The following is a 115,343-nucleotide window of genomic DNA, read 5'->3' as shown; positions in this document are numbered from 1 at the left end:
GCAATTGGTGGTAGTTTAGAAGAAGCAATTTTTCATGGCATTTTAGAAATTGTAGAGCGTGACGCCTTTTTGCTCACTTGGTATGCCGAATTACCTCTCCCCCGCCTTGATCTTAGTTCAGCAAATGATACGGAATTACAATTAATGATTCAGCGGCTGTACACGATTACTGGGTATGAATTACATGCTTTTAACGCAACGATGGAACACGGTATCCCAAGCTTATGGGTAATTGCGAAAAATACGCGTGAAAATGGAATGAACGTTGTTTGTGCGGGAGGCTCTCATTTAGACCCTGTCCGCGCTTTAAAGAGTGCCATCCATGAAATAGCAGGCATGTTACTAATAGCAGACGATGAACTCGAACAAAAAAGAGAGCATTACGAAAACTGCTTACACGATCCTTATCTCGTTAATAAAATGGAAGACCATAGTATGCTGTACGGATTGAAAGAAGCAGAAGAACGTCTTCACTTTCTTTTACGTGACGATGCCCCGGTGCAGTCGTTCCAAGAAATGAACGGGTTACAATCAGTTGATCTAGATTTAACATCCGATCTTCATCAACTTTTAAACCGTCTGCAACAATCTGGACTTGACGTAATCGTTGTAGATCAAACAGTACCTCTTATAGAAAAAAACGGATTACATTGTGTAAAAGTCATTATTCCAGGCATGCTACCGATGACGTTCGGCCACCATCTCACTCGGGTTACAGGACTAGATAGAGTATATACTGTGCCGATGACACTTGGATATACAAACGAACCTTTAACGAATGAACAATTAAATCCACATCCGCATCCGTTTCCATAGTAAAGGAGGGGATTTTATGCAGCTGGATACTTTTTTACATCATCTCCATTTTTCTATCGATGAAATTATGCCGAATCATGAAGTGGACTGGGAAGATGCACCGCTTCCTTATAAATTATACCGAAATGTACCTATCATTCCTCTCTCTTTAGAAATCCCATTATCTTTACCTAACTCTTCTACTACCCCTACTTTGAAGGAGATTGGTCATTACCTTTGGTCCTCATTTGGTCTAACACAGTTATGTCAGCTAAATAGCGAAAAAATTTTATTCCGAAGATCTATCCCTTCAGGCGGCGCTTTATATCCAAATGAATTGTATATATATTTAAAAATCGATGATTATCCAGACGGTATTTACCATTACGACGCTGCGCACCACCGACTTATTTTACTTCGCGAAGGAAATTTCGATTCTTACATTACAGAAGCACTTGGCAACCGTTGTAACATACAGTCTTGTTTTGGCGCTGCATTCGTATCCACTATGTTTTGGAAAAACTACTTTAAATACAATAACTTTTCATATCGACTTCAAGGATTAGATAGTGGTGTTCTCATCGGACAATTACTTGCATGTGCCAAACAATTCGGTTACAAAAATGGCGTATACTTTCAGTTTCTAGACCGGGCAATCAACCATTTACTCGGACTGTCAGAAGGCGAAGAAAGCGTGTATGCTGTCGTTCCTTTAAGTACAGAACCGCAAACGAATTGGTTTCACAGTGATTACCGTGAAAATAAAACAGTTACTTCTCATGAGTTGTTACAGCAAATTCCGCCGTTAGCACACGAACATTTCGTTCGCTCAAAACATGTAAATGAATATCCGATGATAACAAAAATAAATGAAGCTTCTATGATTGAATCGACAGCACACTTCCAAACACTACATCATGAAGAGCACTATCAACATCATGCGCACGCTGTACAGTTGCCGCAAGTAGAACGGTTATCGTATGATTTCTTACAACTTTGTAAAGAACGGTATTCCCCTGATGCTGACTTTACTTTCACGAAATGGCATGCAGCCGAGCTCGCTACTTTACTACAAGAAGCGAGTCTCTCCTCCCCTTATTACAACGACCTTGATGGTCAGTATGTAAATGAAAATGCACGGGTCTCATTATATGGATGTTTTTATAACGTAAAAGATATAGAGAACGGTGCTTATTCTTATAACAGTAAAACACATTCCATACAGCCACTTCGATATGGAGACCTTCGTTATCCCCTTCAATCCAGTATGACGATGGATAACGTAAATCTTTTTCAAGTACCGCTTTGCCTACATGTAGTCGGAAAGAAAGATTACTATACAAATGCATTAGGCTATAGAGGATACCGTATTCACCAAATGGAGGCTGGTATACTCGTTCATAAACTCGTTTTTGCCGCAACCGCGATGGGGATGGGCGGGCATCCATTATTAAGTTTTGATACAAATTCATGTGATCAGTTATACGGGATAGATACTGGAAATGAAACGTCTCTCATTCAAATTCCTGTTGGGGCGTATCGAGCGCGGAATTGGTTAAAAGGGAATTTGCGTAATTAGAAGCACGCCGGTGGTCGGCGTGCTTTTTTAAAGGACTTAATTGATAAAAAGCGAAATGAGTATATATTCTTACATAAAAGGAGCGTTTAACTTGAGTATTTTACAGCGATTAATCCAGCAAGCAAAAAATCCTCGAGGGACAATTGGTTCTTCCATGCTTTGTATTATGAACACTGCACATACAAGACTAACCAATTGGGCACTACAGAAAGTACATATAAAGAAAAATGCAATCATATTAGATATCGGTTGTGGCGGCGGTAAAACGATACACACTCTTTCAAAACGAACTCCACTTGGGAAAATATATGGGATTGATTACTCCGATCAAGCTGTTAAAAATTCTATACAGACGAATATAAAGGATGTGCAAAAACAAAAAGTCATTGTTCAACAAGCAAGCGTTTCTTCTATTCCCTATCATACAAACTTCTTCGATCTCATTACCGCTTTTCAAACACACTACTTTTGGCCTGATGTGGAACAAGATATAAAAGAAGTATTTCGCGTCCTACAACCGAACGGATCCTTTTTATTAGTGGCTGAAACTTTCAAAATTCAATATCATATGGAGAAATGTAAAACGACTGAAGAGTTAATAAACCTATTTTATAAAACAGGATTTAAAAGTGTGAAATGTTCCGAAGAAAGAGGATGCCTTTGTGTAATAGGAAACAAATAAAAAAGCAGACCCTTTGAGGTCTGCTTTTTTACTAGATTAACTTAAAAATACTCTTAATTTGTCTCGCGAATAACCAATTTTTCGTACCGTAGTTATCATTTAAACTATCTAAATTGATAGATTGTCCGTTAGCAAACTTTAATTCTAACGTTGTATTTTTGTCATTTGTTTTTAAGTTGCTATGTGTAATTGCTTCATACTTTAATTTTTCGATTTCAACATATTCATCTTTTTCTTGTCCAATCACGACATGATCTTGGAAGAAGAACAATACTTCTACTTTCTTACCGAAACAAAATACATTTTTCGTATAAATTAATGTCGCATTATCAAGTCCGACGCATACTTCTTTCATTTCTTCAACAACGTTTCCAAAGTCTTCTTCCTGTCTTGCGTTTGATTCAGCAATCCATTCTTCGATTGTTTTCATGTTAATTGCCATACTGTGCCCCCTGGTTCGTTCATTGCTTTATTTAAAAATAAATACTATATGACAATATAAGCCATATGTACTATGTTTTCAAGGGTGAACGGTATATTCAAAATAAAGTTAAATTTCAAAGTAATATACTAGGAGCATCGATTTCATTATATTTTAAACGTTTGAACGAGGCATTCTTCATCATCGATTAACTGTGTTTTTTCATCAAATTCGATGTTTAGCTCCCTATATACTTTCTTCCAAAAAGAAACAGCTGGTACATTTTTCACAAGTTCGATAACGAAATATTGTCCTCGTTTCTCTTTTAGTACATTCTCAATAACTTGTTTACCGATTCCTTTTCCTTTGTACTGATTCAATATGAAAATGTCATTAATACAAAAGTCATTTTCTTTTTTCAAATATGGACGTTCCAATAGTAATAAAAAACCTACAATATCATTATCACTTTTAATAAAATACGGAGTGATTCCGTCATTTACCCAAAACATATGCAAATCTTCGTATTCAAAAAATCCATTTGCCCCAATCTTTATATTAGGAGTGAATGTAGAGAGGTCATGAAGATATAGTGCATATAAATTACGTAATATTTCTTTTTCAGATTCTTGAACAGTTTGAAGTGCTACAAACATTTTTAATGATCCCCTTCCCTATATATAACTATTTCCAATTCGCTTCTTTCGCCAAAAATAATGATTCCCCTTTAACAAAAAAATAGCACTTAAAAAGTGCTATTCTGCTCGCCTTGCCGCTTGCTGAATTGGATCCCAAACGCTGTTATATGGTGGTGCATAACTTAAGTCGACATCTTCTAAATCGTGAATGCTCATTTTATTAAAAAGTGCCATTGCAATCACATCAATTCGTTTATCTACACCTTCTTCTCCAATTACTTGTCCACCTAATAATTGTTTCGTATCAGAGCGATATAGTAATTTCAAGTAAAGTGGTTTCGCATTTGGATAATAGCCCGCCATATTGGTCGAATCTACTTTGACTGTTTTATACGGGATATGTAACCCTTTCGCTTCTTTTTCATTTAAGCCTGTTCTTGCGAGCGTCAAATCCATAAATTTAATAATACCTGTACCTAACGTACCTTTAAATGCTCTTCGTTTATCAAGCATATTCAGTCCAGCGAGTCGGCCTTGTTTATTAGCAGTCGTTCCGAGCGGGATATGATCATGAATTTCCTTTATAACGTGGTAATGTGTTGCGCAATCACCAGCTGCATATACGTCCTGCACATTCGTTTGCATATATGCATTTACTTCGATTGCCCCTTTATAATTTGTACGTATATTTGTTCCTTCAAGAAAATCAGTATTTGGCTTCACTCCAACCGATACTAAAACAAGATCTGCTTTATACGTCCCTTTATCTGTTTCAATTTGTTCCACTCTTTCATTTCCTTTAAATGCTTTCACATTTTCATTCGTTAAAATTTCAATATTGTGTTTATCTGCTTCTTTATGTATATATTCAGCCATATCTGCATCATAAATCGTACCGATATGATCATTTCGCTCAATCATTCTTACTTTCTTACCAAGTTCGACGAATGTTTCTGCCATCTCCAGTCCAATCGCACCGCCGCCAATAATCGTTACATCTTCAACTTTATTCGTTTCTAACGTTTTTAATATACGCTCAGCATCTGGAATTGTTTTTAAAAGATGAACGCCTTGCAAATCTCGACCTTCCCATTCTGGCATAACAGGACGCACTCCAGTCGCAATTAATAATCGATCGTACGGAAATTCAAAAACATCTTTCGTCTTCGTATGCTCTGCGTACACCATTTTCTTTTCTGTATCTACTTTCGTTACTTCATGTCGTACTTTCGCATCAATTCCATATTTATCACGAAACGTCTTTACATTACGCGCAATTAATTTTTCCGTAGAAGCGATAGCACCACTAATGACATACGGTAATCCACACTGAGCGTACGAATAAATTTCACCTTTTTCTAATGTTACAACATTTGCATTTTCATCGTTTCTAACAATTTGCATAGCTGCACTCATACCAGCTGCATCTCCGCCAATAATGACATAGTTCACTTTACCACTCCTTCTTTTTTGCATACTCTTTACGTTTTCCATATTTTTTAGAAATAACACCTACTTCCATTGTAAAGAAAGAGAATTTCAACTTCAAATTTGGTGCACAAACCTATGCCTTAATAGGTAAGTGTCGTGTCTTATAAACAACATGTTTAATATGCTATAACAGTAACTATTGAAAGTAGGTGAAACATACATGTGCGCCGGCCTTCTCGCCCAACTTCCAGATGAACCGCAAGAACCAAAAGAACCGAAACCCGCCCTCTCACTTGACCAAGAATTTTCCATTAATGCAACAATATACAGCGCTCGTGCTTGGTTATCTAACGATGATACGTTTGCACAAGATATTTGGAAAGCTACCCAATTCGCTTCAGCATCACATGCTGGCAAGTCCATCTTTCCAGTCGGTTCTGTTAAAATTTTGAACTTTTCTGACGATACAATAACTGTTACTGCTTCACCAGAATCAGATCATGCGCTCAAAATAGTCGTGCCACCCCATTCCGAGGCAGCTCTAACGTCTGGTCCTTTATCACATATACAGGCTAGTACATCAGGAGGATCAAGTAAAGTCACATTTCTCTTTCACATCTTTTTCTCAAGGGATCCTGGTTCAGATAAATAACCATAGAAAAGGTACAGCTATGCACTGTACCTTTTTCACGTGTTTATTCTCTTGATTTGATCAATTCAACATTATAAGTTTCAATATCCGTTAGCTTTCCTGTAAAATACGGATTCTCTCTATACCAAGACTGTTTTGAAAAATACGCTTGCATATCTTTCATTTGAAACATATGTCCATGTCTTGCGTATATTTCGTTTCTCGCTATTTTCAATTGTTCTTTCGATAAATATGTTAAGTCCGCACTCGTTAATTTTCGAATATCACTATCAGGAAAGATGAAACCATTATATACATACCGAGTCGTAGGTGGCGGAGTAACATTGTAAACAACGTTTTTTTCTGTACCTTTCTTTTCGAATGGAAGATTATAAGACGGAAGTGCCGTTACCGTTTCTACCTTCGTCGTTTCCCTTCCGTTTTCTCCATTTCGTTCTAAATAAATCGTCGTACTTCCATCAGTTGCTACCGGTCCCCACGTAATTTCTTCACCAGCCAGCGCTGTAACTGGTTTTTGATTCACATACAATGTTGCACCAGGCACATTCGTTTGAACCGTAATATATTGTCCTTGCAACGTTAAATCTATCGTTACGTTATTTTGACCTTGTTTCATAAGTACAACCTTTTCTTCACGTGATAGTTTCACATATTCATTTTTATATTCTGCTTGAAACACTTGAGTTCCTGGAAGAAACGGTCCATATTGCTTCTCGAACTTTTTATCATCTGTCTTATCAATTTCCTTTCCGTTCATTTTTAAAGTTGTACCTTTTTCATTTGTAAGCAACGTCGTATAATACGTCTTCGCTTTCAATTTATATCGATCAAATAAAAAGAAATACTTTCCGTCTTTCGTTACCGAAAAATCTGCTCTTTCAATTCCGTTCCCTTGTTTTTCACCTATCCTCAAATTTCCTTTCAATTCATTCACGTAGGATGGATTTTCTTTTATATATGAAAATAAAGGCGTTAAACTCTCTCTCGTTACAGTAACTGATGGATCATCTGCTGTGATGATTTCAGCTAACTTCTCCCCGTCCTTCTCTTGTAAAATCGTAATCATCCGGTCTACTTGTGCCACCTGCTTATAATACGATGATCCGTACAAATACAGTCCCACACTCGCTATAACAAATAGCGTTAACAACGTAATGCCAATCTTTGCACCACCGCTCATGTTCTTCTTTACTACTGGACTTCCCCTCTTCATCCCGCAGTTTTGACAAAATTGCACACCGTCTTCAAGCTGAGTCCCACACTTTGTACATACATTCATCCATTCAACCACCTTTTCTTTAGAGGCCAGTTAATCCCTTTGTAAAGGTTTGAATTATCGTGTTTATGTAAGACCAAAACACGATAAACGTTGCAATTCCAATGAAAATATTTGCGATAAAAAGAGTGTAAACAAGATCTAATCCACCGTTATCTAGTTTTACTGTAGCTACAATTATACTAATTCCCATATATGTTGTAGCCAGCCCTAATAAAATTGGTAAGAAAAAGATTAATAAAAAACTAAAAAGAAAAGAAAGCACTAATATAGCAATAACTGGCGTCGCTATCGTTCCCCATATTCCAAATACTTCAAGAAACGAAAAAGATGATTTCATCATCTTCCCACTTACAAAAATAATAAATCCGACAAATAAAGTTAAAATGAGTAAAAATAAAAAGACCGTTACAGAGTCCAAAAAGAATGTAGGAGTAGGTATATCTGGTGCAAATGTTTTCGTAACAGCTGCTGCAGCACTCATCATTCTATAAAAAATACATGCACCTAAAAAACAAATAAGAACAAGACTTACAATTCCATTTCGTACTTCAACCTTGCCGCTTTTCATAATCGCTGTCGGTGCTTTGAAAGCATGTTTAAAAAACTGAAAATACCCACTCGCAAATCGCTTCGCTTGCTCTACCGTTTCATTCGGTCGAGTTTCCTTCGCTTGTTCCGGCTCTTCTTCTTGGCCACTACTTGCCACTACTTCTTCCGTTAACGAATGTCCACAATTTCCGCAAAACTTTGCCTCTGCTGCATTTTCTGTATGACATGACGGACATTTCATTCTCTCTTCCCTCCTTAAGCATATACCATATAGGGTGTTACAAATTCAATATATGACTTTGTACATAAAACATGACTACAAGAAAAAGATTATGAAATCCTTCTTTCAAATGAAAATATATATGCTAGCAATCTTGAAAAATAATGCTATTATGAAACAGAACAAATAACATTTTTAACAGATTGGATGACAGGCAATGGAATTGGTAAACTCAATTTTTCAAATACTCCTTACAAGCGTAATCCAATTATTTTCCTTAATTGGCGTTATCATTGTAATTGGATTTCTATTAGGCTATTTAGAATCATTAACACGCATGTATTGGTCGAGAGCTTTCGGAAGAAAAGGATTCCTTTTAACGGCTTGGATCGGTGTTCCTATTCACGAACTTGGACATGCCATTATGTGTGTACTATTTCGTCATAAAATTGTAGCGACGCAGTTTTTCCCAACGGATACAAGTCAAGGCGCTTTAGGCTACGTACAACATCAATACAATCAAAAAAGTGTATATCAACGAATTGGGAACTTCTTCATTGGAATTGGTCCTATTATTTCCGGTATTACTGCACTAATCCTTTTAATGCGCTATTTCGTACCAAATTCATATTTCTTATTTAATACAACTCTCGAAAAAACAATCGCTTCTACTTCTATTAATATAGAAATGGTTCAAAACATGCTTTTATCGACGTTTGTATTATTGAAAAGCTTATTTACAATAAGCAATTTATTGAATCCTTCCTTTTGGCTATTTTTATTTATCGCCATTTGTATTTCTGCACATATCGCTTTAAGTAAACCAGATATTAAAGGATCAATAGACGGTGTTATCGTCATGTTTATCGTGTTATTTTTATTCAACATAATAGCAGGACTGTTTCAGTACGACAGTAACCAGCTCATTGGCAAAGTGATGAAGTATAATATGTACCTCATTGCATTTTCTAGTGTGGCACTACTGTTTTCTTGTATTTCTACACTTGTTAGTTTTGGATTTTATAAAATAAGAGGAGGGCGTTCGTTTTGAACGCCCTCCTCTCATCATTTATTTCCCTTATAATCACAATGCTCAACCGGAACACGAGCATGTCCTTCTTCATCTGTACACCATGACTGCGACTGGAAGGCAAGAAAAATACCGATCCACGATTCTTCCTTTTCGAAGTGAATGAGTATGCCTCCGTCTTGCCATATACCATTATCACCTTTCCATTTCTCTACATTTCCTTGATTCATATGAATATCATGTATACCGTTTCCTGGTTCAAAATGAAAATAAGAATCCGGTGTATTCTCTTCTGGTCCCCATCTTTCACCAAACGCGTAAATAATCGCTTTTTCCTCTATCGCTCGTTTTATATAACGTTCAATTTTTTCATTTAAATCATTATCCACTCCTGCTTTTTCAGCAGGTAAAGGAATCATTTGTTTTGAATCAAATACATTACCTCTTACGTAGTCTAAAGCAACTTTCGGTTCATTGTTTTTTATTTCTGTAAAACCGAACGGTAAAGTCGGTAAAATATGAATCGCCTCTGACCTAATATTATCAATCGCAAAATATAAAACTTCTGACGGATAACTTTGCGATTTCACGTTAATTGCAATACGATAATCTACTTCTGCTTCACCTTGTAAATGAACTTGATAATGAGGCGTTTTCCCTTTTCCAATCTTTGATTGTATAACTGTACCTTTTAACACGCCGTAGTTTTTTAAGGGCATACATTTCATCTCCTATTCATTTAGTAGAAGCTTTTCATCTTTAAAACATTATCCAATCAAATTAAAAATCCTCCTATGTTAGGAGGATTTTTAATTTCTCAACATATACCAAACAATAACCTCTACCACTACAAGCAAAACCGCGCCAAGGATCATTAAGGTCGTCTTCTTTAATAGTTCATTTTCACGATACGGGATATTACATAAGTAAGCACCGAGTGTAATTCGCGATGGACAAGCGATTGTCGCTACTGATGATGCGGTGTTTTGCAGGGTTGTGACGTATTGCCACGGGAGGGCTACGTTTTGCGCCGTTTGCATTTGTAGTTTTATAAACATCGCATTTGATCCTGCGTTACTACCTGTTAAAAAGCCACCGATTCCCCCAATAAACGGAGCAAAGAAAACGAAAAATGTACCGAATGTTTCACCAGCTGTTTTTGCAAGCAATGAATGCATGCCAGATGCACCCATTAGTTCTGAAATAGCGATAAACATTGTCGTCGTAATTGCAAAAGGTATCCATTGTTTTATCGTTTGCGAGAGTGATTGTTTCATAATATGAGATGGAATGCGGAAGAAAATAATAGTAAATAGGCAAGTCATACCGAGCCAAAATCCTGGTGAATATAGTAGCTCCAGTTTATAAGAGTATGATTTTAAATCAAGGACTGCATATGATCTGAATACATCATGTAATGCTGGTACGAGGCGAGAAAGTAAAATACAAACTGTTAGGAATATATAAGGGCTAATAATTTTTATAATAGATACTTCTCTCTCCGTTGCCGCAGCATGTTCTGTTATAAGATTTTGTTCATTTTTCCCTTTTAATTTAATGATAAGAAAGCCAAATGCAATTGTAACGATGGAACTTAATATACCTGCTAGTTCAACACTTACGTATGCGTTAGAAAGATAAATTCCGAGAGAAAATAATAGAAAGAAACCGAATCCTTCTTTCCACTTTTCAATAACAGCCTGCCAACCACCAACAACGTGTAAAGAAAGGATGACGAAATAAGCAAACATCGGAATGCTTAGTAGTGCCGTATTCGTGCCAAGTGTTGTAAGAGGCATGTTAATAAGCTGCGAACCGATAATCGTACCAGTTGCCATTGCGCCCCATGAACTAGCTAGTAAACCAATAAATGAAAGTAGTACAGCTTGAAACGGTTTATAGCCTAATGATAGAAAGATAGGTGCTGCAACCATGAAGCCAATTCCGAATCCACTTACTGATTCGATTAGCGGACAAATACCAAAACACATAAGGAGCATTTGTAATAAACGATCGTGCGTCACTTCTTCTAGAAAACGTGCTACTTGATCGATGTACCCCATTTTGTTCATGAGGTGAAATAAAAAAATACCGAAAAACAACACGTACCCGACAATAAAACAAATTAACCAACCTTTAATCGTTGCGTGCACAGTTTCACTTATCCCTAGTTGAAACGTTGGCGAGAGTAAAACGATTCCAACAGACACAACGTAAGCAATTAAAGAGGACCTTAATGACGTTTGTTTAAATAAAAATAAACAAATGAAAATCATTATAATTGGGATAAGTGCCAACAATATGGCCATGTTATCATCTCTTTTCATTAAAAATACAATTTTTAACTATTATATAACAGATGTCGTAAATTTCAATTGTTTTTGCAACAGATTCAAAAAAGGAGCCAAGTGGCTCCTTTCACTCCCATTTTCTATTATCCTGAAAAACTGTCTGCTGTCCGACTATTTTGTCTAACACAACAAACACAATATAAGCACACATTACTTGCAATACAACATTTCCAAATCTCATTAATTCAAATGAGTGGATCCAGCGAAATAATTCATTTAATAATACAATCGAAACGATACTAAATAGTTCTATACTAATCGAAAATATACATATTTCTAAAATAGATTGCTCTTGAATGCGATTTAAATTGGAAAAGATGAATACATATCCTAAAAATAGAGCCATCACCTCTATTTTCGTCATGCTAATAAGCCAAGCGTATAGTGGTACAGTTAGAAGAAGATATAGTAGTTTACGTCTTAGCATGCTTTCTCACCCTCTAAGTTATATGTATTTTCTGTATATTTTAACATTTATTACGTAAAACAAAAAGAAGAGACTTATACCTCTTCTTTTTGTTTTATTGCCTGTATTAATTCACATATTTCTTCTCGCTTTTCATTTTCTAACAGCTCGATGACTTTACTTCCAACGACTACTCCATCACATATTGTAATCATTTCTTCTACATGTTCCTTTGTTGAAATACCGAACCCTGCCACTACCGGTAAATGTGTATGTGATTTTACTTTTTCTAAGTAACTATGAATCTCACCTTTAAAGTTTTGACGTACTCCTGTTACGCCCGCTACTGTAACAGCGTAAACGAACCCTTCTGATTCACTCGTAATTTTTTCAATTCGCTCAATTGGGCTCGTTACTGTAACGAGTGGAATTAGCGCAATGTTTGCCTCTCGAAGTAACGGGGCAATAATATTTTGCTCTTCATACGGTAAGTCTGGAACGATGATGCCATCTACACCTGCTTCTATACAGTTTTCGATGAATCGTTCTTTTCCGAATGCGAGTACCGGATTTAAATATGTCATGAGTACAAACGGAATTTGTACTTCTTTCCTTATCTCTATTAATGCTTGAAAAATACCTTTTACTGTTACACCGCTATCTAGCGCTCGTTTCCCTGCTCTTTGAATCGTTGGACCGTCTGCGACTGGATCTGAAAACGGAATGCCGATTTCAACGATGCTCGCTCCTGCTTCATCTAGAAAACAAATTCTTTCTTTTAATTTTTCAAGGCCACCATCTCCGCCCATTACGTACGGAATAAATGCTTTCTTACCATTTTCAAACGCTGCTTTAATTTTTTCTACTCCCATTTTTTACACCTCTTCCATATAACGTTTTATACTCTCTACATCTTTATCCCCGCGGCCAGATAAACAAATGACAAGTCCTTCGTCTTTATTCATTTGCGGCGCTAATTTTAATGCGTATGCGACAGCATGTGAGCTTTCTAACGCCGGAATAATCCCTTCTTTTTTCGTTAATAATTGAAATGCTTCTAACGCTTCTGCGTCTGTTATTGAATAATAAGAAACGCGGCCAATATCTTTTAGCAAGCTATGTTCTGGCCCAACACCTGGATAATCGAGTCCCGCTGAAATAGAATGCGCTTCTTGAATTTGTCCTTCTTCATTTTGCAGAAGATACATCATCGATCCGTGTAAAACACCAACGCTTCCTTTCGTTAAAGTAGCTGCGTGCTTTTCTGTATGAACACCTTTTCCAGCTGCTTCTACGCCGTAAAGAGCGACTTCTTCGTCGTGTACGAACGGATAAAACATGCCCATCGCATTACTACCACCACCAATACATGCAACGACTGCCTCTGGTAATTTCCCTTCTAACGCTTCATATTGTTTTTTCGTTTCTTTCCCAATTACACTTTGGAAATCACGAACAATTTTCGGGAATGGATGTGGTCCAAGAACGGATCCCATAATGTAGTGTGTATCGTGTACATGTGAAACCCAGTAGCGAAGCGCCTCGTTTACCGCATCTTTTAATGTACCGCTACCTGCCGCTACGCTTTCTACTTTAGCTCCGAGTAATTCCATTCGGAACACATTTAATTTTTGACGTCTCACATCTTCTTCTCCCATAAAGATGACGCATTCTAATCCGAGTAGGGCACATACAGTAGCGGTTGCCACTCCGTGTTGTCCTGCCCCTGTTTCAGCGACAACTTTTTTCTTGCCCATTCGTACTGCAAGTAGTGCCTGACCGATTGTATTGTTAATTTTATGAGCTCCTGTATGGTTCAAATCTTCACGTTTTAAATAAATCTTTGCACCGCCGCAATACTTCGTCATATTTTCAGCGAAATAAAGCGGTGTTTCTCTTCCGACGTACGTTTTTAAATAATGATTTAATTCCTTTTGAAACGCTTCATCTTGCATCGCTTCTTTATATGCTTCTTCTAGCTCTAATACAGATTGCATTAACGTTTCTGGAACGTATCGTCCTCCGTATATACCGTAGTGACCTTTTTCATCTGGATATGCGTAGTTCATTTGGAACACTCCTTCGCTTTTATAATAAATTGTTTTATTTTCTTTAGATCTTTCTTTCCTTCTGTCTCCACTCCGCTACTTACATCGACCATGTATGGCTGAATAGTTCGAATCGCTTCTTCTATATTAAAAGCGTTTAATCCACCAGCTAATATCGTTTTCTCTCGCAATTTTTTTGACATATGTGCGAGTAACTCCCATGAAAATTGCTTTCCATTTCCTCCGTGAAACTTTTCTTTCGGGCTATCAAACAATATATAATCCGTTTCATATGTTTGAGCATTTTTCATATCACTCTCTGAAGTTACCCCAAGTGATTTTATAGACGGAATATTCAATCTTCTGATTTGATGATTGTCTTCATCCCCATGTAGTTGCACATGCGTTAACCCACATTCATCTGCAATTTTCTCGATCACTTCTACTGATTCATTTACGAAAACACCAACCTTTAACACGTTTGTTGGAAGCTCCTGAATGATTTCTTTCGCTAGCACTGGAGTGATTTTCCGCTTACTTTCTGCAAAAACAAATCCGAGTGCATCAGCTCCGTATTCGCAAGCACGTTTTGCCGTTTCAACATCAGTGATGCCGCAAATTTTCACTTTCATATGTTCACCTTACAGTCTTCAAAAAAGGTATGAATAGAAGATGATGTCATAAGTGCCTCTCCAACTAACACACCTTTTGCTCCAGCTTTTTTAACACGGATAATATCTTCCTTTGAATGAATCCCACTTTCACTAATCCAAAGTAATTTCTCCTCGTTTAATCGTTTTCCAAGCTTTTCTGTTTGGCTTAAATCGACTTCGAATGTTTTTAAATTACGGTTGTTAATGCCGATAACGTGCGGATTTAATTGGATTGCAATTTCTAATTCCTGCTCATCATGGACTTCAACAATTGCTTCTAATCCTTTTTCTAGTACGTAACTATACAGCTCTTGTAACTTCTCTTTCGTTAACGCCGCTACGATTAGTAAAATAATATCTGCACCAGCTTCATACGCTCTATCAATTTGAATCTTATCGATTATGAAATCTTTGCATAAAAGCGGAATGTTACTTTCTGCTCTTGCCGTTTGTAAATCATGAAACGCCCCTTTAAAAAATTGACCGTCTGTTAAAACAGAAACTGCTCCTGCGCCGCATTCTTCATATGTTTTCACTTGTTTTCGTACATCAACGTGTAAATTGATATCTCCTTTTGATGGTGATGCTCGCTTTACTTCTGCAATGACAGTAAACTGCTGTAATGCTTCTACAAGTGAATGTGTCTTTCTACTTTCTTTTAATGGTGTATACGTTTCATATAACGCCGCAACTTCCTTTTTCTTTTGGTCTACAATTTTGTCTAAAATCGTCCCCACTTTAATTCACCCTTTCTAATTTTTCATTACTTGCTGCAATTAATAAGTTTAGTTTGGCTAATGCTTTTCCAGAGTCAACACTATGCGTTGCTAGTGTAATTCCTTCTTCAATCGTTTCTGCTTTTCCATTTGCGAAAAGGGCTAGACCTGCATTGAATAAAACAGTATCGCGGTAGACACTCTTTTCTCCGCTTAATACGCCGAGCGTAATCTTTGCATTTTCTTTCGAATCTCCGCCTCTAATCTCTTCGTTTTTCACTATTGAGAAACCATATTTCTTAGGTTCAATACTCGTTTCTACTATTTCATTATCTTTTAAAATGACAACATAATTTTCTCCTTGCAATGACGCTTCATCTAAAAAACCACTTCCATTTACGACAAGCGCTTGTTTTCTGCCTAGTTTCTGTAATACTTGCGCAACTGGTAGTAACATATCTCGTTTATAAATGCCGACAAATTGTGTTTCTAAATTCACCGGATTTGTTAAAGGACCAATTAAATTAAAGATTGTCGGCACATTTAATTCTTTTCTTATTTTCATAATGCGCCGTAATGCTGGATGCATCGCTGGTGCGAATAAAAATGCAATGCCGACATGCTCTAATAAATAATCAATTTCGTTTGGCGTACTACTAATATTTACACCGAGTTCTTCTAATAAATCTGCACTTCCTGTTTTACTAGAAACAGCTCGGTTACCGTGTTTTGCAACCTTTACGCCAGCTCCTGCCAGTACAAATGCCGATGTTGTACTAATATTAAACGTTTGGGCACCGTCACCACCCGTCCCGCAATTGTCCATTGCTCCTTGTATATGGTTCGAAAACGGTAATGCCTTTTCACGAAGAGCTCGAACGAGACCGTATATTTCTTCTGCCGTTTCACCTTTCGCTTTCAGTAAGACTAAGAAGGCTGCAATTTCACTTTCCAATATGTTTTCATTTAATAAAAGAAGCCCTGCTCTATACATTTCCTCTTCTGTTAAATGTTGTCCCTCCACTAATTTACGAAGATAGTTATTCATACTCTTTCCTCCTCCTTCACTTCACCTAAAAAGGCACGTATTAACTTTCCACCTTCTTCTGTTGCGATTGATTCTGGATGAAACTGTAGTCCGAATAGCGGATAATAATTGTGACGAACTGCCATAATTTCTCCGTCATCCATCGCTGTCGCTAGTATGTCAAAACACTCTGGCAAACTCGTTTTCGCTGCAACAAGGGAATGGTAGCGCATCGCTGTTAACGGCTGTGTTACATATGAAAAGATTGAATTTCCGTTATGTTTCACACGGGATGTTTTTCCGTGTTTAATACGTTCTGCTCTAACAATGTCTCCTCCAAATGCTGATATAATCGCTTGATGACCAAGGCAAATACCTAATATGGGAACGTTCTTATAAAAATGACGAATCACTTCGATACAAATACCAGCATCCTCTGGTTTTCCTGGCCCTGGCGAAAGCACAATTCCTTTCGGCTTCATTTCTTCTAATTTTTCTATCGTTATTTGATCATTTCTTACGACAACAATATTTTCTTCGTATTCACCTAACAGTTGATACAAGTTATATGTGAATGAATCATAATTATCAATCAGTACAATCATTTCATTACCTCCAATAGTGCTCTCGCTTTATTTAACGTTTCTTCATATTCAGCTACTGGGTCTGAATCATAAACAATTCCCGCTCCTGCCTGAACGTATGCTTTTTCATCCTTGACGACCATCGTTCGAATCGCAAGCGCCATATCAAGATTCCCTGAAAAACTAACGTATCCAACTGCACCTGCGTATACATTTCTTTTTTCATTCTCTAGCTCATTTATAATTTCCATCGCTCTAATTTTCGGAGCGCCTGACACTGTTCCTGCTGGTAGACAATACGCTAATGCATCAAATCCACTCATTCTTTTTCGCAATATTCCGTAAACTTCAGATACAATGTGCATAACGTGAGAGTATTTTTCTACTTTCATATATTTATCTATCGTAACTGAGCCAATTTCACTTACTCTGCCAATATCATTCCGCCCAAGATCCACAAGCATCATGTGCTCTGCTCGTTCTTTCTCATTTTCTAAAAGTTCTTTCTCAATTTCCGCATCTTCCTGCTTCGTTTTCCCTCTCGGCCTCGTACCGGCAATTGGATTCGTCATCACTTTATCCTCTCTTACCGATAACAAACTTTCCGGCGAAGAACCGAGTACAACATAATCTTGAAAATCGATATAGAACATATATGGTGACGGATTTGCAATTCGAAGTTTTCGGTATAAAGCGAAAGGATCACCAATACATTCACTTTGCAAACGCTGGGATAATACAACTTGGAATATGTCCCCGGCTCGAATGTATTCCTTCGCCGTTTCTACCATCGCGCAAAATTCTTTTTCTGTTATAGAAGAAGTGAATGATAATGTTGATCGTATTTCAGTTACTTCCGCTTCTTCTTCCTGTAACACTTCTTCTTTGTATACTTGCAATCTTTCATATACTTCTTCATAATCTGCTGAATCGTCTTCCCTGCATACATATACAAATGATAATTTTTGGCGTACGTGGTCATACACGATAAACTCACGGTACAGTAAAAGATGTACTTCTGGAATATTCAATGGATCGTGTAAATCTACTCCAATGTTTTCATATTGCCGGATGACGTCATAGCCAATATAACCAACTGCTCCTCCGCAAAACGGGAATGGACTGTCTACTTGTGCTGACCGGGTTTCTTTTTCTAACACTTGTAGTACGTTACCTTGCAGCTTTTCTGCCCTGCCGTAAATCGTTCGTTCCACTTCCGTACCAACGCTTTTCACTTCACCATACGGATTACAGCCTAAGTAAGAATAGCGTCCTTTATCTTGATGAAGCTGAGAGCTTTCTAATAAAAACTTTTTCTTTCCCTTCATACGTCTATATAAAGAAATTGGCGTAATGCTATCTCCTTCTTCTTCAGCGATTACTAAAAATGTTCTTCTCTGTTCTTTTTGCTTCATAAATTCCTCTTTTGTCATCATGCCTTTCACCTCAATCTGAAAAATAAAAAAGTCCCCTACATATCGAAATATGTAGAGGACGATAAATTTACCGTGGTACCACCTCATGTTGGACGCAAAAGCATCCCGCTTTGTTCAGGTACAAAATATATACCTTATCCTTGTAACGGCGGAACCCGGGTTGCCTACTGAAAATAATTGTTCAGCATACCTCTCGTAAGCCCATTCCGTATATGGCACCGCACCGGGCTCCCACCTATCCCCAGCTCTCTGCAACGTCTCCAATATACGTACTCTTCTTACTTCAACGATTTCATTTATTTAATTTTTTGTACACAAAAAGGGAGTACTCATCCTATAGAAAGGACGGGTACTCCCGTGGTGCCACCTTAATTCGTTACAAATGTAACGCACTTTACCGTATCAAAAACAATACGTGTCTCTTGTATCGATGAGATCATGTCGCCAAAGCCTACTTCTTTCGTTTCGGTTTGGAAGCTCCGAAGCCCATTCCACATCAATCCCATACTGATTCGCACCAACCATCAGCTCTCTGACATGTTCATCATGTGTACTCTTCTTCATCAACGCTTGCATTTTTTTAAGTTGCACTCATTATAGACCTGACTTTTTTCATAAGTCAATACTTTTTAAAAAAATTTATTTTTCTCTCCTTTCAATATTATATTGACAAAACAACCTCTTTTTATGTAAATATAATAAATACTCTATTAAAAATAAGGTTTTTTGCATGAATATTATATATTTAAAAAGTAAAACGATGCCAAAAAACGCTTACATTTCTGAAAATTCATATTTCTGTATGGATTTTTCAGAATAATCATGATAGATTATAAATATGCATAACGCATCAAAAGACATGACAAAAGGAAGGGGAACTACATGAGTACGCAGATGTTAACTTTAACTTCTATCTCTATTTACATGCTCGGGATGTTAGTAATTGGCTATTTCGCCTACAAACGAACGTCCAACTTAACAGATTATATGCTTGGCGGGCGTACACTAGGCCCCGCAGTAACAGCATTAAGTGCTGGAGCAGCTGATATGAGTGGTTGGCTTTTAATGGGATTACCCGGTGCAATGTTTAGCGTTGGATTAAGTAGTAGTTGGATTGCGATCGGCCTAACATTAGGCGCATACGCAAACTGGATCTATGTCGCTCCTCGCTTACGTACCTACTCTGAAATTGCAAACAACTCTATTACTATCCCAGAATTTTTGGAACACCGTTTCCACGACAAGTCCCATTTGCTACGCCTAGTATCTGGACTTGTTATTATGATATTTTTCACGTTTTATGTAGCTTCAGGATTTGTCTCTGGCGCTGTATTATTCGAAAATTCATTTGGACTCAATTACCATGTTGGTCTTCTTATCGTTGGTGGAGTTGTCGTAGCTTACACATTATTTGGTGGTTTTTTAGCTGTAAGTTGGACAGACTTCGTGCAAGGAATCATTATGGTAGTCGCTCTTATTCTTGTTCCAGTCGTAACAATTATGCACGTAAATGGACTTGGTCCAGCATTTGAAACAATTAAATCTATCGATCCGGCATTATTAGATATTTTTAAAGGTACTTCTGTATTAGGAATTATTTCATTATTCGCATGGGGCCTTGGTTATGTTGGACAACCACATATTATCGTACGCTTTATGGCGATTTCTTCTGTAAAAGAAATTAAAAGCGCACGACGTATTGGTATGAGCTGGATGATTTTTTCTGTTGTCGGAGCTATGTTTACTGGCCTTATCGGTATTGCGTACTATTCAAAAGCAGGTTTAAAACTTTCTGATCCAGAAACGATTTTCGTTGAACTTGGCACTATTTTATTCCATCCACTTATTACTGGATTTTTATTAGCAGCTATTTTAGCAGCGGTTATGAGTACAATTTCATCTCAGTTACTCGTTACTTCGAGTGCTATAACAGAAGATTTATATCGTACATTCTTTAAACGTTCTGCTTCTGATAAAGAACTTGTATTTGTCGGTCGGATGGCTGTACTTGTTATTGCATTAGTTGGGTGCGCTTTAGCGTTTAAACAAAATGATACGATTTTAGCTCTTGTTGGATACGCTTGGGCTGGATTTGGTTCTTCATTCGGACCTGCTATTTTATTAAGCTTATATTGGAAACGTATGACGAAGTGGGGCGCACTTGCTGGTATGATTTCTGGTGCCGCTACTGTTATTATATGGACTCAATTCGAATTCTTAAAAGATTTCTTATATGAAATGATTCCAGGTTTCGCTATTAGTTTACTAGCCATCGTAATTGTTAGTTTACTAACACAACCTTCAAAAGAAGTTGAAGAGCAATTTGAGAATTTCGAAAAACAACATAGTCATAATCTATAAAGGAAAAGCTCTGCTGTTATCGTATCAGCAGAGCTTTCTTTTTATGAAAGTTCGACAATCTTCTACTCGAATTTAACAATTTCTTTATGTTTCGTTAAATTAAACATAACACTACTCCTTTATAGTAGTACTATCAGCACTTATACAGGAAGGGGACTCCAACATGTTAGCAGCTTTCCAGCAACAACAAACACGAAAATTTTCACCTATTACAAATACTTCTGCGTCTTGTTTGAACATACAACCTAACCCACCTAAATTTTCAATCGCTCCTTCTGTTATTTCAGTCATTGGTGTTCATATGGAAAAAAATAAGTTGAAAGTAAGAACTGGACAAAGCACTGAGTTATCAGCTTCCGTTTTGCCAGTGCAAGCAACGAATAAAGAACTTGTTTGGACAAATATGAATGCTGATGTTATCACAATGTATCCAAAAGGTAATACAGTAACGATTACTGGAAAAAGTGCCGGAAGAGCAGTCGTAATTGTCACAACTACTGAAGGAAAGTTCCGTGACCTATGTATTATTCATGTACAACCTTATATGACAAATCCAAAGTAAAAGAGTGGCTTCCTAGCCACTCTTTTACTTGATTTCAATGTGTGAATTTTTACTTGTAACAAGATTGATGAATTGGTCTTTATCTTTAGGAGAAATAACTTCTGTTTTATGTGCGCCGTAAACAATTTCAAGTCGATCCAATGACAATGCATGAGCAGCTATTGGATTTTTCGTATTTGAAATTTGTTTTATATCTCGTATAAATATGCTTTTTTTAACGAGACCTGATCTAATTGTAATTGTTTCTTCTCCGACGATGTATTTTGTCGAAAACCAACTCCACATAAATAATATTGCTAACGGAAGTGTAAAAAATAAAAGAAAATACTCTTTTCCTGCAAATAGAGGAGCAAAACACGCTCCAATGACAACGAAAAAAATCGGATATAACCATATATCTTTTTTTGATGGAAATTCCATTAAACTTCCCTTCCTCCCCTATATTTCTGTAAAACAAAAAGAGAAGTATCACAACTTCTCTTTTCTCCTCTAACATTATAATTCCTGTGTATACGCAGGCTCATTTACTACATTTTTTGCTGTTCGTTTTTGTTGTTGTAGTAAGAAAACAGATACACCAAACAATACGAGCATGCTACCGATAATTTGCATGGCATTTAGTCTTTCCCCGAGTAAGAAGAAGGCTAGTATAGATGCTCCAACTGGTTCACCTAAAATACTCATTGAAATTGTTGTTGCATTTACGTAGTTTAATAACCAATTATTAATGACGTGTGACACTGTCGGCACAACCGCAAGTAAAAGAAAAACGGTCCAATCCCACTTCGTATAACCTGTAAAAGGCACTTGCAATACTATATTATAAATCCCCATAAAAATACCGGCGAATGCAAAGACTGTAAAGCTGTAAATCCAGTGTGATACTTTCTTTACTGTCGTTTGCCCGATAAATAAATAACCGACAACCGCTATGACACTTAAAAAGGATAATATATCTCCATAAATTGCTTGTTCACTTAACCCTAAATCTCCCCACCCAATACACATTACGCCTAGTATCGCTATTCCCATTGTCGCAATGGCTGAGTATGTTGTTCTTTCTTTAAATAAGAAAAAACCTCCAACTAAAGATACGATTGGTTGAAGCGCTAAAATAATCGTCGAACTAGCAACTGTCGTATGCTTTAAAGATTCAAACCACAAAAGAAAATGAAGCGCTAAAAAGAAACCAGATCCAATTAAAAATCCCCAATCTTTTATTTGAATCTTACTAAACTCTTCCCGTTTTTTCCAAACGATAGGCAGCATAATAAGCACGATAATCCATAATCGATACATACTTAATATTGAAGATGGTGCTGAGGACATCTTTACAAAAACTGCTGCGAATGAAATGGCTATAATGGAAATTGCTAATGGTAGTGCGATTGATCTTTCTTGTTTCAAATTCCGTCTCCCCTCTCACCTGTCAAAAATCCCACTTCATTATATCCGTTTTCTTTCATAACTTAAATACTAATTTTTTAGATTCTTCGTACCATTATGGTAAAATAGAAACGAAAGCACCTATTAGTGAATATTTCTTTCTTTTTCACTACAAGCGTCGCTCTTACAATCATTACAGTAAATTTTTATTTAGGGGGATCTACATGAATCAAACAATAGGGAGAATTGAAGAAATTTCATTTTATAGCGCATCACTTCAAGAAGATGTTACACTTCTCGTTTACTTACCAGTAAATTACACACCACTGCACAAACATACAGTTGTCATTGCACAAGATGGTAGAGATTATTTTCAGCTTGGTAAAGCGCACCGTGTAATTGAGCGCCTTCGTGAAACTGAAGAAATTGACCGTACAATTATTGTCGGTATTCCATATAAAAATGTACACGATCGTAAAGAAAAATATTTCCCAAATGAAGTGAAAAACGCTGCGTATATTCGTTTCCTTGCTCATGAACTTGCACCATATATCGATGAAAATTATCCAACGTACCAAATGGGAAAAGGTCGTGTGTTAATTGGTGATTCTCTTGGCGGGACAGTTTCCTTCATGACTGCACTTATGTATCCGCATACATTCGGTAAAGTCGTTATGCAATCACCATTTGTGGATGAAACAGTGATGAGCTTAGCAAAAGACTTTAAAAATCCGGAGGCGCTAGACCTTTATCACGTCATTGGGACAGAAGAAACAGCTGTAAAACGCACTGATGGACAAGTATCCGATTTCGTTGGGCCGAACCGTGAGCTCAATACGCTTCTGACAGATAGAAATTTCATCACACATTACGAAGAATTCGAAGGTAACCACACGTGGAAATATTGGCAAACTGATTTACCGAAAGCTTTCTCTCATATTCTATCAATGAAATAATAGAGAGCAGTATTCAGAATAATTTGATATAATAGATTAAGAGAGTTATTTTCTCAAAATCTAACTAGACTTACAAAGGGAGGAATTGGAACATGAAATTAGGCATTGTAATTTTTCCATCTAAAATGATTCAAGATAAAGCGAACGGATTGCGTAAACGTTATGATCCGCACTACGCATTAGTTCCGCCACATATTACATTGAAAACACCCTTTGAGACGCAAGATGAACAATTAGAATCGATTGTAAAAGAGTTACATACAATCGCAAGTAAAACGAACCCTTTCACCCTTCATGTCGGAAAAGTTGGTTCATTCGCACCTGTTAATAATGTTCTTTATTTTAAAGTAGAAAAAACACCTGAACTTACTTTCTTAAATGAGGAGATGCATAGCGAATTCTTTATACAAGAACGCGAGTACGCTTTCGTACCTCATTTAACAATCGGACAAGGCTTATCCGATGCAGAGCATGCTGATGTATTAGGTCGATTACGTATGAAAGATTTCTATTATGAACAACCAATTGATCGCTTCCATCTTCTATATCAATTAGAAAACGGAACGTGGACTGTATACGAAACATTCCACCTTGGAAAGGGGAACAACTAATTTGCACGCACAGATCGTACAAACGGACGAACAACTAAGAGATGCATTCTCTGTACGTAAGCAAGTATTTGTGAATGAGCAACAAGTTTCTGCTGACGAAGAGTATGATGAGTTTGAAGAAACTTCAACACACGTTGTTATATATGATAATGATGTTCCAGTTGGTGCTGGTCGTTTTCGCATACTGGATGGAATAGGAAAAATGGAACGCATTTGCGTACTAGCTTCCCATCGTAAAAAAGGCATTGGAAAAATTGTTATGGATGCACTTGAAGCGTATGCGAATGAAAACTCGCTACCAAAATTAAAGCTGCATGCCCAAACACATGCTGAAGATTTCTATAAGAAACTTGGATATGTAACGCATTCTGATGTATTCATGGAAGCAAATATTCCTCACATCGTTATGATAAAAGAATTGTAATTTGAAAACAGGAGGTATCCCCTCCTGTTTTTTACATTGCTATTTTCTTTTTCTTCCGCTAAAGTTAAATGTTGATGCTATAGTTTTGAAGGTGAATATATGACACAAGAAAAATTTTCACAAAAATCATTAACGCACGCTGACATTCCGCGTGCAACATATCATATTCCGAAAACATCTACCCATTTAATTATGGAAGAAGATGCAGATGCGGCGTATTTTCGCGCTCTCGAACAACAAAATGTTTTTTTAAATGAAAAACAATTAGAGGCTGTGCGAACGACAGAAGGCCCTGTCCTTACATTGGCTGGTGCCGGAAGCGGGAAAACATCTGTTTTAACAACCCGCGTAGGTTATTTAGTAAATGTAAAACAAGTTCATCCACGAAATATTTTATTGCTTACATTTACACAAAAAGCAGCTGAAGAAATCCGAAACCGTGTAGCAAATTTACCAGGTATGAATCGTGCTGCAAGTAGCTACGTTGTTGCTGGTACATTCCACTCTGTCTTTTTAAAATTGCTTCGTAGTCAAGGATATAATCAGCAAATTTTAGCAAACGAAAAACATAAACAAATTATGATAAAGAAAATCTTGAAAGAATTGCGTCTAAAAGACGATTATGATGCTGAAACAATGCTCGCCATGATTTCACTTGAGAAAAACAAATTGAATCGTCCGAAAGATGTAAAAGCAAAAACACCCGTTGAACAAGAATTTAAAGAAGTATACGAGCGTTTTGAAGAAGTAAAACAACGATATAATTATATTGATTTCGATGACATCTTATTAGAAACATATTATATGTTAGAAAATAACGTTCCTTTGCTTACCCTATTACAACAACGTTTCCACTATATTGAAGTAGATGAGTTCCAAGATACATCGTATGCACAATATGAAATTGTAAAATTGTTAGCCACGCCAAGAAATAATTTATTTATCGCAGGTGATGACGATCAGGCGATATATGGCTGGCGAGGAGCAAGTCACCAAATTATTTTATCTTTTCCAAAAGAATTTGATAACACTACGATTATCGCACTTAATACGAATTATCGATCCAATCCTTTTATCGTCGGGCTTGGAAATGAAGTTATCAAACTAAACCAGGAGCGTTTTGATAAAGAGCTATATTCTGTGCGTGAAGAAGGTGTACAACCTTTTTACGCAAGACCTGCTACGACTCTTGATGAAGCAAATCAAATTTTGCAGCTCATTCAAGAAAAAGTAGATAGCGGCGAACGCAACTTTAAAGATTTTTGTTTACTGTATCGTACACATTCTGTAAGCCGTTCGTTACTTGATCAGCTTACAATTCACAAAATCCCGTTTATTAAGCACGGGGCGAGTCAATCATTTTATGAACATTCTTTAATTAAGCCTGTATTAGATCATTTAAGACTGGTGATTGAACCGTTTCGACTAGAATCACTTTCAAATATATTGCCAACTATGTATATCGGGCGTGATGATTGTATTTCATTTATTGAACGTGAACAATGGAAATATGGCGAGGGGCGGTTCCCTTCTCTTCTTCATTTCTTATTATTAAATCCGAGCTTGAAACCTTTTCAAGTAAAAAAGGTAAATGAGCGTATCGATTTTATTAAATTTATAAAAGAATTAGAACCGAAAAAAGCATTAAAAGAAATTATTCATGGTAAAGGAAAGTATTTAGAGTACTTACAAAGTAACGATCGTTCTTCCTTTACGATGCATAAAGATATACAAGAAGAAATGTTAGAAGAATTAATGGAGTCAGCAACTCGTTTCACCGATATTCCAGCATACTTACAATTTATTGATGAAGCAATTCAAGGTCAAAAAGAAATGGAAGCATTAAAAACAATGCCGGAAAAAAATGCTGTTTCGCTTATGTCTATTCATAACGCAAAAGGCCTTGAATTTCCATGCGTCTTTTTACTTGGAGCGAGCGATGGTATTCTCCCCCATACTTCTTCTTTAAAAGATGCAAATGATCGTGTTACAGAGACTTCTGAAGCTTTAGAAGAAGAACGCCGACTACTTTATGTCGCCATTACACGTGCGAAAGAAGAACTTTACATTTCCTCTCCGCAATTTTTTAGAGGTAAAAAATTAGATATCTCTCGTTTTTTATATACTGCGCGAAAAGATTTATCTGAAAAGACATCCACTAAATAAGGATGTCTTTTTTTCATATTGCATTATGTACATCCCTACTATATAAATTCCATGTTCTTATCATAAGAATTAACGTAATATCAACCATATACCATTCATATTGTAATAGTGTATGTCAGAACTCACGATAAGGAGTGAACATAATGAGCTGCAATTGTAACGAAGACCATCATCATCATCATCACGATTGTGATTTCAACTGTGTATCAAATGTCGTTCGTTTTATACATGAATTACAAGAATGTGCAACCACAACCTGTGGATCTGGTTGCGAAGTTCCATTTTTAGGAGCACATAATAGTGCATCTGTAGCAAATACACGCCCGTTTATTTTATACACAAAAACTGGAGAACCTTTTGAAGCATTTGCACCAAATGCAAGCCTTTCTAGCTGCCGATCTCCAATTTTCCGTGTCGAGAGTATAGACGATGATGATTGCGCTGTATTGCGTGTATTAACTGTAGTATTAGGTGATACTTCTCCTGTACCACCTGATAATGATCCAATTTGCACGTTTTTAGCTGTACCAAATGCAAGATTAATATCGACCAACACTTGCCTTACTGTTGATTTAAGTTGCTTCTGCGCTATTCAATGCTTACGTGATGTTACGATTTAAAACTAAATAATGAGTTAAGCATGGATTGGGTGGCAGAATTATCTGCCACCCAATCCATGCTTAAAAGGTATTATTATGTATTTTTTATAAAATTGGGAACTTGTCTAGAACATAGAACCTGTCCTTTTCATTAACTGAAAGTAGAAACAGATAAAGGAGTGAAAAACATGTTCTCTTCTGATTGCGAATTTACGAAAATCGATTGTGAGGCGAAACCAGCTAGTACACTACCTGCATTCGGTTTTGCTTTCAACGCTTCTGCACCTCAGTTCGCTTCACTATTCACACCACTACTATTACCTAGCGTAAGTCCAAACCCAAATATTACTGTTCCTGTAATAAATGATACAGTAAGTGTCGGAGATGGTATTCGAATTCTACGAGCTGGTATTTATCAAATCAGTTATACATTAACAATTAGTCTTGATAACGCACCTGTTGCACCAGAAGCTGGTCGTTTCTTCTTATCATTAGGTACACCAGCTAACATTATTCCTGGATCAGGTACAGCGGTTCGTTCTAACGTTATTGGTACTGGTGAAGTAGACGTATCCAGCGGTGTTATTCTTATTAACTTAAACCCTGGTGACTTAATTCGAATTGTACCAGTCGAGTTAATTGGAACTGTAGACATCCGTGCTGCAGCATTAACAGTTGCACAAATTAGCTAGTAAAAAGCGGTATTTCTCCTTTGAAATACCGCTTTTTATTTTTGTAATAAAAAACACTCATAGTAACATGAGTGTTTCATTCTTCATATTGTTTTATTATGTTCTTCTTTTTCCCACAATTACATCCTTTTTTCTTCACAAATCCTTGTTGTTGCAATTGTTCTTGATATGCCTGTTGTTGCAATTGGTGTTGTTGCTGTATATGATACCATTGCTGCAGGTCATATGAATTTTGCCTTGGATTATTGCTCACAGCAAACATCTCCTCTACTGTCAATTCTGTCTATTTACTATATGAACAACTTTTTATTTCCGTTCCCTCATTCTTTTAAACTCCGCTTTTTCTCGTATTATGAAAATATATTATTCTCCCATAAAGTATCCGGTAATCGTTTCAATGATTGCTGCTGCTCCTGCAATAGCTAATAATGCAAGTAACGGCTCTGCAACGATAGGGATACAATTATATAAAACTAATAAAAAAGCACTAACCCATACACCTGTACACCAATAACAGCTTAATAATTCACCAATCCACTTTCTTAATCCTTTACCTTTTACTTTTGTAAAAGTTGATACACTTCCATCCGGCTCTGTAACCTCTAATTCGTCAATAAACGGTCTTCGCAAAAAAGCTGTAATTTTATCATAAACAATTAAACGTGTGAGCCTAAAAGCAGCTAACGCGAAAATAAAAAATAAAAGCCAGCTTGTAAACAGCATAATTCCACCTTCCCTTATCCTCTTTCGCCTATTTAAAAAAAAAGGTCTTGAGATTGTGACCAAATCTCCTCAACTCCAATATCTTATTAATGTAAATACAAACAAGAAGATAAGGAGTGACATTAATGAGTTGTAACGAAAATAAACACCATGGCTCTTCTCATTGTGTAGTTGACGTTGTAAAATTCATCAATGAATTACAAGATTGTTCTACAACAACGTGTGGATCTGGTTGTGAAATCCCATTTTTAGGAGCACACAATAGTGCTTCAGTAGCTAATACACGCCCTTTTATTTTATACACAAAAACTGGAGAACCTTTTGAAGCATTTGCACCAACTGCAAGCCTTTCTAGCTGCCGATCTCCAATTTTCCGTGTGGAAAGTGTAGATGATGATAGTTGTGCTGTACTACGTGTATTAACTGTAGTATTAGGTGATACCTCTCCTGTACCACCTGATAATGATCCAATTTGTACGTTTTTAGCTGTACCAAATGCAAGATTAGTATCGACTAACACTTGTCTTACTGTTGATTTAAGCTGCTTCTGTGCGATTCAGTGCTTACGCGACGTTTCTATCTAATAAGTGAAGTAAACTAAAAAACTATTGGGGTGGTAGAAGATTTTCTACCACCTTTACATATTTAAAAGCCGGCCATACTAATCGATTGGATATCATCTATAGACAACCTAATATCTCTCATACTATTTTGCGGCATAATGGATACAATGCCATTACGATACGATATGATTGATCCAATATAAGAAACTGTAGCCGTTTTTATTCTGCACCTTACTTTCGGAATGTAATGAGGACGGTTTAATAAGAAATGAATTTTCTCATCATTATTCATATCCTTAAATGATTTATTATACGGAACAGTTCTCACTGGCTCTTGCTGTTCTTGTACTTGTTCCTCTTCTTCTATTTTTTCTTCTACTTGTTCTTCTTGTTGCTCTTCTTGTTGTTCTATTACTTCTTCCACAGCACTACTTACAGCATTTTCGTTTCTATTACTGCTCTCTTTTCGATCCTCATTTTCAAAGTTTGTTAAGATAATCCTTTTTATTTTCGGTGCAGCAAGTTCCAAATTTACTTGCGCAATATATAACAACGGTTTTCCAACTGTTGAACTTTTATTTTTATTCTTCACACTCGTCCCTCCCACTTCCATACGTAGCTGAATAAATCGTGTACTATTATAGTTATATTCATAACGTGGTAAGAACTTTCGTTAAAAATCGTTCTTTCTAAGAACAAATAAAAAGGACAATCTCAACATTTAGAGATTGTCCTTTAAAAATTAATATTATATTTATCCTAGAATATGATACCCTGAATCAACGTGAATGTTTTCTCCTGTTACGCCGCGTGCTAAATCACTGAATAAGAATACTGCTGTATCCCCAACTTCTTCTGGAGTTGTTGTACGACGAAGTGGTGCGCGCTCCTCAATTTCTCTTAAAATTGAGTTAAAGTCGCCTACGCCTTTTGCAGATAACGTACGAATTGGTCCTGCAGAAATAGCGTTAACGCGAATGCCGTGTTGGCCTAAATCGTTAGCTAAATATTTTACGCTCGCTTCTAATGAAGCTTTCGCAACACCCATAACGTTATAGTTTTTCACAACGCGCTCGCCGCCAAGGTATGTTAACGTTAAAATATTTCCGCCTTCTGTCATTACTTTCTTCGCTTCTCTTGCTACAGCTGTTAAAGAGAATGCACTAATATTTTGTGCAAGTAAAAATCCATCGCGAGAAGTATCTACAAATTCACCTTTTAAATCATCACGATTTGCAAAAGCAATACAGTGTGCAACACCGTGAATTGTACCAATCTCTTGCTTGATTGTTTCAAAGCAAGCTGTAAGTTCTTCATCATTTGTTACATCACAAGGTAATACAAGTGATTCTTGTCCTTCTAATGTTTCCGCTAATTCACGAACGTTTCTTTCTAAACGTTCTCCTGCATATGTGAAGATTAGTTTTGCACCTGCATTATGCAAAGAGCGAGCAATTCCCCACGCAATACTTCTTTGGTTCGCAACGCCCATAACAACAAATGTTTTCCCTTGTAATAGTTCCATGATATATCCTCCCAGAATTGCTTATACTTGTTATTAGTACCTGATACTATAATTATAGTACCATAAAACCTCTTAAAGGCAAACAAAAAAGTCATTAACTTAAATTTTGTTAATGACTTTTTGTTTCTATAAAAAACCGCTCTAATCCTTCTTCCCAAGAAGGCATTTGTGAAAAACCATTTAATCGTAGCATGTTATGTTGGAAAACAGAATATTTCGGTCTCGCTGCCGCCGATCCAAATTCTTCGGTTGAAACAGGTAATACATTCACTTTCATATTTGCATCCGAGAATATTTTTTTTGCAAATTCAAACCAAGAACATGAACCTCTATTTGATACATGATACGTACCGTATAAAGAAGTGTGAATGAGCTTATTAATCATCACATTTAAATCCGCCACATAAGTAGGAGAACCAATTTGATCCGCTACAACAGATAATTCTGCTCTTTCTTTTCCTAACCGCATCATCGTTTTCACAAAATTGTTTCCATACTTACCATATAACCACGATGTTCGAACGATAAAATATTTATTATGTAACTCTTTGACAAACTGCTCTCCCGCATACTTAGAAGCCCCGTATACATTTATCGGTGATGGATTATGAAACTCATGATAGCCATCTGGTCTGTCACCTTGAAATACATAATCGGTACTAATATAAACTAATTTCGCCCCTACTAATTGTGAAGCAACCGCTACATTTCGAGCTCCTATTGCATTTATTACATAAGCAAGATCTTGTTCTTTCTCGGCATGATCAACCTTCGTATACGCTGCACAATGAATAATTATGTGTGGCCTTATTTCTTGTACCACTTGCTGCATTCGGGATATATTTGTTATATCTAGTAACTTTTTATCAAATGGATATATGTCATATTCTTCAGGATTTAACTCTTCTTGTAGTTGCTTTCCCAATTGACCATTCGCTCCCGTTATGATAATCCGTTCTTTCATTTATATGCCCCTTATTTTTCTTTTAGTGGTTTCCACCATTCTATATGATGTTCATACCATTCCACCGTTTCTTTTAGCCCCTGTTCAAACGTATACTGCGGTTCCCACCCGAGCTCATTCTTCATCTTTTGTGCATCAATCGCATAACGACGATCATGACCTAAACGATCTGTAACATACGCAATATCTTCTTTCGTTTTTCCTAAGAGAGAGATAATTTGTTCCACAACATCTACATTGGTTTTTTCATTATTTCCACCTATATTATATACTTCTCCTATACGTCCCTTATGCAGAACAACGTCAATCGCACTACAATGATCCGTTACATGTAACCAATCTCTTACATTTAATCCATCGCCATATAACGGTAGTTTTTTTCCTTCCAGCGCATTCGTAACCATTAACGGAATTAACTTTTCAGGATATTGATACGGCCCATAGTTATTCGAGCAACGCGTTACTATAACTGGTAATTGATATGTTTTATAATAAGATAAAGCTATCATGTCGGCGCTCGCCTTGCTTGAAGAGTATGGACTATTTGGAGCTAATGGAGTTTCCTCGGTAAATCGCCCCGTTTTCCCTAAAGAGCCATACACCTCATCTGTTGATATTTGCACGAGTTTAATATGCGGATATTTTTTTACTAATTCTAATAAGGTGACTGTCCCAATTACATTTGTATCATAAAAAGGGATCGGATTTTCAATACTACGGTCCACATGTGATTCAGCTGCGAAATTTACAATTACTTGCACGTCACGTTCCTTAATAACATATTCCAGCAGCTCTCCATTTTGAATTTCCCCTTTTACAAAAGAGTAATTAGTATGCCCTTGAAGAGACTTTACATTATTTAAGTTTCCACTATATGTTAATGCATCAAAATTAATAATTTTATATGTTTCATAGCTTTGTAACATGTAATGAACAAAGTTACTTCCAATAAATCCAGCCCCACCTGTTACTAATATATTCATAAACAACTCTCCTACTCAAAAGCTATCTTCACATTCCTGAAGTAACGGTAATATTCGATCTTTGTCAGACAAAATAGGATTTGTTACCGGCCATGGAATTGCTAATTCTTTATCGTCCCAAATTACCCCTGAGTCATGATCGGCACTATAATACTCATCTACTTTATACATAACAATAGTATGCGGCACAAGTGTACAAAAACCATGTGCAAATCCTTTTGGCACTAATAATTGCCGATGATTATCCGCGCTTAAAATATATCCTCTCCACTGTTTAAACGTTGGTGAATCTTTTCGTAAATCAACGATAACATCATAGATTGCCCCTTGCATAACTTGAATAAGTTTCGTTTGTGCTTTCGGATTTTTTTGAAAGTGTAATCCCCGAATCGTTCCCGCTTCTGCTGAATAAGAAATATTATCCTGTACAAATGAATACGTAACCCCTAATGTTTCTAGCACCTTCTTATTATAACTTTCAGTAAAAAAGCCACGCTCATCTCCAAATAACCTCGGTTCCAACAATTTTGCGTCGGTAAAGTTTGTTTCTACAACTTTCATATTCTCACCTATTCTCCGTTAAACTGTTTACCAAAGTTTATATCCCGCGCTAACGTATTCGCCCTTTGAAGAGAAACATGAGTTCCCGCATCAGTCCACCAACCACTCATTTCATTATAAGTAAGTACCCCTCGCTTTAAATACCAATTATTGATATCTGTAATTTCAAGTTCTCCCCTTGCGGAAGGTTTTAATTCTTTTATATAAGAAAAGACTTTCGGGTCATACAAATAAATTCCTGTAACTGCATAGGAACTTTTCGGCTCTTTCGGCTTTTCTTCAATTTCAATTATTTTTCGGTTTTGAATATGCGCCACGCCAAATCTCTCCGGATCATCTACAGATTGCAGCAGTACTTTCGCACCTTCTTTTTGAGTTGCAAACTCTTCCACGTACGGACGAATGTCATCTGAAAAGATATTATCCCCTAATATAACTACCATACGATCTTTCCCAACGAAATCTTCACAAAGCCCTAATGCTTGTGCAATTCCGCCAGCCTTATCTTGCACACGATACGTAAAGGACACCCCAAACTCTTGACCGCTTCCTAAAAAACTAACAACATCTCCCATATGCTCTTTACCTGTAATAATCATAATATCTGTAATTTCGCATTGTTTTAGCTTATATACCGCATGATAAATCATTGGATAACGTCCAACAGGAAGCAAATGTTTATTCGTTACTTTCGTTATTGGATATAGCCTCGATCCAGTACCGCCTGCTAAAATAATCCCTTTCACTCTGCATCTCTCCCTTATAATGGAGATAGTATATCTTTATACTGTTCTACAAACACTTTTCGATCTTTCTCATATGTATCCGCATCAAATTCATCTCCGTTATAATGAATACACCATAAATTTGATTGATTTGGGATACCAATTAAATAACCAGCCCTTTGAAACTCTAAAGACTGTGATACATCATAAAAGTGGAACCCTTGAAACAAATCTTCTCGCCACGGAATATCATACTGCGTTGCCATGAATAGGCCATCAATTGCCTGCACCGACATAAAAGATTGGCTTCCATAAAACCCCTGATCTAAATTTAATAATTGATAATTCCGTCTTCTATACTCAATCACTTTCCCTACCAAATTTTTCCCTTCCCACCATATCCCGTTACTCGGTAAAAATTGGGCTCCAGCTACTCCAATTAAGCCAAGCTTTTCATTATCTTTAAAAAGGGAAATAAGTGTATAAAACATCTCTCGATTAATAAGATAAGTATCTTGATGTATATAAACCTTATACTTCGCGGGATATGAAAGTGCTCGGTTATATGCACTTGCCATACTTTTTGCATCTCGTATCGGAAAGATTTGTACGACATAATCAGGGGGAACAAAAAGGTTTCTTATTTGTCTCTCGCATTGTTCAAATAGCTCTTCATTATTTACACAAACAACAACTAATATTGTACGATCCTTCATTTTGTAGCCCCTCTATTCGTCTTGATTTACATCTGACATATAGTTCTCCACAAATATCTTTCTATACTTGTCATAGTTGGTCATATTCACATCAATATGATAGTGAATGCACCACGCATCACGCTGTACAGGAACCCCAACTGTATAGCCAGCTTTTCTAAATTCAAATGACTGAGATACATCATAATAGTCAAACCCATCAAACAAGTCTTCTCGCCACGGAATATCGTATTGCGTTGCCATCAATAAACCGTCGATACATTCCACAGGCATAAATGTTTTTGACTCATGGTACGGCTGTTCTTGAGTTGCCATATAAAATAAATCGTTCATATAACCAATTACTTTCCCAACAACTCCTCTGCCTTCATTCCATATCCCGTTTGGAGGAACATATTGGGCTCCAATCATTCCAATCATTCCAAGATGTTCATGTTCGTTAAATAATTGAAGTAATCCATATAAAAATGCCACATTCATAATGAAAACATCTTGGTGTATATATACTTTATATTTCGCTGGATGCGAAAGCGCTTGATTATATCCGCTCGTCATACTTTTTGCATTCCGAATTGGCATAAATTGTACAATATATCCTGGAGGCACTCCCAATCTCAATATATGCCGCACGCACTGTGCATACATTTTCCGATCATTTATACACGTAACAAATAATATTGTTTTTTCAGCAGCACTCATAACTGCGATTTTTCTGCTTCAATAATATACTGAAATACGACCGTCTCAGCCATGAAGCCACTTCCAAGACGATATTTCTTACAAATTCCATATAACTCCTCAATTAACGGTTCATACATTTTATGATCAATATATACACGATCTACTTTACTAATCGAATATCCTGCTTTTAAAAACATTCGGAGCATTTCATTAAATGTAAAGAAACGAATATGTGTTTTATCTAATAAACCATATTCTGTATACGTCCAATTTCCAGCAAGTAAAGGCGCTAATACTGAAATGTGAGCAACGTTTGGTATACTTGCTAAAATCACACCATTTTCTTTTATATACGGCTTTACTTTTTCTATTACAGCCCACGGATCAAATAAATGCTCTAATACATCCCCAAATATGACGCAATCAAATTGCTCCTTCTCATATGGCATATCCATTGTTTCTATATCACCTAAAACAACATGATCTAGTTTTTCTTTTGCTTTTTCTGCTGCCTCTGGGAATGCCTCGATTCCTGATACACGTGTTCCATTTTCTTTAATAGCCGCTCCCAATGCACCACTCGAGCAACCAATATCAAGAACTTCTTTCCATTCCTTTTTTATATGCTTTAATAAATTCGGATTCACTGCATTATAATAATGCCCGGACTTTTCTTCATATAAAGAATTTTTTTGGGGATTCATTTCACACACTCCTTATGCAAATTGAATTTGAAATATAAACTTCATATGAAGTCTATAAATGTAACCATTACACCGATACTTTACTATATAGCCAATCTATTAGAGTTAGAATCGTGATAAGCCATTTCTAAAAAAAACAACCTATAACGATTTATATTGTTTATCAAAAACACCCCGAAAATATTTGCGGTTATATTCAATTGCAGCATTATTTGGAACATAAGCAGCTGCTAATTCGTTGTAATAATAAGCTTTGTCTTGCTCTCCTAACTTGCTATAACAAATACACATTTGTAAATAGGGAAGCCATGTGTAGCTCGCTGGACTGTGAAAAGGACTCTCTGTTGCCATTGGTACTTCTGTTGCAAGTTTAAACCAAAAAATTGCTTCATTATATTTTTGTTGTTCCATATATATATATCCTATTCTTGTACAATTCTCTCCTCTAGGGACATCATACCGAAACGACTTCACGCAAGATTCAACTGCCTTTTCCCACATTCCAAGCTTTGCATAGCAATCTCCTAACTTGCCACATGCATAAATTTTCTCTTCATACCATCCTTCGTCTTGAATAAGGAATGTTTCATATAGAATAACTGCATCATCATATTTTTGGTTATCCATAGATTCATTCGCATAATAAAATAAATCTCTCGGACTCAATTCTTCTCCAGCTGCTACAGCATTTTGAAAAATTTTCAAATTACGATTTGTTACCTTTTTTTCTTTTTTATGTGTAATAGCAACATTACTACTAAAAGTTTCACCAGAAATAGCTAAATACTCATGAACCTTTCCAAACCATTGAAATTGTTTTTCACGCTTTACAAGTCGATTTCTTTTTGTACAATATAAAGGTTTCCCGTTAGAATCCATTGCAAGATGATAAGGCATCGAAACAGCATCAATTTTAGGATCTAATTCTCTTTTTAAGAGTTTCAATGCTTCTTGAGCATCTTCTAACAATACGTCATCTGCATCTAGCCACAATATATACTCTTGCGTTGCTTTTGAAAAAGAAAAATTTCTTGCTGCCGCAAAATCATTAATCCATGGAAAGTCATATATGTTAGAGGTATATTGAGCTACAATTTCTTTCGTTCGATCAATGGAACCTGTATCAACTATAATAATTTCATCAACGATTTTTTCTACTGCGTCTAAACATCGACCAATTGTATCTTCCTCATCTCGAACAATCATACATAAACTAATTGTAATTCCTTGCTTGTTCAACATAATCACCCTCTTCCAAATCAATCATATGTTATACATACAATAAACTTTCCACTTTTTTAACTTGCACAAGCAGTTTAAGATTTCTTTTCAATAATTCAAATGTCCGTGTCATTTTCTTCCGGTTTTGCATCTACTATATAATGAACGCTTTATGGAGGTGAATTTATGTCAAATAATAATTATTCAGATGGATTAAATCCCGATGAATCTTTATCAGCTAGTGCATTTGACCCTAATCTTGTAGGACCAACATTACCACCAATACCACCGTTTACCCTTCCTACCGGACCTACTGGGCCTACTGGACCTACTGGGCCGACTGGGCCGACTGTACCGACTGGGCCAACTGGGCCAACTGGACCTACTGGGCCTACTGGACCTACTGGGCCGACTGGACCTACTGGACCTACTGGACCTACTGGACCTACTGGTGACACTGGTACTACTGGACCGACCGGGCCGACTGGTGACACTGGCGCTACTGGACCTACTGGGCCGACTGGTGACACTGGCGCTACTGGACCTACTGGGCCAACTGGTGACACTGGCGCTACTGGACCTACTGGGCCAACTGGTGACACTGGCGCTACTGGACCTACTGGGCCAACTGGTGACACTGGCGCTACTGGACCTACTGGGCCAACTGGTGCTACCGGACCTACTGGGCCAACTGGACCATCAGGGCTAGGACTTCCAGCAGGATTGTATGCATTTAACTCCGCTGGGATTTCTTTAGATCTTGGAATTAATGACCCAGTACCATTTAATACTGTTGGATCTCAGTTTGGCACAGCAATTTCTCAATTAGATGCCGATACTTTCGTAATTAGTGAAACTGGATTCTATAAAATCACTGTTATCGTATATACTGCATCCGTAAGTCTATTAGGAGGACTTACAATCCAAGTAAACGGGGTACCTGTACCTGGTACTGGAATGACTTTAATCTCAGTTGGAGCACCTATCGTTGTTCAAGCAATTACGCAAATTACGACAACTCCATCATTAGTTGAAGTAATTGTTACAGGACTTGGATTATCATTAGCTCTTGGTACGAGTGCATCCATTATTATTGAAAAAATCGCTTAATTTTTTACTTGGCAGTAAAACTGATATCAGTTTTACTGCTTTTTCATTGGTAAATTCAATCATTAAATCCTTCTTTTCTACATAGTCATAATGTTGTATGACATTCTTCAGGAGACACTTATATGGAAAATAAATCGGCTGTCCAGCTTTATCTTGAGTTATTAAAGAAAACAATTTTATTTGAAATATGGTTAGAATACGAACCATACTTACCTGCTTCGTTACATATATCTAAAGAACTATCATATGAACCAGTTACGGTTCCACTTCCTTTATTTCTTAAGCAGTATATAGAAAATCACAATTTAAAAATCGTTAATCCTAACGTTTCAAACAATGAGCGTCAAGGTGGCAAGGATTGGCCAAGAGCTGCACACAGTATGGTTGGTCGAAAACGTATGAATCAATTACAAGAGGCGATGGAAACTGTAGTCAGGGAAAATATAGAAGGCGATTTTATTGAAACTGGTGTATGGCGCGGAGGATCATGCATTTTTATGAATGGGTTTTTACAAGCAAACAATATTAAGGATCGTACTGTATGGGTGGCCGATTCGTTTGAAGGTCTGCCCGCACCTAACTTAGAACAATATCCGAAAGATTACGGTGATTATTTGCACACATTCGATTACTTACGAGTTTCTTTAGAAACAGTGCAAGAAAACTTTAGAAAATATGATTTATTAAATGATCAGGTGAAATTTTTAAAGGGTTGGTTTAAAGATACATTGCCTTCAGCACCGGTAGAAAAAATTGCAATTGCTCGCCTTGACGGTGATATGTATGAATCAACGATGGATAGTCTTGTAAATTTATATGATAAAGTTTCAACAGGCGGCTTTATTATTATTGATGATTATGGATTGATAACATGCGCAGAGGCTGTAACAGATTTCAGAAGTGAAAGAAACATAAAAGCTCCTATGACTCAAATTGATGATTTCGGTATTTATTGGCGAAAAGAATAGAATACAATTTTATTCTTTTGAGGGGTTCTATCACACTACTGATTCATAAGAACCAATCGTGTAACGTTCCCCTCACTATAAATGATTAACTTATATATGCAATAAAAATCTCTTACTTTACTACAAGGACGGAGTGAATGTATGAACGAAAATGAGAAAAAAATCACATTAATTCCCCCCCCAGAACTCGTTCAATATGTAGGTGGTGACTTTGAAGAAGTTGGAAAAGAGTTTATGCAGTATTTTATTGAAATTGGCAATTTAAAATCAAATGAAACAGTGTTAGATGTAGGCTGTGGTATCGGCCGAATGGCGGTTCCATTAATGAACTATTTAAGCGATGATGGTACTTATTATGGATTTGACTTATTTAATAAGGGAATTACATGGTGCAAAAATAACATTTCAACACGCCGTAACAATTTCCATTTTGAACATGTCGATATATATAACCAATTCTACAATCCCGATGGAAAAGAAGATGCTTCCCAATACAAGTTTCCATATGAAGATGAATCATTCGATTTTATTTTTTTAACGTCTGTATTTACCCATCTCCTTCCGAAAGAATTAGAACATTACGTATGCGAGATTGCACGAGTTCTGAAAAAAGATGGGAGATGTTTTATTACTTTCTTTTTAATTAATCCTGAATCTTCCTATTACTTAAATGCAGGACTAAGTACGTTAGGTTTTTATCATCAAATTGACAATTGTTATGTTCTAAATAAAGATATCCCGAATTTCGCAGTTGCCTATCCTGAGGAAGATATTCGCACTCTATTAAATAAATATGGGCTAGAAGTACAGACTCCTCCCCATTATGGTTCATGGTGTGGCAGAACTGAACACACCAGTTATCAAGATATTATTCTTACACAAAAAAATTCTGAAAGGTAGTTGTATATGAATAATATAAAAAATCCACCTCTCGTTTCCATCCTTATTCCCACCTATAATCGACCATATTATTTTAAAATTGCTTTAGAAAGTGCATTAGCGCAAACGTATTCAAATATTGAAATTATTGTAGGGGACGATAGTACAAATAATGAAACAGAAAAATTAATATACAGACATTATTTACATAAGCATAAACATATAACGTACATTCGAAATGCCTCTACTCTAGGACAATTTCATAACGCCCTTATGCTCTTAGAACAGTCAAATGGAGAGTACATAAATTTCTTAATGGACGATGATACATTTTATAATAATAAAATCGAAAAAATGATGTTTTATTTCCAACAAGACCTCAATAAAAATCTCGCACTTATCACATCCTATCGCACTTGGATTGATGATAATGGAGATATAATTGAACAACATCCCTCCATGAAAAAATTATATGATGAAGATACTCTACTAAATGGGAAAGATTTTGGAAACCGTATGCTTATGGCAGGACAAAATATTATCGGTGAGCCTACAATCGTACTCTTTAGAAAAAGCCTATTAACGGAACCTTTCGGCACTTTAAATGGCAGAAAATATGGTTGTAGTGTTGATATGGCCTCTTGGATCAGTTTACTTTCAAAAGGTGATGCGATGTATATAGCTGAGCCCTTAAGTTCATTCCGTCTTCATACTGGACAGCAAGTACGTCACAAATTCCTTGAGGGCTGTGAAGATTTTTCTCAGCTCGTTTTAACCTCGAAAAAGTATGGTTTCTTACAAGACGCCAAATATTATAAAAAAGGTTTGATAAGAGCTTACGGATGGTATAAAAATGCGACCAAATTTTACGATCTATTTCCAAACCTCATTCCAGATAAAAATACACATGCACGACTTTCTTATTGTTTAAATATCATTACAAAAGAGCTCCGTGCAATATAGTCCATCACAAGGGAGGAGCTATTCCTTCCTCGTGATGTATGACTTCCTACAAATAGTGGAATAAATGTATGAATAGTCTGCTTGTATATTATTTTTTTCATGACATGATCCATATACTTACTAGGCGATAGAAAGGAATACATACATTGAAAGATCCAAATTCTCAATATCAAATAGACTACGTATTACTATTCATCTTATTTGCCATTGGGACTGTTAGTTGCTTTGCAATTGCAAGTGCACAAGCCTCTTTACCACCATTTTTGCAAAATGTAAATTTTGTATTAAAGCAAATCCAATGGTACTTCATTGGATTTATAGCCATCGGTTTTATTATGATTATCGATTTCGATCGTTATCAAAAAATTGCTTGGTATTTATATAGCTTTGCATTGGTACTACTAATTGGACTAGAACTTCAAGTACCAGGTGCCGTTACAATAAAAGGTGCGACCGCTTGGTACAGGCTTCCAGGCATCGGAAATTTCCAGCCTTCTGAAATTATGAAATTGTTTTTAATTATCGTCACCGGACGAATTATAGCAAATCACAATGAGAAACATTTTTTCCGAACAATACACGGCGATTTTTTATTACTCGGAAAAATATGTGCAACAAGTTTGCCACCCCTACTACTTATTGCAAAGGAACCTGATTTAGGAAACACAATGGTAATTTCCGCTATGCTCGCAGCAATGATACTAGTTTCTGGTATACGTTGGCGTTTTATTTTCGGATTAGTTTCTGGTATTTTTGTAGCTGGCGTTACATTAACGTATATTTTTTTTACTCATACAAAATTCTTTAAAGCACACATTTTACAAGAATATCAACTAAATCGCTTCTACGGCTGGTTAGCGCCATACAAATATGATGCGCAAGGCTATCAATTAAGACAAGCTTTCTTAGCTACTGGATCAGGGGAAATGCAAGGAAAAGGTTGGGAAAATGGACAAGTATACTTTCCAGAACCACATACAGATTTTATTTTCACCAATGTCGCTGAGCAATTCGGCTTTTTAGGTGCAAGTGTCATTATTTCACTTTTTTTCCTACTTATTTTCCGCATGATTCATATCGCTTTAGAAAGTAATGACCCTTTCGGCAGTTACATCTGTGCTGGTACAATCGGAATGTTTACCTTTCAAGTATTTCAAAATATCGGGATGACCATCGGATTACTACCTATTACAGGAATTACATTACCCCTTATGAGCTACGGAGGAAGTTCTTTACTCACATACATGATAGCGATTGGATTCGTTTTAAACGTTCGCTCAAGAACGAAAATCTTTATGTTTAAATGACGAGCAAAAACAGTATATTTTTATCTCTATCCTTTTTTAGATATACTAATGAAAAATATGGTGGAGGTTTAAATATGAAATTTGACATTATAGGGGATATTCATGGATGCTTTCAAGAGTTTCAAGATTTAACGACGAAACTCGGATACAACTGGAATAGTGACCTGCCGTTTCACCCTGACCAACGTAAGCTTGCTTTTGTTGGTGATATTACAGATCGCGGCCCTCATTCATTACGTATGATTGAAATTGTATGGGAACTTGTCATAAATAAAAAAGTAGCTTATTACGCTCCGGGAAATCACTGTAATAAACTATACCGTTTTTTCCTTGGGCGTAATGTGACAATCGCTCATGGACTCGAAACAACTGTTGCCGAATATGAAGCACTGCCTTCTCATAAACAAAACATTATAAAAGAAAAATTCATCACACTTTATGAGCAATCCCCTTTATATCACGTACTCGATGAGAAAAGGTTAATTGTATGTCACGCTGGAATTCGGCAAGATTACATAGGAAGACAAGATAAAAAAGTACAGACCTTTGTATTATATGGCGATATTACAGGAGAAAAACATGCTGACGGCTCTCCTGTCCGTCGCGACTGGGCACAAGAATATAAAGGAAAAGCTTGGATTGTATATGGACATACACCCGTTAAAGAACCTCGCTTCGTAAATCATACAGTCAATATTGACACTGGCGCTGTATTTGGTGGCAAACTAACCGGACTACGTTATCCTGAGATGGAGACCGTTTCCGTCCCTTCTTCCCTGTCTTTTGTCCCTGAGAAATTTCGCCCAATTTCATAACGGCCCTTATTTAGATATCATTCACAAATTACGAGGATTACCGTATCATTTAGGCGGCTCTCCTATAAAAACTAGGTAAAGTAATTAAAAAAAGATGCAATAAAGTGCATCTTTTTTTAATTACACGGCATATACTGTCGCAGGAGGTGACAGAATGAAGAAAAAATCTTCTAAACAAAAAAGAAAATGCCCGCCTTTTTATCTACCCATGTACGGAATTAACAACTGGTGCAGCATTCGAGCTGCAGCTTTAGAAGAACCGGACGGACAAGGGGCTTCCCCCAAAAACAAAGCTAAACCAAAATATGTCTCTTTAGAAAATGCTGTAATGAGCCGCATAATCGATAATAGAAAAACAAAGATGCAGCAAAAAAATAAACCTCTCTCTACTCACACTGAACAGGTTGTGCCTTCTGAGCAAACAGAGAAAAATACAGAAGAAGACATCCCTGTAGCAATAAATAAAAAAGCAGAATCAGAAATTCCAGCTGATATTATAAATCAAGTGAAAAAAATAAGAGAAGCATTAGCACCATCCAATGATATACAAACAGAAAAAACGATTATAATTCAAACTCCTACACCTGAAAATACAAAAGTAAAAAAAGGGGGACGATATGCACATGCAGAGGGGCTTCACTCTAATGCAGAGGGTACAGCTTCACATGCAGAAGGACTTCTTACACACGCAAAAGCTTCTTTCTCTCATGCGGAAGGATCAAAAACGAAAGCAACTGGACATAGTTCCCATAGTGAAGGAAGTGAAACGACAGCAGGTGGCTCTTATTCTCATGCGGAAGGTAAACATACAATCGCTTTAGGCGAAGCAGCACATGCAGAAGGAACCGCGACTATCGCTAACGGATTCTCTTCTCATGCGGAAGGTAATCATACATCAACAGCTCATTTTGCAGGTAGCCATATTATGGGGCGCTTCGGCACAGCAGAAGAATCTTATTCTTGGTTTATTGCAAACGGCACAAATGAAACCGATCATAATATCGGTGCAAAGTGGCTTGCTCATAATGGGGAAATGTATATTGATGGCGCTTCTTACAATGCAAGTGGAACTGATTTTGCACAAATGTTTGAAACAACAGACAATCATTTTATTGATGTAGGTTATTTCGTTACATTTAGTAGCGAAGAAAAAATTCGGATCGCTACTTCAAACGATTCATTCATTTTAGGAATATCTAGTGCAACCCCCGCCCTTATAGGAAATAGCGGTGCTTTAAGTTGGCAAAAACGCTATAAAACAGATAACTTTGGAAAACGCCAATATGTACGTACGGAATCGCAAGACATACAACCTCTTTTAAATACAGAATGGGATCCAACTTGCAAATATATAGCAAGAAAAGATCGTACCGAGTGGCTTCCTGTCGGATTAATTGGACAAATGTTAGTACGCGATGACGGCACTTGCGAAACGCATGGATATTGTCGTCCAAATAACGATGGCATTGCTACAAAATCCGAAAGTGGCTTTTTCGTTATAAAGCGCACGGGTGAAAATCAAATTTTAATATTATTCCGCTAAGAAAAAGGGAACAAAATTCTTCGTTACATAAGAATTTTGTTCCCTTTTTAAGTATGCCTTAATACCTCTTCCATATCGCTTGGAATCGTTGTAGTGAAAGACATTTCCTTCTCTAAAATAGGATGATAAAACGTCAAAGATGTACTATGAAGTGCTTGACGTTTTATCACATCTCTTCTTCCTCCATATAAATCATCACCAAGTAACGGATGGCCTATATGAGCCATATGTACACGAATTTGATGCGTTCTTCCGGTCTCAAGCTCAAGTGATACATGCGTCTTATGATTGGCGCTATCCATCACTCTAAAATGAGTAACTGCTCTTTGCCCATTTTCACAAACGGTTCGCTCAATAATGCTATCCGATTTTCGTCCAATCGGTGCATCAATCGTTCCTTCTCGTTCTATCATCTCACCGTGAACAATTGCTTCATATGTTCTTTTCACAGCTTTTTGTTGATGCTGTTTCGATAAAAGATGATGCACGAAACGATTTTTTGCAATAAGCATAAGCCCTGAAGTATCACGATCTAATCTTGTTACGATGTGCACCGTACTTGCAAGATGCTGCTTATCATAATGAGATAAGAGCGCATTCGCAACACTCCCTGCCGGATGTTCTCTAGACGGAATCGTTGACATGTTCGCCTCTTTGTTTATGACAAGAACCGCATCATCTTCATATACAATACATAAAGGGATATCTTCTGCAATCATCCCTTCACTTCTTTCTTCCACTGGAAAAAAGACACGTAATTCTTCACCAGCTTGCAACTGATGACGAACACTGGCATGTTGATTATTTACTTCAATAGCTCCGCCGCGAAATTTTATATCCGTTAAGGCGGCTTTAGAAATCCCTTTTGTTTTTAAAAATTCTCTAACTAAAGTTCCCTCTTCAGCCGATTCTATATCCCATTTCAATGTAAATCTGTTCAAATATATAAACCCTTTCTATTTATCTGCAACAAACGAGTCACGAACTCGTTTCCAGAACGGGAACGGACGGAAACGAACAAATCGTACTTTCTCGTTTGCAACGCGATACTGGATTGATTTCACATCTTGATGAACCATCGTTAAATGGTCCACCGTAATTTGTAAGTTCATTCCTGCAGCCGGCTTCAACACACATGTATGATGCTTCGGCAATACGAGTGGCGAGCCTACAGTACGAAACACACGGTTATTAATAGATGCCATTTCTGCAATTTGAATCGCTTCAATAGAAGGGTGAATAATCGCTCCGCCAAGCGCCTTATTATACGCAGTACTTCCCGAAGGAGTAGAAATACAAAGGCCATCCCCGCGGAACGTTTCAAAGTACTCTCCGCGTATTTCCACTTCTGTTACTAATGTACCTTCCGCACTTTTAACAGTTGCTTCATTCATCGCCAAATACTGTGACTCTTTACTCCCATTCACATAGCGAATAATCACTTCTAAAAGCGGATATTCCACCACTTGGAATGGTGTTTTAGCAATTGCAATTACTAATTTCTCTACTTCTGTCGGTAACCAATCTGCATAGAAACCTAAATGCCCTGTATGTACACCAACAAATGCTGTTTCATCCAATCGATTATAATAACGATGAAATGCATATAAAAGCGTTCCATCTCCCCCAACAGAAATTACAATATCGGGTTCCTTTTCATCCATTATAAATCCAAAATCTAGCAAGTATTCTTTCATCGTGCTTGCCAGTGTATCTGATGATTGATCTCCCTTTGACATAATTGTAAATTTCATCGCCCAACACCCTTTAGTTTATGATTCGGAATCTTTCGTTTCTTGTTTTCTTGAAAAAGCTTTCTGCGCTTCTTGAATCTCAAGACGAATAGAAGACATTTCTTCATCTAATAAAAACGCCGCTTCCGCTGCGCGTTGCAAGCGTATTTTAATATCTTCAGGAAAACGTCCACTATATTTATAATTTAAAGAATGCTCAATTGTTGCCCAAAAATTCATTGCTAACGTGCGTATTTGGATTTCTACCAATACTTTTTTTTCTCCCTGAATCGTTTGAACGGGGTAACTAATGACAACGTGATAAGAGCGATAGCCGCTATCTTTCTTTTGCGTGACATAATCACGTTCTTCCACGATTTCAAAGTCATTTCGTTTTCGAAGATATTCTACAACAGGCTTAATCTCATCAACAAATTGACACATCATTCGAAGGCCCGCGATGTCTTGCATATCTTCTCTCAGCCGGTCTAACGGTACATTTCTCTTCTCCGCTTTATCAATAATACTAGCAACCGACTTTACCCTTCCTGTTACAAACTCAATTGGAGAATGCTCTGTTAACATTGCAAATTGAGTACGCATTCCTTTTAGTTTCACTTTCAGCTCTGCCACCGCTTGATGGTAAGGTGCTAAAAATTCTTCCCAATTTCGATTCATTTCAACCACCACCAAAATCAATCCATTTGCTTATAGAAATACTTTTTCTACAGCAGTTACTAGTTCTTCTCCGTAATTTGCATTACCTTCAATATTTTCAACTAAATATTCTACTTCTTCTTTTAAATTTTCTAATTCCATTTCAACGTCGTTCACACGAACGAACATTGCTATATCGTTATTCATCGCTTCATGCATTGCTTCCCAGCACGTGTGCGGAATACTTACATAAATGAAAGATGATTCGTTTTCTAAAATATATAAAAATGATAAATTGTCTGAGTCTACAAGTACGTGATTACGCGCACTTAACTCCTTTACCTCTATTTCATTATTTTCCGCACAAAAAATAAGCGCATTCTCTCTCTTTTCTACGCTCTTAACTTGAATTTTATTTTGCATGCTCTAACTCCTCCATCTCAACTTCCTGTCTTACTTAACAGTATTATTGTATCATAACATGGACGCAAACAAATAAAACATTGAACCAAATTTATGAAAAAGCGATAATGTGTAAAGAATTATTTTTTAAAAGGAGCGCGCATACAATGACACAAGAAATTGAAATTGAATTTAAAAATATTGTTACAGAAGAAGAATTCGATACATTATGTAAATCATTCTCTATTGAGGTATTTACGAAACAGGTGAATCACTACTTTGAAACACCGGGCTTCTCGTTAAAAGAAGCTGGCTCTGCACTTCGTATTCGTCATAAAGGAGAAACTTATACATTAACATTGAAACAACCTGCAGAAGTCGGCTTGTTAGAAACGCATCAAATCGTAACAGAAGACGAAGCAAGAATGATGATGAAAACAAACGTAATCATTCCAGGGGCTGTAATGGATCAACTACACAAATTACAAATTCCTGTTTCCACTTTAACTTATATGGGTAGTTTAACAACTGAAAGAGCCGAAACACTATTTGAAGGCGGAACGCTTGTCTTTGATCATAGTTTCTATTACAATCACGATGATTATGAAATTGAATTTGAAGTGCAAGATGAAGAAACAGGAAAAGCTGCATTTATTCATTTATTAAAACAGCACGACATACCAATCCGTCATACAAATAATAAAGTAAAACGCTTTTTCCTTGCCAAACAAAACAAAGCACGCTAAAGTGAAAATTCCACTAGTGAATACGTTCTACTAGTGGATATATCTCACTTTTTAAAAGGAAAAGATTCTTTTACATTTGAAAAATAAGCAAAGAGCGTTATGAAGGCTGTTTATTTGCCCTCTAGAACATTCCATTGCTACAATAGATATACATTTCATGGAAAAAGGAGTTTATAAAGGATGAGCAAGCAACCGATGACACCATTTGAAGCAATTGGCGGTGAACAATGCATTGCAATATTAGTAGACACGTTTTATTCCTATGTCAGTAAACACCCTGACCTATCTCCCATCTTCCCGGATGATTTAACAGAAACCGCTAGGAAGCAGAAACAATTTTTAACGCAATATTTAGGTGGTCCTAATTTGTACACTGAAGAACATGGTCATCCTATGTTAAGAGCACGCCATCTTCCGTTTGAGATTACTCCAAAACGAGCAGAGGCTTGGCTATCATGTATGGAGCAAGCAATGGATGACACAGGAGTGCACGGTCATATAAGAGAGTTCGTTTTTGAACGTTTAGCGTTAACTGCTCAGCATATGGTTAATACTCCAAACGAAACAGGTGAAGTGTAATGGATAAGCAGGAAGCAACGCATATAAATATGCCATCTCCTTCCGCATGTGAGCATAAGTCTGTAGAAGCATATTTATTTATTGATCCACTTTGTAAAGATTGCTGGGAAATTGAGCCCTTTATTATTAAACTATGGCTTGAATACGGGAAATACTTCTCTATTCGTCATATCGTAACAGGAAAAGTGGACGGAACGAACGCTTCCTCACACAAATGGAATAAACCTGCTAATATTCGATTTGTGTGGGAAAAGACAACAAGTTTACAAGGTTTTTCATGTGATGGAAAGGTACATATGCAAGAAGCATCGTCAACACCATATTTAGTTTCGATGGCAATTAAGGCAGCGGAGTTACAGGGCCGAAAAGCAGGTTCGAAGTTTTTGCGAAAACTCCAAGAATACATTTTCCTTGAAAATGTATCAAACCCTGACTGTGAATTATTACTTGCATGTGCAAGAGATAGCGATATCGATGTAGAAGAATTTAAAAAAGACCTACATTCCGCTAGCGCAAAAAAGGCTTTCCAATGTGACTTGAAATTTACAAATGAGATGCATATTACAGAAATACCTTCTCTCGTATTCTTTCATGCGAATTCAGATGAAGAAGGTATTAAAATCGCTGGAACTTATTCCTACGACGTATACGTACAATTATTGAAAGAACTTGTAAAATGTGAAATCGAGCCAGAACCATTACCACCTTTAGAAGTGTTACTAGAAGCAACGCAATTTATATCTTCAAAAGAAGTAGCATTTATATATGACTGCTCGCAGCAAGAGATCGAGCGTGAACTGAAAAAATTACAACTGAAACGAAAAGTACAAATGATTGACGTAAAATGTGAACGTTATTGGAAATGGATAGCAAAAGAAAAAGACCTGGTGTAAAACACCAGGTCTTTTTCTTTACGGCTTATAAAAATATTAAAGGGGATGGGAGAAATTTTCACGTTCAAACAAAGGGGTATATGTTTGTATGTGAATTCGTTCACGCTTATTATATTACAAGATTCGACGTCAGATGACAACCCCTTTTGTCGAATTTCACACTTTTGTCACATTCTAAACGTTTTCATTTCTGAATAAGCTATAAAAAAGCTATTTTGGAGGTGTTCCGTATGAAAAAAACGTATATTTCACTTATCTTACTAGCTGTCATCGTTTCTTTTTTCTTGTACATCCTCTCTCTACTACAAGCTTTTCCTAAAATTATTGCCTTCCCTCTTTTATTTGGAGTCATTGTCATCGCTCTCTCTTATTTCAACCATAAAAAACGATTTAAAGGTTTTTAACTACAAAAATCACCTGTAAAACTGCCTTCTAATTTAGAAAAAAGAAAGAAATCCACCTTATTTTTCGACAAATATCGACAAAAATATTTAAAACAAAAAAGACGAGGTAAATTCCTCGTCTTTTCAATTACTTCTCTTCAAATAATAATGCTTCTAATTCATTTAATTTCTCTTCAAATACTTGTAGCGCTTCTTTTACCGGTTCTGGAGATGCCATATCTACTCCAGCTTTTTTCAGCACTTCAATTGGATAATCTGAGCTCCCTGCTTTTAAGAACTCATTAATGTAACGTTCTACTGCTGGTTGCCCCTCTTCTAAAATTTGTTTAGACAAAGCCGTTGCTGCACTAAATCCTGTTGCGTATTGGTATACGTAATAGTTGTAGTAGAAGTGCGGAATACGAGACCACTCTAAACCAATTTCTTCATCGATTACTAAAGCATCACCGAAATATTTCTTATTTAAATCATAGTAGATCTCCGTTAACATGTCTGGCGTAACCGCATGTCCTTCTTGTACTTTCTTATGAATAATATGCTCAAACTCTGCGAACATCGTTTGACGGAATACAGTACCACGGAATCCTTCTAAATAATGATTTAATAAGTATAGACGCTCTTTCTTATCTTCTGTCGTTTTTAATAAATAATCGTTTAGAAGTGCTTCATTACAAGTTGATGCTACTTCCGCAACGAAGATTGAATAATCACCGTATACGTGCGGCTGCGTCTTTCTTGTATAGTAGCTATGCACGGAATGACCGAACTCATGAGCAAGTGTAAATAAATTATTTACATTATCATGCCAGTTCATTAAAATATACGGATTTGTTCCATATGCACCAGATGAATATGCTCCGCTTCGCTTTCCTTTATTCTCATACACATCTACCCAGCGATTTTCATATGCTTCTTTTAAAATGTCAACATACTCATCACCAAGTACGTTTAAAGACTTTAATAACATGTCTTGTGCTTCTTCATACTTCACGTTCATTTTCACTTCTGGTACAAGTGGTGTATATAAATCATACATATGAAGCTCATCAAGTCCTAGTGCACGCTTACGAATATCAATGTAACGATGTAGCAAGTGTAAATTATCATTTACAGATTCAACAAGTTGATCATACACCGCTTCAGGAATATTGTTATTACTTAATGCCGCTTGACGTGCAGAATCGTATTTACGAACACGCGCATTGAAATTATTACGTTTCACAGCTCCGCTTAACGTGCTTGCAAATGTGTTCTTATATTTCCCGTACGTTTCATATACAGCTTTGAATGCATCTTCGCGCACACGACGATCATCACTTTCTAAAAACTGAATGTAACGACCATGTGTAATTTCCACTTCTTCTCCATCCTCACCTTTAATAGATGGGAATTTCAAATCCGCATTATTCAACATACCAAATGTATTACTTGACGCACTCATTACTTCAGATGCTTCTGCTAATAGAGCCTCTTCCGCTTCAGATAATACGTGCGGGCGTTGACGCGTAATTTCTTCTAATGCATGTTCATATACACTTAAGTCTCTATTTTCTGTCAAGAATGTTTGCAGTGTATCTTCTGCAATCGATAAAATTTCAGGCACAATATATGCTGTGCTACTAGATACTTGTGAATATAAATTTGTTGCGCGGTCATTTAACGCTTGATACACAGAGTTTGTTGTATCTTGATCGTAACGCATATGTGCATATGTATATAGCTTACCTAATCGCATTGAAATTTCGTCTTCATATTGCAATGCCTCAAGCAAATTGTCCGCAGAGTCACCAAGTTTCCCTTTAAATTCAGTTAACTTCGGTAATAGCCCTTTAATAGCTTGGAATTCTTTTTCCCATTCTGCATCTGTTTGGAAAATATCTTCTAATCGCCATGTGTTTGATTCTTCAATCTCACTGCGATTTGGTAATGTTTTTGTTGTGTTTTGTTCAGACATCCTTTAAGCCCTCCTTTAAATATCTCTACTTACATACAATTCGATTTTTCTTATGTAATTCCTTCACGATCAGTCTTTATTATATCCCCTTTTCCTTCTCTCATGTTGTACTTTGCCTCAAATAAAGATAAGGCATACGCTAAGCAAATTTCATCATATTTCATAACTTCCTCCTCTGTTTTTAACATAACCACCTCTCTTTTTTTCCGGTACTTATAAGTCCCTACTTTCTGCAATACACCTGTATAACATAAAAATGTCATATATTCAGCAACTGCTACTTTCCATATATGCCGTGAAAAGTACGGGAGCATGCGCCTTTTCGTATACGTTTTCACATAACTACATACATATTGAAGGGAAATACAATCCCCTACCGCAAGCTCACCTATACACTTTATATATAGAAAAGCTTGCCATATAAATGGATTTGTTTGAAAAACAAATGAGGACGGGAGTGGCACACCGATTTCAGAAGGAAAATTTGCTGGGGTACATTTACATTGATATAAGAGGCGTAATAGTGACTTATGATTGTAATTCCAAATCGGCAGAGCATTTTGCCGAAAATAGCTCTTTCGCTTTTTCCATTCCTCACCTAATGTTTCTTTTCGGAAAGAGACGGGAGAAAAGAGCATTTCAAAAGTAGTCGTTTCAGTTGGTAAATAGATAATATGTGAGAAAGAGACGCTTGTAGAAAATGAAGTGAGAAACGCGCATTTCATAAATGATTTTTGTTTCGAACAGAAGAAAATAAGAAATGGCTGAGGATAAGATTGTAAGGAGAAAGCCATAAGTGAGGAGAATTTCATCCAATATGCTGATTGCCTTTTCAATTGATTTCCACCAATGATCCAAATGACCTGTATACCAGCTCGCCAATACGAATAGGTTCGTTTGTACAGCTGCTCTATAGAAAGATTGGCGCATTGGTATTCAATCGCAATTGTTCTCCCTGCTCTCTCTATGAAAATATCTGGTCGTTGCTGAATTTTTGGAAGATAGTGCTCTATATACACAGGAAAGTTTTGACGTTTGAACCACCTATATAACAATTCTTTACCGTGCATATGATACATAGATTCTGCTTCATAAAAGGCAAGACACGCGTCCATTTTCTTATGAGCAAAATGCCAACTTTTTTGTTTCCCTAATTTCATTTGCACTTCCTTCCCGCAAGCTATGCAAAAGAAGCTTTCCATTTTACGCATACGATGTAAAAGCTCTTCATCATGATGATAGAGTAGATGAATTTTTTCTCCATTTTCTCTTTTGGCGATAAACATCGGAATCACACCCTTTCAGCTCCTTATATTCTACAATTTATTACAAATTCCTTTTAAAAAAGAGATGTCCCAATTTCGGACATCTCTTTTTATAATAAAGGTGATAATAATCGATACGTCGATTCAACAATTCGTCTATGAAGACGCCTTTTATGAAAACGATCGACATGAATTTCACTTGATTCTTCTATATCCTCTTTATAATCTTGAACAAGTTTTCGAATACTGTCTGTATCATATAAAAAGGCATTTACTTCAAAGTTCAAATGAAAACTTCTCATATCCATATTAGCAGTCCCAATTGAAGCTAAATCAGAATCGACAATGACAACTTTACTATGAAGAAAGCCTTTTTCGTATTCATATATCTTTACCCCTGCATCTAATAGCTCTGGGAAGTACGATCTCGATGCGTAAAAGACGGTGCGCTTATCAGGCTTACTCGGCATTAACAAACGGACATCAATACCAGCAAGTGCAGCTACCTTTAATGCGGATAAAATATCATCATCTGGAATGAAATACGGCGTCGCAATCCAAATTGATTTCCGTGCAGAAGAAATCATGGCAAAATATAAATGTTTAATTGTTTCCCATTTATTATCTGGTCCACCTGCAACGAGCTGTACGCCTCCCCAATGATCACCCTCAACTGCTTTCGCTTGTAAATATTCAGGGGCCAGCACAGCCTCACCAGTCATATAAAACCAATCTTGAAGGAAAATAAGTTGCAAGCTTTGAACAGCTTCACCACGCAAATATAAATGCGTGTCTCGCCAAAAACCGAAATATTTATCCTTCCCTAAATATTCATCACCAATATTTAATCCACCGACAAATCCTTCATTTCCATCAATAATAACGATTTTCCGGTGGTTTCGATAATTAATCTTATCGTTTAAAATCGGAAAGCGCACAGGGAAAAACGGAATCATTTCTACTCCTGCATCATTCAATTCTTCAATATATGAATTCGATAATCTAAAACTTCCAACCGCATCATATAAAAAACGAACGACAACACCTTCTTTTGATTTCTGTATTAAAATATCTTTAATTTCTGTTCCAAGCTTATCATCACGCACAATGTAATATTCCATATGAATGTGGTGTTTCGCTCGTTTTAATCCATCTAAAATGGCCTGAAACGTTTCATCTCCATTTGTTAATGTTCTCGTTTCAGTTTGAAATGAAATATTTAAAGCGCCTAAGCGGTCCGCTAAACGAAATAACAGCTCTTGGTGCTTATGATTGCGCAAAATCCGTTCTTCATAATCTTCATGCCCTTTATATTGTAAAAATGCTTGTTCATCGAGCAACGCCTTCTTTTGGAACAATCTCTTCCTCCGAAAGTTCTGTCCAAATAATAAATAAGCGAAGAATCCAAATACCGGAAAAATACCTAACACAATGAGCCATGTAAGTGTTTTAGACGGATGACGGTTCTCCAAGAAAATAACGCAGCCAATTAAAAATGCAGATACCGTAAATAAAATACTAATAATACCTAAAATCGAAACATTTTTTATACCAATTACATCCGAATAAAATGCTACATCAATAAACATACGTAACGAAACAAATAACGCGAACAATAGTAAAACAAAGAAAATCAACTTTAACGTATTTTTCATCTCTTACCTCCTTACTAAGAAAGCTTTCCTATTCTTCATATAAAAAGCCGATTTCATACTACAGAAATCGGCCTACGTTTTAGCAGGAAAATTATTGCGAATTGTTTCAAGCGCATGCTCTTTCACAATTTGTTTCCCATACTCACTTACACGATGAATTGTTAAAGTTGATTCTTCTCCGTATTCTAAAACAATACTTAAAATACGATCAATTTCTTCTTCATCATGTAGCACTTCATCGAATTCCACATATACATAATAGCGGTTCTCAAATGAATACAGCTCATCTTTTATATCTTCAAAGATAAGACGGTGGCTTAATGAAATGACATCTTCAAAATCATTAAATTTAATTAAAAATCCAAACGTACCATCTTCATTAAAGTTTGTTCCTGCTTGTTCCTCTACCTCTTCCACTAATTCTTGCTGGAATAATGATTCAATGCCTTCATCTAGAGGAATGTCTATAATTTTATCTACACCTATTGGTAGTTCTAGCTTTTGTCCATCCTTTGAAAGCTCTGCTTTCGTTACAAGTACTTCAATCCCTTTATCGACTGCTTGCACTTGAATCCATAACGGTCCATCAATAAAGAAATCATCATGATCACGAGCTTCGTCCATCATCTCCCAAAAGAGCTCTTCACTTCGTTCGCGGTCATACCAAATTTCTTCACGATTAAACCCTCTATCCTCTATATCAATGTACGTAATAAAAAATTTCATCGTATGGTCATTAATTCTTTCAATATCCAAAATACAACTCTCCCTTCCTGCTTAGAATTGTTATGAAGGGATTCCCCACTCATATGACAAATCAATAGATTCTTGTACTCTCATTTTATGATAAGATTCTCCAGAATGGAAATAAAATCGATTTATTTTACAAAAATAGTTATATGCCTATCTTTATTCGACCATCTACACAAATATATCATTATAGCGATTTCTCACTCATAAAAAATTTGGACATACATTTCCACCCTCCCCCGTACACTGTAATAAAGTGAAACTTTTATTAGAGAAGGTGATTTAGTCTCTCTCTTCACCACATACATACAGTTCGCTTATTAAAACATCATAAATGGAGGCAGACGAATGGACTTAGAGTTTTTAACATCTGTACTAATGATTGTCGGTATCGATGTTGTATTAGGTGGTGACAACGCAATCGTCATCGCACTAGCTAGCCGAAATTTACCTGAATCGAAACGAAATAAAGCCATTTTGATTGGTACTCTTTTAGCAATCGTACTAAGAATTGTCCTTACTATACTAGCTGTCTATTTACTCGACATTCCATTTCTGCAACTTATTGGAGGCGTTTTACTTACACTAATTGCAGTAAATTTACTAACTGATAATAGCAACGATCTTTCTGCTATTCAGGGGAAAACAACTTTATTTCAAGCTGTGCGTACAATTGTATTCGCGGATCTCGTTATGGGGTTTGACAACGTTATTGCCATTGCAGGTGCAGCTCACGGAAGATTTTTACTCGTAATAATCGGCTTACTCATTTCTATCCCGATTATTATTTGGGGCAGCAAACTTATTTTAATACTTATGGAACGCTTTCCATTCCTCATTTATTGCGGAGCAGCGATTCTCGCCTATACAGCAGGAAAAATGGTTACACATGAAGACAGGCTTGCAACGTTCTTTCATAATAATCCAAATTTCACCACAAGCATGCCTTTCTTATTCATTTTCACTGTTCTATGCATCGGTATTATCGTGCAACAAGTTCGATTACGAAATGTGAAACATTAAAAAAAACCTTCTACTATATAATAGGTAGAAGGTTTTCATATTATTATAATTAATTTACAAGACGCTGTGCTTCACGTAATTGAAACGTTCTTACTGTACGTGGTAAGAAACGGCGGATTTCGTCTTCATTGTAACCTACTTGAAGGCGCTTCTCGTCAATCATAATTGGACGACGTAAAATCCCTGGATAGTCACGAATCATCTTATATAAATCTTGAAGTGGTAAAGACTCTAAGTTTACATTTAATTCTTGGAAAACTTTCGAACGAGTAGAAATAATCTCATCCGTTCCGCTTTCTGTCATACGTAAAATCTCTTTAATTTCCTCAATCGTTAATGGATCTGAGAAAATATTACGTTCTGTATAAGGAATATGATTTTCCTCTAGCCATAATTTCGCCTTTCTACAAGACGTACAGCTTGGAGAACTATATAATGTTACCATACAAAGCTCACTCTCCTTAAAGAGTACAAATTCTGTACTAATTACAGTTTAAATTTCTAAATTCAGCAATTTTTTACGATACCTTGTCTTATAACAAAGTGCAAAAAATCTCATTTCATGTAAGCAACAACTTTGAGCAAACAACAATTACTTTTAATAAGTAACTTCTATAATCATTATACAATAGATTTTGCAAGAAATATACAGTAAATTTCCTTCTAATTGAGAAAACTCTTCCGTGTATTCCACTGCTATGTAACATGATCACACTCACTTCAGCTGTAATTTAACAATAACCTTCAACCCTCTTAATACTGGCTTGTCATAGATTTTTCATGTGATATACAGTTATTTCCCCATAATCTTCTCTATGAAAAAGAGAACGTTTTCTTACCTTTTCTTCATAAATCAATTAAGAAATGTAAGACTATACAAGTGAGAATTAAAAGGAACACTTGTTCTTATTTTAACAAACATCCTCATCCATGTCTATACGATTTCTAAAATAAATCAATTATTTTTCTGACATTTCTTTCTTTTTTATCTTTTATCTCATACAATAAACATACAGACAGGCAAAGGGGGAATTTGCAAATGATTGCTTTTTTTATTGATTTTGTCACTGTTGCTGCCCTCATCATCGGAATCACAGCATTGATTGGTGTCATTACAAATAGCATTGGTGAAAAACTCTTTGGCGGAAAAGAAAAAATGAAGTTTGTTAATAAAAGCTTGGATGTCCAATCCGGCTGGAACCAAGTTGGCGGGAAAGGTATTTATAAGAAACGTACGTATTAAAAAAAGCAGGCGGTTAGCCTGCTTTTTTTATTTTTCTACAGATGCCCACTTAAAGCTTAATTCGCCGCCATATTTGTGGATATATACATCTTTAATTGTTTCTCTTTCTAATATAGATCTACCGCGTTGGAATACTGGTGCAATTGCTGCATCCTCAAATAAGATTTTTTCCGCTTTTAACAGGTCATTCCAACGTCCTTTTACATCTGAACCTTCTTGCTTTGCCTTTTTAATAAGACCATCATACTGGGCATTAGAATAATTCATTTTATTTTGTGAACCATCTGTTATAAACATATCAAGGAATGTGATTGCATCAGGGAAATCAGGTCCCCATCCAGTAAACGACATATCAAACTGTCCACTATCTTCAAGTTTTAATTTTTGTGCAAATGGTTGCATCTTAATCGTTACTGTTAGACCTGGTAAATTCTTTTCTAACTCTCCCTTTACATACTCACCAATTTTCTTAGATTCTTCATTATCAAAGTTTAAGAATTCTAGTTCTATTTTATCCTTACCTAATTCTTTCTTTCCCGCTTCCCAGAATTTTTTAGCTTCCTTTACATCTACTTTTGAAAGTTTTCCATTTTCTTTTCTGAAATCCTGCTTATCTGGTCCCTTAACAAAATCAGATGGTACTAAACCATAAGCTCCCTTAGAACCATTGTTTAAAATAACCTCACCAATACCATCTCGATCATATGCACTAGAAATAGCCTTACGAATATTTTTGTTAGCTAACGCTGGATTTTTTTGATTAAAACGCAAGAAGAACACAGTTGGATCATTAATTGTTTTAAAATCTTTTTGCCCTTTATACTTATCAACTAATTCTGCTGATAAACCAACTCTGTCAATCGCATTCGTATTATACAAATTAACAGCTGCTCCTGTATCTTTTACAACATTAAAATTAACTTCTTCTAATTTCACTTCTTTTTGATCCCAATAACTTGGATTTTTCTTTAATTGGAAACTTTGTTCATGTTTCCATTCATTTAATACAAATGGACCGTTATACAAAGTTGTATTTGCTTCCAAACCAAATTTTTGTCCCTGTTCTTTCATATACTTCTCATTTAATGGGAAAAATAGTGGATACACCGTTAAATCAAGAAAATATGGAACTGGATTATCCAATTCAACTTCTAATGTATAATCATCTATCGCTTTTACACCTAATTGATCTGGTGATAGCTCTCTTTTATTAATTTTCTCTGCATTTTTCACATCTAGCATGATATATCCTGATTTCGCTGCCGTATCAGGGTTAACAGCTCTTTGCCATGCATATACAAAATCTTTTGCTGTTACAGGATCACCATTCGACCATTTAGCGTCTTCACGCAATTTAAATGTATATTTTTTACCATCTTCAGATTTCGTATGGGATTTCGCTACACCTGGAACTAACTTATCGCCTTTCCCAAGTCGATATAGCCCCTCCATCGTATTATTCATAACTTTTGAAGAAGCAGCATCCGAGGCAAGTGTTGTATCCATTGTCGGAATTTCAGACACTTCTGTTAGATTAATAACTTGCTTCGCACCGCTTTTCCCGCTATCCCCTTTTGCGTTCGCTTGCGGTTCATCTTTTTGGTAGCTACATGCCCCTAATATCATGCTCATTGCTACTGTTGACGCTACAAAAACTGGTATCTTTTTTTTCATACTTCCACCCTCCAAAAAAATGTTAGCCCTTTCATTTTCAAACAAATAGAAATATATATATGTTCTAACAATTCATATTATACACACAAATATATTTTTTGTATATTTATATTTCTATTTTATTAAAATTTTCTGTTAAGAAATAAACCTTTGTAAACGTTTCATATTGTTGATTTTCCCTACTAAAGTGTTGAAAATAATTGTTTTTATATTTTTCTAAATTATCAAATAAAAACGAATTTTATATCCTATAATATTTTATGTATAATTATCCTTCTCTTTTTATCATAAAATAGCGCCCCCTTCATAATAAAAATATGTAGGCTAAAATGAGTGCAAAGGATAAGAAAGTATGTTACGATACATTTTGCTAAAAATAGATATCGGTAAAGAGGGGACGGACATGACAGCAATTCAGGCAAAAAACGGGCCGACAGAGAAATTAAGTTTATTCTTATTAACATGGCCTATTTTTCTAGAAGTTTTTCTATTTATGTTAATGGGGATCGCTGATACTTTCATGTTAAGTGCATTATCAGACGATGCTGTATCTGGGGTTGGTGCAGCAAATCAATACCTCCATATCGCTATTTTGGTACTAGAAGTCATCGGGAACGGCGCAGCTATCGTCGTATCTCAATACCTCGGTTCCAAACGTTTTATGGAAGCATCTAAAATATCAGCTTTAGCCGTCACATTAAATTTAGTGGTCGGGCTCGTTATAAGCGCTGGTTTTCTATTATTTTCAAAACATATGATGATGGCAATGAACTTACAAGGCGATGTACTCATGTATGCGCAAGGCTATTTATCCATCGTCGGAGGGGCTATTTTCCTTCAAGCTATTATTAATTCATTAGCCGCAATTATCCGCGTACATGGCTTCACAAAGCAAGCAATGTTTATTTCACTTGGAATGAACATTATTCATATTGCCGGAAACTACGTACTTATTTTCGGGAAATTCGGTTTCCCAGAGCTCGGTGTACAAGGGGCTGCCATTTCTTCTGCTGTCAGCAGGTTAATCGCTCTTATCGTTTTCTTCTGGTTACTGTACCGCGTTATGGAATACCGTGTGAAATTACAATATTACTTCACCTTATCAAAAGAATACATCGGGAAAATTTTAAAGATTGGGATTCCCTCTGCATTTGAGCAGGTTATGTATCAAGCTTGCCAAATTGTCTTCTTATACTATGCAACATACTTAGGAACGGAATCATTAGCGGCGAGACAATACGCTACGAACATTTCTATGTTCACTTATTTATTCGCGATTGCGATCGGTATGGGAACAGCCATTATTATCGGGCGTCTCGTTGGCGGTGGTGAAAAAGATGAAGCGTATGAACGCGTATGGAAAAGTGTAAAGTGGGCAATTGGAGTCACTTTATGTATGGTCGCTCTCGTCATTACATTCCGTACACAATTAATGGGACTATTTACAGATAATCCGCACATTATTACGTTAGGTGCATCGGTTCTTTTACTAAGTGTACTACTTGAAACAGGGCGTACGATGAACATCGTCATCATTAATTCACTTCGCGCAGCTGGTGATGCAAAGTACCCCGTTTTAATCGGCGCATTCTCTATGGTGTTAATGAGTTTACCACTCGGCTACTTTTTCGCCTTCCATTTAGATATGGGGCTCGTTGGTATTTGGTTAGCGATTGCTATTGATGAATGGACACGTGCCATCATTATGTTCTTCCGCTGGAAAAGTAGAGCGTGGGAACGTTATGCACTCGTTAAACCGGAAGAACAAGAAGAGATTGTTTCTGTTCAGGCACAGTAATACTCGTTTAATTAAAATGCATTCATTGGAAAATAACATTTATATTCACTTACCGACAAATGTTAACAATACAACTGTTTATAGAATAGAAAAAGAGCCATCCTTCCGCAATGGAAGAATGGCTCTTTTTCTTATTGATAAATCTCTTTATATTTCTTATACTCCGCTTCAGAACATAATACGAAATGTCCTGGGCGAATTTCACGCATTGTTGGTGCTTCACTAGCATAATCATGCTGAGATGGATCGTATACGATACGTTTACGATTGCGCTCATAATCTGGATCTGGAAGCGGAATTGCTGATAATAGTGATTTCGTATATGGATGAATTGGATTCGCATATAACTCTTCACTTGTTGTTAGTTCAACGATTTGACCACGGTACATTACGCCGATGCGGTCACTAATGTATTTTACCATTGATAAATCATGGGCAATGAATAAGTATGTTAAACCTTTTTCCTTTTGTAACTTTTTCAGTAAGTTTACAACTTGCGCCTGGATTGAAACATCAAGTGCTGAGATTGGCTCATCGGCAATGATAAATTCAGGTTCTACAGCAAGTGCACGAGCGATACCGATACGTTGACGTTGTCCACCTGAGAATTCATGCGGGAAACGGTTTGCGTGCTCTTTATTTAAACCAACTGTGATTAATAATTCATGAACACGGTCCATACGCTCTTTTTTGCCTTTTGCTAGTCCGTGAATATCAATACCTTCTGCAATAATATCCCCTACTGTCATACGAGGGTTTAATGATGCATATGGATCCTGGAAAATCATTTGCATTTTACGGTTGAACTTCTTCAGTTGTGCGCGTGATTTTTTACCATGTACATTTTCACCATCGAACAATACTTCACCAGCAGTTGCATCATATAAACGAATAATCGTTCTTCCAGTTGTCGATTTACCACAACCTGATTCTCCTACAAGACCAAATGTCTCTCCGCGGTAAATATCAAATGAAATATCATTAACCGCTTTGACAACACCACCACTCACGTCGAAGTGCTGCTTTACATTTTTTACTTCAATTAATTTCTCACGTTGTTTAGTCATGTTGTTCACCTGCTTTCATTTGAAGAATGCGTTTTTCAACAACTGCCGGCGGTCTTACTTCTGGAGCTTGCTCGTGAAGTAACCAAGTTGCCGCGTAGTGTGTATCACTTACTTTAAATAAAGGTGGGTCCATTTCAAAATCAATTTTCAGCGCCTGCGGGTTACGTGGTGCAAAAGCATCTCCCTTTGGCGGCTTTAATAAATCTGGAGGCGTTCCAGGGATTGCGTATAACTCTTCTTCTGAACCATCTAAACTTGGCATAGATGCGATTAGGCCCCAAGTATACGGATGTTTTGGATTGTAGAAAATTTCATCAACCGTTCCAATTTCAACAACTTTACCAGCGTACATAACTGCTACGCGGTCCGCAACGTTTGCCACTACACCTAAGTCATGCGTAATGAAAATGATGGCCGCTTCTGTTTTTTGCTGAATGTCTTTCATAAGCTCTAAAATTTGCGCCTGAATTGTAACATCTAGCGCTGTTGTCGGCTCATCGGCAATTAATAATTTCGGATTACAAGCTAACGCCATCGCAATAACTACACGCTGTCTCATACCACCTGAGAATTGGTGAGGATATTGTTTTAAGCGCGCTTCTGGATTCGGAATACCTACAAGGTCGATTAATTCTAACGCAACTTTACGTGCATCTGCTTTACTCATCCCTTGGTGTTTAATAAGGCCTTCCATAATTTGATTTCCAATTGTCATCGTTGGGTTTAATGATGTCATTGGATCTTGGAAAATCATCGCGATATCTTTACCACGCACTTGTTGCATTTCTTTTTCTGTTAATTTCGTTAAGTCACGACCTTCAAATACGATTTCACCGTTTTTAATACGTCCTGGAGGATTCGGAATTAATCCCATTAACGCTTTAGAAGTAACTGATTTACCAGAACCAGATTCTCCTACAATCGCTAATGTTTCTCCTTTTTTCAAATCAAAAGTAACACCGCGTACAGCTTGTACTTCACCTGCATGTGTATCAAAGGAGACTTGCAAATCTTTTACCTCTAGCAATGTTTTCATTTTTACTTCTCCCCTCTTTTACTTACGCATTTTTGGATCTAACGCGTCGCGTAATCCGTCTGCCATTAAGTTGAATGCTAAGATTAACATACTGATGACAACCGCAGGGATGAACATCATATGTGGATACGTTTGAATTGATTTATAACCATCATTTACAAGAGAACCAAGTGACGCAAATGGTGGCTGAATTCCTAAACCAATGAAACTTAAGAACGCTTCACCAAACACCGCTGATGGAATTGTAAACATTGTCATTACGATGATAGGTCCCATTACGTTTGGAATTAAATGTTTCACAATTAATTGTGTATTTGTTGCACCTAATGTACGAGATGCTAATACATATTCTTGGTTTTTTAACTTTAAGATTTGTCCACGAACAATCCGCGACATCCCTATCCAGCCTGTAATCGCCATTGCAAGTGTAATTGACCATATACCAGATCCCATAATGATTACCATTAAAATAACGATGATTAAGTATGGAATACCGTTAATAATCTCCATAACACGTTGCATAATATTATCTACTCTACCGCCATAGAACGCTGAAATACCTCCGTATGCAACCCCAATTACTAAGTCAATCGCCGCTGCTAAAAGAGCGATATATAACGATACACGCGTACCTTCCCATGTTCTTGTCCATAAATCGCGTCCAAGATCATCTGTACCAAACCAGAAATACTCTTTAATATCACGTTTTTCATATTGGTCAACACCATATTGATCTGTACCGTCAAATGGTAGCCAATGAACATTTTCAATAACAGGAATTTTCGGTGGTAATTTCGCACGACCTAAGTCTTGCTCTTTATACGAGTGTTTACTTACCATCGGCCCAAAAATTGCTAGTAATACAATAAGCGCTAATAAAACGAAACCTAACATTGCTCCTTTATGTTGGAACAAACGTCTTCTTACATCTTGCCAAAACGTTAAGCTTGGACGGGCAATGACTTCATTATCCACATTATTTTGATTGGCTTGTTGAAATAAATCTGGAGATAATTTTTGTACATCTTTCATCATTTTTTCCCTCCCGCTAAACGAATTCGAGGATCAATAATTCCGTATAAAATATCAACAATGAAAATAACTAAGATGAAAATCGCACTATAGAAAATTGTAGTTCCCATAATAACTGTATAGTCATTCACTGTAATAGATTTAACGAACTGTTCCCCTAGTCCTGGTACTGCATAAATTTGCTCGATAACGAGTGTTCCTGTAATTAATGCCGCAACCATTGGTCCTAAAATTGTTACAACTGGAATTAGCGCGTTACGAAGTGCGTGTTTTACAATGATAACGCCTTGACTAATCCCTTTTGCTTTCGCTGTTAAAATGTAATCAGCTTGCATAACTTCAATTAACTCTGCACGAGAGAAACGTGCGATTGTTGCGATAACTGCCATCGATAAAGCGATTGTAGGCATTACGGTAAACTCTGGCCCTTTCCAGAAGGCTACTGGGAACCAACCAAGTTTTACCCCTACGAAATATTGTAGTAATGCGGCGAATACGAACGATGGTACCGACATCCCGAGTACGGAAATAATTGTCGCCCCATAATCGACCCACGTATTGTTACGAAGTGCCGCAACGATTCCTAAAAGTAAACCGATAAATGTTCCTAATATAATCGCTTGTAAACCAAGTTGTGCTGATGGTCCAATGCGATCCACAATCATATCTGTTACTGGACGGTTATCATATTGGAATGATACCCCTAAATCACCTTTTGCTAAGTTACCTAAATAACGTGCATATTGAACTGGTACTGGATCATTTAAACCATATTTTTCAAGAATGATTTCTTTTTGTGCCGGTGATAGTTTCTCCTGGTTTTTAAGCGGAGAACCCGGAAGTAATTTCATCAAAAAGAAAGTCAGTGTAGTAATTAAAAATAATGTCAAAGCCATGTACACGAAACGTTTTAATACATAACGTCCCATAGTCAAGCACCTCCCCGTTTTTCTCAAAAGCAATAAGATAGTTTAAAATATTCTTACTTTTATTTTTTTAAAATAAGAGCATATGCCCATCATAGGCATATACCCTTATTCATGATGGAAACCATTTTTAGTTTTTTAGTTCAACCCACTTATAGCTAAATTCTCCGCCATATTTATGTTCTAATAGGCCAGTAATTGAGCCACGTTGTAAATAAGCTTTTCCTGGTTGATATACTGGAGCAATCGCTGCATCTTCAAGCAGTTGTTTTTCTGCTTGTAATAATGCATCCCAGCGAGCTTGTACATCAACTTCTGTTTTCGCTTTTTTAATTAAATCATCATACGCTGCATTTGCGTAATTTACTTTGTTTTGCGCATTACCTGTCGTATACATTTCAAGGAATGACATTGGATCCATATAATCTGGACTCCATCCCGCGTATGACATTGCGTAATCTCCACTTGCTTCAAGTTTTAATTTTTGTGCAAATGGCTGCATTTTTGTTGAAACTGTTAAACCTGGTAAGTTCTTTTCAAATTGGCCTTTTAAATACTCTCCGACTTTTTTAGCATCATCAGTATCAAAGTTTAATAGCTCTAACTCTACTTTGTCTACACCAAGTTCTTTTTTACCAGCTTCCCAGTATTTTTGAGCTTCTTTAATATCCTCTTTTATAAGCTTTCCGTTTTCTTCACGGAAGTCTTTTCCATTCGGACCTTTTGCTAAGCCTTTCGGAACAAAACCATATATCCCCTCTGAACCATCGTTTAAGATAACTTTCCCGATATTTTCACGCTCAAAGGACATTGCAATTGCTTTTCGGATATTTTTATTTGCTAAAAATTTATTCTTTTCATTTAAGCGAATAAATTGTGTAGATGGTCTCTTAATCGTTTTGAAGTCAGCATCTGATTTGTATTTGTCTACAAACTCTGATGTTAAGACTACACGATCAATTGCTTTCGTTTCATATAAATTTATAGCAGTTGAACGATCCTTAACAATATTGAAGTTTATTTCCTCAAGTTTTACTTCTTTATTTTCCCAATACGTTAGATTCTTCGTAAGTTTGAAGCTTTGTTCATGCTTCCATTCATTTAATACGAATGGACCATTATAAAGTGTCGTATTGGATTCTAATCCAAATTTTGCTCCTTGTTCTGTTACAAACTTCTCATTCAAAGGATACAATGTTGGATAGACTGTTAAACTTACAAAATAAGGAACAGGGTTATCTAATTCCACTTCAAGTGTATGATCATCAATTGCCTTTACACCAAGTTCTTCAACTGGTAATTCTTTTTTGTTAACTTTCTCCGCATTTTTAACATCAAATAGTATGTAAGCAAACTTGGCACCTGTGTTTGAATCTACAGCTCTTCGCCAAGAATAAACGAAGTCTTTCGCTGTTACAGGTTCACCATTAGACCATTTCGCATCTTCACGTAATTTAAATACATACTTTTTGCCATCTTCTGATTTCTCATAATATTTAGCGACACCTGGAACAAGCTTATCGTCTTTCCCCAGACGATATAATCCTTCCATTGTGTTATTCATGATGTTAGAAGATGTTGCATCTGTTGATAACGTCGTATCCATAGTTGGGATTTCAGCTGTCTCGGTTAGATTTAACACTTGCTTGTTTGAGGATTTTTCTTTTGCGCCTGCTTTATTATCCTCTTTTTGGTAACTACAAGCTCCTAACATACTGACAGTCAACGTCGATGCAAGTAATAACGGTATCTTTTTCTTCATGTTGTGTTGCCTCCCCTAATTGCACTTCCTGTACCCTCACTTGTAAAAATGTAGAATTGAAAGAATAATCTCCAAGTTTCTACAATTTTCATTATACATATAATATAACAATTGTGAATATAGTTTTTTGTTTTTTTGTTAAAATTTTTAATAAAATGTTTATTTTTTTATTTTTTTGTAAAGGGATACGTTAACATTGCTACCATCATCTTGAAATCAGACCTTTAATTGCGTATAATTTTCAAAAAATTAATTCTAGTACATATTATAGCTTTTATAGTATAATAATTCTAGTAATATTTTGACGGAGGGGAACATTTTGAATAAAGTTTTTTTTCATACTTGTATACTAATTTTCATAGCGATAATCGCTTCTAGTATTGGCGCATTCCTCGTTTCATCGCATTTTTTGTTGAATTTTGTCAATATATCGTTTTATGTCGCACTATTTTTTATTCTTGTTGGCGGTTTTTTATTCATATTTCAAAATGGATTTTTTAATGTAACAATTTACGCCTTCCAAAGAGTATTTGGTACGAACAAAAAAATTGAGTCTTTAATTGAAGAAGTAGAGGAACCTGTCGATAAGAAAGAACGTATTTATAAAACATATTCATTCAAATGGACGTATCCAATTTGTATTACAGGTATCGTTCTTGGGTTGTTCTCGACCCTCATTAGCTTTACTATTTTGATGTAGTTTGCAAACACTATCCCATATGATATAATAATCAGCAAAACATTTTGTTATAAAACTTTAGTTCTTTCATATTAAAAGAGCTCAGGTAACAATAAATAAATTTATATGTATGCGATGATAAAGAAGAGTACATATTGAGGCAATTTCAGAGAGCTTGTGGCTGGTGTGAACAAGTAATTGCGCAGTGTGGAATGGGCTTTTGAGCACCAAACCGAACCGAAAGTAGTAGGCTTTGGCGTTATATCCAAACGTTATTATGGATTAGAGAGATTTCACAGTAGTGAAATAATTAGGGTGGTACCGCGGTCCATTCGTCCCTATAGTTTTTGGGATGAATGGGCTTTTTTGTTTGCCTTCTCTTCCCCATCACGCATTCAAATTTAGGAGGAATTACTTATGTCAGTTATCTTTTCTGGTATTCAGCCGAGTGGAACGATTACACTTGGAAACTATTTAGGAGCTATGAAGCAATTTACAGAGCTTCAAAATGAACACGACTGTTATTTCTGTATTGTAAACCAACATGCGATTACAGTACCTCAAGATCCCGTACAACTTCGTAAAAACATTCGCAGTCTTGCTGCACTTTATGTAGCATGTGGCATCGATCCTGAAAAAGCTACTTTATTTGTACAATCAGAAGTACCAGCACACGCTCAACTAGGATGGATTATGCAATCAGTTGCTTACGTTGGTGAATTAGAACGTATGACGCAATATAAAGATAAATCTTCTGGTAGAGATTCAGTTCCAGCTGGATTACTAACGTATCCACCATTAATGGCTGCTGATATTTTACTTTACAACACTGAAATCGTACCTGTTGGTGATGATCAAAAACAACATATGGAATTAACACGCGACCTAGCAGAGCGTTTCAACAAACGCTTCCGTGAAGTGTTCACTGTTCCTGAAATTCGTATTCCAAAAGTAGGAGCTCGCGTTATGTCATTAACAGAACCTACGAAAAAAATGAGTAAATCTGATCCGAACCCAAAAGCAATGATCAGTATGCTTGATGAACCAAAAACAATTGAAAAGAAAATTAAAAGTGCTGTAACTGATTCTGAAGGTATCGTGAAATTTGATAAAGAAAACAAACCTGGCATCTCTAACTTATTAACAATCTACTCTTCATTCTCTGGAAAAACAGTTGAAGAAATCGAAGCAATGTACGAAGGAAAAGGATACGGAGACTTCAAAGGCGACCTAGCACAAGTAGTCGTAGAAGCAATTCGTCCAATCCAAGACAAATATAACGAACTAATCAACTCACCAGAACTAGACGAAATTCTAGACAAAGGTGCAGAAAAAGCAAACCGCGTTGCATTCAAACAACTACGCAAAGTAGAAAACGCAATGGGACTAAGCAGAAAACGTAGGTAACATATAAAGCGGAAGCGGCTCGCTTAGAATGTGAGGGGGATGGCGCTCCTGACGTAGAGGCGCTTTTTTCCTCGCAGGAAGGCGCGAAGCCACCGAATATTCTTGCCGCTGAAGCTAAGTTACAACAAATTAAAAAACCGCCAATTGGCGGTTTTTTAATTTACCTTTTGCTCGTTTTCCATTTCCCATAACTTTTCAAAAAATGGCTGTCCTTTTACGAGACGCTCACATAATTGTTCGTGCTTCTCAGACCAGCCTGTTTTCGCTTCATCATACAGTTTAGCCCAAATATCTTCAAATTCCATATGTTGAACCATTCCGTATGCTGATGGATCCCACTCTGTGAACCAATAGCGAATTTCTGCTGTATTTTTCGTTGTATGTAATTGATCTAACGCCATAAATAATAATTGTTTAAGCTGTCTTTCTTTACGAGTTAAGCCATTCATAATGAAAGGTGATGGTGATAAAATATGATGTTCTTTTTCCATTTCTTCTACTTGGAACTCATACTTTTCTGCTTGTACGTTTTCTACCATCTCATATACCATCTGCTCTTGGCGCGGTATAAGTCTGCTTTTTCGAATTGGTACATTGTAACCAATTGTGTCGATCGCAATAATTCCTTTTCCATCTGTAACAACAAAGCAATACTCTTGCTGCAAACGTTCATGATTTTTACGAATATATGCCTTATGATGTACGTCTTCCAACAATTTTTGCGGAAGCTCTAACAATTCGTCCTCGATGTAATGATATAATGTGGCATCTACTTTTAATAATGGCACTTGATCTAATAGCTCAATCGTATCATCTTTCCGCCATTCGTAAAAATGACAAACGTTATACCCATTCTCTTCACCTTCAAACCAATTTACCCATACATCATGTAGATATAACATTCACTACCCCTCACTTCACTACTGTTTGTATCAATCATTATGTTCAATTTTTCTTAACTTTATTCCACCTAAGGAAATATATTCTAATTATTATTTTTTCTTCTATTAATACTAAAAAAAACAGGAAATAGAGCTCCTGTTTTTTATATATGAAATGTATTTGCTTTATTCAATATTTCTTTTGCATCTATAGATAATAAAGAAAGTGTATCTTCTCCTTCCAATGTTACACAATCTTTGACAATATGAAATCCAAGCGCATAGCCAAGCATCTTTGGATAAGAGTGAAATCCATTTAATAAGATGTCGTGCTCCCTTGTTCCTCGTTTTATACTTATTCTTTCATGTACAACATTTTTCCAATAATAAATAGCCTCTTCTTTTGAAAGATACATCGTCCACGGTGCATTGTTTTTTTCTGAATATCTTTCCGTTACCGCTTGCTCAGCTAGCCCTTCCATAATCATCGTATCAAGTAATGTATATTCTGTTTCTTTCGTCTCAATTTGATGTAACCTGCATATGTGATGATATTCATGCGCCAATAACACCTTTAATTCTTCCACCGAATTCCGTCCACATACGAATAAGAAAATAACGTGACGCATAGATAATCCCGCCCTACCGTTATACTCTTCTTGTATAGTTCGATTATAGGAATCTGATAATAAAATAAAGACAGGGACATCTGGACCTTTTAACCAGGTTTTCAGTTTCTCATACTCCGTACGTAACTCTTTCCAAACTTCCTTTTCCTCTAACTCTTTTACTTCTTGTTCTCCTCGTATAACTGGGCGGTACATACCTTTAGAAATTAAAAAGCGATACAACCTTTCTTTTGGCAGCGGGATATACTTCGTAAACTTTTCACACAGCTTTTCTGGCCGTCCATAATATAGATGTAACCACTCAGCAGTTTCAACAATCCCCATCTTTATCCCTCCTTTTTCTTATGTATATGCAAAAGGGGAAAAAGGCGTAAAAATAGATAAGGAGTTTTTTCGCAATATAGTGCGAAAAAACTCCTTATCTCATCTATTATTTATACGATTTAAATACTAATACTGCGTTATGACCACCGAACCCTAGTGAGTTACTTAATACTGCATTTACTTCTTGTTGTCTCGCTTTATTCGGTACGTAATCTAAGTCACATTCTGGATCTGGTGTTTCATAGTTAATTGTTGGAGGGATTACTCCGTCTGTAATTGATTTAATTGAGAAGATCGCTTCAACAGCACCAGCTGCTCCTAATAAGTGACCTGTCATTGATTTCGTTGAGCTAATTGCTACTTTGTACGCATGCTCACCGAACGTTTCTTTAATTGCCATCGTTTCATACTTTTCATTCGCATCCGTACTTGTACCGTGCGCATTAATGTAATCAATATCTTCTGGCTGTAGACCTGCATCTGCTAAAGCTTGACGCATTGCACGCACGCCGCCTTCACCGCCAGGAGCCGGCATTGTAATATGGAATGCATCACCAGTTGCACCGTAACCAGCGATTTCCGCATAAATGTGAGCACCACGAGCTAATGCGTGCTCTAATTCTTCAAGAATTAAAATACCTGAACCTTCACCCATTACGAAACCACTACGGTTTTTATCAAACGGACGGCAAGCTGTTGCTGGATCTTCATTAAATGTTAATGCTTTCGCTGAACTAAATCCTGCAAATGCCATACTTGTTAACGGCGCTTCAGCTCCGCCTGTTATCATCGCATCAGCATCACCACGCTGAATTGCTTTAAATGCATCACCAATTGAGTTTGCACCAGATGCACAAGCCGTTACAGAACAAGTGTTAATTCCTTTTGCTCCTGTTGCGATCGATACTTGACCTGCTGCCATATCTGGGATCATCATTGGTACGAAGAATGGGCTCACGCGGCGCGGACCTTTCTCAGTAAAAATCTTAAATTGTTCTTCGTATGTTTCCATACCGCCAATACCAGAACCAATCCATACACCAATTCGAGGTCCGTTTTCTTCTGTAATTTCAAGCTTTGCATCTGCAACTGCCATTTTCGCTGCTGCTACTGCATATTGTGTAAAGCGATCCATACGGCGCGCTTCTTTTTTATCAATATATTTCTCGACTTCAAAGTCGTTAATTTCTGCTGCTACTTTTGCTGGAAACAGTTCCGGATCAATTCTTGTAAGTCGTCCGATTCCAGATACACCCTTTTTAATGTTTTCCCACGCTGTTTCAACATCTGTTCCGATCGGTGTAACAGCTCCTAGTCCTGTAATTACGACCCTCTTTTTCTCCATACAAAATACACTCCTTTTTTTCTCTCAGTCCTTATTTACCCCAACGAAGAGCAACTGCTCCCCATGTTAATCCGCCGCCGAAACCAACAAGTATAATTAAATCACCATCTTGAATACGTCCATTTTGCAATTCCTCTACCATTGCAATTGGAATTGAAGAAGCTGATGTATTCCCAAACTTTTCAATTGTCATACTCATTTTTTCTTGCGGTAAATTTAATCTCTCTCTTGCAGATTCCATAATACGAATATTCGCTTGATGTGGTACTAAAAAATCCACATCCTCTTTCGTAAGTCCCGCTTTTTCTAACACGCGAAGACAGGAATCACCAAGTTGGCGAACAGCAAATTTAAAGACTTCTCTGCCGTTCATCATAACATACTCGTCTTGATAAAGATGCTTACCGCCGCTTCCGTCTGCTCCTAATTCGAAAGATAGAACGCCTCTTCCTTCTGAAACAGCCCCCATTACGATTGCACCGGCTCCGTCTCCAAATAGTACTGCTGTATTTCGATCATTCCAGTCTACAATTTTAGATAGTTTATCACTACCAACTACTAATACATTTTTATAAGTTCCCGTTTGAATAAATTGCTGCGCTGTAATCATTCCGTACATAAACCCAGCACACGCTGCGCTTAAATCCATTGCGGCTGCGTGTTTTGCGCCAATGGCTTCTTGAATGACACAAGCTACTGCTGGGAATGCGCGATCTGGTGTTACTGTTGCCACTAAAATCAGATCGATATCCTCTCCGCTAATCCCGGCATCTTCAAGTGCTTTTTTAGAAGCCTCTACCGCCATATATGAAGTATCTATTGTATCATCGGCAATGCGTCTTTCTGCAATTCCCGTTCTCGTACGAATCCATTCATCAGATGTATCTACGATTTTCTCTAAATCGTGATTTGTGACTACTTTTTCTGGCACATATCTTCCGATCCCTAAAATGCCCACGTTCACATCGCAGCCCTCCGTTTTATATCAATTATTATGACTTGGTACTAATTTTAAAACATAAATGTATTTTTGTCTAGAATATATTTCAGCTAAACCATAAATCCAGCATTATTCACTTTATTGTTTATTAAAAGAAACAGAAACATACCTTTCCTGTTTCTTTTGAAATATAAAAAGGCCCGAACCGCTTCTATCCACGGTTCGAGCCTCTCTTCCCTTCCAAAAAAGAAAGTTTTATTCTTTATCTGCTTTCCCAAGCTCATATGCTTCGTTCATAACTTTCATCAATAACTCTAATACTGGTTGTGCTTTCTCCATATCAAGCGCAATTCCATTCGAATCTAAGATGGCCTTTGCTTCTGGTAAATGCTTCATTGCGATTTGTAAAAATTGCATGCTTTTCTCATTCATATTATGTTCTTCCTCTCCATTAAAACTTTCACATACATAGTGTAACACGCTCGCTATCCTTCGTATAACTCTTTATATTTTTTCATATGTGCCAATTGTTTATTTAAACCATATTCTAACGGGGTATTTCTTTTTATCGAAATAACCTCGACAGCATCATTTCGTTCTTCCTCATTCTTTTTATTCACTTTATCCGTTGCACGTAAAAGGTTCATGCCTTTTTTCCATAATGACTTTTTACCACTAAGTAAATTGTATATACCGAGATGCTCCTCGTTCATTCCATTTTCCCATAAGTATTCACATACATCTTCCACGTACAATAGATCACTTCCATTTTCCTCACTCGCATAATGGCACTCTTTCTCATCCAGTTCTGATAAAATGAGCTGATGATACATCATAAAAGATGGTTGCCATGGCCCATATAATGTAGGAACTCGAAATACACTATATGGTGCCTCTCCTTTTTTCAATCCTTCTTCCACTTTCAAAAATAAACGTTTATTTTCAGATTCATCTGCGTTTCCTACTTCAATAGAAGAAATTAGATTTAACTTCACTTTCTGTTCTGCACACAGTCTTATAATCCGCTTTAAATACTGTAATATAACTCTTTCATTCCGAAAACCACTTTGTTGATTTGGCTCATACAAGCAAAAGTAAACCGTATCGAACTTCTCTCCTTCTACTGATTTCCATCCATCTTCATCTCTTATCGAATAATACGTAAATAACGCATTTCGTCCAATCAACAATAACTTCTCTTCATTAATTTTTGTCATATTCTCGAATTCATCAAAATCAAGACCGTACACTTCTACTTCTTCTGCAATCATTTTATTCACAAGGTGATAACCTACAAACGTAAGTCCACCTATAATTAGCACGCGCTCCATACCACCAACCCTTTCTCCTTGAAACAAATTGCTCCTCATTTATGTATATGGGAGCTTCACAATTCTTCTTCATATCTTTTAAAGAAATCAGTCGTTTGCCTAACCATTTTATATTTCACATCTTGCAGATGGAATAAGACAGAAGTATCGCATTGATTGAATTGCCTCATTTTCTCATATTTACGTAACAACTGTTTTCTTCCTCTTTTTTCTTGTGTTGATACGAAAACTTTAACAGGTACACAAGACGGAAGAAGCGTAAATGATTTCTTATTTATTTTGGATTCTAATTCTTCTTCTTTGGAATCATACGCCAAACTTAATTCCTTCACTAATCTTTTGTAAAAAAACTTATGCTCTTTTTCAAACTCCACATATTCTGGTAAATCTAAACACGGATTTAACATAACGACAGAGCGTATACATTCAGGGTATTTGTTCATCATTTCAAGTGCTACAAGTGCACCCATACCATCTGCCATAATGTGCATTTTCGCATTTAATGTCTCTTTTCTCAAAACAACATCATATAAACGTTTTGCTAGACGAACAGATTGGTCGTTTCCCCAATGTCTTCCGTATAAATTAGAGGAAAAGACCGTGTAGCCTTCCTCAATAAGGCCATGTAAAAAATAAGATCTACCTGCATGCTGTGTCCATAAACTTGTACCATTCTCAATAAAGTAGTTATAATCACCGAGAAGCATAACAGAAAATCCATTTGGCTTCTCCGGTAAATAAATGACACATGGTTCTTTTTCTAAATAAAAAAAACGTTCCGTAATACTCATTTTTCCCCCGCCTTATTTTCTAAACGTATAAAAGTACTCTTCTATAATGTATGAACGGAATGCAAATTTGCGTTGAAAAATCTACAAATATTTTTCTATATTCTTTTTTCAATTGTGTTACAATAAGGACAGATTGAACGAATAGAGGTGTAAAATATGCGTTTCATTTGGGCATTAATTTGGTCGTTCGCGCTTGTACATATGATGAGCTACGTAATCGGCTCTATGACTGGCGGTACATACGATTTTAACCAAGCGTCTATTTTCTCAGTTGTTCTTGCGGTATTAGTACTAGCAATTTCAGCTACAATTCCAAACGAGCCAGTAGAACAACACTAAAAAAAGAGTCCGGATTTTATCCGAACTCTTTTTTATTTTACTTTACATGAACGACTAATTCGTTATTTTCTACATCAACAACTACGTGACTGTTATCAGTAATTGTTCCTGCAATTAATTCTCTCGCTAATTTCGTCTCAACTTGACGCTGTACATATCGTTTTAATGGACGAGCTCCGTACATCGGATCAAAGCCAGCTTCTACAACAAATTCTCTCGCTGCGTCTGTTAATTCTACTGTAATATGACGGTCAGCTAAACGACCTTGTAATTCTTTTACAATTTTATCAACAATACCTTTAATTTCATTCGTTGTAAGAGGTTTGAATAAAATAATTTCATCGACACGGTTTAAAAACTCTGGTCGGAAATGTCCTCTTAATTGCCCCATTACAAGTTCTCTTGATTCCTCTTTAATTGAGCCATCTGCTTCTAATCCATCTAACAAATGAGCAGATCCAATATTTGAAGTCATAATAATAACCGTGTTTTTAAAGTCTACTGTACGTCCTTGAGAATCTGTAATGCGTCCATCATCTAACATTTGTAATAAAATGTTGAATACTTCTGGATGTGCTTTTTCGATTTCGTCTAACAAAATAACTGAATACGGTTTACGTCTTACCGCTTCTGTTAATTGACCGCCCTCTTCATATCCAACATATCCAGGAGGCGCACCAATTAAGCGTGACACAGCGTGTTTCTCCATATACTCAGACATGTCGATACGAATCATTTGCTCTTCACTATCGAATAAAGACTGTGCTAACGTTTTTGCAAGTTCTGTTTTACCAACACCTGTCGGTCCTAAAAAGATGAAGGAACCAATTGGACGGTTCGGGTCTTTAATACCAGCGCGTGCACGAAGAACTGCGTCTGATACTAAGCTTACCGCTTCCTCTTGTCCGATGACACGCTCTGATAAAATTTGCTCTAAGCGTAGTAATTTCTCGCGTTCACCTTCAACGAGTTTTGCGACAGGAATACCAGTCCAGCGTGAAACAATATCAGCAATCTCTTCTTCACTTACTTCCTCACGTAATAAGCGATTCTCTTGTTTATTATGTGCACCCATTTCTTCCGCTTCTTTTAACTCTTTTTCGATAGCTGGAATTTTCCCGTGACGAAGTTCAGCTGCTTTATTTAAATCGTAATTTCCTTCTGCTTCTTCTAACTCACGGCGCAAGCGCTCTAAATGTTCACGTAAGTCACGCACTTTATGAATGTCTTCTTTTTCTTTCTCCCATTTCGCTCTCATACCACTTGCAACTTCTTTTAAATCCGATAATTCACGTTGCAACGTTTTCAGGCGTTCTTGGCTACCAAAGTCCTTCTCTTTTCCAAGAGCCGCTTCTTCAATTTCCAGCTGCATAATACGACGCGTTACTTCATCTAATTCTGTTGGCATAGAATCAATCTCTGTTCGAATTGTTGCGCACGCTTCGTCAACAAGATCAATCGCTTTATCTGGTAAGAAACGATCCGAAATATATCGATCTGATAAAACGGATGCTGCTACAATCGCGCGGTCATGAATATTTACACCATGATAAATTTCAAAGCGCTCTTTTAAACCACGTAAAATGGAAATTGTATCTTCAACAGTTGGTTCTTCTGCTAATACTTGTTGGAAACGTCTTTCTAGCGCTGGATCTTTCTCAATATATTTACGATACTCATCTAACGTTGTCGCCCCGATACAATGCAGTTCACCACGCGCAAGCATCGGTTTTAACATATTTCCTGCGTCCATCGCACCTTCTGTTTTACCAGCGCCGACGATTGTGTGAAGTTCATCAATGAATAATAAAATGCGACCTTCACTCTTTTTAATTTTATTTAATACAGCTTGCAGACGCTCTTCAAACTCACCACGGAATTTCGCTCCAGCTACAAGCGCACTCATATCTAATGCGAAGATTGTTCTATCTTTTAATCCTTCTGGTACGTCCTTCTTCACAATACGCTGTGCTAATCCTTCAACGATTGCTGTTTTACCAACACCGGGTTCACCAATTAAAACCGGGTTGTTTTTCGTTTTACGTGAAAGAATGCGGATTACGCGGCGGATTTCACTATCGCGACCGATAACAGGATCAATTTTCCCTGCTCTCACTTCCGCCACTAAATCACGACCATATTTTTCTAACGCTTCATAAGTTGCTTCTGGATTTTGATTAGTCACTCTTTGATTCCCCCGAACTGTCATTAAAGACTGTAATAAATTATCTTTCGTAATGTGAAATCTTGTAAGTAATTGATTTATATCGCCTTTTTCTTCTGAAAAAGCAAGCAATACATGTTCAACTGAAATGTAGTCATCTTGCAATTTCTCTGCTTCTTTTCCTGCTCTTACAAGTAGTTGTTGCAGAGCACCTGTTATATATAATTTTCCTACTTCTGCACCGCTTCCCGTTACAGAAGGTTTTTTCTTAATTAAACTTTCGACGTCTTGCTTTAACGCTTCTATATCGACATTCATTTTTTGAAAAATACGCACTGCTAACCCATCTTGCTCTTCTAATAATGTAAACAAGAGATGAACAGTATCTACTTCTTGATGATGATGAGATACCGCTAAAGATTGGGCACTCATAATCGCCTCTTGTGTTTTTGTTGTCATTTGATTTAAGTCCATCTTTACAGTCCTCCAAATGTTTGACTTTCTTTGACCTTTGATTTGATTATACGCCAACTGCCTTTTTTATACAATAATTTTGCTTATGTATTTTCAAACTTATTATCGGAAAAAGAAAAAGGGAACATTCATTATACAACTGAAAAATATACGCAATGCGTAACGACAAAAAAGCCGCAATAATGATTGCGGCTCCTGTTACGGTTTTCTTTTATATGTCCACTGACGGTTATGATTCGCGTTATCTGGAAACTTTTCACCCGCAGTTAATTTCACCATTTGCGGATCTTTTACCATACTTCCTGTTTCACCAATTTCTACGTAAATGCCATCGTTTGGCGCTTTTTGTCCAGAACGAAACCTGCGATTTTGTCCCATTTCCATTCTCCTTCCATGACGTCTTTGCCTCATTAGTATATCCATTTTAAAAGAAAGCTTTTCTGTCATGTTTAGGAAACAAGTACTACATTTCGTTCTTGTACATATACATGAATGATACAAGCTTAGGAAGGGATTTCTTTCCTATTTGTAGAAAAAAAAGAAACCAACCTACTATAGGCCAGCTTCAAAGGAGAGTCAAACATATACGAGAAGATTACATGTTCATTATAAGCCTCATCACACGAGCAATGTAACCCTTTTCACAATTTGTACATAATGAAAAAAACATTGTTTGAACTTTCTAAAAAAATGTTGACTTTTCTTAATTTCCAGCGAGAAATAGTAGACACCACAGCACTTTGCGACGTAAGATGGATATATAGTGAACTTTCCATCTTTGGTGTTCTCACCCAGTTTAACCTCTTATTTCTGCATATTAAAAACGGAAATATAGATAGAAACAAAAAAATTATTATAAGAGGTGAAATTATGAATAAACAGCATTTAATCGCATTAGACTTAGACGGCACTTTATTAACAGACAACAAAATAATTTCCACTCGAACAAAACATACAATTGCAAAAGCAAAGGAACAAGGACATATTGTCGTTATTTCAACAGGACGTCCATTCCGTGCTAGTTTTGATTACTATAAAGAACTTGGTCTTAACACACCAATCGTAAACTTTAATGGCGCTTACGTACATCATCCTCTTGATTCAAAGTGGGGAACACATCACTCTCCTCTTGAGCTAGCAACAGCCCAAGAAATTGTCCGAGCTTGCTTTGATTTTGGTGTGAAAAATATATATGCTGAAGTAATGGACGATGTGTATGTTCGTGAAATTGATGAAGATAAAAAACATATTTTCGAATTCGGTTCTCCAAAGATTTTTACAGGAGACTTATTAAATATTTTAAACGATCATCCAACCTGCTTATTAATTGACGCACATGACGAGCATTCCAGTGCAATTCGTCAACATTTAACTGATATGCACGCTGAAGTAATCGACCATAGAAAATGGGGCGCACCTTGGCCGATTATTGAAATCGTAAAAAGCGGGTTAAATAAAGCTGTCGGATTACAAAAAATTTCTAGTCATTACAACATTCCACAAGAGCGAATTATCGCTTTCGGTGATGAAGATAACGACTTTGAAATGATTGAATTTGCTGGTCACGGCATCGCAATGGGCAATGCAATTCCTGAATTAAAATCACTCGCAAATCATACGACATTAACGAATGAAGAAGATGGTATTGCGCTATATTTAGAAGAGGTTCTTGGATTATAATCTAAAAATTCCCTGCTTATAGTTTCTCGCCAAACGCTCATACTATTATTAGACGCCGGATTATCGCGTCGATTGTTTTCAGCTAAATAAAGGGGGTTTTTCGAATGGGTAAAAAGAACAAATCAAAACGTTTTATCCAACAAGGAGCCGATGCTGTTATGAAGCATGATGCAAGATTCCCGTACAGAGGTACATTAGCTGAGGCAGAAAAAGCGAGAAGTAACTCTTCTTTTGGAGGGGTTTAAATGGGGAACTTACTATTCCAACAAGCTAGAGATGCCGTTGCAAATGCCGTATCTTGTTCAAGCGGTACTGAGCAACAAGATCTCGTATATAGGGCAAAAAACGCTTTGCACTCTGCTTATGCAAACTCTTCAACAGCTGAAAAAGTTCAGCTACGCGAAATGCAAGAGCAGTTGCAAAATATTACGAATTTACATTAAAAAAGAGGACCAGCTTTGGTCCTCTTTAATCTTTTCGAAACAAGCCAAACACCCCAACCGTCTGTAATACGTTTGTAAATGCACCTGGGTCCACTTGCCTAATAACCCTTTCTAATTCATATAACTCATAACGCGTAATAACAATCATTAACATTTCCTTATTTTCATTTGTATAAGCACCTGTTGCCGGTATAGTTGTAATCCCCCTCACTAAGCGTGAATGAATCGCCTTTCGTACATCTGCCCCATTCTTCGTAACAATTAATGCTGTAATTTTCACATGACGCGTATGAATCGCATCGATAATTCGCGTTGACACATACAAAGTCACCAAAGTATATAATGCTTTTTCCCATCCATACACATAGCCAGCCGCAATAATGATCAGTGCATTAAAGAAGAAAAAATACGTACCGACAGGCTTGTCTTTAATCTTTGATAAAATCATGGCGATTATATCTAAACCACCTGTAGAAGCCCCCCACTTCAACGCAATCCCTACCCCAATTGCTGAAATAATCCCACCAAAAATCGCATTTAATATAATATCGTTCGAAACTGCTCTAACCGGGATAATTTCTAGAAACAAAGTCATAAATATGACGCAAAGAAAACTAAAGAAAGTAAAGGCCTTTCCAACCTTTTTCCATGCTAAAATAACGACGGGAATATTAAACAAGCTAAACAATACCCCCGTTGATATGTGAATAGATAAAAAGTCACCTAATATTTGCGATAACAATTGGGACAATCCAGCAAAGCCACTCGCGTACACTTTCGCTGGCGTTAAAAATAAATTCATTCCAATCGCGTTTAACAAACCTGCGACGATTACAACGATTAACTTCTTTATAAGTTCGGTATAATTCAACTTCAAATCCATTTCGAATCCACCTTTATTATTCATGAATGCACTGCTATACATAGTCTTTACGAAAAAGGAAATGATAAACGTACAACGTTTAGAAATGGAGTTGATACATATGCCACATACGAGTGATAACGACAAAAAAGCACGCGATAATAATGCAAAGCGTACACAAAAAAATGAGCAAGAACAAAAAAATATTCAGCAAGGTAAGCGTTCCTATTCTAAAAAGACCGATCATCTTTGATTCCATCGTACATCAACAATATTGTTGATGTACTTTTTTTACATTTTACAGGGAAAAAACATTAAAAATTCACTTCATGTTCACTTCTATATTCTACAATAGCGATAACATATTCGGATGAGGTGTTGGCATGAGAGGGAAACACATTTTCATTATTACTGCACTAATAAGTATATTAATGCTAGCTGCTTGTGGACAAAAAAACAGCTCAGCTACAGTCGCTACAGCAACAGACTCAACCATTAAGAAGAGCGACTTCGAAAAACAGTTGAAAGATCGTTACGGAAAAGACATGCTATACGAAATGATGGCACAAGACGTTATCACGAAAAAATATAAAGTATCTGACGATGATGTAGATAAAGAAGTACAAAAAGCGAAAAAGCAATACGGCGATCAATTCACAGCTGTACTAGAAAACAATCGTTTAAAAGATGAAGCTGATTTCAAAAATCAAATTAAGTTCAAACTTGCTATGAATGAAGCAATTAAGAAAAGTGTTACAGAAAAAGACGTGAAAGACCACTATAAACCAGAAATTAAAGCGAGTCATATTTTAGTAAGTGACGAAAATGAAGCGAAAGAAATAAAGAAAAAATTAGATGCTGGCGCTTCATTTGAAGAATTAGCAAAACAAGAATCACAAGATCTACTATCAAAAGATAAAGGTGGAGACCTTGGATACTTCAATTCAGGCAGAATGGCGCCTGAATTTGAAACAGCTGCCTACAAACTAAAAGTCGGACAAATTAGCAATCCCGTTAAATCACCAAACGGCTATCACATTATTAAATTAACTGATAAAAAAGATTTAAAGCCTTATGATGAAGTGAAAGACTCTATTCGTAAAAACTTAGAAGCAGAACGTATTGCCGATCCTACATTCAGTCACAAGTTAATACAAAAGGAATTAAAAAAAGCAAATATTAAAATAAATGATAGTGACTTGGAAAATACGTTTACTCTTGCGCATGAGCAAGGAAATTAAAAAAGCACCGCCTTATTTTTACAGCAAAATAAGGCGGTGCTTTTTATTTAATTTACTTCTTAAAATACGTCCAACCTTCTTCTTGGTAAATCTTTTCTTCTTTCATCAACTTACCAAGCGCACGCTTAAACGCAGCTTTACTCATGTTGAAACGTTCTTTAATATCTTCTGGGTGGCTCTTATCCCAAAACGGCATCGCTCCGCCTCGTTCTTCCATATATGCATAAAGTACTGCAGCATCATCTTCCATTCCTTCTTCTTTACGAGGAAGAAGTGAAATATTAATTGTACCGTCATCTTTCACGTCAATAATACGACCTGTTACACGTTCACCGATGCGGACTTGTTCTTTTCTTTCAGTATGGTGTAAGAAAGCACGGAAATGCTCATCAGTTAGTATGAATGAACCAACTTGAAGTGAACGATACACACGTCCATTGACGTTTTTATTACGCATAGATGGCGTCGCATCTACGATAATTTCTTGCATATCACTGTCTCTTGCCGGAAGAGCGATAAGGCGATCACGATTCGTTAATTTTAACGTACAATATAATTCGTCTCCAACCTCTGGCCATACTGGCATATAAATCGGGAACTCATCAGCTGGGATTAGTATATCTTTTGATACACCAATATTAACAAACACACCTAAACTAGGAATAACTTCTACAACCTTTACCCAGTTCCAATCAAAAGTTGTAATAAGCGGCTCCTTCATTGTTGCTGAAATACGATTTTGGTGATCAAGGTATAAGAATACATCAATCGTATCGCCTTCTGCAATTTCTCCAACTAATTCGTTTTTATGTAAGAAGATTTCTTCTTCTTCATTCCCAACCATATAGCCGATTTCCGTTTCGCGTAAAACAGTTACCTGTTCAATCGATCCTAATTGTAAATACATATTTTTTAATTCCCTTCTATATATATAATTAACTTTTTTATATTTTTTATCATTCCAAACAAAAGTTAATTATAACACGGTTTTTCCTTTATTTGTCCAACTGCCCAAAATTCACTATAATTAAATAAAGACTTTATCTATAGGACTATATTACCCTACAGATGATCCGTCAAAACACTTAAGTTGCAACACTCTATCTAATCGATGTATTTTCCGCTATACTTTAATATGTATATTACATAGCCTATTTAGGTGCATGAAAAGATAGAAATTTATTTGGAGGTGCTAACTATGGCAAAAGATAGTTCTTTTGACATCGTTTCGAAAGTAGAATTACCTGAAGTAACAAACGCAATTAACATCGCATTAAAGGAAATCCAAAACCGATATGACTTTAAAGGAAGTAAAAGTGATATTAAATTAGAAAAAGAAGTACTAGTTTTAACTTCTGACGATGAGTTCAAATTAGACCAAGTAAAAGACGTTCTAATTTCTAAACTTGTAAAACGTAACGTTCCAATTAAAAACTTGGATTACGGAAAAGTTGAAGCTGCGACTGGTAACACTGTTCGCCAACGCGCAACACTTCAACAAGGTATCGATAAAGATAACGCGAAAAAAATTAACAACATCATTAAAGAAATGAAATTAAAAGTAAAAACACAAGTACAAGATGACCAAGTACGTGTTACAGCGAAAAGCCGTGATGACTTACAAGCAGTTATCGCAGCAGTTCGCAGTGCCGACTTACCGATTGACGTACAATTTATTAACTACCGCTAAAAAGAAAAACATTCTCTGTGTAGAGGATGTTTTTCTTTTTAGCGGTAGAGAAAATATTACAAAGTCTAAGATTACGAGCAATCGGATAGTTAGAATGAGTATTTAATTATTATGCATAAATGAAGAAGGTCCTTTTAATAATCGGCGCAAAAACCTCCCTCCCCACCCAAATGTAACAAATTATGAGTATAAGAATATTTTCCACCCTTTCATGTAATGTAAAATTAGTAAGGAATTTATTTTATGAAAAAATGTTAATTAAACAAGAGTTAGAAGTGGTTATTTGAAGAAATTAATACTATGTTTTTTATTAACTACATTCTGTCTATATATTGCAGGGTGTTCTAATAATATAACTACACCCGAGGATACACCTAAAACTTCAACACCTGCGAAGTGTAAATACATCAACAAAGCTTGGTATAAGAAACCTATACAATGTAATAATTGATGATATAAGTTATAAAAAAGACACCGTAAGGTGCCTTTTTTTATAGAAATTAATAAGATATTCATCAGAAATTATGAATCATTTTTTTTTTTGTTTTTCAAAATATTTTTCTTTAACCATTTTTATTAGATTTTCTTTTTCTGTTAGTTCAAAGATAAATAATGCTTTTTTCATGTTGTCAGCCACATCTTCTTCATTATATTGTTCTAGCTTTAGTAAGTTCCAAGCTTTTCCATAATATAATTCACCTAATAAATATAAAGTATTTAGATTAATAGCTAATTTAATCCCCATATCATTGTATTTTATTGCCTCTTCATGTTGATTTGCAAGACCTAAAATTTTCGCTAAATTAAAAATGATTTTTAATTTAATCTCTTTATCTCTAGGAAAATCTAACTTATTAAAATTAGCTAAACACCTTCTTAATATAGTAATACTCTTTTCATACTCTTTATTTGCCCAATGAAATATAGCCATCGACTGCATAATATCTATTTCTCTTTCTGATAAAAAATCAACATTCGTTACAGTTAGTTTTAGTGCACTATTTAAAAGATTTAAAGCAGTTTTTATTGATTTATTTACATGAAATATAGCAATGGCTTCATGCCATATTAGAAATTGTTTATCTTCTTTTAACTGGAAATTATTTTCGTTTTTCTCTTGTTTCACTATTTCGTAAAGTTCATTATATTGTTTTTGCTTTGTACAATCTCTCATTACATGTTTTACATTTTCTACATATTTTAGTTTTTTATTTTGCGTTAGTGCGAAAATATTATTTGGATCAATACCAAGTCTTTCAGATAACTGATATAACAATATACTAGATGGATAAATCATACCTTTTTCTATTTTGCTAATTTGACTTTGCGAACATATTCCATGACACAATTCGGATTGTGATATATTCTTTTTCGTTCTAAGTTCTTTAATGGTAATACCCAAATCGTAAAATTCCATTTTTCCTCCCTAAATATAGCCCTCAATGAGTATCAGAATATTTTTTCATCCTTTAATGTAATGTAAAATCAATATAGTTGCAATTATTGTTTCTTCTATCGGTCTTTTCACTTCTTTGTTCAGCTGCATTTTGAGGCAAGAGTCTTCCTTCACAGAAAAACAGGCTAGGGAGAAAGTATCCCCCCCTTAGCCTGTCCCCTCTCAGCAGAAGAGTTTTCGTACTTATTAAGAACACACATCCATTACTCATTTCCGTCTCTTTTTAACAACAATTAAAAACGCAATAAACAATACGTTCACACCGACGATTAAAGAGATAAATAGCCAATTCACACCTGTTTCCCCGTTAACTTTATATACATTTGATTCTTCACGCTTTAAAACGAGATAAAAATTCCCGTTTTCTTCTCTTATAATTTCATCTTCTAACAATCCTCGTAACTCTTGTTTTTCGCCAATTGCACTTACAGGTAAAGCAACTTTTTGTGTTTCTTTCGTATTATTAATCGCTACTAATGTTACTTCATCTTTATACTTTCGTTTCAGTACACTCATTCCATCTTTATCGTATAAAAGCTCAAACGTTCCATGGCGTAAAGATGGTCTCGCTTGTCTAAGCTCACCGAGTTTCGTTATGTGCTGCACAAATTTTTCATCTGATTTGAAATCCATTAATCGTCTATTATCCGGGGTATCCCCTCCATCTAATGCAATTTCAGTCCCGTAATAAAAATTCGGAATACCTGGTGATGTTAATAAATATGTAAGGGCTAGTTTCAAACGAGATGGTGGATAATTCATATTCTCTTTTGCAATACGGGCAAACCTTTTTGTATCTTGATTATCTAAAAATGTAACGGATTCCACTTCTTTTTTACTCACATCATATAAAGGTTTCACCGATACATCCACTTTAGAAAACGATTCTACTATTTTTTCGTTATATCCACTATCTTCCTTTGTCATAATACGAAAATCTTTCTTTATCAATTGCATATCTTTTTGCACGTCATCCCAGAAAGAACGCGACTTTTTTTCACTATGTATCACATAACTTCCATCTAAATCGACTTCTTTGATCCACCATTTCATCGCGTCGATAACTTGTTGTTCGTTTTCTCCAAGCGGAAATTGGAATATAACTTTCATCCCTTTTGCATGCGCTTCTTGTACAAGTTCTTTCACATCATTTTCTGTTCCGAAATGTTCATTTACCTTTTGAAAATTTTGCACATCTAACCCATCGTACTTTCCACTTTCAAAAAACGGTGAAGGCATAACAGTCGTAAAACCCATTTCTTTTATGTAATCCAGTCTTTTTATAATCCCTCTTATATCTCCACCCTGATATCCTTCTAAATTGCCAACTTCTAACTGTTTGTCATTTTTCGGTTCTCCATTATTGAAGCGATCAATCATAATGGAATATACGACTTCGTCTCGCCACTCTCTTTTTTCATCTGCAAACGTATGTATTGGCACAAACAAAACGACAGCTAAACAAAAACAAATAAATAGTTTCCTAGTCCGTATTTTCCTCACACGCATCCCCCATGTTTTTTAATTGTAAGAATATTATACCAATTTTTAGAACGAATCACATACGTTGATTTCATTCCCTCAAAATACTTCATGTTAGATTTTCTAACATGAAGTATAAAGTTTCCTGAATTTTTAGTTGATTTTTCATTTCATTTCGAATATGATATGAAACATAACAAATCGATGTTATTTTTTCTAACATCATAGGAGGAGAGAGAATGAATACAGGAGATACGGTTTTTATGTTTGTAACGACAGTAATGGTCATGTTAATGACACCAGGATTGGCACTTTTTTATGGGGGCATGGTTCGCAGTAAAAACGTACTCAGTACGACAATGCATAGTTATAGTGCAATGGCTATCGTTTCGATTCAGTGGATTGTGATCGGCTATTCTTTATCATTCGGACCAGATTGGCACGGACTTATCGGTACACTCGATTGGTTCGGTTTAAACGGAGTTACCTACGCACCAAATCCAGACTACTCATCTACTATTCCTCACAATTTATTTATGATGTTCCAACTCATGTTCGCCATTTTAACTCCCGCTTTAATTTCAGGTGCATTCGCCGAAAGAATGCGATTTTCTGCTTTCCTTATTTTCATCCTTCTATGGACAACAATCGTTTACAATCCTGTCGCTCATTGGGTATGGGGCGTTGGCGGATGGCTAAGAGAACTCGGCGCGTTAGACTTCGCTGGCGGTAATGTCGTTCATATTACATCTGGGGTCGCCGGCCTTGTATTAGCTATTTTCCTTGGAAAACGAAAAAACATAAACGGTACTTCTCCTCACCATTTACCATTCACAATGTTAGGCGCAGGCTTACTATGGTTCGGCTGGTTCGGTTTTAACGTCGGAAGTGCATTATCTTTAAACGACGTAGCTTTAACTGCATTTATTAATACAAATATAGCCGCTGCTGCCTCTGCATTAACTTGGATGCTTTCAGAATGGTTCTTCCAATCAAAACCGACTGCGATGGGAGCTGCTTGTGGTGTAGTTTCCGGTCTAGTCGCTATTACACCAGCTTGCGGGTTCGTTACACCTTTCTCCGCCCTTCTTATCGGAGCAATTGGCGGCGTATTATGTTTCGGTGCTGTCTTCTTCTTAAAAACGAAATTTGGGTACGACGATACACTTGATGCATTCGGATGTCACGGCATCGGAGGAACTTGGGGCGGTATTGCAACAGGACTCTTTGCAACTACTACTGTAAATGCTGATGGCGCTAACGGATTATTTTACGGAAACGCTGCTTTACTATTTAAACAACTGGTAGCAATCGGCGCAACATATGCATTCACGATCATAATGACGTACGCCATTATTAAAGCGATTAACTTCTTCCTCCCTGTTCGGGTAGATGAACACGAAGAACATATGGGACTTGATATTTCGATGCACGGAGAGAAAGCTTATGAGTATACAGAGCGAGTGAACTAAAAAAAGAGATGCAATCTATTAGTAGTAGATTGCATCTCTTTTTATTATACTGCCGGTGGTATACCCTAGTTGGTATATTCATGAATATATCAACGATTATTCGGATATATCGACGATTTTTTAAATATATCAGCAATTCTTTCATTATATCGACGTTTCGACACAGAATATCGATTTACCAACAAATTCCGACATGACGAAAATGAAAAACACCCCGTGTAAAGCTTATTTTACACATAAAAAGACGACCGAAACCCGGTCGTCTTTTCCTACTTATTTCGGAGCATTTCCCACATATTGCGTAATATCAACATTTAAAGCTTGCGCTAAACGCATTCCGTAATCGTGATCTGCACGGAAGAAGTTACAAATAGCTAGTAATTTCGTGCGCTCATTTACGTCTTTTAAGTCATTTGTTAAGTTTGCAATTAAATTGTCTTGCTCTTCTTTAGAGAATGAACGGTAACGCTCACCTGCTTGTTTGAAATCATTTGGTTTGTCAATTTTTTCACGAGATACATAGCCTTCTACTTTCATAGTTGAATCGCGGTAAGTTGGGTCTTCAACTGGATTTTCAGTATGACGGCTCGGTTCGTAGTTGATTGTAGATGGGTTTTGATTGATTTGCATCGCACCATCACGTTGTTGGTTGTGAACAGCTGCGTACGGGCAGTTTACAGGAATTTGTAAGTAGTTCGCACCAAGACGGTAACGCTGTGTATCTGGATAAGAGAATAAACGACCTTGTAATAATTTATCTTCAGATGGTTCAATACCATTTACAGTTGCACTTGGAGAGAACGCCACTTGTTCTACTTCAGCGAAGAAGTTTTTCGGGTTACGATTTAACGTCATCGTCCCTACTTCAATTAACGGGAAGCGATCTTCTGGCCATACTTTCGTTGGGTCTAGTGGATCAAAGTCTAAAGAATCCGTTTCATCTAGTTGCATCACTTGCACATGTAAATCCCACTTCGGATAATTTCCTTTTTCGATTGCATCGAACAAGTCACGAGTTGCATGGTTGAAGTCTTTTCCTTGTACTTCTTGCACCTCTTTTGCACTTAAGTTACGTACACTTTGCTGTGGTTTCCAGTGATATTTAATGTAGACGATTTTACCTTCTGCATTAATCCATTTAAATGAATGGACACCGAAACCTTCCATTTCACGATAGCTTGCTGGTGTACCGTAATCAGAAAATACCCACGTCATCATATGTGTAGATTCCGGACTTAACGTCATGAAATCCCAGTAACGATCTGGTGTTTGAACATTTGTATCAGGTGCTGGTTTTAAAGAATGCACCATATCAGGGAATTTAATTGCATCACGAATGAAGAAGACTGGTAAGTGGTTACCTACGATATCGTAATTTCCTTCTTCTGTATAAAATTTAACAGCGAACCCACGTGGATCACGGGCTGTTTCCGGAGAACCTTGACCATGAATAACCGTTGAGAAACGAACAAATACAGGCGTTTCAGTTCCTTCATTTTGTAAAAATGCTGCTTTTGTATATTGCTTCATGCTGTTTTTCGTTACGAACACACCGTGAGCACCTGCACCACGTGCATGCACAACACGCTCTGGAATACGTTCACGATCAAAGTGCGCAAGTTTTTCTACTAAATGATAGTCTTCTAATAATACCGGTCCACGGCGACCAGCTGTACGAGAATTTTGGTTGTCTCCAACTGGAGCACCTTGGTTTGTTGTTAAGCGATTATTTGGATTCATCTAGGGGGATCCTCCTCTTTCTTTCATGGTAATTATTATTTATTTAAAATTATTATAAACTAATTATTATTCAAAACTAAATTCTTGTCAACTATTTCCTTCATTTTTTTGGAAACAATTTCAGCTAAGCAATCGATAAATACAGATTGTGAATTTGGCATATTTGGTCTAAAATATGCCACGTTTAATTCATCAGTTACAACTTTACATTCGTAATCATTGTCATATAAAACTTCTAAATGCTCTGCTACAAACCCAACCGGACAGTATACGAAAGATTCATAACCATGCTTTTCAAATAAACCTCTCGTTAAATCTTGCACATCCGGACCAATCCATGGGTCAGGCGTATTTCCAGCACTTTGCCAACCCATTGTATAGTTTCGAATATCGGCAGCCTTCGCAATTAAATCTGCCGTATGCTGCAATTGCTCCACATAAGGGTCCCCTGCTGCAATAATTTTCTCTGGCAAACTATGTGCTGAAAAAATTACGACTGCTTTCTCTTTATCTTCAATCTTTGTAAATGTTTCTTTTAGTTGCTCTGCCCAATACGAAATAAACTTCGGTTCATCGTACCATTGTTCAATCGGTTCAATAACAGGCCCACCAATTTCTTCCGAAAGACGAATAGCACGGTCATTATATGCTTTAATGCTAAATGTAGAATAATGCGGTGCTAATACGATACTAATCGCCTGCTCAATTCCATCTTTCTTCATCTCTTCTACTGCATCTTCTATAAATGGGGCAATATGTTTTAATCCTAAGTAACAAGTAAATTCATACTCTGTAAATATATTATTCATAGAATCTGTTAATTTATGCGTTTGCTCTTTCGTAATTTTTGCAAGTGGTGAAATTCCGCCAATCGCTTTATAGCGTCTGATTAAGTCTTGGAGTGCTTCTTCTGAAGGTTTATGCCCGTGGCGAATATGTGTATAGTACGCTTCTACATCATCTAATGATTCTGGCGTTCCATACGCCATTACGAGTAAACCTATTTTTTTCTTTATCATCTATATAACACCTCAATTTTATAAATGAGAATCTTTTTCAAGAACATTTGTTTCCAATTATAACAACTAATAATAAGTACGTCAAAATAATTATTATAAATAAGTATTATTTCTAATATGATTTTGAATTTTATATGACAATTTATTTAATAGAAAAGCGACTTACTTTTATGCAAGTCGCTTTTCTTCTATTCTTTAATATTTACCCCATACTCTTTAAACCAAACATGAATTTGCGCTAAATGAGCTAAAAGCTGCGGACCAGTCATTAATTGACCGAACCAAGGGGATTGAAATGCACTGCCACCTGACTCAATTAATCCACTCAGCTGTTCTTTATCAAATAGTTCGTGCAAAATTGAGCCTTTATCTGTTAATAAATCTTGTAGCCATACTGTTACCGCTTTTGTATAATGCGGATTATGGGTTTTCGGATACGGGCTCTTCTTTCTATATAAGATGTCATTTGGAAGTAATCCTTCTAACGCTTTACGCAATAGACCTTTTTCGCGGTTTTTATACATTTTCATTTCCCAAGGAATATTCCACGCATATTCGACAAGTCGGTGATCCGCAAATGGAACACGTACTTCTAAGCTTGCCCCCATACTCATACGGTCTTTTCTGTCTAATAATGTTGTCATAAACCATACCATGTTCAAGTAAAATAGTTGTCGTCTCTTTGCTTCAATTGGGCTTTCTCCCTCTAAAACAGGAACTTCTTGAATAGATTCTTCATAACGCTGCTGTACATATTGTTGTAAGTTTAATTTATTTCTCCATTCTTTCTTTAGCAGTTGTTCACGCGCTTCTGTAGAGCGCATCCACGGAAATGCACTCGATTGTAAATCATCTTCTCTATAAAACCACGGATAACCACCAAATATTTCGTCTGCACATTCCCCAGATAAACCGACGACAAAATCTTGTTTAATTTCGCGGCAAAACCATAATAATGAGGAATCGATATCTGCCATACCAGGCAAATCACGAACGAGTACCGCTTCTGTTAAATACTGTGCTAATTGTTCATTTGAAATGACGCAGCGATGATGGTTTGTTTGAAACGTCTCAGTCATCAAATGAATAAATGGCGCATCTGAATTCGGCTGAAACGCATTCACTTTAAAGTATTTGTCATTATCTTCATAATCAACAGAGTATGTGTGTAATTGCCCTTTTCCTGACTTTGCGTATTCTTTCGCAGCAATCGCTGTAATGGCGCTCGAATCTACACCACCTGATAGAAAAGTACATAGTGGTACATCAGAAACGAGCTGCCTTGTAATCGCATCTTGTAATAAAAAGCGTGTTTTCTCTACTGTTTCTTCAAAGGAGTCTTCATGTTTTTTGCTTTCTACATTCCAATATCTCCATATGCATAAACCGTTCTTTGAAAATGTCATCGCATGCCCTGGACGTAATTCTTTTATACCAGCATAAATGCCATGACCAGGTGTTCTAGACGGTCCAAGGCCGAATATTTCGGATAACCCTTCTAACGTTACTTCTGCCTTCACATCTGGATGCGCTAATATCGCTTTTAACTCTGAACCAAATAGTAATCGCCCACTATCATATTTATAAAATAGCGGTTTTACACCTAGTCGATCTCGTGCAATAAATACTTGTTCCTTCTGTTCATCCCATACAGCAAACGCATATATACCGTTTAAATGATCGACACATTCTTCTTTCCATTCAATATACGACGCTAATAGCACCTCTGTATCAGAATGACCTTTGAACGTATATCCTCTTCTTAATAATTCCTTTCGAATATCTTCTGTATTATACAATTCACCGTTATAGCAAATTGCATAATTCGTTTCATCTTTTAAACAAGTCATCGGTTGTTTACCACCCTCAGGATCAACAACGATTAACCGTTTATGCCCAAATGCGACATTGCCTTTAATCCAAACTTTATTATCATCCGGGCCACGCTTTGCTAACGTCTCAGCCATCTTCGTAACGACGTCCCGTTCTCCTTCTAATGAGCGTTTATAATCCACCCATCCTGTAATCCCGCACATACGAATCATCCTTCCATCTTATTTCTTTTCCTAAACGAGCAGTAATCCACACCTTAGAGGTGCGGATCAAAAAAATGAAAAACTTGAAGATAACGTACTATCCGCATACGGAATAGCATTTTCACTCAGTAAAACGTGTGTTATTGTATGCCCACCTATGTCTAGGTGTGTCTAGTTATAAAGAATGCCCGAACTGTCTATAACAGAAATAACTACTTTTTATAAAGGAGAAATCATATATGATACAACGTAACCATATTTTATATAACCAGCCACGCGCTCATACAGTCGGTAATGTAGAATATATAAACAATGAATGGGTATTCTTTGATGATGAAAATGATGAAGCTTTTTTATTAGAAGATATTGTCGAAGATGGATTTGAGATTTTATATAACAACAACTGGCTACCAGCTCGTTTCTATGAACAAGATGTACTACAAATCGCCAACGAACAGCACCATTTGCAAAACGGAGAAATGATACGAATTCGAAAAAAATTACTTCTTAGCTATACGGAATGGCTTGAGGAATTACCTGACTCTGTCTTTACATTATTAACCGAATCATTGCAATCCCTTCATTACTCTTTATATGATTGCATGTATTGTCATAATTATTTATCTTTCCTACCGAAAGAGGAAGCATGCGAAGGAGTAAATATTCTTTTATTTGATAACGAAGAGATGATTTGTACATTGCAGCACCATTTCGTTCGTCACGCTACGTCAAATAAAAACATGTTTCGTTTTACGAAAGTAAACGGAGAAGAGTTGCATATCGATGCAACATAAAGTAAAAAAAACCACCTTATCTCCCAAGTCTTTGAGATTATAAGGTGGTTTTATTTTTTATTAGAATACTTGCCAGCCAATCGGTAATTTCAGTCCAAGGTAAAATACTGCTACTAATGCAACAATAAATAGTCCCCAAACTGCCCCTGTTGCTTTGTTCTTGCTCATTTTTACAAGAACCATTTCCATTCCACCGATAACTAAAATACCAGCTACCATTTTTAAACCATACCACATGTGCATGTTACTTGTTGCAGTCTTCATAATACCCATGTACAACATGAAACCTGTCACAATAATGATAATGTACATAAGACGAAGCCCCATATGTACACCTTTACCTTTTCTTCCTGCTGAATAAAGTGAATACGCAACGAAGAATAAAATTAAACCTAACGCCCATGCTGTAATATGCATATGTACCATCGTATCCCCTACCTCCTCTTTTCACACTTTTTCACTCTATATGATAACATGTTCATTTATTTTCAGGAAATGTTTCGCTTTTTTACATTTAAATGATATAATATTTAGAGTATTTACAAACTTCTTGTAATAACAAAAGGGGGAACAATCATGATTCAAACTAAGGATATTATCGAACTTACAGACACATACGGAGCAAATAACTATCACCCACTTCCGATCGTTATTTCTAAAGCAGAAGGCGTTTGGGTAGAAGATCCTGAAGGAAATCGCTATATGGACTTATTAAGTGCATATTCTGCAGTAAACCAAGGTCATCGTCACCCAAAAATTATTAACGCTTTAATTGACCAAGCTAATCGTGTTACGTTAACTTCTCGTGCTTTCCATAGCGATCAATTAGGTCCTTGGTACGAAAAAGTTGCGAAACTAACTAATAAAGAAATGGTACTTCCAATGAATACAGGTGCAGAAGCTGTTGAAACTGCAATTAAAACAGCTCGCCGCTGGGCTTATGATGTGAAGAAAGTAGAAGCAAATCGTGCTGAAATTATCGTTTGTGAAGATAACTTCCACGGACGTACAATGGGTGCTGTTTCTATGTCTTCAAACGAAGAGTACAAGCGTGGATTCGGTCCAATGCTTCCTGGCATCGTTGTAATTCCTTACGGTGATTTAGAAGCGTTAAAAGCTGCTATTACACCAAACACAGCTGCATTCATTTTAGAGCCTATCCAAGGTGAGGCAGGAATTAACATCCCACCAGCTGGTTTCTTAAAAGAAGCTCTTGAAGTATGTAAAAAAGAAAACGTTTTATTTGTAGCAGATGAAATCCAAACTGGCTTAGGCCGTACTGGTAAAGTATTTGCTTGTGACTGGGACGGTGTAACTCCTGACATGTACATACTTGGTAAAGCACTTGGTGGCGGCGTATTCCCAATCTCTTGTGTAGCAGCAAACCGCGACATTTTAGGCGTATTCGAGCCAGGTTCTCACGGTTCTACATTTGGTGGTAATCCACTTGCATGTGCTGTTTCTATCGCAGCTCTTGAAGTGTTAGAAGAAGAAAAATTAACAGAGCGTTCTCTTCAATTAGGTGAAAAATTAGTTGGGCAATTAAAAGAAATTGATAACCCAATGATTACTGACATTCGTGGTAAAGGCTTATTCATCGGTATCGAATTAAACGAGCCAGCTCGTCCTTACTGTGAACAATTAAAAGCAGCTGGGCTATTATGTAAAGAAACACACGAAAATGTAATTCGTATCGCACCACCTCTAGTAATCTCTGAAGAAGATTTAGAGTGGGCGTTCCAAAAAATTAAAGCTGTATTATCATAATAATAGAGAGGTTGTCCTACATGTTTGGACAACCTCTTTCTTTTTATATTGATTTATACTAAAATGAAATTGCAATTTTCTGTATTTTATTTTAGAAAGCAGGTGCGATATGTTATTAAGGTATGGTAAACATATTAACTATTTAGCTACATCTTTTATTTTAGTTACATTCTTTGGCTTCCTCCTTTCCGTAACATTGCTTAGTCACTACTCAACTTCTACTACATTCACACTACTGAAAGCATCATTTTGGACTGCTGTTACCCTTACTATCATTGGTTTTGGACGAGAAAAAAGCGCACTTACGGTTATACTATTTGGTATTTGTACACTTGCATTCGTCGGTCTTTATACTTTTTCGGTTATCGATTACCTCTATCACCCAAGACCATAGAAAAGAGCTATCTTTTCACAAGATAGCTCTTTTTTCATTTCACTACATTTCGCAAAGTACCAATTCCTTCTACTGTAATGACCACTTCATCACCCGCATGCAAAAACTTCGGTGGTGTGAAACCTTTTCCGACACCAGCTGGCGTTCCTGTTGCGATAATATCGCCTGGCTCTAACGTCATTCCTTTACTTATCGTTGAAATGATTTCTTCTATTGAAAAAATCATTTTATTTGTATTTGAAGTTTGTCTTACTTCCCCATTTACTATTGTTTCAATGTGTAACGCATTTGGCGCTTCAACCATTGATTTATGAATTAGATACGGTCCCATCGGACAAAATGTATCGAAACTTTTTCCAAGAAAAAATTGTTTATGTTTCCTTTGAATGTCGCGAGCAGTTATATCATTTATAATGGTGTAACCAAAAACATGCTCAAGCGCTTTTTCTTTTTTTATTTGTTTCCCTCGCTTACCAATGACGATAGCTAGTTCTCCTTCATAGTCTAGTTCATTCGTTGCGTGGGGGTGACTATTAATTTTTTCATTCATTCCAATAACTGTCGTTGGCGCTTTCGTAAAGATCATTATATTTCCTGGAATTGACTCTACTCCACCCATTTCTATCGCATGCTCACGATAGTTCTTTCCAACGCAAAGAATATTCTTCCTTGGCCTTGGAATTGGTGCTAATATTTTCACCTCAGTTAACGGATAATACGCCGCCCCTTCATTTTCCTTCGCCCAATTTACAATATCACATATTTTTTCAAAGCATTCGGTTCCTCTTTCAATACACTCTAACATTGTAATCGGAATCGTAACCTTTTCCCCTTTTTGTCTTTGCGCTTCTCTTACATGCAATACCTTTTCTTCCTCTTCATCCACAATACCTACAAATACCTTTTCATCTTTTTTCGCCGTTACCAAACGCAATATTTCCACTCTCCATCCTAAAACTCATGACCTTTAATTGTATTCGCATCCGTCAGAAAAAAACCTTCTCATGCACGCTAATTTTTACAATATTCTTCTCATATTCTATTCGTTACCCCTTTATATTTGGCATAAAATGTAGAAATTTTACTTTTTTTAGCGAAGGTGTTTCTTTTTTATTGGTTTTTTGTATAATATGTACTACATATATACTAAAAATTTCATTTAGAGATGGAGCCGATTTCAATGTTTGAGCAAGCGATTGAAAAAAAACGTGAAAAAATGATTTATTTTGCTGAACGCTACGGAATGACTTCTCAAAAAACAGTGGATTGTAGCCAAGAACTGGACAGGCTCTTAAATGTAATTTGGCATGTACATACGGATTTTCACCCTAATCAAACACTCAATACACACACGCAATAACGTGTGTGTTTCTTTTATAAAAAAAAACACATTTTATTGAAAACGCCCATACAATAGTAGAAAAGAAAATTTTAAAAACGAAAGGTGTTTTGTATGCCAGCTATGGTCGGACATATTCGTATCGTCAATATTGGATCAAGTGGTATTTTTCATATTGGAGATGTATTTGCGATTAGGCCTATTAGTTATTCACGCGCTTTTGCTGGGGCCGGCTCTTTTAATGTTGGAGATAACGTTTCTGTCTACAATTATCAAAGCGCAACGACTGTCAATGATTCAGATGTAATTGATCAAGCGATAATTGGTTCAACTTAGAGGAGGCGATTGCATTGAATTTTTATGTAAACCAAAGCATCATCATTAATAGCATTAGAATTGATAGCATTACAACCTCTTCTGTATTCCAAATTGGTACTGCAGGAAGTATTAAAGCTCTATCTAAATTCTCAAATAGCGGTGGATTTACAGAGCCCCTTCGCCCATTGCAGGCGAAAGGACAAATTATTTCTATCAAACCATCAACTAGTTCTTCTTAAGACATCCTTGTCATAAATATATAGCAGGAATATTTTTACCCTCCCTACTGAAAAGGAGGTTTCACAAAATGAATCAAGATATATATACTTACTTACACCAACTTCAACAAGCTCTTCAAGCACAACAAGCAACCATCCTTAACCTAGAAGATCAAGTTCGCCAACTCCAAGAAGAGCTTAACGAATTAAAAAATCGCCCCTCCTCTTCTGTAGGAAAAGTGGAATACAAATTCGATCAATTAAAAGTAGAAAATTTAAATGGTACTTTAAATATCGGTTTAAATCCGTTTTCAGCAAAAGGACAGCAAATTGAAGATTTCCAAGTGGATACAGAAACATTAAAAGTAAATCCTGAAACAGATACAAACCCAGATTTTTACCAAGGCATCCTTCAAGAAATGCATCGTTACTTAGATGAAGAAGCATATAATCGAATTCTCCATTTTGAACAAGAAGAGAGAACGCCGCTTGATGAAATGTATCGACAAATGATGGTTGATGACATAAAAAAACAGATGGAGCATAGACTTCCTTATTATTTATCACAAACGCAATCCTATGAAGGAATTTCAACAGATCCAGATTATTTACGAGATATCATTATTCAAGCGATGAAACATGATATCGACAAAGCTTTCCTCTCTTTTATTCAACACATACCGGGCAATTTCCGAAAGGAGTAAGTATGTATGAATCTTAACGTTGTAAATCGCGAATTAAAAGTTGGCCAGATTAAAATGAACGGCGTATCGTCGTCCGCACTCTTTTTAATTGGGGATGCAAATTTCCTCATACTATCTTCTATTCTTGATACACCATTTGAAACTGTTACAGAGGGTCCATTTGTACCATTAGTCACAGATGTCCCTCCTACTCCAGGTTAAGGAGACTGAGAAACTATGTTACATCATGTGTCTGTTGTCCAAAATGTTTCTATTATTTCTTTAGGGATTAGTGCCGTATTTCAAGTTGGAGATGCCAATCAAATGGAATTAAAAAGTAGAGCTCTTGCCGTCCATAGGGAAATTCCTTGTTATATAAAAGACGAAGGCCGCTTAGACGCATTTGAAATCTTTACAGATGAACACATCACAATCCCAAAACGAACGACAGATGTAAAATTAAACATTGTAAATGAATGCCCTTTTATTGAAGTAAACAATGTTGAATTGCGAACACTTTTAAATTCTGGTTGCTTTCAAATTGGAAATGTTGATTATGTTTTTAATAACTCTCGTATTATGCAAATCCGCCAATATATTACGGATGAACCTTCCGCACAATAATTCATATAGTAATTAAAAAGCTTAGAAAAGTAGGTGGATGGTATGCCTTCTGTTGTTGGAAACCTTGTCGTTCAAAACAGTAATGGATCTTTCAATTTAGGAGATTTTTATAACGTATCTCCGAAAGAAAACACGAAAGCGTATAATGGATCTGGAGCTTCCAATGTTGGATTTGTCGTGAACACTTTTAGCGGCGTTAGCGCAACAAATACGTTTGATTCTGATGTGGCCGATCAAGATCAGATCGGAACAGCGTAAAAAAAGTAGGAGATATTCTCCTACTTTTTTTTTATCTCATTCAAGATTATCAAAAAACTCCACTGTTTACTGTTTCATTTTATTTAAATGATAATCCTCTCTCCTCCAAAGCCTTTCTAAGCTTTGGCAAAGATGCTGGACCCATACCATGTAGTTTTAAAATCTCTTTTTCACTGTATTTTGAGAGTTCTTCTATAGTGTGAATTCCATGATGTTGCAGAGCATTTCGTGCTGGTGATGACAGAAGTGAAAGAAATCCTGTTTTAGGTTTCTTTTCTTTCTCACAATCTGGGCAAGTTGGACAATCGCTACTTTTATAATACTCATGTCCCTGTTCACAAGTTCTTAACGTTTTTTCCATTGCCATTTTCAAGTCCCTCTATTCCTCAACTTTGACAACATGATTGCCATCAAAGAAATATAAGCATTTCTCTTTCACAGGATGTTGCAAGCTTTTTTCAAGCGCCTTTGCATATAACGAAAGCTGTACTTTATATCGATCTTCTAAAATCGGTTTCGCTTGATCGAATCCGCCTGGGAACTTCCCTTCAATCGTATCCGTTTTGAAGTCGATTAAGGTGATACCATCTTCCTCTTCAATCATGCAGTCGATAACCCCTTGGACAAGAATTGTTTCATCACTCTTACCTTGCCAATCTTGATACGCCTCTTCTGCTGCAAGCATCATCGTAAATGGTACTTCACGCTCAACACTTTTCGCCGCTAATACCCTTTTACCTAGGTCACTGTCAAAGAATGAAATCACTTTTTTAATTGCTATTTCTTCTGCTTGTTCGAATGTTAATAATTCCTTATTTACCATTCCGGCAATTTGCTCTTGAAGAACTTCAATCGTAATTGGTTTCTTCAAATCTACATGTTGCATAACAGCATGGACTGCTGTCCCACGCTCTGCGTACGTCAATCCTTTTTTCTCCATAAAACGAGGACGCGTTTTAATTGGTGCACGCAGTTTTTTAATAAAAGCATTATCGCTACCTTCTTCTGATTGGTAGTTTCTCTTTATTTCTGTAACAGACTGTTTCGCACGGTGAGATGTTGCTTCCTCATATCCGTACTTCCACATTAATCTGTCGTACACTTCTTCTTTCCGTTCACTTTGTAGCGGAACAGCTTTTTTCTCACGAAGTGCTTCTAGTAATTCTTGTTTCTCTTCTTGAACCGGTTCTGGTGCAAGTAACGTTTTGCCGTCAACAACTTCTACTTTCCAGTTCGTGTCATATTCATAAATTTCACCTGGAATGCTTCCTTGTCCTAATTCAAGAAGCATTTCACTATCACGATGTCTATATAATGAAGGTGCAATCCAGTCTAAATAACAAGACGCTCCGGCACGTATATGGTCTGGTAATAACCATTCACTATGCTCCCTTGCATCGAGCCATTTTTCCATTTCTTTATTGGCATCTTTAACCGTTCCAATTAAAATTAATTTCTCTTTCGCACGCGTTAACGCTACGTATAACACGCGCATTTCTTCCGCGATTAATTCCATTTTCATTTTACGCTTAATTGCTAGTTGCGATAATGTCGTATATTTAATTCGTTTACGAGGATTGATAAATTGTGAACCGAAACCGAAGTCTTTATGCAGTAAGAAACGTTTCATTAAATCTTGTGTATTAAAACGACGACCTAGTCCCGCTACAAATACGACTGGGAACTCAAGTCCTTTACTTTTATGAATCGTCATAATACGAACGACATCTTCTTGTTCACCTAAAGCTCTCGCAGTTCCCATATCATCACCGCGTTCTAAAATACGCTCAATAAAGCGTAAGAAGCGGAATAATCCTCTAAACGATGTTGCTTCATATTGTCTTGCGCGGTCATATAGTACACGCAGGTTTGCTTGCCTTTGCTTTCCGGCTGGTAAACCGCCAACAAAGTCGTAATAACCTGTCTCACCGTACACTTTCCAAATTAAATCAGAAAGTGACTGTTGACGCGCGAATTCACGCCATCCTTGCAGTAAGTTATAGAACCACTCTAATTTATCATGTAGTTCTTGCTCTTCTTCAAGTGGTGCCCCTTTTAAGAATGTGCTCATTACTTCATAAAACGAACCTTTCTTCCCGTGAGCACGAAGCGTCGCAAGTTCCTCATCATTTAACCCAACGATTGGTGAACGAAGTACGGCGGCAAGCGGAATATCTTGCATCGGATTATCGATCACGCGGAATACGTTCATCATAATATTTACTTCTGTCGCTTCAAAGTAACCAGTCGCAAGATCAGCGTATACTGGAATTCCTTGCAGCTTTAACTCTTCCATAATTTGCGGCGCCCACGGCATAGAGCGAAGTAAAATAACGAAGTCACGGTATTGTACAGGGCGCATACTATCTGTTTTACGATCATACACTTCATAACCTGAATCAACCATCGCTTTAATACGCTGCGCCATAAGGCGAGCTTCAAGTTGTGCTTTTTCTACTTCCGCACCTTCTTCTCCGTCTATTACCTCTTCTTCCGTTTGCTGAATGCATAGTAGTTCTGCCGCTACATCTTCACCTTCTGGATAGGTAGCACCTAGCTTCAATTCAGCGTCTGCATCGTAGTCGATTTCTCCGACTTCTTCACCCATAATTTGTTTAAAAATAAAGTTCGTACCTGCTAACACTTCATGACGGCTACGGAAGTTTTTCGCTAAGTCTATCTTCATTCCGCCGCCTAATCCTTCTTGCGTAAAGCGTTTATACTTTCCTAGGAACAGGCCTGGTTCTGCTAGTCGGAAACGATAGATCGACTGCTTCACGTCACCTACCATGAACAAGTTCCCTTCACTCTCAGAATCTTTCGTTACGAATTTAATAATGGATTCCTGCACAAAGTTCGTATCTTGATATTCATCAACTAGTACTTCAGCAAATTTATTACGATATTGAAGTGCTACTGCTGATGGCTTCATTTCACCACTTTCACTTTGTTCACTTAAAATTTGTAAGCAGAAATGCTCTAAATCTGTGAAATCGACCATTCCTTTATCACGCTTCATCGCTTGGAAACGCTCTGTAAATACTTTTACAAGCTGTACGAGTTTTTCTAATACAGGATGCATGTCTTGAAAATCTCGTAAGAAACTTTCAGGTCTGCGGCTAAATAACTCTTCTTGTAATTTTTTCACTTCATCTTTCGCTTTATTACGAAGAGAGTCTACTTGTTTTACAACATCCTCGTTGTAATCACTTTTCTTAATACGCTTTAACGTTTGCCACGATACGTTTTGCATCGCTTCATAAACGCTTGTCCACGATTTACATGCTGCTGATGACAACGTTCCAAGTAAAACTGCATCAGCTTGCAGTGTTTCAACGCGGGGCGCCGGACCGTCAGGAAGCATTGCGAGTTCAGTCGCTTTACGAATATGTGCCTCTGCTGTTTCAAGCTGGAATTTCACATCTTCTAATAAGTAAGAAGCGTACACTAAATCTTCAATTGTCTTTCCTTCCACGTCGTATGCTTCTACTAATTTATCGAGCCATTTTTCCGGATTTGGATGCGCTCTTGATTCTGTATGAAGCGCTAAAATCATACGCTGTAAGTCATCATCACTACGGTCACTCGTATAACGATCAACGAGTTCAAAGAAAATACTATTATCTTCAATTCCGTACTCTTCTTCTAATATGTCATCTAATACTTCTTCTTTTAACAGTTCATTTTCCGTTTGATTCGCAATGCGGAAACGAGGATCCACATCAAGCATGTAATAGTATCCTCTAATTACTTGTAAACAAAAGGAATGGATCGTCGAAATAGAAGCTTTATTTAATAAGCTAAGCTGCTTTCTTACGTGCTGCGATCCTGGCTCATCAATTAATACCTTTTCTAACGCTTCCCCAATTCTGTTTTTCATCTCTTGCGCCGCTGCATTCGTAAATGTTACAACGAGCAGGCGGTCGACATCGACTGGGTTTTCTTCATTTATAATCTTTTTAATAATACGTTCAACTAATACTGCTGTTTTCCCTGATCCAGCTGCTGCCGCAACTAAAATATCACGTCCGTTCGCTACAACCGCTTTCCACTGGTCATCCGTCCACTGACTGCCTTCTGGTTTTTTAGGCCAATTTTCAATCATTCTCCGCCAACCTCCTCTCTAATTTTCTCCATCGCTTCGCTATCTTTCATATCTTTTAGCGTACGGAACTGGTTATCTTCAAGTGATTCATCGAACTGACAAACAGATTTGAAGTTACAGAACGTACACGCCGCTTTATTCCCCTTCTTATAAGGAGCAATATCGATAACGCCTTCTGTAATGTCTTTTCCGATATTTTCAAACGTATGGTGTACATATTGTTGAAGTACGTTAAACTCTTGTTCACTTGCAATACTCGAACGCGCACTAAAGCTACCGTCTTTTTTCAAACCAGCAGAAATAATATCAGAGCTTCCTGTTGAAAGTTTGTTATCCATTAAACGAACAACATCAGCATCTCCTAGTACGAGTCCTTTCATTTTAAATTTCTTTAAAATCTCTTTCTCAATTTCTGCTTCAGATGCGTCACCCTTCATCTCAACGATCGGGTTATGAATATGGAAGTACAGTACACCAGCCGGTGATGCAGTACCTCCCTTTTTCATCCACGTATGTGCATTTGAAGTAACAACATCTAAATACGTTAACATTTGAAGTGCTAATCCGTAATATACTTCTGTTAAGTCTAACGCTTTTGAGCTTGATTTATAGTCAATAATACGTAGGAACGTCCCGTTTTCATCTTCTGCCTTATCAACACGGTCAATACGGCCAACTACTTCCATCTTCACGCCATTTGGTAATGAGAATTCCATCGGCGGAAGCGATCCTGTACCGCCCATACCGAATGGCACTTCTAAATCAACTGGTACGAAACCACTTGACTTCGCATGTTCACGAAGAATGATTGATGTACGGAAAATGATTTGTTGTAGTTTTTGTTTTAAATAGAAATGACGATTTGAACTTAATAAAATTTGTCTTTGTAATAACGGTGCAATCTCTTCTATTACTACAGCCGAAAGATGCTCACACTCTTTTATTGATAAATCCGCCCAAGTACGGTTTTCACGTAATAGCCTGTCTGCAATTCTCTTCAGCGCTGCATGGAATAGTTCCCCGATATCTGGCGCATCCAATTTGAAAATGTCACGCTCTCTTAACGATAAACCGTGCTGCGCGAAATGAGCATATGCGCAACGGTTAAATAGTTCCATACGAGATACGCTTCCTTTTATTTTATCTCCATATAAATCTCTACTTACAACTGTACTTAGCTTTTGCGCACGATTTCGGTAGAATAAACTTGATAATACGCGGCTACTTTTTTGTTTCCATTCATCTGAAGTTACGTAGAAGTTATATACATCCCACCAAAAATCTAAATTCCCTTCAAATCCATATCGCTTCCACGTTTGAAGTTGCTGCATAACATATGACAACGTTACTTCTGGCGTTGCTACGTATGAAATTTGTTCCGAACGTGATAAATCATTTACGTCATTTGTAATAAATGTATCTTTCACATCAGGGAACATTCTTTTTATTTTCTTAATAAAGCTAGACGCAAGTAATGTCTTCCCTTCCTCATCTGCAAGCGGGCATGAAATATATAATTTCTCAGTTGCTCTCGTTACCATTTGGTACATAACGAACTGTTCTTCTAATAAGGTTTGTCTCGTCGTTGGTGCTAATTCGATACCTGCAACACTAAGAACATCTCTTTCCTCATCAGAAAGCATCCCTTCATCCATCGGTGCTGCCGGAATAACTCCTTCATTCACGCCAATGACAAATGTTGCTCTCACATTTGATAATCTAGAACGATCAATATTAGCAATTAACACTTGGTCTAATGACGGCGGAATGTTTGCAAATTGAAGCGCCTCAAGACCTGTCGACATAACGTCTGTGAACATAGAAAGTGACATTTTCTCTTCGCCAAGCATCTCAACGAACGTATCAAGAAGACTCATTACTTCTTCCCATACTTGCTCATGATCTGTCGCAAATAAGAAATCTCCGCTCTCTTCTGCACGAATACGTAATGCTTCTAGTTTTTTCGGAACGTCTAGCTCTTCTAAAAATAAATAAACAGCTTCGCACATTTGCATAACTGTCCCCGCTCGCTTCAGCCTTTTTTGCATACGAATAACAGGCGTTCTTACAACGTCGCGCAGTCGATTTATTCTCTCTTCCATTTCACGTTCACTGTCTGTAATCATCTCGTCTGTATCGTCAAGAGAACGATAGCGGCGATACATCCACGGATCCTCAGAAGTCCATCTCTTCCCTTGTACACCGTACGCTAAACAGTAGTTTTCAAACTCATCCATCTCTTCGCGCATCGTTTCTTTTCTTACGTCTAGTGGATATAAAAGCTCTGTTTTCACGCAGCGGAACACTGCATCATAACGCCAATTTCCGCTAATAATCTCGAGTGCAGAACGAATGCATTCTACTAGCGGATGATGTGACATCGGGCGTTTTTCATCGATGAAATGCGGGATATTATAATCTGTAAATAGCGTTCGCATCACATCGTAATAACTTTCTCCGTTACGAAGAAGGACTGCAATATCTCGGTAACGATAGTCTTCATCTGCCACAAGTCTACGAATTTCACGGGCAACACCTTCTACTTCAGCTCGTAAATTCGCTGCTGTACTAATCGTTACACTTGCTTCTCCGTGAAACTTTTCATTTGGACGTGCTTCGTAATGCGTTTCTAAATGCGCTAATGCTTGCGAATGAAAACGCGGTTGTTCCATAAGTGGAATCGTTTTTTCAATTTCTATCTTCTCTTCACGCGCCACTTGCTTTATTTTTTCATACGTTAACGTCGTTTCATAAAATAAATCTAGTTCATTTACTGGCTGTGCTAACGTTTTTTCATCTATCGTTAACGTGATCGTAACTCGCGCACCGCAAATCATAAGCTGTCTTACAATTTCTAGTTCTTGCGGTGAAAATGAATGAAATCCATCTATATAAATTTCAGCCCCATTTACATATTCAGACTGTGGAAGCTTTTCGACTAGCAATTGTAGGTAGTCTTCTGAATCCAAATATTTTCCGATTAAAGCACGTTCAAAATCATCATATAATAGTTGTAAATCATACACTTTATTCGCTAATAGCTTTTGTTCTGCACTGCTACTATGCGCATCTAATTGTTGCCACATTTCATATACGTTAGATGGCGTCACGTTGTAACGTTTAAACTCCGCAATCATACTGCCAAGATGTTCAAAGAAACCGTTTTGCTCCGCTGCTTTTTGGAACACCGATAATCCATCTTTACGAGACTCTACAATTTTACGAAGTAACATATGTACGCCCGCTTCATCAATGTGAAGACGACTCGCTCCACCAACTTCTTGCAGTACCTTCCACGCTAATCGTGAAAAACTAAAAACTTGTGCCCGAATAGAACCTCTTACATCCTCACTACCAATTAACGCCTGCTGCGTTTGGAATGTCATCTGTTCTGGCACAAGATATAATATTGTTTTCCCTCTTGGGCGTTGCTTTAACTCTTCCTGCACTTCGTGTAAACAAAGTGTACTTTTTCCACTTCCCGCTCTACCAATTACAAATCGAAGTGACATGTAACCCCACCTTTCACTTACATAACGAACGTTAGTTTGCTACTATAATTGTATTATAGTACACGAAAAAAGACAAACAGAGTAGTTTGTCTTTTTCTATACTTCTACCTATTATATCAACCTTTTGAAAAATTCGTTTGCACCTCTTGAATTGGCCAATATCGTAAATCAACTTTACCGACAACTGTATCAGCTTTTACAAATCCAAAGTGTCTACTATCCCAGCTCCCGAGGCGATTATCACCTACTACAAAAATATATCCAGGCGGCACCGAATTTTCTTTCGTTAACTCTTCTAGTTTAAAATCACCCGTCAGTTGTCGTCCATTTATCTCTTTCTTATATGTCTCTAAATAAGGTTCATCCACGAATTGTCCGTTTATATACAGTTTATCATGCTTATATTCAATTTGATCCCCAGGTAAACCGATAATTCGTTTTACGTAGTCCTCTTTTTTATTCGCATGAAATACAACAACATCAAACCTGTTCAAGTCCCCTACTTGATAACTCACCTTATTTACAACGAGCATATTGCCATCTTGCAATGTCGGCATCATTGACTTCCCCTCTACAACGTACGTTGAAAAGAAAAACGTTCGAAAAAATACAGCTAATAATACACCAATTAAAATTGTTCGTATCCACTCTATGCCTTCTTTTTTCAAAGTTTTCTTCATCAGCTTCTCCCCTTATCCTTTAATAATGAAGCCTGCATTTATAAAGTGAAACTGAATCGGCGGGAGTTTTGTTCATCCCACTCCTTATCAGCCGCACCAATCCAGCATTTACGAGCAACAAGGCTCTCACCTATCCAACCGAATTTTGAGGTGGGAGTTTTACTACCCTCAAATAGCTGAATAAAGAAGACTATTCTTAATGTAGTTCTAACTTTACTTCGATTTTCTTACCGACATACCATAAAATAAAAATAGCAATTGCTACAATGACTGATTTCACCGGATTATGAATAAATGACATTAAATCATGACCGATATACGTTAAAATAAAAATCATCACAAGCTTTCCGAACGCGAGCGCAAGTCCAAACTGCTTTACACTAATGCGAGATAAACCAGCAACAACATTTATAAGCGCAGACGGTGTAAACGGAAAACAAAATATGACGAAAATTGGCGCAAACCCTTTCCTTTCAATCCACCCCATTGCCTTTCGTACTCTCTCATGCTTATTTACAAAAGAAAAGAAACGACTTCGGCCAAAATGGCGGATAATGAAAAAGACAAGTAAGGCGCCCATTACTGATCCAAGCCAAGAATAAAGAAAACCGAGCCAAAACCCAAATGCAACAGCATTCGCCAGTACAAATACGATGAGTGGCAATGCCGGAATCAACGCTTCTATCATCGGTAAACCAATACCAAGAAGTGGTCCGAACGCTTTATAGCTTTCAACAATATGATCCATATTTTCTGGTGAAAAATACTCTTTGATTGTCTGAAAATCCATTCTACACTTTACCCCTTTACTCTAAGTACTACCTCTACTGTATCATTGCTTATATGAAAGAGGAAATGGTAGATACGACATATGGAGATGTAATTATTAAGTTTCCATATCTTTCATTAGAATTCCTTCATTATTACGCTATGATAATCTTTCAATATTCGACAATATTTAAAAAGGAATAATATACATAGTGACACTCAGTACTTTTCAAAAATAAATTCGCTGTGCATAATGCTGTTTTTATATCAACAATACACCCTATAAATAAAAAAGAGGTTAACCCGAGTAGCTATTCAGCTACTTTTGGGTCAAACTCTTTTTGAATTTCAATATAATTTTAATAATAAAATTTAATGATTCTTTTTATCTTTAAGAAAAAGAATTACAGCAATTATTACTAGAACAATAACTATGGTATCTAAAACATATGATACCGTTTTACTTAAACTTATTAATTCCACACTCATAATCCCTGCATACAAGCTTACAAATATCATTAATAAATCGTATGTCTTTTTTAATTTTAAGTAACGAATTACAAAAAATACTGAAAAACTAAAGAAGAAAATCGTACTGATGATAGTCATATTTCACTCCTATATCATTATTCAAAACAAGCAGAATAAATACTTCCTAAAGCAAAGAAATCTAGCAACGCTTGTTTAGCTTCTGGTCCCGCTGCACTTGCTGCTTTTTTCATATTTAATACCTATTTTTTATTCAATAATTCGAAATCGATATAACCTCTTTCGATATTAATATATATATTAAAAGACTCAATACTATTTTTTAAACTACTTCTAAAATCCTTTTTACACATCCTCTTCTCTAACAACATACACTCTCTCATAAGCTGGTCTTAATGTCGATTCATCCCTTTGATCAATCTCTTTAAAACAAGGGTTTCCTTGTTTTTTTCTACGATCTTCATATTCAGTACGCAATTTCGCTGTACGATTTTGTTGATTTTCAAAACTACTTTTTGATATTTCTAATTTCACAGCAAAGCCATTTATAAATCTAACAATAACATTTCCATCTTTTAACTCTTTATTACTTTCAATATAAAACTGAGACAACCAAGAGCATTCTTTTCTAGAGTAAGAATAAGTAGGGAAAAAATAAAGTTGATCTGCCGGACTAATCGCAATCGGTGCTTTATGTGTAATATGAGTTAACTCTTTCGTTCCTTCTTTTCTGCCTAAGAAACTAGAGCCATGCTTGCGGCAACTTCTTTCTATAATATCTAGGGGCTTTTGAAATACAAAAAAAGAATCTTCCATCTCAACAACTCGTGTAACGATTTTCTTTTCACTTAGAATAACAGGAAGTAAGGCCATTGTATTTTTATTTACCACATAGTTTTCGACATAGCGTTCTACTTTACTTTCCATATTCTACTGTCTCCTTTTTTCCATTTATATTAGCAGCTGCATATATAATTTTAGCATCTATGAAAAGAAAATGGTTTACAGATTCCGCTTTTTTACAATAATTTATCATTTATCAAACATCTTTTAAATTATAAATTAACAATATAGTGATTTTATAATAAAAATCCTATATAAAATGTATTTATACTACCTATAAATATTTACAACTGCTTCCTCATTTCGCATCATTACGACAATTAACTTTGCTATAATTAAAAGAAAAATCCAATATATGGAGGTCCACTATGGAAGAAAAAGAAATGCAACCAACGATTCAAATGAAAAATAGTAGCATTGTGATCGTGAAAAATTCAGCTAGTATTATATTCGGTTTGTTTTTCATTCTACTATTCTTCGCAAAGCCTTTTCGTAAATCGAAATGCTCTGAATGTAAGAAACGTGAGAAGAAAAAGATTGGAAAAGAAGAGTAAAAGGCCTTCCATTTTGGAAAGCCTTTTACTCTTCTTCGTCCTCAAAAAAACCGACTATTTTTTCTTATTCATCTAAAACGGGCGAATGAGATTTCTTCAATCGTATTGTGTAGATCTTCTTTATTCCCACTACGAACATCGAGTATGACTTCATTTATATACTTTTCCCCCAAATATACTCATTATGCTCGTATATTACAACAAAAAAAAGGATGGCAGCAGCCATCCTTTTTCCATAATGAACTATAAAATTATAGTTTGATTACGTTTTTAGCTTGAGGTCCACGGTTACCATCTTCGATTTCGAAGCTAACTTTTTGACCTTCTTCTAGAGATTTGAAACCTTCAGTTTCGATTGCAGAGAAATGTACGAATACATCGTTTTCGCCTGGAACTTCGATGAAACCGAATCCTTTTTCGTTGTTAAACCATTTTACTTGTCCTGTTACTGCCATAATTATTTCCTCCTAAAGAAAACACAATTTATTTTAGTCTTCCTGTATAAAAAAAGAATCCACACATTATCAAACACGAAACATAAACTAGTTCTCACATACTTTTTCTCGTTCGTTTTTCGGCACTTGATAATATATGGATTGCTTAATTTAACTATTCAACTGACTTCATCATAGCATACTTAAAATGAAATGTACAATCTTTTTTGAAAATAACTGACAAATTAAATTGATTGTACATTCGTAAATAATTGATTTTAGTATGTGCGGATTTCACTATGAAGTGAACACAAACATCATTTGAACGCGATTACATCCCTTGTTCTGAAGTGTTACAATATAATCGTACAGTCGTTATATTGGAGGGGATTATATGTCAAACTACACCAACGAGGAAAAGCTTACAGGGGGAAATGTATCAAATGTGTATCGTTCTGAAAATACTGTTCGGCGAGAATTAAAGCCAGGTAGCGCAAAAATTCATACATTATTACAGCACTTAGAAAACAAAGGGTTTCATCATGCTCCAAAGTTTTTAGGTGTAGATGAAAAAGATAGAGAGATTTTATCCTTTATTGAAGGAGACGCTGGGAATTATCCTTTAAAAGAATATATGCGATCTAATGATGTTTTAAAGGAAATAGCAAAGATGCTCCGCCTTTATCATGATGCGGTAAGTGACTTTCCCTTATCAGATGAATGGCAACCGATGGATCGTACTCCAAATGACATTGAGGTTTTATGCCACAATGATTTTGCTATATATAACATTATTTTTAATGACGAGAAACCAGTAGGTATTATTGATTTCGATGTCGCTGCTCCTGGTCCAAGAATTTGGGATATCGCTTATACGCTTTATACTTGTGTACCTTTAAGTAGAGTGTATTATACAGAATCAGGTGAGGCAGTTCATTATGAATCGGCACAACATGCTAGCCGTATGAAAGAAAGAGTGAAATTGTTTGTCCAGTCCTACGGTAAAAGTATGGACGAAGATTACTTAGGAATAGTGTTACTACGATTAGAAGCATTATGTACATATATGAAAAGAAAAGCACAAGAAGGCGACTTATATTTCCAAAGAATGATTGATGAAGGACATTTAGAGCATTATAAGAAAGATATGCAGTTTATTCGCGATCATAGAGCTGAGTGGATTTGATACTATCGTCTTTTTTGTCGGTAAGTCGATATATTTGAAAAACCGTTGATGTATTTCCATTTACTCTCGAATCATTCCGAAAATAACAAGGGCACCCTTTAAAAAGGTGCCCCTTCCTTTTATTTCGTAAACTGTGCTTCTTCTGTAGATCCTTTTAGCGCTGTCGTTGATGAAGTACCACCTGTAATAACTTGAGCTACTTCATCAAAGTAACCTGTTCCTACTTCGCGTTGGTGACGAGTTGCAGAGTAGCCGTGTTTTTCTGCTGCGAATTCTGCTTGTTGTAGTTCAGAGTACGCTGCCATGCCGCGCTCTTTATAGCCACGTGCTAATTCAAACATACCGTAGTTTAACGAGTGGAATCCAGCTAGTGTTACGAACTGGAACTTATAACCGTAAGATGCGATTTCTTTTTGGAAGCTTGCAATTGTTTTTTCATCTAATTTTTGTTTCCAGTTAAATGAAGGTGAACAGTTATATGCAAGCAATTTCCCTGGATGCTCTTTATGAATTGCGTCCGCAAATCGTTTTGCATCCTCTAAATTTGGTTCAGATGTTTCGCACCAAACGAGATCTGCATAAGGAGCGTATGCTAAACCACGTGCAATTGCTTGATCAAGACCTGCTTTCGTACGGTAAAATCCTTCTGGAGTTCTTTCACCTGTAATAAATGCTTTATCAACTGGATCAATATCGCTCGTAATTAAATCTGCTGCATCCGCATCTGTTCTTGCAACAATAATTGTCGGCACTCCCATTACGTCTGCTGCAAGGCGTGCCGAGATTAAATTACGCACCGCTGTTTGCGTTGGTAATAATACTTTTCCGCCTAAATGGCCGCATTTTTTCTCTGAAGATAATTGATCTTCAAAGTGCACACCTGATGCACCTGCTTCAATCATACCTTTCATCAGTTCAAATACGTTTAGTTGTCCGCCAAATCCTGCTTCTGCATCTGCTACAATCGGTACGAAATAATCTGTATCATCGCTTCCTTCCATATGCTGAATTTGATCCGCACGTTGAAGCGTTTGATTGATTCGTTTTACTACAGCAGGTACGCTGTTCGCTGGATATAAACTTTGGTCTGGATACATATGTCCAGAAAGGTTCGCATCCGCAGCGACTTGCCATCCACTTAAATAAATTGCTTTTAGCCCAGCTTTCACTTGTTGCATCGCTTGGTTTCCTGTTAATGCGCCAAGTGCGTTAATATAATCTTCCGTATGAAGCGATGACCAAAGCTTTTCAGCACCGCGGCGCGCTAATGTATGTTCAATATCAATTGACCCGCGCAAGCGAATTACATCTTCTGCCGAATATGGACGTGTAATCCCTTTCCAGCGCGTATCTAGTTCCCAGCTCTCTTGTAATTTCTCGATTCTTTCGTTTTTCATTTGTTCCATCCCCTTTTCATTTTTTATAAAATTTCATAACCCGGTAATGTTAAAAATGGTACGAATTCATCATTCCGAACGAGATTTGTAAACAACGTTGTCGCCTCTTGGAATCTCCCTTTCTTAAAGGCTTCCTTACCAATCTCTCTTTCTATTTTTGCTAGTTCTTCTTCTTTTAGCTCTTCCATCAATTCAAGCGTAATATTACGGCCGTCATTTAGCTTTCCACCTTCATGGCGGATCCATTGCCATACTTGTGCCCTAGAAATTTCCGCTGTTGCCGCATCTTCCATTAAGTTATAAATTGGTGCCGCTCCCCGTCCGCTTAACCAAGATGCGATATATTGAATGCCTACGTTAATATTTAGGCGAAGCCCCTCTTCTGTAATCGTTCCCACTGGTACTTCTAATAAATCCTTTTCTGTAACATGTATTTCTTCACGTTTTCTAAAAATTTGATTCGGTGTTTTCATAATGTGATTAAATACTTCCGTCGCGACTGGTACAAGTCCCGGGTGGGCAACCCAAGTCCCATCATGACCGTCTAAAGCTTCGCGCTCCTTATCTGCACGCACTTTTTCAAAAGCTGCTTCATTCGCTTCTAGATTGTTTTTAATCGGAATTTGTGCTGCCATTCCTCCAATAGCTGGTGCATTACGGCGGTGACACGTTTGAATGACTTTCAAAGAATACGCGCGCATAAACGGCGCCGTCATCGTGACTTGCGCTCTATCTGGAAGTAAAAATTTAT

General features: G+C 36.7%; 121 protein-coding genes and 3 other annotated features (2 of these 124 cut by a window edge). Of the genes, 50 read left to right on the top strand and 71 right to left on the bottom strand.

Annotated elements, in window-relative coordinates; all coding sequences use genetic code 11:
* From QCI41_RS24610 to QCI41_RS24600, 3 genes are all read left to right on the top strand, one after another.
* On the top strand, nt 1-816 hold the 3' portion of the coding sequence (locus tag QCI41_RS24610; RefSeq protein ID WP_353836424.1) for a TOMM precursor leader peptide-binding protein. Its footprint begins 1,134 nt before the window's first position; 816 of the gene's 1,950 nt are visible here — the last part of the coding sequence; its start codon lies beyond the left edge, outside the window; its stop codon occupies nt 814-816.
* A gap of 16 nt (nt 817-832) precedes the next feature.
* A complete protein-coding gene (locus tag QCI41_RS24605; RefSeq protein ID WP_353836425.1) occupies nt 833-2,374 on the top strand; it encodes a SagB family peptide dehydrogenase in 1,542 nt (513 codons plus the stop codon).
* A gap of 91 nt (nt 2,375-2,465) precedes the next feature.
* Nucleotides 2,466-3,056, top strand: coding sequence for a class I SAM-dependent methyltransferase (locus QCI41_RS24600; protein ID WP_353836426.1), 591 nt, complete (start codon nt 2,466-2,468; stop codon nt 3,054-3,056).
* Between the two features lie 31 nt (nt 3,057-3,087).
* Here QCI41_RS24600 and QCI41_RS24595 read toward each other — a convergent pair whose 3' ends face one another.
* From QCI41_RS24595 to QCI41_RS24585, 3 genes are all read right to left on the bottom strand, one after another.
* Nucleotides 3,088-3,498, bottom strand: a complete 411-nt coding sequence (locus tag QCI41_RS24595) for a DUF3908 family protein (RefSeq protein WP_000996802.1) — start codon at nt 3,496-3,498, stop codon at nt 3,088-3,090.
* 146 nt (nt 3,499-3,644) lie between these two features.
* Nucleotides 3,645-4,133: a GNAT family N-acetyltransferase gene (locus tag QCI41_RS24590; RefSeq protein ID WP_353836427.1), complete on the bottom strand. Its 489-nt coding sequence runs from the start codon at nt 4,131-4,133 to the stop codon at nt 3,645-3,647.
* Nucleotides 4,134-4,232: 99 nt separating this feature from the next.
* The gene (locus QCI41_RS24585; protein ID WP_137052898.1) at nt 4,233-5,567 is read right to left on the bottom strand and encodes a CoA-disulfide reductase; all 1,335 of its coding nucleotides are present in this window, start codon (nt 5,565-5,567) and stop codon (nt 4,233-4,235) included.
* Nucleotides 5,568-5,766: 199 nt separating this feature from the next.
* On the opposite strand from QCI41_RS24585, the gene QCI41_RS24580 reads away from it, so the two are divergent.
* Entirely contained in the window at nt 5,767-6,198 is a 432-nt protein-coding gene (locus QCI41_RS24580) for a hypothetical protein (RefSeq protein ID WP_000332402.1), read from the top strand.
* A 43-nt stretch (nt 6,199-6,241) separates the two neighbouring features.
* Here QCI41_RS24580 and QCI41_RS24575 read toward each other — a convergent pair whose 3' ends face one another.
* Together QCI41_RS24575 and QCI41_RS24570 are read right to left on the bottom strand one after the other, a co-directional pair.
* Nucleotides 6,242-7,477 (bottom strand): TcaA 3rd/4th domain-containing protein, encoded by a 1,236-nt coding sequence (locus QCI41_RS24575; RefSeq protein WP_353836428.1) that lies wholly within the window; start codon nt 7,475-7,477, stop codon nt 6,242-6,244.
* Nucleotides 7,478-7,496: 19 nt separating this feature from the next.
* The gene (locus QCI41_RS24570) at nt 7,497-8,267 is read right to left on the bottom strand and encodes a zinc-ribbon domain-containing protein (RefSeq protein ID WP_353836429.1); all 771 of its coding nucleotides are present in this window, start codon (nt 8,265-8,267) and stop codon (nt 7,497-7,499) included.
* A gap of 196 nt (nt 8,268-8,463) precedes the next feature.
* Here QCI41_RS24570 and QCI41_RS24565 point away from each other — a divergent pair, with 196 nt between their 5' ends.
* Nucleotides 8,464-9,297: a hypothetical protein gene (locus tag QCI41_RS24565; protein ID WP_046958289.1), complete on the top strand. Its 834-nt coding sequence runs from the start codon at nt 8,464-8,466 to the stop codon at nt 9,295-9,297.
* A 14-nt stretch (nt 9,298-9,311) separates the two neighbouring features.
* Here the strand turns inward: QCI41_RS24565 and QCI41_RS24560 are convergent, their stop codons facing one another.
* From QCI41_RS24560 to trpE, 10 genes are all read right to left on the bottom strand, one after another.
* Nucleotides 9,312-9,995 carry a DUF2278 family protein gene (locus QCI41_RS24560; RefSeq protein ID WP_353836430.1) on the bottom strand — a complete coding sequence of 228 codons (684 nt, stop codon included), beginning with the start codon at nt 9,993-9,995 and terminating at the stop codon, nt 9,312-9,314.
* A 90-nt stretch (nt 9,996-10,085) separates the two neighbouring features.
* Complete coding sequence (locus tag QCI41_RS24555; protein ID WP_353836431.1) at nt 10,086-11,585, bottom strand: L-lactate permease; 1,500 nt, start codon at nt 11,583-11,585, stop codon at nt 10,086-10,088.
* Nucleotides 11,586-11,694: 109 nt separating this feature from the next.
* Nucleotides 11,695-12,054, bottom strand: coding sequence for a DUF4029 domain-containing protein (locus QCI41_RS24550; protein ID WP_353836432.1), 360 nt, complete (start codon nt 12,052-12,054; stop codon nt 11,695-11,697).
* A 74-nt stretch (nt 12,055-12,128) separates the two neighbouring features.
* Nucleotides 12,129-12,905, bottom strand: coding sequence for a tryptophan synthase subunit alpha (gene trpA, locus QCI41_RS24545; protein ID WP_353836433.1), 777 nt, complete (start codon nt 12,903-12,905; stop codon nt 12,129-12,131).
* 3 nt (nt 12,906-12,908) lie between these two features.
* Nucleotides 12,909-14,102 (bottom strand): tryptophan synthase subunit beta, encoded by a 1,194-nt coding sequence (gene trpB / locus QCI41_RS24540; RefSeq protein WP_353836434.1) that lies wholly within the window; start codon nt 14,100-14,102, stop codon nt 12,909-12,911.
* Nucleotides 14,099-14,713, bottom strand: coding sequence for a phosphoribosylanthranilate isomerase (locus tag QCI41_RS24535; RefSeq protein WP_000865138.1), 615 nt, complete (start codon nt 14,711-14,713; stop codon nt 14,099-14,101). The genes trpB and QCI41_RS24535 overlap by 4 nt, the downstream gene beginning before the upstream one ends.
* On the bottom strand, nt 14,710-15,471 hold the full coding sequence (gene trpC / locus QCI41_RS24530) for an indole-3-glycerol phosphate synthase TrpC (protein ID WP_353836435.1): 762 nt from the start codon (nt 15,469-15,471) through the stop codon (nt 14,710-14,712). Before trpC ends, QCI41_RS24535 begins: the two co-directional genes overlap by 4 nt.
* 1 nt (nt 15,472) lies before the next feature.
* The gene (gene trpD / locus QCI41_RS24525) at nt 15,473-16,498 is read right to left on the bottom strand and encodes an anthranilate phosphoribosyltransferase (protein ID WP_353836436.1); all 1,026 of its coding nucleotides are present in this window, start codon (nt 16,496-16,498) and stop codon (nt 15,473-15,475) included.
* The gene (locus QCI41_RS24520) at nt 16,495-17,082 is read right to left on the bottom strand and encodes an anthranilate synthase component II (RefSeq protein WP_353836437.1); all 588 of its coding nucleotides are present in this window, start codon (nt 17,080-17,082) and stop codon (nt 16,495-16,497) included. Before QCI41_RS24520 ends, trpD begins: the two co-directional genes overlap by 4 nt.
* On the bottom strand, nt 17,079-18,497 hold the full coding sequence (trpE, locus tag QCI41_RS24515; protein ID WP_353836438.1) for an anthranilate synthase component I: 1,419 nt from the start codon (nt 18,495-18,497) through the stop codon (nt 17,079-17,081). Before trpE ends, QCI41_RS24520 begins: the two co-directional genes overlap by 4 nt.
* A gap of 51 nt (nt 18,498-18,548) precedes the next feature.
* Nucleotides 18,549-18,793: a binding site (T-box leader), on the bottom strand.
* Between the two features lie 42 nt (nt 18,794-18,835).
* Nucleotides 18,836-19,073 (bottom strand) — a binding site (T-box leader).
* A gap of 306 nt (nt 19,074-19,379) precedes the next feature.
* On the opposite strand from trpE, the gene putP reads away from it, so the two are divergent.
* Both putP and QCI41_RS24505 read left to right on the top strand, forming a co-directional pair.
* On the top strand, nt 19,380-20,858 hold the full coding sequence (gene putP, locus QCI41_RS24510; protein WP_353836439.1) for a sodium/proline symporter PutP: 1,479 nt from the start codon (nt 19,380-19,382) through the stop codon (nt 20,856-20,858).
* A gap of 163 nt (nt 20,859-21,021) precedes the next feature.
* Nucleotides 21,022-21,420 (top strand): Ig-like domain-containing protein, encoded by a 399-nt coding sequence (locus tag QCI41_RS24505; RefSeq protein WP_353836440.1) that lies wholly within the window; start codon nt 21,022-21,024, stop codon nt 21,418-21,420.
* A gap of 24 nt (nt 21,421-21,444) precedes the next feature.
* On the opposite strand, the gene QCI41_RS24500 is transcribed toward QCI41_RS24505, so the two are convergent.
* Nucleotides 21,445-21,840 carry a PH domain-containing protein gene (locus QCI41_RS24500; protein WP_097857487.1) on the bottom strand — a complete coding sequence of 132 codons (396 nt, stop codon included), beginning with the start codon at nt 21,838-21,840 and terminating at the stop codon, nt 21,445-21,447.
* Nucleotides 21,841-21,915: 75 nt separating this feature from the next.
* The gene (locus QCI41_RS24495) at nt 21,916-22,827 is read right to left on the bottom strand and encodes a DMT family transporter (protein WP_000808244.1); all 912 of its coding nucleotides are present in this window, start codon (nt 22,825-22,827) and stop codon (nt 21,916-21,918) included.
* Nucleotides 22,828-23,030: 203 nt separating this feature from the next.
* Between QCI41_RS24495 and QCI41_RS24490 the strand changes: the two genes are divergently transcribed.
* From QCI41_RS24490 to exsF, 6 genes are all read left to right on the top strand, one after another.
* Nucleotides 23,031-23,762, top strand: coding sequence for an alpha/beta hydrolase (locus tag QCI41_RS24490; protein WP_060489369.1), 732 nt, complete (start codon nt 23,031-23,033; stop codon nt 23,760-23,762).
* Between the two features lie 92 nt (nt 23,763-23,854).
* On the top strand, nt 23,855-24,373 hold the full coding sequence (locus tag QCI41_RS24485; RefSeq protein ID WP_000765870.1) for a YjcG family protein: 519 nt from the start codon (nt 23,855-23,857) through the stop codon (nt 24,371-24,373).
* 1 nt (nt 24,374) lies between these two features.
* Nucleotides 24,375-24,797 (top strand): GNAT family N-acetyltransferase, encoded by a 423-nt coding sequence (locus QCI41_RS24480; RefSeq protein WP_046957039.1) that lies wholly within the window; start codon nt 24,375-24,377, stop codon nt 24,795-24,797.
* A gap of 99 nt (nt 24,798-24,896) precedes the next feature.
* Complete coding sequence (locus QCI41_RS24475) at nt 24,897-26,963, top strand: ATP-dependent helicase (RefSeq protein WP_353836441.1); 2,067 nt, start codon at nt 24,897-24,899, stop codon at nt 26,961-26,963.
* Between the two features lie 143 nt (nt 26,964-27,106).
* On the top strand, nt 27,107-27,583 hold the full coding sequence (gene cotY / locus QCI41_RS24470) for a spore coat protein CotY (protein WP_353836442.1): 477 nt from the start codon (nt 27,107-27,109) through the stop codon (nt 27,581-27,583).
* Between the two features lie 167 nt (nt 27,584-27,750).
* On the top strand, nt 27,751-28,254 hold the full coding sequence (gene exsF / locus QCI41_RS24465) for an exosporium protein ExsF (protein ID WP_242298750.1): 504 nt from the start codon (nt 27,751-27,753) through the stop codon (nt 28,252-28,254).
* 76 nt (nt 28,255-28,330) lie between these two features.
* Here the strand turns inward: exsF and QCI41_RS24460 are convergent, their stop codons facing one another.
* Both QCI41_RS24460 and QCI41_RS24455 read right to left on the bottom strand, forming a co-directional pair.
* Complete coding sequence (locus tag QCI41_RS24460; protein WP_033656535.1) at nt 28,331-28,516, bottom strand: hypothetical protein; 186 nt, start codon at nt 28,514-28,516, stop codon at nt 28,331-28,333.
* A gap of 101 nt (nt 28,517-28,617) precedes the next feature.
* A complete protein-coding gene (locus QCI41_RS24455) occupies nt 28,618-28,977 on the bottom strand; it encodes a DUF1360 domain-containing protein (protein ID WP_353836443.1) in 360 nt (119 codons plus the stop codon).
* Nucleotides 28,978-29,102: 125 nt separating this feature from the next.
* On the opposite strand from QCI41_RS24455, the gene exsY reads away from it, so the two are divergent.
* Complete coding sequence (gene exsY / locus QCI41_RS24450) at nt 29,103-29,561, top strand: exosporium assembly protein ExsY (protein ID WP_001277728.1); 459 nt, start codon at nt 29,103-29,105, stop codon at nt 29,559-29,561.
* Nucleotides 29,562-29,622: 61 nt separating this feature from the next.
* Here exsY and QCI41_RS24445 read toward each other — a convergent pair whose 3' ends face one another.
* From QCI41_RS24445 to QCI41_RS24400, 10 genes are all read right to left on the bottom strand, one after another.
* Entirely contained in the window at nt 29,623-30,153 is a 531-nt protein-coding gene (locus QCI41_RS24445; protein ID WP_353836444.1) for a spore coat CotO family protein, read from the bottom strand.
* A 141-nt stretch (nt 30,154-30,294) separates the two neighbouring features.
* Entirely contained in the window at nt 30,295-31,065 is a 771-nt protein-coding gene (fabI, locus tag QCI41_RS24440) for an enoyl-ACP reductase FabI (protein WP_327973770.1), read from the bottom strand.
* A gap of 109 nt (nt 31,066-31,174) precedes the next feature.
* Nucleotides 31,175-32,029, bottom strand: a complete 855-nt coding sequence (rfbD, locus tag QCI41_RS24435; protein ID WP_000664403.1) for a dTDP-4-dehydrorhamnose reductase — start codon at nt 32,027-32,029, stop codon at nt 31,175-31,177.
* An 11-nt stretch (nt 32,030-32,040) separates the two neighbouring features.
* Complete coding sequence (gene rfbB / locus QCI41_RS24430; RefSeq protein ID WP_353836445.1) at nt 32,041-33,012, bottom strand: dTDP-glucose 4,6-dehydratase; 972 nt, start codon at nt 33,010-33,012, stop codon at nt 32,041-32,043.
* A gap of 15 nt (nt 33,013-33,027) precedes the next feature.
* A complete protein-coding gene (rfbC, locus tag QCI41_RS24425; protein ID WP_088082774.1) occupies nt 33,028-33,573 on the bottom strand; it encodes a dTDP-4-dehydrorhamnose 3,5-epimerase in 546 nt (181 codons plus the stop codon).
* 8 nt (nt 33,574-33,581) lie between these two features.
* A complete protein-coding gene (locus QCI41_RS24420) occupies nt 33,582-34,319 on the bottom strand; it encodes a sugar phosphate nucleotidyltransferase (protein WP_060489356.1) in 738 nt (245 codons plus the stop codon).
* A 14-nt stretch (nt 34,320-34,333) separates the two neighbouring features.
* A complete protein-coding gene (locus QCI41_RS24415) occupies nt 34,334-35,014 on the bottom strand; it encodes a glycosyltransferase family protein (protein WP_353836446.1) in 681 nt (226 codons plus the stop codon).
* Nucleotides 35,015-35,026: 12 nt separating this feature from the next.
* Complete coding sequence (locus QCI41_RS24410; RefSeq protein WP_001271201.1) at nt 35,027-35,713, bottom strand: glycosyltransferase family protein; 687 nt, start codon at nt 35,711-35,713, stop codon at nt 35,027-35,029.
* On the bottom strand, nt 35,710-36,399 hold the full coding sequence (locus QCI41_RS24405; protein ID WP_353836447.1) for a class I SAM-dependent methyltransferase: 690 nt from the start codon (nt 36,397-36,399) through the stop codon (nt 35,710-35,712). The genes QCI41_RS24410 and QCI41_RS24405 overlap by 4 nt, the downstream gene beginning before the upstream one ends.
* Before the next feature lie 141 nt (nt 36,400-36,540).
* Nucleotides 36,541-37,641 carry a glycosyltransferase gene (locus QCI41_RS24400; RefSeq protein ID WP_353836448.1) on the bottom strand — a complete coding sequence of 367 codons (1,101 nt, stop codon included), beginning with the start codon at nt 37,639-37,641 and terminating at the stop codon, nt 36,541-36,543.
* A 165-nt stretch (nt 37,642-37,806) separates the two neighbouring features.
* Between QCI41_RS24400 and QCI41_RS24395 the strand changes: the two genes are divergently transcribed.
* From QCI41_RS24395 to QCI41_RS24365, 7 genes are all read left to right on the top strand, one after another.
* Nucleotides 37,807-38,730 (top strand): BclA C-terminal domain-containing protein, encoded by a 924-nt coding sequence (locus QCI41_RS24395; protein WP_353836449.1) that lies wholly within the window; start codon nt 37,807-37,809, stop codon nt 38,728-38,730.
* 122 nt (nt 38,731-38,852) lie between these two features.
* Complete coding sequence (locus QCI41_RS24390) at nt 38,853-39,698, top strand: TylF/MycF family methyltransferase (protein ID WP_140968871.1); 846 nt, start codon at nt 38,853-38,855, stop codon at nt 39,696-39,698.
* 141 nt (nt 39,699-39,839) lie between these two features.
* Nucleotides 39,840-40,598, top strand: a complete 759-nt coding sequence (locus QCI41_RS24385; protein ID WP_353836450.1) for a class I SAM-dependent methyltransferase — start codon at nt 39,840-39,842, stop codon at nt 40,596-40,598.
* A gap of 6 nt (nt 40,599-40,604) precedes the next feature.
* Nucleotides 40,605-41,540 (top strand): glycosyltransferase family 2 protein, encoded by a 936-nt coding sequence (locus QCI41_RS24380; protein ID WP_353836451.1) that lies wholly within the window; start codon nt 40,605-40,607, stop codon nt 41,538-41,540.
* A gap of 146 nt (nt 41,541-41,686) precedes the next feature.
* Entirely contained in the window at nt 41,687-42,847 is a 1,161-nt protein-coding gene (locus tag QCI41_RS24375) for an FtsW/RodA/SpoVE family cell cycle protein (protein ID WP_087984739.1), read from the top strand.
* 74 nt (nt 42,848-42,921) lie between these two features.
* Nucleotides 42,922-43,662: a bis(5'-nucleosyl)-tetraphosphatase PrpE gene (gene prpE / locus QCI41_RS24370; protein WP_088062473.1), complete on the top strand. Its 741-nt coding sequence runs from the start codon at nt 42,922-42,924 to the stop codon at nt 43,660-43,662.
* Between the two features lie 154 nt (nt 43,663-43,816).
* Entirely contained in the window at nt 43,817-45,205 is a 1,389-nt protein-coding gene (locus QCI41_RS24365) for a peptidase G2 autoproteolytic cleavage domain-containing protein (protein WP_353836452.1), read from the top strand.
* 47 nt (nt 45,206-45,252) lie between these two features.
* On the opposite strand, the gene QCI41_RS24360 is transcribed toward QCI41_RS24365, so the two are convergent.
* From QCI41_RS24360 to QCI41_RS24345, 4 genes are read right to left on the bottom strand one after another with little or no spacing between them, the layout of a single operon-like run.
* Nucleotides 45,253-46,146, bottom strand: a complete 894-nt coding sequence (locus QCI41_RS24360) for an RluA family pseudouridine synthase (RefSeq protein ID WP_353836453.1) — start codon at nt 46,144-46,146, stop codon at nt 45,253-45,255.
* A 15-nt stretch (nt 46,147-46,161) separates the two neighbouring features.
* Nucleotides 46,162-46,959, bottom strand: a complete 798-nt coding sequence (locus QCI41_RS24355; protein ID WP_000673190.1) for an NAD kinase — start codon at nt 46,957-46,959, stop codon at nt 46,162-46,164.
* Between the two features lie 18 nt (nt 46,960-46,977).
* On the bottom strand, nt 46,978-47,616 hold the full coding sequence (gene yjbM, locus QCI41_RS24350; RefSeq protein WP_001081480.1) for a GTP diphosphokinase: 639 nt from the start codon (nt 47,614-47,616) through the stop codon (nt 46,978-46,980).
* A gap of 30 nt (nt 47,617-47,646) precedes the next feature.
* Nucleotides 47,647-48,018 (bottom strand): UPF0738 family protein, encoded by a 372-nt coding sequence (locus QCI41_RS24345; protein ID WP_060489335.1) that lies wholly within the window; start codon nt 48,016-48,018, stop codon nt 47,647-47,649.
* A 146-nt stretch (nt 48,019-48,164) separates the two neighbouring features.
* Between QCI41_RS24345 and QCI41_RS24340 the strand changes: the two genes are divergently transcribed.
* The 4 genes from QCI41_RS24340 to QCI41_RS24325 all read left to right on the top strand — a co-directional run bounded on the left by QCI41_RS24340 (nt 48,165) and on the right by QCI41_RS24325 (nt 50,619).
* Entirely contained in the window at nt 48,165-48,743 is a 579-nt protein-coding gene (locus tag QCI41_RS24340; RefSeq protein WP_000191103.1) for a CYTH domain-containing protein, read from the top strand.
* Between the two features lie 180 nt (nt 48,744-48,923).
* Nucleotides 48,924-49,322, top strand: a complete 399-nt coding sequence (locus tag QCI41_RS24335; protein WP_000043382.1) for a globin domain-containing protein — start codon at nt 48,924-48,926, stop codon at nt 49,320-49,322.
* A complete protein-coding gene (locus tag QCI41_RS24330; protein ID WP_000360672.1) occupies nt 49,322-50,215 on the top strand; it encodes a ClpXP adapter SpxH family protein in 894 nt (297 codons plus the stop codon). Before QCI41_RS24335 ends, QCI41_RS24330 begins: the two co-directional genes overlap by 1 nt.
* Before the next feature lie 230 nt (nt 50,216-50,445).
* The gene (locus QCI41_RS24325; protein WP_098152024.1) at nt 50,446-50,619 is read left to right on the top strand and encodes a hypothetical protein; all 174 of its coding nucleotides are present in this window, start codon (nt 50,446-50,448) and stop codon (nt 50,617-50,619) included.
* Nucleotides 50,620-50,746: 127 nt separating this feature from the next.
* On the opposite strand, the gene pepF is transcribed toward QCI41_RS24325, so the two are convergent.
* From pepF to mecA, 4 genes are all read right to left on the bottom strand, one after another.
* Nucleotides 50,747-52,573 carry an oligoendopeptidase F gene (pepF, locus tag QCI41_RS24320; RefSeq protein WP_000003403.1) on the bottom strand — a complete coding sequence of 609 codons (1,827 nt, stop codon included), beginning with the start codon at nt 52,571-52,573 and terminating at the stop codon, nt 50,747-50,749.
* 50 nt (nt 52,574-52,623) lie between these two features.
* The gene (locus QCI41_RS24315) at nt 52,624-53,868 is read right to left on the bottom strand and encodes a competence protein CoiA (protein ID WP_353836454.1); all 1,245 of its coding nucleotides are present in this window, start codon (nt 53,866-53,868) and stop codon (nt 52,624-52,626) included.
* 80 nt (nt 53,869-53,948) lie between these two features.
* Nucleotides 53,949-55,493, bottom strand: coding sequence for a cardiolipin synthase (locus QCI41_RS24310; RefSeq protein ID WP_353836455.1), 1,545 nt, complete (start codon nt 55,491-55,493; stop codon nt 53,949-53,951).
* A gap of 72 nt (nt 55,494-55,565) precedes the next feature.
* The gene (mecA, locus tag QCI41_RS24305; protein WP_000350711.1) at nt 55,566-56,249 is read right to left on the bottom strand and encodes an adaptor protein MecA; all 684 of its coding nucleotides are present in this window, start codon (nt 56,247-56,249) and stop codon (nt 55,566-55,568) included.
* Nucleotides 56,250-56,591: 342 nt separating this feature from the next.
* Between mecA and QCI41_RS24300 the strand changes: the two genes are divergently transcribed.
* On the top strand, nt 56,592-57,266 hold the full coding sequence (locus QCI41_RS24300; RefSeq protein WP_000362613.1) for a TerC family protein: 675 nt from the start codon (nt 56,592-56,594) through the stop codon (nt 57,264-57,266).
* Nucleotides 57,267-57,315: 49 nt separating this feature from the next.
* Here QCI41_RS24300 and spx read toward each other — a convergent pair whose 3' ends face one another.
* The gene (gene spx / locus QCI41_RS24295) at nt 57,316-57,711 is read right to left on the bottom strand and encodes a transcriptional regulator Spx (protein ID WP_000258267.1); all 396 of its coding nucleotides are present in this window, start codon (nt 57,709-57,711) and stop codon (nt 57,316-57,318) included.
* A 594-nt stretch (nt 57,712-58,305) separates the two neighbouring features.
* Here spx and QCI41_RS24290 point away from each other — a divergent pair.
* A complete protein-coding gene (locus QCI41_RS24290) occupies nt 58,306-58,509 on the top strand; it encodes a hypothetical protein (RefSeq protein ID WP_000559978.1) in 204 nt (67 codons plus the stop codon).
* A 27-nt stretch (nt 58,510-58,536) separates the two neighbouring features.
* Here the strand turns inward: QCI41_RS24290 and QCI41_RS24285 are convergent, their stop codons facing one another.
* On the bottom strand, nt 58,537-60,183 hold the full coding sequence (locus tag QCI41_RS24285; RefSeq protein ID WP_353836456.1) for a peptide ABC transporter substrate-binding protein: 1,647 nt from the start codon (nt 60,181-60,183) through the stop codon (nt 58,537-58,539).
* 352 nt (nt 60,184-60,535) lie between these two features.
* Between QCI41_RS24285 and QCI41_RS24280 the strand changes: the two genes are divergently transcribed.
* A complete protein-coding gene (locus QCI41_RS24280; RefSeq protein WP_353836457.1) occupies nt 60,536-61,981 on the top strand; it encodes an MATE family efflux transporter in 1,446 nt (481 codons plus the stop codon).
* Between the two features lie 131 nt (nt 61,982-62,112).
* Here QCI41_RS24280 and QCI41_RS24275 read toward each other — a convergent pair whose 3' ends face one another.
* From QCI41_RS24275 to QCI41_RS24255, 5 genes are all read right to left on the bottom strand, one after another.
* Nucleotides 62,113-63,048 carry an ABC transporter ATP-binding protein gene (locus QCI41_RS24275; protein WP_000166352.1) on the bottom strand — a complete coding sequence of 312 codons (936 nt, stop codon included), beginning with the start codon at nt 63,046-63,048 and terminating at the stop codon, nt 62,113-62,115.
* Nucleotides 63,041-64,084, bottom strand: coding sequence for an ABC transporter ATP-binding protein (locus QCI41_RS24270; protein WP_000854348.1), 1,044 nt, complete (start codon nt 64,082-64,084; stop codon nt 63,041-63,043). The genes QCI41_RS24275 and QCI41_RS24270 overlap by 8 nt, the downstream gene beginning before the upstream one ends.
* Before the next feature lie 18 nt (nt 64,085-64,102).
* Complete coding sequence (opp3C, locus tag QCI41_RS24265; protein WP_063260237.1) at nt 64,103-65,119, bottom strand: oligopeptide ABC transporter permease; 1,017 nt, start codon at nt 65,117-65,119, stop codon at nt 64,103-64,105.
* The gene (gene opp3b, locus QCI41_RS24260; RefSeq protein ID WP_063260236.1) at nt 65,116-66,045 is read right to left on the bottom strand and encodes an oligopeptide ABC transporter permease; all 930 of its coding nucleotides are present in this window, start codon (nt 66,043-66,045) and stop codon (nt 65,116-65,118) included. Before opp3b ends, opp3C begins: the two co-directional genes overlap by 4 nt.
* Before the next feature lie 127 nt (nt 66,046-66,172).
* The gene (locus QCI41_RS24255; RefSeq protein WP_353836458.1) at nt 66,173-67,804 is read right to left on the bottom strand and encodes a peptide ABC transporter substrate-binding protein; all 1,632 of its coding nucleotides are present in this window, start codon (nt 67,802-67,804) and stop codon (nt 66,173-66,175) included.
* Nucleotides 67,805-68,123: 319 nt separating this feature from the next.
* Here QCI41_RS24255 and QCI41_RS24250 point away from each other — a divergent pair, with 319 nt between their 5' ends.
* Nucleotides 68,124-68,504 (top strand): DUF3899 domain-containing protein, encoded by a 381-nt coding sequence (locus QCI41_RS24250; protein ID WP_048559568.1) that lies wholly within the window; start codon nt 68,124-68,126, stop codon nt 68,502-68,504.
* Nucleotides 68,505-68,609: 105 nt separating this feature from the next.
* Nucleotides 68,610-68,826, top strand: a binding site (T-box leader).
* A gap of 74 nt (nt 68,827-68,900) precedes the next feature.
* A complete protein-coding gene (gene trpS, locus QCI41_RS24245; protein WP_000110999.1) occupies nt 68,901-69,890 on the top strand; it encodes a tryptophan--tRNA ligase in 990 nt (329 codons plus the stop codon).
* A gap of 155 nt (nt 69,891-70,045) precedes the next feature.
* Here trpS and QCI41_RS24240 read toward each other — a convergent pair whose 3' ends face one another.
* The 7 genes from QCI41_RS24240 to QCI41_RS24210 form a co-directional block, all read right to left on the bottom strand.
* The gene (locus QCI41_RS24240) at nt 70,046-70,792 is read right to left on the bottom strand and encodes a YjbA family protein (protein WP_000966116.1); all 747 of its coding nucleotides are present in this window, start codon (nt 70,790-70,792) and stop codon (nt 70,046-70,048) included.
* Nucleotides 70,793-70,935: 143 nt separating this feature from the next.
* A complete protein-coding gene (locus tag QCI41_RS24235; protein WP_046957009.1) occupies nt 70,936-71,724 on the bottom strand; it encodes a DUF2268 domain-containing putative Zn-dependent protease in 789 nt (262 codons plus the stop codon).
* 106 nt (nt 71,725-71,830) lie between these two features.
* A complete protein-coding gene (fabF, locus tag QCI41_RS24230; RefSeq protein WP_000412643.1) occupies nt 71,831-73,069 on the bottom strand; it encodes a beta-ketoacyl-ACP synthase II in 1,239 nt (412 codons plus the stop codon).
* A 31-nt stretch (nt 73,070-73,100) separates the two neighbouring features.
* The gene (gene fabH / locus QCI41_RS24225) at nt 73,101-74,033 is read right to left on the bottom strand and encodes a beta-ketoacyl-ACP synthase III (protein WP_001100551.1); all 933 of its coding nucleotides are present in this window, start codon (nt 74,031-74,033) and stop codon (nt 73,101-73,103) included.
* A gap of 231 nt (nt 74,034-74,264) precedes the next feature.
* Nucleotides 74,265-74,441 (bottom strand): ComZ family protein, encoded by a 177-nt coding sequence (locus QCI41_RS24220; RefSeq protein WP_001003337.1) that lies wholly within the window; start codon nt 74,439-74,441, stop codon nt 74,265-74,267.
* A 53-nt stretch (nt 74,442-74,494) separates the two neighbouring features.
* The gene (locus QCI41_RS24215; RefSeq protein ID WP_000486177.1) at nt 74,495-75,367 is read right to left on the bottom strand and encodes an NAD-dependent epimerase/dehydratase family protein; all 873 of its coding nucleotides are present in this window, start codon (nt 75,365-75,367) and stop codon (nt 74,495-74,497) included.
* 29 nt (nt 75,368-75,396) lie between these two features.
* On the bottom strand, nt 75,397-76,131 hold the full coding sequence (locus tag QCI41_RS24210; RefSeq protein WP_353836459.1) for a lipase family protein: 735 nt from the start codon (nt 76,129-76,131) through the stop codon (nt 75,397-75,399).
* 156 nt (nt 76,132-76,287) lie between these two features.
* Here QCI41_RS24210 and QCI41_RS24205 point away from each other — a divergent pair, with 156 nt between their 5' ends.
* On the top strand, nt 76,288-76,470 hold the full coding sequence (locus tag QCI41_RS24205) for a YjzD family protein (protein ID WP_001211113.1): 183 nt from the start codon (nt 76,288-76,290) through the stop codon (nt 76,468-76,470).
* 37 nt (nt 76,471-76,507) lie between these two features.
* On the opposite strand, the gene clpB is transcribed toward QCI41_RS24205, so the two are convergent.
* Nucleotides 76,508-79,108: an ATP-dependent chaperone ClpB gene (clpB, locus tag QCI41_RS24200; RefSeq protein WP_353836460.1), complete on the bottom strand. Its 2,601-nt coding sequence runs from the start codon at nt 79,106-79,108 to the stop codon at nt 76,508-76,510.
* Between the two features lie 198 nt (nt 79,109-79,306).
* A complete protein-coding gene (locus QCI41_RS24195; RefSeq protein ID WP_000531420.1) occupies nt 79,307-79,486 on the bottom strand; it encodes a YjzC family protein in 180 nt (59 codons plus the stop codon).
* A gap of 492 nt (nt 79,487-79,978) precedes the next feature.
* Between QCI41_RS24195 and QCI41_RS24190 the strand changes: the two genes are divergently transcribed.
* The 3 genes from QCI41_RS24190 to QCI41_RS24180 all read left to right on the top strand — a co-directional run bounded on the left by QCI41_RS24190 (nt 79,979) and on the right by QCI41_RS24180 (nt 81,231).
* A complete protein-coding gene (locus tag QCI41_RS24190) occupies nt 79,979-80,788 on the top strand; it encodes a Cof-type HAD-IIB family hydrolase (RefSeq protein ID WP_048545178.1) in 810 nt (269 codons plus the stop codon).
* Between the two features lie 104 nt (nt 80,789-80,892).
* Complete coding sequence (locus QCI41_RS24185) at nt 80,893-81,033, top strand: hypothetical protein (protein ID WP_000516816.1); 141 nt, start codon at nt 80,893-80,895, stop codon at nt 81,031-81,033.
* Nucleotides 81,034-81,231: a DUF3813 domain-containing protein gene (locus tag QCI41_RS24180; protein WP_000527398.1), complete on the top strand. Its 198-nt coding sequence runs from the start codon at nt 81,034-81,036 to the stop codon at nt 81,229-81,231.
* Between the two features lie 25 nt (nt 81,232-81,256).
* On the opposite strand, the gene QCI41_RS24175 is transcribed toward QCI41_RS24180, so the two are convergent.
* Complete coding sequence (locus QCI41_RS24175; protein WP_000364451.1) at nt 81,257-82,114, bottom strand: YitT family protein; 858 nt, start codon at nt 82,112-82,114, stop codon at nt 81,257-81,259.
* Between the two features lie 100 nt (nt 82,115-82,214).
* Between QCI41_RS24175 and QCI41_RS24170 the strand changes: the two genes are divergently transcribed.
* Entirely contained in the window at nt 82,215-82,346 is a 132-nt protein-coding gene (locus QCI41_RS24170) for a DUF3941 domain-containing protein (protein WP_001120852.1), read from the top strand.
* Nucleotides 82,347-82,476: 130 nt separating this feature from the next.
* The gene (prsA, locus tag QCI41_RS24165; RefSeq protein ID WP_149294164.1) at nt 82,477-83,334 is read left to right on the top strand and encodes a peptidylprolyl isomerase PrsA; all 858 of its coding nucleotides are present in this window, start codon (nt 82,477-82,479) and stop codon (nt 83,332-83,334) included.
* 52 nt (nt 83,335-83,386) lie between these two features.
* On the opposite strand, the gene QCI41_RS24160 is transcribed toward prsA, so the two are convergent.
* The gene (locus tag QCI41_RS24160; protein WP_353836461.1) at nt 83,387-84,241 is read right to left on the bottom strand and encodes a CvfB family protein; all 855 of its coding nucleotides are present in this window, start codon (nt 84,239-84,241) and stop codon (nt 83,387-83,389) included.
* A gap of 291 nt (nt 84,242-84,532) precedes the next feature.
* Between QCI41_RS24160 and QCI41_RS24155 the strand changes: the two genes are divergently transcribed.
* Entirely contained in the window at nt 84,533-85,024 is a 492-nt protein-coding gene (locus QCI41_RS24155) for a YajQ family cyclic di-GMP-binding protein (protein WP_001040146.1), read from the top strand.
* A 529-nt stretch (nt 85,025-85,553) separates the two neighbouring features.
* Here the strand turns inward: QCI41_RS24155 and QCI41_RS24150 are convergent.
* Together QCI41_RS24150 and QCI41_RS24145 are read right to left on the bottom strand one after the other, a co-directional pair.
* A complete protein-coding gene (locus QCI41_RS24150) occupies nt 85,554-86,441 on the bottom strand; it encodes a helix-turn-helix domain-containing protein (protein WP_353836462.1) in 888 nt (295 codons plus the stop codon).
* Between the two features lie 246 nt (nt 86,442-86,687).
* Nucleotides 86,688-87,989, bottom strand: a complete 1,302-nt coding sequence (locus tag QCI41_RS24145) for an alpha-amylase family glycosyl hydrolase (protein WP_353836463.1) — start codon at nt 87,987-87,989, stop codon at nt 86,688-86,690.
* Nucleotides 87,990-88,201: 212 nt separating this feature from the next.
* Between QCI41_RS24145 and QCI41_RS24140 the strand changes: the two genes are divergently transcribed.
* Entirely contained in the window at nt 88,202-89,434 is a 1,233-nt protein-coding gene (locus tag QCI41_RS24140; protein WP_046957003.1) for an ammonium transporter, read from the top strand.
* Nucleotides 89,435-89,707: 273 nt separating this feature from the next.
* On the opposite strand, the gene katB is transcribed toward QCI41_RS24140, so the two are convergent.
* The 3 genes from katB to asnB all read right to left on the bottom strand — a co-directional run bounded on the left by katB (nt 89,708) and on the right by asnB (nt 94,229).
* Nucleotides 89,708-91,174, bottom strand: a complete 1,467-nt coding sequence (gene katB, locus QCI41_RS24135; protein WP_001069188.1) for a catalase KatB — start codon at nt 91,172-91,174, stop codon at nt 89,708-89,710.
* Nucleotides 91,175-91,233: 59 nt separating this feature from the next.
* Nucleotides 91,234-92,193, bottom strand: coding sequence for a ferrochelatase (gene hemH / locus QCI41_RS24130; protein ID WP_353836464.1), 960 nt, complete (start codon nt 92,191-92,193; stop codon nt 91,234-91,236).
* A 188-nt stretch (nt 92,194-92,381) separates the two neighbouring features.
* Complete coding sequence (asnB, locus tag QCI41_RS24125; protein ID WP_353836465.1) at nt 92,382-94,229, bottom strand: asparagine synthase (glutamine-hydrolyzing); 1,848 nt, start codon at nt 94,227-94,229, stop codon at nt 92,382-92,384.
* Nucleotides 94,230-94,468: 239 nt separating this feature from the next.
* Here asnB and QCI41_RS24120 point away from each other — a divergent pair, with 239 nt between their 5' ends.
* Nucleotides 94,469-95,023: a DUF2777 domain-containing protein gene (locus tag QCI41_RS24120; protein ID WP_000616070.1), complete on the top strand. Its 555-nt coding sequence runs from the start codon at nt 94,469-94,471 to the stop codon at nt 95,021-95,023.
* Nucleotides 95,024-95,083: 60 nt separating this feature from the next.
* Here QCI41_RS24120 and QCI41_RS24115 read toward each other — a convergent pair whose 3' ends face one another.
* The gene (locus QCI41_RS24115; RefSeq protein WP_000233492.1) at nt 95,084-95,449 is read right to left on the bottom strand and encodes a YisL family protein; all 366 of its coding nucleotides are present in this window, start codon (nt 95,447-95,449) and stop codon (nt 95,084-95,086) included.
* A gap of 150 nt (nt 95,450-95,599) precedes the next feature.
* On the opposite strand from QCI41_RS24115, the gene rocD reads away from it, so the two are divergent.
* Both rocD and QCI41_RS24105 read left to right on the top strand, forming a co-directional pair.
* Nucleotides 95,600-96,790 (top strand): ornithine aminotransferase, encoded by a 1,191-nt coding sequence (gene rocD, locus QCI41_RS24110; protein WP_060489299.1) that lies wholly within the window; start codon nt 95,600-95,602, stop codon nt 96,788-96,790.
* Between the two features lie 109 nt (nt 96,791-96,899).
* Entirely contained in the window at nt 96,900-97,184 is a 285-nt protein-coding gene (locus tag QCI41_RS24105; RefSeq protein ID WP_046956998.1) for a hypothetical protein, read from the top strand.
* Nucleotides 97,185-97,218: 34 nt separating this feature from the next.
* On the opposite strand, the gene QCI41_RS24100 is transcribed toward QCI41_RS24105, so the two are convergent.
* Nucleotides 97,219-98,118 carry a fumarylacetoacetate hydrolase family protein gene (locus QCI41_RS24100; protein ID WP_353836466.1) on the bottom strand — a complete coding sequence of 300 codons (900 nt, stop codon included), beginning with the start codon at nt 98,116-98,118 and terminating at the stop codon, nt 97,219-97,221.
* A gap of 246 nt (nt 98,119-98,364) precedes the next feature.
* Here QCI41_RS24100 and QCI41_RS24095 point away from each other — a divergent pair, with 246 nt between their 5' ends.
* From QCI41_RS24095 to gerPF, 7 genes are all read left to right on the top strand, one after another.
* Entirely contained in the window at nt 98,365-98,544 is a 180-nt protein-coding gene (locus tag QCI41_RS24095) for an aspartyl-phosphate phosphatase Spo0E family protein (RefSeq protein WP_000462847.1), read from the top strand.
* Nucleotides 98,545-98,637: 93 nt separating this feature from the next.
* The gene (gene gerPA, locus QCI41_RS24090; RefSeq protein ID WP_001111187.1) at nt 98,638-98,859 is read left to right on the top strand and encodes a spore germination protein GerPA; all 222 of its coding nucleotides are present in this window, start codon (nt 98,638-98,640) and stop codon (nt 98,857-98,859) included.
* A gap of 14 nt (nt 98,860-98,873) precedes the next feature.
* The gene (gerPB, locus tag QCI41_RS24085; protein WP_001012513.1) at nt 98,874-99,080 is read left to right on the top strand and encodes a spore germination protein GerPB; all 207 of its coding nucleotides are present in this window, start codon (nt 98,874-98,876) and stop codon (nt 99,078-99,080) included.
* A 68-nt stretch (nt 99,081-99,148) separates the two neighbouring features.
* Entirely contained in the window at nt 99,149-99,763 is a 615-nt protein-coding gene (gerPC, locus tag QCI41_RS24080; protein ID WP_001070746.1) for a spore germination protein GerPC, read from the top strand.
* Between the two features lie 6 nt (nt 99,764-99,769).
* On the top strand, nt 99,770-99,964 hold the full coding sequence (gerPD, locus tag QCI41_RS24075) for a spore germination protein GerPD (RefSeq protein WP_001052804.1): 195 nt from the start codon (nt 99,770-99,772) through the stop codon (nt 99,962-99,964).
* Between the two features lie 15 nt (nt 99,965-99,979).
* Entirely contained in the window at nt 99,980-100,366 is a 387-nt protein-coding gene (locus tag QCI41_RS24070) for a spore germination protein GerPE (protein WP_000902337.1), read from the top strand.
* Between the two features lie 42 nt (nt 100,367-100,408).
* On the top strand, nt 100,409-100,624 hold the full coding sequence (gerPF, locus tag QCI41_RS24065) for a spore germination protein GerPF (RefSeq protein ID WP_001141570.1): 216 nt from the start codon (nt 100,409-100,411) through the stop codon (nt 100,622-100,624).
* 79 nt (nt 100,625-100,703) lie between these two features.
* Here the strand turns inward: gerPF and QCI41_RS24060 are convergent, their stop codons facing one another.
* From QCI41_RS24060 to QCI41_RS24030, 6 genes are all read right to left on the bottom strand, one after another.
* Nucleotides 100,704-100,991 carry an RNA polymerase alpha subunit C-terminal domain-containing protein gene (locus QCI41_RS24060; RefSeq protein ID WP_353836467.1) on the bottom strand — a complete coding sequence of 96 codons (288 nt, stop codon included), beginning with the start codon at nt 100,989-100,991 and terminating at the stop codon, nt 100,704-100,706.
* Between the two features lie 12 nt (nt 100,992-101,003).
* Nucleotides 101,004-104,729: a helicase-exonuclease AddAB subunit AddA gene (gene addA, locus QCI41_RS24055; RefSeq protein WP_353836468.1), complete on the bottom strand. Its 3,726-nt coding sequence runs from the start codon at nt 104,727-104,729 to the stop codon at nt 101,004-101,006.
* Nucleotides 104,726-108,241, bottom strand: coding sequence for a helicase-exonuclease AddAB subunit AddB (gene addB, locus QCI41_RS24050; RefSeq protein ID WP_353836469.1), 3,516 nt, complete (start codon nt 108,239-108,241; stop codon nt 104,726-104,728). The genes addA and addB overlap by 4 nt, the downstream gene beginning before the upstream one ends.
* Nucleotides 108,242-108,357: 116 nt before the next feature.
* On the bottom strand, nt 108,358-108,921 hold the full coding sequence (gene lepB, locus QCI41_RS24045; protein WP_000751908.1) for a signal peptidase I: 564 nt from the start codon (nt 108,919-108,921) through the stop codon (nt 108,358-108,360).
* A 196-nt stretch (nt 108,922-109,117) separates the two neighbouring features.
* A complete protein-coding gene (locus QCI41_RS24040; RefSeq protein ID WP_353836470.1) occupies nt 109,118-109,711 on the bottom strand; it encodes a TVP38/TMEM64 family protein in 594 nt (197 codons plus the stop codon).
* An 812-nt stretch (nt 109,712-110,523) separates the two neighbouring features.
* A complete protein-coding gene (locus QCI41_RS24030) occupies nt 110,524-111,105 on the bottom strand; it encodes a competence protein ComK (protein ID WP_000444423.1) in 582 nt (193 codons plus the stop codon).
* A 284-nt stretch (nt 111,106-111,389) separates the two neighbouring features.
* Between QCI41_RS24030 and QCI41_RS24025 the strand changes: the two genes are divergently transcribed.
* Complete coding sequence (locus QCI41_RS24025; RefSeq protein ID WP_000391438.1) at nt 111,390-111,575, top strand: hypothetical protein; 186 nt, start codon at nt 111,390-111,392, stop codon at nt 111,573-111,575.
* A 251-nt stretch (nt 111,576-111,826) separates the two neighbouring features.
* On the opposite strand, the gene cspA is transcribed toward QCI41_RS24025, so the two are convergent.
* On the bottom strand, nt 111,827-112,030 hold the full coding sequence (cspA, locus tag QCI41_RS24020) for an RNA chaperone/antiterminator CspA (protein ID WP_000301521.1): 204 nt from the start codon (nt 112,028-112,030) through the stop codon (nt 111,827-111,829).
* 373 nt (nt 112,031-112,403) lie between these two features.
* Between cspA and QCI41_RS24015 the strand changes: the two genes are divergently transcribed.
* Nucleotides 112,404-113,195 (top strand): phosphotransferase, encoded by a 792-nt coding sequence (locus tag QCI41_RS24015; protein ID WP_353836471.1) that lies wholly within the window; start codon nt 112,404-112,406, stop codon nt 113,193-113,195.
* A 119-nt stretch (nt 113,196-113,314) separates the two neighbouring features.
* Here the strand turns inward: QCI41_RS24015 and aceA are convergent, their stop codons facing one another.
* Entirely contained in the window at nt 113,315-114,592 is a 1,278-nt protein-coding gene (aceA, locus tag QCI41_RS24010; RefSeq protein ID WP_000787360.1) for an isocitrate lyase, read from the bottom strand.
* Nucleotides 114,593-114,615: 23 nt separating this feature from the next.
* Nucleotides 114,616-115,343: the 3' portion of a malate synthase A gene (gene aceB / locus QCI41_RS24005; protein WP_353836472.1), read on the bottom strand. It continues 862 nt past the right edge of the window; 728 of the gene's 1,590 nt are visible here — the last part of the coding sequence; its start codon lies off the right edge, out of view — the gene reads right to left on this strand; its stop codon occupies nt 114,616-114,618.

The sequence above is a fragment of the Bacillus cereus group sp. MG4 genome (genome assembly GCF_040460055.1).
GTDB lineage: Bacteria > Bacillota > Bacilli > Bacillales > Bacillaceae_G > Bacillus_A > Bacillus_A wiedmannii.
Note: the sequence above shows the minus strand (reverse complement) of the source record. Positions and strands in the feature narration are given on the sequence as shown.

Bases quoted from the DNA above. Each gene is read 5' to 3' on its own strand.
- QCI41_RS24210 (WP_353836459.1), bottom strand. From the start codon at position 76,131: ATGAGTATTACGGAACGTTTTTTTTATTTAGAAAAAGAACCATGTGTC.
- spx (WP_000258267.1), bottom strand. From the start codon at position 57,711: ATGGTAACATTATATAGTTCTCCAAGCTGTACGTCTTGTAGAAAGGCG.
- QCI41_RS24150 (WP_353836462.1), bottom strand. From the start codon at position 86,441: ATGGAATTTTACGATTTGGGTATTACCATTAAAGAACTTAGAACGAAA.
- QCI41_RS24460 (WP_033656535.1), bottom strand. From the start codon at position 28,516: ATGTTTGCTGTGAGCAATAATCCAAGGCAAAATTCATATGACCTGCAG.
- rocD (WP_060489299.1), top strand. From the start codon at position 95,600: ATGATTCAAACTAAGGATATTATCGAACTTACAGACACATACGGAGCA.
- QCI41_RS24255 (WP_353836458.1), bottom strand. From the start codon at position 67,804: ATGAAGAAAAAGATACCGTTATTACTTGCATCGACGTTGACTGTCAGT.
- QCI41_RS24025 (WP_000391438.1), top strand. From the start codon at position 111,390: ATGGAAGAAAAAGAAATGCAACCAACGATTCAAATGAAAAATAGTAGC.
- QCI41_RS24475 (WP_353836441.1), top strand. From the start codon at position 24,897: ATGACACAAGAAAAATTTTCACAAAAATCATTAACGCACGCTGACATT.
- hemH (WP_353836464.1), bottom strand. From the start codon at position 92,193: ATGATAAAGAAAAAAATAGGTTTACTCGTAATGGCGTATGGAACGCCA.
- QCI41_RS24325 (WP_098152024.1), top strand. From the start codon at position 50,446: ATGAAAAAAACGTATATTTCACTTATCTTACTAGCTGTCATCGTTTCT.
- QCI41_RS24070 (WP_000902337.1), top strand. From the start codon at position 99,980: ATGTTACATCATGTGTCTGTTGTCCAAAATGTTTCTATTATTTCTTTA.
- QCI41_RS24490 (WP_060489369.1), top strand. From the start codon at position 23,031: ATGAATCAAACAATAGGGAGAATTGAAGAAATTTCATTTTATAGCGCA.
- trpD (WP_353836436.1), bottom strand. From the start codon at position 16,498: ATGAATAACTATCTTCGTAAATTAGTGGAGGGACAACATTTAACAGAA.
- QCI41_RS24485 (WP_000765870.1), top strand. From the start codon at position 23,855: ATGAAATTAGGCATTGTAATTTTTCCATCTAAAATGATTCAAGATAAA.
- trpE (WP_353836438.1), bottom strand. From the start codon at position 18,497: ATGATGACAAAAGAGGAATTTATGAAGCAAAAAGAACAGAGAAGAACA.
- QCI41_RS24030 (WP_000444423.1), bottom strand. From the start codon at position 111,105: ATGGAAAGTAAAGTAGAACGCTATGTCGAAAACTATGTGGTAAATAAA.
- QCI41_RS24605 (WP_353836425.1), top strand. From the start codon at position 833: ATGCAGCTGGATACTTTTTTACATCATCTCCATTTTTCTATCGATGAA.
- QCI41_RS24140 (WP_046957003.1), top strand. From the start codon at position 88,202: ATGAATACAGGAGATACGGTTTTTATGTTTGTAACGACAGTAATGGTC.
- gerPF (WP_001141570.1), top strand. From the start codon at position 100,409: ATGCCTTCTGTTGTTGGAAACCTTGTCGTTCAAAACAGTAATGGATCT.
- QCI41_RS24505 (WP_353836440.1), top strand. From the start codon at position 21,022: ATGTTAGCAGCTTTCCAGCAACAACAAACACGAAAATTTTCACCTATT.
- QCI41_RS24550 (WP_353836432.1), bottom strand. From the start codon at position 12,054: ATGCTAAGACGTAAACTACTATATCTTCTTCTAACTGTACCACTATAC.
- exsY (WP_001277728.1), top strand. From the start codon at position 29,103: ATGAGTTGTAACGAAAATAAACACCATGGCTCTTCTCATTGTGTAGTT.
- QCI41_RS24015 (WP_353836471.1), top strand. From the start codon at position 112,404: ATGTCAAACTACACCAACGAGGAAAAGCTTACAGGGGGAAATGTATCA.
- yjbM (WP_001081480.1), bottom strand. From the start codon at position 47,616: ATGAATCGAAATTGGGAAGAATTTTTAGCACCTTACCATCAAGCGGTG.
- QCI41_RS24355 (WP_000673190.1), bottom strand. From the start codon at position 46,959: ATGAAATTTACAATTATGTCAAAGGGAGATCAATCATCAGATACACTG.
- QCI41_RS24120 (WP_000616070.1), top strand. From the start codon at position 94,469: ATGATACAACGTAACCATATTTTATATAACCAGCCACGCGCTCATACA.
- QCI41_RS24105 (WP_046956998.1), top strand. From the start codon at position 96,900: ATGTTATTAAGGTATGGTAAACATATTAACTATTTAGCTACATCTTTT.
- aceA (WP_000787360.1), bottom strand. From the start codon at position 114,592: ATGAAAAACGAAAGAATCGAGAAATTACAAGAGAGCTGGGAACTAGAT.
- QCI41_RS24400 (WP_353836448.1), bottom strand. From the start codon at position 37,641: ATGTTGAACAAGCAAGGAATTACAATTAGTTTATGTATGATTGTTCGA.
- QCI41_RS24220 (WP_001003337.1), bottom strand. From the start codon at position 74,441: ATGAATGAGAAAAGCATGCAATTTTTACAAATCGCAATGAAGCATTTA.
- addA (WP_353836468.1), bottom strand. From the start codon at position 104,729: ATGATTGAAAATTGGCCTAAAAAACCAGAAGGCAGTCAGTGGACGGAT.
- QCI41_RS24445 (WP_353836444.1), bottom strand. From the start codon at position 30,153: ATGGAAGTGGGAGGGACGAGTGTGAAGAATAAAAATAAAAGTTCAACA.
- QCI41_RS24180 (WP_000527398.1), top strand. From the start codon at position 81,034: ATGGGGAACTTACTATTCCAACAAGCTAGAGATGCCGTTGCAAATGCC.
- QCI41_RS24190 (WP_048545178.1), top strand. From the start codon at position 79,979: ATGAATAAACAGCATTTAATCGCATTAGACTTAGACGGCACTTTATTA.
- QCI41_RS24560 (WP_353836430.1), bottom strand. From the start codon at position 9,995: ATGCCCTTAAAAAACTACGGCGTGTTAAAAGGTACAGTTATACAATCA.
- cspA (WP_000301521.1), bottom strand. From the start codon at position 112,030: ATGGCAGTAACAGGACAAGTAAAATGGTTTAACAACGAAAAAGGATTC.
- QCI41_RS24060 (WP_353836467.1), bottom strand. From the start codon at position 100,991: ATGGCAATGGAAAAAACGTTAAGAACTTGTGAACAGGGACATGAGTAT.
- QCI41_RS24170 (WP_001120852.1), top strand. From the start codon at position 82,215: ATGCCACATACGAGTGATAACGACAAAAAAGCACGCGATAATAATGCA.
- QCI41_RS24345 (WP_060489335.1), bottom strand. From the start codon at position 48,018: ATGCAAAATAAAATTCAAGTTAAGAGCGTAGAAAAGAGAGAGAATGCG.
- QCI41_RS24275 (WP_000166352.1), bottom strand. From the start codon at position 63,048: ATGACTAAACAACGTGAGAAATTAATTGAAGTAAAAAATGTAAAGCAG.
- fabI (WP_327973770.1), bottom strand. From the start codon at position 31,065: ATGGAACTATTACAAGGGAAAACATTTGTTGTTATGGGCGTTGCGAAC.
- QCI41_RS24175 (WP_000364451.1), bottom strand. From the start codon at position 82,114: ATGGATTTGAAGTTGAATTATACCGAACTTATAAAGAAGTTAATCGTT.
- QCI41_RS24415 (WP_353836446.1), bottom strand. From the start codon at position 35,014: ATGAAGGATCGTACAATATTAGTTGTTGTTTGTGTAAATAATGAAGAG.
- QCI41_RS24290 (WP_000559978.1), top strand. From the start codon at position 58,306: ATGATTGCTTTTTTTATTGATTTTGTCACTGTTGCTGCCCTCATCATC.
- putP (WP_353836439.1), top strand. From the start codon at position 19,380: ATGAGTACGCAGATGTTAACTTTAACTTCTATCTCTATTTACATGCTC.
- QCI41_RS24595 (WP_000996802.1), bottom strand. From the start codon at position 3,498: ATGGCAATTAACATGAAAACAATCGAAGAATGGATTGCTGAATCAAAC.
- QCI41_RS24285 (WP_353836456.1), bottom strand. From the start codon at position 60,183: ATGAAAAAAAAGATACCAGTTTTTGTAGCGTCAACAGTAGCAATGAGC.
- QCI41_RS24300 (WP_000362613.1), top strand. From the start codon at position 56,592: ATGGACTTAGAGTTTTTAACATCTGTACTAATGATTGTCGGTATCGAT.
- QCI41_RS24185 (WP_000516816.1), top strand. From the start codon at position 80,893: ATGGGTAAAAAGAACAAATCAAAACGTTTTATCCAACAAGGAGCCGAT.
- addB (WP_353836469.1), bottom strand. From the start codon at position 108,241: ATGTCACTTCGATTTGTAATTGGTAGAGCGGGAAGTGGAAAAAGTACA.
- prpE (WP_088062473.1), top strand. From the start codon at position 42,922: ATGAAATTTGACATTATAGGGGATATTCATGGATGCTTTCAAGAGTTT.
- QCI41_RS24405 (WP_353836447.1), bottom strand. From the start codon at position 36,399: ATGAATCCCCAAAAAAATTCTTTATATGAAGAAAAGTCCGGGCATTAT.
- QCI41_RS24195 (WP_000531420.1), bottom strand. From the start codon at position 79,486: ATGGGACAAAATCGCAGGTTTCGTTCTGGACAAAAAGCGCCAAACGAT.
- QCI41_RS24240 (WP_000966116.1), bottom strand. From the start codon at position 70,792: ATGTTATATCTACATGATGTATGGGTAAATTGGTTTGAAGGTGAAGAG.
- cotY (WP_353836442.1), top strand. From the start codon at position 27,107: ATGAGCTGCAATTGTAACGAAGACCATCATCATCATCATCACGATTGT.
- QCI41_RS24570 (WP_353836429.1), bottom strand. From the start codon at position 8,267: ATGAAATGTCCGTCATGTCATACAGAAAATGCAGCAGAGGCAAAGTTT.
- QCI41_RS24535 (WP_000865138.1), bottom strand. From the start codon at position 14,713: ATGAAAGTGAAAATTTGCGGCATCACTGATGTTGAAACGGCAAAACGT.
- exsF (WP_242298750.1), top strand. From the start codon at position 27,751: ATGTTCTCTTCTGATTGCGAATTTACGAAAATCGATTGTGAGGCGAAA.
- prsA (WP_149294164.1), top strand. From the start codon at position 82,477: ATGAGAGGGAAACACATTTTCATTATTACTGCACTAATAAGTATATTA.
- gerPD (WP_001052804.1), top strand. From the start codon at position 99,770: ATGAATCTTAACGTTGTAAATCGCGAATTAAAAGTTGGCCAGATTAAA.
- trpB (WP_353836434.1), bottom strand. From the start codon at position 14,102: ATGAACTACGCATATCCAGATGAAAAAGGTCACTACGGTATATACGGA.
- QCI41_RS24155 (WP_001040146.1), top strand. From the start codon at position 84,533: ATGGCAAAAGATAGTTCTTTTGACATCGTTTCGAAAGTAGAATTACCT.
- trpA (WP_353836433.1), bottom strand. From the start codon at position 12,905: ATGGGAGTAGAAAAAATTAAAGCAGCGTTTGAAAATGGTAAGAAAGCA.
- opp3C (WP_063260237.1), bottom strand. From the start codon at position 65,119: ATGATGAAAGATGTACAAAAATTATCTCCAGATTTATTTCAACAAGCC.
- rfbD (WP_000664403.1), bottom strand. From the start codon at position 32,029: ATGAAAGAACGGATTATCATAACGGGAGCGAATGGTCAATTGGGAAAG.
- QCI41_RS24310 (WP_353836455.1), bottom strand. From the start codon at position 55,493: ATGAAAAATACGTTAAAGTTGATTTTCTTTGTTTTACTATTGTTCGCG.
- QCI41_RS24580 (WP_000332402.1), top strand. From the start codon at position 5,767: ATGTGCGCCGGCCTTCTCGCCCAACTTCCAGATGAACCGCAAGAACCA.
- gerPC (WP_001070746.1), top strand. From the start codon at position 99,149: ATGAATCAAGATATATATACTTACTTACACCAACTTCAACAAGCTCTT.
- QCI41_RS24555 (WP_353836431.1), bottom strand. From the start codon at position 11,585: ATGGCCATATTGTTGGCACTTATCCCAATTATAATGATTTTCATTTGT.
- fabF (WP_000412643.1), bottom strand. From the start codon at position 73,069: ATGGAGAAAAAGAGGGTCGTAATTACAGGACTAGGAGCTGTTACACCG.
- QCI41_RS24145 (WP_353836463.1), bottom strand. From the start codon at position 87,989: ATGCGTGTGAGGAAAATACGGACTAGGAAACTATTTATTTGTTTTTGT.
- QCI41_RS24520 (WP_353836437.1), bottom strand. From the start codon at position 17,082: ATGATTGTACTGATTGATAATTATGATTCATTCACATATAACTTGTAT.
- QCI41_RS24335 (WP_000043382.1), top strand. From the start codon at position 48,924: ATGAGCAAGCAACCGATGACACCATTTGAAGCAATTGGCGGTGAACAA.
- QCI41_RS24410 (WP_001271201.1), bottom strand. From the start codon at position 35,713: ATGAGTGCTGCTGAAAAAACAATATTATTTGTTACGTGTATAAATGAT.
- QCI41_RS24390 (WP_140968871.1), top strand. From the start codon at position 38,853: ATGGAAAATAAATCGGCTGTCCAGCTTTATCTTGAGTTATTAAAGAAA.
- rfbB (WP_353836445.1), bottom strand. From the start codon at position 33,012: ATGAATATATTAGTAACAGGTGGGGCTGGATTTATTGGAAGTAACTTT.
- QCI41_RS24270 (WP_000854348.1), bottom strand. From the start codon at position 64,084: ATGAAAACATTGCTAGAGGTAAAAGATTTGCAAGTCTCCTTTGATACA.
- QCI41_RS24280 (WP_353836457.1), top strand. From the start codon at position 60,536: ATGTTACGATACATTTTGCTAAAAATAGATATCGGTAAAGAGGGGACG.
- QCI41_RS24095 (WP_000462847.1), top strand. From the start codon at position 98,365: ATGTTTGAGCAAGCGATTGAAAAAAAACGTGAAAAAATGATTTATTTT.
- QCI41_RS24395 (WP_353836449.1), top strand. From the start codon at position 37,807: ATGTCAAATAATAATTATTCAGATGGATTAAATCCCGATGAATCTTTA.
- QCI41_RS24455 (WP_353836443.1), bottom strand. From the start codon at position 28,977: ATGCTGTTTACAAGCTGGCTTTTATTTTTTATTTTCGCGTTAGCTGCT.
- QCI41_RS24115 (WP_000233492.1), bottom strand. From the start codon at position 95,449: ATGGTACATATGCATATTACAGCATGGGCGTTAGGTTTAATTTTATTC.
- pepF (WP_000003403.1), bottom strand. From the start codon at position 52,573: ATGTCTGAACAAAACACAACAAAAACATTACCAAATCGCAGTGAGATT.
- rfbC (WP_088082774.1), bottom strand. From the start codon at position 33,573: ATGAAAGTTGTAGAAACAAACTTTACCGACGCAAAATTGTTGGAACCG.
- trpS (WP_000110999.1), top strand. From the start codon at position 68,901: ATGTCAGTTATCTTTTCTGGTATTCAGCCGAGTGGAACGATTACACTT.
- QCI41_RS24565 (WP_046958289.1), top strand. From the start codon at position 8,464: ATGGAATTGGTAAACTCAATTTTTCAAATACTCCTTACAAGCGTAATC.
- QCI41_RS24385 (WP_353836450.1), top strand. From the start codon at position 39,840: ATGAACGAAAATGAGAAAAAAATCACATTAATTCCCCCCCCAGAACTC.
- QCI41_RS24160 (WP_353836461.1), bottom strand. From the start codon at position 84,241: ATGTATTTACAATTAGGATCGATTGAACAGGTAACTGTTTTACGCGAA.
- QCI41_RS24380 (WP_353836451.1), top strand. From the start codon at position 40,605: ATGAATAATATAAAAAATCCACCTCTCGTTTCCATCCTTATTCCCACC.
- QCI41_RS24575 (WP_353836428.1), bottom strand. From the start codon at position 7,477: ATGAATGTATGTACAAAGTGTGGGACTCAGCTTGAAGACGGTGTGCAA.
- opp3b (WP_063260236.1), bottom strand. From the start codon at position 66,045: ATGGGACGTTATGTATTAAAACGTTTCGTGTACATGGCTTTGACATTA.
- QCI41_RS24365 (WP_353836452.1), top strand. From the start codon at position 43,817: ATGAAGAAAAAATCTTCTAAACAAAAAAGAAAATGCCCGCCTTTTTAT.
- QCI41_RS24330 (WP_000360672.1), top strand. From the start codon at position 49,322: ATGGATAAGCAGGAAGCAACGCATATAAATATGCCATCTCCTTCCGCA.
- lepB (WP_000751908.1), bottom strand. From the start codon at position 108,921: ATGAAGAAAACTTTGAAAAAAGAAGGCATAGAGTGGATACGAACAATT.
- QCI41_RS24340 (WP_000191103.1), top strand. From the start codon at position 48,165: ATGACACAAGAAATTGAAATTGAATTTAAAAATATTGTTACAGAAGAA.
- QCI41_RS24040 (WP_353836470.1), bottom strand. From the start codon at position 109,711: ATGGATTTTCAGACAATCAAAGAGTATTTTTCACCAGAAAATATGGAT.
- asnB (WP_353836465.1), bottom strand. From the start codon at position 94,229: ATGTGCGGGATTACAGGATGGGTGGATTATAAACGCTCATTAGAAGGA.
- QCI41_RS24590 (WP_353836427.1), bottom strand. From the start codon at position 4,133: ATGTTTGTAGCACTTCAAACTGTTCAAGAATCTGAAAAAGAAATATTA.
- QCI41_RS24235 (WP_046957009.1), bottom strand. From the start codon at position 71,724: ATGGGGATTGTTGAAACTGCTGAGTGGTTACATCTATATTATGGACGG.
- clpB (WP_353836460.1), bottom strand. From the start codon at position 79,108: ATGGACTTAAATCAAATGACAACAAAAACACAAGAGGCGATTATGAGT.
- QCI41_RS24205 (WP_001211113.1), top strand. From the start codon at position 76,288: ATGCGTTTCATTTGGGCATTAATTTGGTCGTTCGCGCTTGTACATATG.
- QCI41_RS24500 (WP_097857487.1), bottom strand. From the start codon at position 21,840: ATGGAATTTCCATCAAAAAAAGATATATGGTTATATCCGATTTTTTTC.
- gerPA (WP_001111187.1), top strand. From the start codon at position 98,638: ATGCCAGCTATGGTCGGACATATTCGTATCGTCAATATTGGATCAAGT.
- katB (WP_001069188.1), bottom strand. From the start codon at position 91,174: ATGAATCCAAATAATCGCTTAACAACAAACCAAGGTGCTCCAGTTGGA.